The organism is Amycolatopsis acidicola (genome assembly GCF_007713735.2).
Taxonomy (GTDB): Bacteria; Actinomycetota; Actinomycetes; order Mycobacteriales; family Pseudonocardiaceae; genus Amycolatopsis_E; species Amycolatopsis_E acidicola.
Genome location: NZ_VMNW02000006.1, coordinates 1 through 110,179, shown reverse-complemented (window position 1 = coordinate 110,179; position 110,179 = coordinate 1). Strand labels below are relative to the sequence as shown.

Here is a 110,179-nt window from a genome sequence, read left to right as displayed (position 1 = left end):
TGTTTTTCTGAATCGCGACCGCCTCGAGCAGGCGTAGTGTGCCCATCACGTTCGTGTCGAAATAATCGGCCGTTAGCGTATCGCCCATGACGATCTGTGCCGCGAGATGTACAACGGCGTCCACGCCGGATACGGCTTTTGCGATCCCGTCGCTGTCTGAGAGGGAGGACTCGTGGAGGTCGACAGCTTCGGGTATTCGTCGGGCTGCGATCGCGCTTCGCGAGCGCACCATGCCACGGACCCGATGGCCGCGATCGATGAGCATGGGAGCCAAGGTGGAGCCGACTCGTCCGGTTATCCCGGTGATCAGTATCCTCATCGTGGTTCCTATCTTTGGTTTTCGTGCGGACAGGGCCGGGCTACCAAACTGACCAGCCACCGTCGACGATCCATTCGGCGCCGGTGACGAACGACGCCTCATCCGAAGCCAGGAAGTTGATTACTGCCGCGACCTCCGCGGGGGTACCGAGCCGTGCCAGCGGGGTCGCCGACTCCAGTAGCCTCGTCTGTTCGGCAGGAATCGGCCGCTCAGCTGTCCTGATCATGCCCGGTGACACAGTGTTGATTCGGATGTTCCATTTCCCTGCAGCCACGGCGAGTTCGCGAGTGAGTGCGGCGATTCCGCCTTTGGTCGCGTGGTAGGCCGGAGCGCGGAGCGGTCCCGGTTGGCCTTCGTCGGGGTAGACGCCGGGGTAAAACGTGTTGTTGAGGCCGAGCGAGCCATAGATCGAACCGACATTGATCACCACGCCGGCACGATTCCTGTGCATGTTTTCGATCGCCCACCCGGCGAGGAGTGAAGCTGAAATCAGGTTGGTGGAAACTTCGGTGATCCAGGCTTCCTGGGACTGCCCGAAAACAGGCATTGGGGTGCATTGCGCGGCGCAGTTCACCAGGAGTTTCAAAGGAGTGCCCAGTTCCTCGACGTGGCGGGCGATGGACGCACGTCCGGCTTCTTCGGCAATGTCGCAGACGTGGTCTACGCAAGTCCCTCCGAGGGACGTTACGTGGGCCGCGGTGTCTCGAAGATCCTCTTCTTCGAGCCCGACAATGAGACAGGCCCACTTGTCCTGTATCAGGCGTTCCGTGACAGCGCGCCCGATACCTCTGCCGCCACCGGTGATCACTGCGAGCTTGGCTGAACCTTCTTCGTTCGGATCATTCATGAGAGACCAGACCTGGGTTTAGGAGAGGATCTTTTGCAGCTCGGTGGCCACCCTGCGCTGGTCATCCGTCGACAGCCCGGTGGTGCTCGGCAGCGACAACCCTCGCGCATAGATGTCGTCGGCGACGCCTCCGCCGAGCCGTTCTGTGGACGCGTAGGGAGCCTGTCGATGGAGCGGAGGCCAGAGCCGCCGAGTCTGGATCTGAGCGTCGAGCAACTGGGCGATGACGTGATCGGGCCGGGCTTCGTCGAGGAGGATCGAATACAACCAGAACGTAGGGGTCGCCCAGGATGCGTTGGGAGGTAGCGTCACCGGAAGCGGGCGAAGTTCCTCGGCGTACAAGTCGGCTTGGTCGCGCTTCTTCCGAAGGATGTCATCGAGGTTCTCGAGTTGCGCGACTCCCAACGCGGCTGCGATGTTTGAGAGCCGGTAGTTGTATCCGACGACGTCGTGTTGGTATTCGTGGTCCGACTTCTTCGCCTGGTTTGTAAGGTGTCTGGCGGCTGTCGCATGCTCGGGGCTGTCGCTGACCAGCATTCCGCCACCACCGGTGGTGATCAGTTTGTTCCCGTTGAACGAAAAACAACCGATCTCGCCTACCGTACCTACCTGTCGGCCACGACAACGCCCCTCGAGCCATGATGCGGCGAACGATTCGGCTGCGTCTTCGACTATTCCGATGCCGTACTCCTCTCGGATGGCGAGCAGCGGTTCCATATCTGCCGGGTGTCCGAGCACGTGCACCACTTCGATCAGGCCAGGGATGCGTTCGCCCAGGCGGGCCCGCCGGCTGATCTCGTCGTGGAGTAGCTCGGTGTTCATGTTCCAGGTCACCGGTTCGCTGTCCACGAGAAGCAGGTCGGCGCCGGTGTAGCTGATCGCATTCGCCGACGCGATGAAGGTGAAGTCGGACACCGCGACCAGCACACCGGGGCCGGCGCCCGCCAGCTGCAATGCGACGTGGAGGGCCGCGGTGCCACTGGAGCAGGCGACTGCGTGCCGACTGCCGGTGCGGTCTGCGAAGACCTGCTCGAAGCGCGTCACGAACGGGCCTGCCGACGAGACGTAGTTGGTCTCGACACATTGCCGAAGATAGGCGGCCTCTCGGCCGAACAGAGCGGGGATGATCAGGGGTATCACCGCTGGTACCTGGCAGCCTTCTTCGCGTCGACGCGGGGCGCCAGCCAGTCGGCGGTCCGGCGCAGCCCATCCTCCAGCGTGTATGTGGGGACCCACCCGATGAGGTCCTTGGCTCTACTCGGGTCGGACAGCAGGATCTGGACTTCGCTGGCATCAGGGCGCATGCGTTCGGCCTCGGTGACAATTGTCGCGTTGCTGCCCGTGATCTTGCAGCAGAGGTCGAAGAGCTCGCCGATGGACACGGTTTGGCCAGTCCCGAGCTGGATCAGCGTCCCGTTGGGTACGTCACTTTCGGCCATCCTCATGAATCCGTCCACGGTGTCCGCGACAAAGGTCAGGTCGCGACGAGGCGTCAGATTGCCGAGCCGGATCCGCTGCTGATTCGCCAGCAACTGGGTCAGTATCGTCGGGAGCACGGCGCGGGCCGATTGCCTTGGCCCGAACGTGTTGAACGGCCGAAGGATGACGACATCGGCCCCGAACGACCTTGCATAGGCCTCGCACATCTGGTCGGCGGCGATCTTGGTCGCGGAGTACGGCGACTGGCCGCGAATCGGGTGATCTTCCCGGATCGGTACGGTCTCTGGCGTTCCGTAGACTTCGCTTGTCGACGTGTGCACCATCCGGACACCGTCGCGATCCCGAACAGCCTCCAGCACGTTGAGTGTGCCGCTGATGTTGGTGTCGACGAACGATTCCGGTGCCTGGTAGCTGTAGGGGATCGCGATCAGAGCGGCCAGGTGGAAGACGACATCGACGTCGGCGATGGCGTTCCGGACGGCCCTGCTGTCCCGGATGTCGCCGAGGGTGATGTCCACGGCGTCGAACTTTTCCTCGGCCAGTTCATCAAGCCATCCGCAGGAGCCGTTCGAGTTGTAAATACAGAATGCCCGGACGGAAGCCGACTCCTCGATCAGTCTCTCGACCAGATGACTTCCGATGAAGCCGTCTGCTCCGGTTACCAGCACCCTTTTGTTCGAGAGCGTTGACACGAAGTCCCCTTCGTTGCGAATTCTTGGCGTGATCTTGGCCAGAGGTCATGGACGGCCTTCAGCGCACTGCTTCGGTGCCGGAAACATTGCTTCCCGACAGCCGTCCCGGCAAGGGAGGTTCGTTAAGCCTCGGCGTACCTCAGGCCGCCGGCTTCTTCACCGGGAGTCGGCCGGCCAAGTGATTCGAGTAGACATGGCGCTTGTTCTCGGCGACTACCAGATACTCCATCCCCCATCAACGACGATATTTGCCCCCGTGATGTAGGACGCGTCATCGGACAGCAGGAAGCGAACTGGGCCGGCGATCTCTCCGACGGTGCCGAGTCGTTGCAGCGGGACTTGTTCCGCGAGGTTTCGGAGAATCTCGGGATCGACGCACTCGCCGAGCCTTGGCTTGTCGCTTTGATCTGTCCTTTTCCGCTGGGAGTCGAAGTGTGGAATGGAACCAGGACTGATGGTGTTGACGGTGATTCCCCAGCGTCCCGCAGTAGCGGCAAGATCACGGGTCAGGTGAATCAAGCCTCCCTTGCTTGCGGCGTACGCTGATTGTCGAAATGGACCTCGATCGCCCGGAGACGAATCCGGTGCCCGTGAACCGTATCCACTGTTGTTAAATGCAATAACACCGTACGCGGAGGAAATATTGACGATTCGTCCGGCGTTATACTTGCGCATAATATCTATCGCGTGTTGGGACAGGAAGAAAACTGCCTCCAAGTTTGTCTCCATTGTGCTTCGCCAATCATGCAGGCATTCGTCGAAGAATGGCTCCGCGAAGGCGACTCCCGCGTTGTTCACGAGGCCGAATAGTTCAGAACCGCTCTCCCGTAAAGCATCGAGCAACGAGTCTCTTTCCGTCGAGTCGGTAACATCACAGGAAATTACCGTTGCGCGCGAGCCGTCTGCGCCTGCCGCCGCTCTCGTCGCCTCCAAATTTTCGACATTGCGGCCGACGAGTATGCATCGATAGCCGTCCCTGATGAGGCGCAGGGATATTGCGCGGCCGAGACCGCTGCCGGCACCGGTCACGATCACTGTTCGAGTATTTTTTTCACCACAACTGGGATCCGTTGCTCGGCTTTCCATTTCAGGGCGCACCCGTTCCTGTTGATATTTGTTTCGGCGATGGTATGCCCGAGGGGCGCGGGAGCGTCAATGCGAGCAGGACGGAGGCGTATTCACCCGCCCCGACCACGCTCGGCATCCAAGATGCCCCGTGTCCTCGATGTCGTGTCGAGTCGGCCGCCTCGACCGGTCGGCGAGACAGACCTTGACCCATTTATGAAACAATGATTTCATTGTGGTCCGAGCGCGTGAACGCCCGCGGCTCAGTCGTTCGACAGCGGCGCCCGGGCGTCGCTGTCGAGGCGGCTTGTAGTCGGATCGCGGAGCGGCCGTGCAACGTGCCGTTACACCGACTCCAGTTCGGTGGCGGCGCCGCGTGGAAGGTGTTGGCAAATGGCGGAACACGAACAGAATTCGCGGCGTGTGGTGATCGTGACCGGCTCAGGAGGTGGTTTGGGCCGGGCGATCGCACGCCGCCTGTTCGACGATGGCTTCAGCTTAGTGCTGACTGATCTGTCCGCGGACCGGCTCGAAATGACAGTCAAGGCGCTGGGCGGTCCCGATGCCCGGATCTTCACGATGCCGTGCGATATTCGGAAGCAAGAGAACCGGTGCCGCTTGGTCGAACTGGCCGCAGATCGACCGGAGGATTTGTTCGGTCTGGTGCATAGTGCCGGAATCGGTCGGGTAAAGCCGTTGTTCGATGAAACTATTGCCGACTGGCGTGACATGATGGAGACTAATCTCGAATGTGCGTTCTTCATGTCCCAGCTGGTTTTGGAGCAGATGAGGAGAATCGAATCCGGGCGAATTGTCAACATCGCATCTTATTACGGCCTGATGGGTTTCAACAACCAAGGCTACGGTAGTCGTGCGCCCGAGCACACAGCCGAGAATCGAGGGCCGGCGCGGCAGTCGGCTTATGGCGCCAGCAAAGGCGGGCTCATACAGCTCACGCGTGAACTGGCAACGGCGGCCGGGCGCTGGAACGTGACGGTGAACGCCGTCAGCCCAGGCACGATTCCACACGGACCGATTGTCGATCCCCAGTCGACCAACAGCGTTCCCATGCCGAATCCGGAAGGAGCGGGGTTGGGAGATCCTGTCGACAAGTCCGTGCTGGACGCTTTGGGGGCTCAGGTGCCCCTGAATCGTGTGGGGCGGGTTGACGAGGTAGCTGGACCGGTAGCGTTCCTGATGTCAGAGGATGCCTCGTACATCACTGGCGTCAACCTGCCGGTCGACGGCGGCTGGAGTGCTTGGTAAGCACGCCACAGAAGCGAGTCGTCGCACGTACTTGGCTACAAAGCGTAGTCAGGCTCGGAGAAGGTGCTCTTCGCGTCGGCCCGGCCTGGCCAGCGCGAACAGTGCCGCCGCAGAGGCCGCGAGGCAGAGCGTAATGGTGCCGGCCACCGGCCCACCCTTCTCCGCTCCCAGGAGTCCAGAGAGTGGCGCGAGTAGGCCGCCGATCAGGAACTGCCCACTGAGCAGGGCCGACGTAGCGCCTGGAGCGTCTCGGCCCAGTCGTTGGGCAATGGTGGTCAGCGCGGGCAAAAACATGCCGAATGCGGCTACCAGCAGAAAGAGACAGAACCAGGTGACGACCAGGAGGTGTACGCCGAGCAGCAGCAGAATCCATAACATGCCGGTGGCGCCTAACGCCACGACGCTGCTGGCGACGATCGCGACTCTGGGCGTGATTCGGTGGGATAACGCACCGAACAGAACACTGCCCATCAGGCCGCCTGCTGCATTGACGCCGTAGATCAGACTGATGAACGCAGTCGAGAGCCCGAACGAGTTGTGAAAAATGAATGAAGAGCCGGCGGCGTAGACCAGAATTCCGGCCCCACTGCAGGAAAGTGCCAGTACGTAGCCGATGATCGCACGATTTCGTAAAATGATCAATATAGAACTCCGGTATGCAAGCCGGTTCTCTGGGGCGGTTTCAGGAACTGATCTAAGAATTCCAATAATTTGACAAAATCCGACGACGGAAAGAAAAAAGAACACGCCGCGCCAGCTGGTAACCGACGCGATCAGCCCGCCAAGGACAGGCGCCAAGATCGAGGCAGCTCCGATGACCGCTGCCAGTAGGGAGAACGCGCGGGCCGCTTCGCGTCCCCGGTAGAGGTCCGCGACCACGGCTCTGGACACGACTACGCTTGCGGCGCTGGCCAGCCCTTCGCACAGTCGTAACACGATCAACAGCTGAATCGTCGGCGCCACTGCGCACAGCAGTGAAAACAGCACGAAAAAGACACTTCCGGCCAGCAGGACTCGGCGTCGCCCGACTGCGTCACTGATCGGCCCGAGCATGAGCTGTCCGGCGACAAGGCCAATCAGGAAGGCGCTCAATGATAGCTGTGCCGACGAACTGGACGCGTTGAGCGAACTCACGAGCTGGGGCAGACCCGGCAGGTACATGTCGGTCGACAATGGGGCGCCCGCGGTAAGCAGCGCGAGTACAGCCAGGGTGGCCGGTCCGGCCGCCGTATTGGAACGTTCAGCCATCACCACGCTCCATCGACTCTCGTTTGCGTGGCCATCTGAGCATGTCGGAACAGCCGCCACCAGCGCGGCAAATTCAGCTGCACTCGGTCTGCTGCGGCAAACACGGTCACCGTGGGGGTAACCCGGGAAATTGCCCGATCAGCTCAGGAAGCTGGATGGCAGAACCTGGTCGGCAACGATGCGAACGTTCGCATCGTAAGACCAACGTCTAGTGCAGGTGCTTGCCAACCTCGCTGTCGCGACTCGAATCGCCTACGAGGGGTTGTCCCGAAGACGTGAAAAATTAATACCGTGAAAAAACAGACTTAACAAAACGCGTCGCGCGGTCCGGGCGACGACTTCGGCCACCGCGGTGCGCGGATCGCCCGCCCGGGGCACTGGCTTGAACTGCTCTGGTCCGAGTGTCGCTCCTCGCTCGCCCTGCTCGGGCACGCCAGGCCAATGCCAGCCGGTGAAGCGGCGGCCATCGGTTCGCCTCGGCCTTCGGCATGAAGAGAATCCGTCACGTACCGGACAACGCTGCGGGACATTCGACTGGATGGTAACGGTGCGCGTGAATCATTGATGCCAAATTGATACCGGTCAGGCAGGGTAGCGGGGATCAAGGTTGACAACTAGTCGAACTCAGTGTCTCATTCACTGAAATGATGGGTGCCGCGAGACCGCGGTCACCGCTTGTTCGAGCGCTGCAACGACCAGCGTGACCGAACGTTTTCCGATGCCAGTCACTCCCTCTCCGGCCCGAAGTCCTCAGCTTCACAGGAGCGACAACATGTTCGACGAACACAGTCTCGACCGCCGGGCGCTTCTCCGAGCGTTGGGTGCCGTCGGCCTCACCGTCGGTCTCGGCGGCTCGACCGCCTTTCTGGCGGCCTGCAAGGCGGGCGGCGGTGAGTTGCCCTCTGCCGACGATGCGGTCCCGTCTGCCGACTCGGCGACCCGGACACTGCGACAGTCGGTTGCAGCCGACCTCCCATCTTACGATCCGTACGCGATAGGCGCCGACAGTTATCCCCTGATTCGTAACATGTACGAGGCGCTGGTCGAGTACGACCACGACGGTAAGCCACTGCTCCGCCTCGCGGAGAGCTACGACATAGCGCCGGACCAAACATCGGTCAGCGTGAAGATACGTAGCGGCGTAACTTTTCACAATGGTCGCCCATTGACCGCGCACGAAGTCGTTGCGAACTACCAGCTGGTGGCCGATCCGAAGCTTGGCGGTTTGCTGACCCAGATAGCCGGTGATGTCGCTCATCTCGAGGCCACCGACGACCGTACCGTCAAGTTTACCTTCAAAGGCCCGCGAGCTTCGCAACTGATCACGGATGTCATGAATGCGGTGCCCATCGCATGGCCGTCCAATAGCGCTAACATAGCCAATACTGGAATCGGCACCGGGCCCTTCAAGCAGGGAGACCGAGTTCCAGGTCAGTCGTGGTCATTGACTCGGAACGACCAGTACTGGGGCAAGAAGGCGGACCTGGCAGGATTGAATTTTCAAGTCATCACCGACCCGTCGGTGGGAGTGACCGCACTTCAGTCGAATCAGCTTGACGTGGTCGGATCGGCACCGTTCTCGACAATTCCCCAGCTTAAGGCTTCGTTTCGCAGGGTGGACAACCCAATTACCGCAGGAACGGTTGTCTTTTATTTGAACGCCGCGAAAGCCCCACTCGACAATGAAGATGTGCGACAGGCCTTCCGATACGCGATCGACAGGGCGACAATTGTTCGGAACGCCCTTTTTGGTGAAGCGAAAGAAAAAGTCCTCTTCTGGCCGCCGACATCACCGGCCTACGATCCTGAATTAGAGAAGAGTGAGGGATTCAATCTGGAACGGGCCCGCAGCAAGTTCGCGTCGGCAGGTGTGACCTCGTTGCCGGACCCGATTCTGGTTCCTTCCAGCCTGCCTGAGCTCCAGGCGGCGGCCGAGATCGTGCAAGCGAGCCTTGCCGGCATCGGAATAAAGGTGGGCGTCCGGTCCGTCGGCATCCCGGAGTATCTGCAGGAACTCACGGGCGGAACCAGCGGAATCTATATCCTCACTATTGGTAACGAGAACAAATATCCGACTCTGCTCACCAAGACGACATTTTTCTCCACCGCCGACAACGTTCTGTTTCCCGGAGGGAAAACGCCCGAATATTACACCAGTGCTGTCGATGCGGCCACCAATGCTGTCAGTCTGGATCAGCAAAAGGCGGCGTTCAAGAACCTGAACCAAGCACTCCTCAGGCTTTCCTCGACGATCTCGGTCTCTTCGCATCCTCCGTTGATGTATTACGCCAACAATGTTCATAAAGTCGACGTCAACATCGATGCCGAGCCTTACTATGGCGAGGCATTCTTCAGCTGAAAATGCGACAGAAGGCAACTGTCGACATATACGGAGAATGTGAGGTAAAATGAGTGCGCCGGTATTCGAATTGGAGTCACTCACCGTCCGCTTCGATGGGCGTTCAGGCCCGGTCGACGCAGTACGCGACCTCAGCCTCCGCGTAGATGCGGGTGAGGTGTTGGCTGTTGTCGGCGAGTCAGGCGCAGGCAAGACCTCGGCCTTCCTCTCGGTGCTCGGTCTGCAGCCAGCCGGCAGGCCTTCCGGTCGCGCGCTGCTCAATGGGCAGGACCTGATCACGGCGTCCGAATCTGATTTGGCGCGCCTCCGTGGTTCTGAGGTCAGCGTGATTTTCCAAGACGCGTTGGCGGCGCTGAACCCCGTCATGACGATCGGTTCTCAGATCGCGGAGGCGATTCAGGTACACAGGCCGCGCCTGCCGAGTGAAGAGACCTGGCTGCGTGCGGTCGAGCTCCTTGACCTTGTCGGCATTTCGGCGCCGACCGAACGTGCGGATCAGTATCCCCATCAACTTTCCGGCGGCATGCGGCAGCGGGTCATGATCGCGATCGCGATAGCCAACGAGCCGGGACTTGTCATTGCCGACGAGCCGACCACAGCGCTCGATGTGACCATACAGGCGCAGGTGTTGGACGTGCTGCAGCGCATTCACGACCGGACGGATTCGGCCGTGGTATTCGTCACCCATGATCTGGGTATCGTGGCAGGAATCGCTGACCGGGTGGCTGTGATGTATGGCGGGCGCCTGGTGGAGATCGGCGCGACCGAGGAAATCTTCTACAGGTCCCGCCATCCGTACACACGAAGTTTGCTCGCCTGCCTGCCGCGTTTGGACGCTGAAGGGCGTGAAAGAGAGCTCTACCAGATCGCCGGCTCACTCCCCGCGAATCCGGCAGCTGTGACCGGATGTGTGTTTCACCCCCGATGCCCGGTCGCTGCCCTTCCTGGTCCTTGCGCTACTGAGCTTCCCGAGCTGACTCCGGATAAGCCACGCCAGGACGTCGGTCGCGTGAGCACATCGCACGTCAGCGCATGTCATTATGCGGGCGAGATCGACAATCTGCTCCCGTCGTTCGCGAGCGAGACTGGTTCTCGAAAGACCCGGTCCGAAACTGGGGCGCCGATCATCGTCGCGACGGAAATCACCAAGCATTTCCCGATGAAAAAGGCCGGCTTAGCCCGCGGGCGCGCGCTTGTCCGAGCTGTGGACGGTGTCTCGTTCGAGATTTGCGAGGGCTCTACGCTGGGGCTCGTCGGTGAGTCCGGCTCCGGGAAGTCCACCGTGGCGAACCTCTTGACAAGACTTCTCAAACCGGATACTGGCGACGTTCTCATCCGCGAAAAAAGTGTCCAGGAAATGAGCGGGCGCGAACTCCGGCACCTGAGCAAGACTGTCCAGTTCGTCTTCCAGGATCCGTTTTCTTCGTTGAACCCTCAGATGACCGTGGGCGATATCCTTGCGGAACCACTCAAACTCAACGGTATGTGGACTCGCAGGTCGGGGCCGGCGCGCATCTCGGAAGCGTTGCAGCTGGTGGGTTTGGACCCGATGACAGCTCACCGGAATCCGAAATCGTTCTCCGGAGGGCAACGCCAACGAATCGGTATAGCCAGGGCGCTGATCACGAAGCCGGATGTGGTCGTGCTCGACGAGCCGGTGTCAGCACTTGACGTGTCGGTCCGCGCAGGAATCCTGAACCTCCTCATGGAACTGCAGAATGAACTCGGTGTCAGCTACCTGTTCGTGGCGCACGACTTGGCGGTGGTGCGCCACATCAGTGACCGGGTGGCCGTGATGTATCTAGGGAAGATCGTGGAAGAGGGTGATGTGGACACGCTTTACACGACCCCCGCGCACCCGTACACGGTGGCGTTGCTGTCATCGGCACCAATCCCGGATCCAAGGGTGGAGCGTGCGCGAAAACGTGTGACGCTTCTCGGTGAGCAGCCGTCGCCGGCAAACCCACCGTCTGGGTGTCGCTTTCGGACGCGATGCTGGAAGGCCCAGGACGTCTGCGCCGAGATTGCTCCTTCGCTCAACGAGTTGAAGGATGGGCGGACAGTGGCTTGTCACTTCCCGGAACCTGCCGAGGTGCGAGCGGACGGTCCTGGCTCGAATTTCGAGAGGAGTGCGTAAGTGGCGTCCACATCTGGAAATGTTCGGAGGGACTCAGCATCTCGCCTGGAAACAGCGAAACGTGCACGACGTGATGAGTCTGTTGCCGTGCCGAGTCGCGCCGGACTTGTTGGGCAAACCCTCGGCGTTTCCGGGACGATCGCGGCCGGGTTCCTCATCGTTCTCGTCCTTATGGCCGTAATCGCGCCGTGGGTCGTTCCCTACGACGTGGGTTTTCAGGACGCACAGTCGGCACTTTCGGGTCCCAGTAGTGCGCATTGGCTGGGGACCGACGAACTCGGGCGGGACATCCTGTCGAGGTTGATCTACGGAAGCAGACCGACATTGGAGATCGGTCTGGCATCGTCCGCGTTGGCGGCCATCGCCGGAGTGGCTATCGGCATAACGGCAGGCTTCTACGGTAGGTGGGCGGATTCCTTGATCATGCGTGTCATGGATGTGATCCTCGGAATACCGGCAATTCTGCTTGCGATGACGATCATCGCTGTCGCCGGACGTAACACAGTGTCGCTGGTCAGTGCGATCGCCCTGGTCGGTGTGCCGATTTATGCGCGTCTGGCGCGCGCCGGAACGATGCAAATACGCGATGTCGACTACGTGAAATCTGCCCGAATCGCGGGTGCCGGCGATGGCTATCTCATGGCGCGCGTGATCTTTCCCAATATTCTAGGCACGTTGCTCGTGCAGCTGAACGTCTATACTGCGTCAGCCATTCTTATTGAAGCCTCGTTGAGTTTTCTTGGTCTCGGGCTCCCGCCACCGAACCCGACATGGGGTGGTCTCCTGCTGAGCAGTAAGACTTACTTGGCGCAGTCGCCGACTTACGGACTTTTCGCCGGTCTCGCGCTGACTTCCACGATACTGGCAGTGGACACGGTGGCGCGCGCAAATCGTCGTTATCGGAACCAGGCGACTTTGCATTAAGAATACGGAGATTATCGAAACCAGGAAGGTTGTCAATGCGCGCTTTGCTGATCCGAAGGCTGGGACAACTCGTCGTGGTCTTGATACTGGCCTCCGTAGCGGTGTGGACCCTCGTGTATCTCCTTCCGGGTGACGCCGCGCAGGCCATCGCTGGACCGACTGCCACTCCAGCGCAGCTTGCCGCGGCGCGGGAACGGCTTGGGTTGGACCAACCCGTCGTCACGCAGTACTTCACCTGGCTCGGTCACGTCCTTCAAGGTGATTTCGGCCTGTCGGCGCAGAATCATTTTCCGGTATCGAGCGTTATCGCCGCGCGGCTTCCTGCCACGCTCCAGCTCACCGTTATCGGCATGTTGCTCGCGGTGCTCATCGCGGCCCCGCTGGGGCTCTTCGCCGGACTGAGGCCGAAATCTCGTGCCACCGCGCTCGTCCATCTCTACTGCAGTTTGTCGCTAGCGGTTCCGATGTTTTGGTCCGGGCTTCTCTTCGTGCTCGCTTTCTCGCGTGCAACTGGACTCGGCTGGTTTCCTGCTATATCGACTTACTCGAATATCTTCGCTTCGCCCGAAGAATCTCTTGCCAGCCTTGCCGGCCCGGTGCTGGTGCTCGCACTCTTTGTGTCGGGAATTCTCACGCGATTCATTTCTGATTCGGTCGAGTCGGTAGCTTCAACTGAGTACATACGGACGGCGAGATCGAAGGGCGTAAAAGGGGCTCGACTTGTTTTTCGTCATGTGCTGCGTAACGCCGCGATTCCGGTTGTCACGATTTTTGGCCTACAGTTGGCCTCTGTGCTGGGCGGGGTTGTCGTAATCGAGGCGGTGTTCAACTATCAGGGCCTGGGTTTGCTGTCGCTGCAGGCCGTCGAGCAGCGGGACTATCCGGTTATCCAGGCTTTGATGCTCCTCGTGGTGACTTTTTTTGTCGTGGTCAACCTTTTGGTCGACATCCTGTATATGGTGATAGACCCGCGCGTTCAACTAGCCACCGCATGAACAGCTGGAAGTAATGACCGCAGGGCGCGGTGGGGCATTGTTCCGCCCCTGAAACAGGGGCGACTTAGCGGCTTTCGTGCCCGCCGGTCGTCGATTTCCTGGGTTGCCCGGCGGGCTGCCATGCTTCTTTGATCTCCCTAAACCCCCACCGGGTTTGTTGCGATGCCTGAGGCTGCTTCGATCAGCACCTTCGCTGCCTTCTTCGCGTCGGCGATGCTGAAGCGGGACGAGGGGCCGCTCACGCTGATGGCCACCGGCAGGTGCGTGCCGAGTAAGGGCGCCGCGACGCAACGGCCGTCGTCTTCGTTTTCGCGGTCGTCTAGGGCGTAGCCGAGGCGGCGGACTTTTGCGAGCTCATCGAGATATGCCGCTTCGGAAGTGATCGTGTTGCCCGTTTTCTTCTCGAAGCCGGCGTTGGCGAGCAGGTCGTGCACCCTGTCCTCCGGCAGCTGCGCCGCGATCGCCTTGCCCAGTGCCGTGCAGTGGATCGGGTCCCGGTCGCCGCGGGCGGCGGCCAGGCGCACGCCACGACGGCTCTCCGCGATGTCCAGATAAATGATGTGGTCGCCATCGAGCAACCCGAGGTTCGCGGTCTCGTCGAACTCGTCGCGCAGCCGCTCAAGCGACGGGCGGGCGCGTTCGCGCAGGATCTCCAGGTGCCGTGACTGCATGCCGACGAACCCGAGCCCCAACCGGAACAACCCGCCGTCCTCGTCGCGCTCGACGTAACGGTGGTTCTCCAGCGTCCACAGATACCGGAATGCCGACGACTTCGGCAGCCCGGTGGTCTGGGCAACCTCGTTCAACGTGATCCCGTCGACCGATTCCTGCAGCAGGTTCAAGATCAGGCAGACGCGCTCCACGGCGCGGACGGAGTAATCGCGCTCCTCCTCCGGAGCCTCGTGCTCTCCGGCGGTCAACTCATCGGGATCTTGCTTCCTGCGGCGGGCCACGTCGGTACCTCATTTCGGGCGTCAATGTTGGCGTTTCAGATGCTACCGCCAGCGACCCACCCGCGTCAGGGGGCCACAAGGCACTTTTTTCACGCTCAGCCCGCAAAACCGGCGGCGGTGTTGGCCCCCTTGACGCCAACCACACCCGCCCGTAGCGTGGTCACATCTGGCAGATCTGCCGTTTCACTGGGTGAAACTCACCAGTTTTCGGTCCCGCGGGACCGGGACGTGACAGGTGGTCGAAGGGATGTCCCATGGAGAACGAGGAGTCGCAGGGGGCTTCGCGGTCCGAAGAGCTGTGTCGTCGTGCGCTGAACCGGACGCCCGGTGGCGTGCACTCGAACGTCCGGCTCGCGGGCTCGCGTGAGTTCATCCGCTCCGCGCGGGGCGCCTGGCTCTACAGCGTGGACGGCCGCGACTACGTCGACTACCTCCTCGGCCAGGGGCCGAACTTCCTCGGGCACGCACCGGGCCAAGTGGTGGAAGCGGTGTCCGACGCCTGCCGTAATGGCGTCATCTTCGGTGGCCAGCACGAACTCGAGGTCCGCGCCGCGGAACTGGTCTGCGAGGCGGTCGGCTGGGCCGACATGATCCGCTTCAGCATGACGGGCACGGAAGCGGTGCAGGCGGCGTTCCGTCTCGCGCGCGCGGCAACCGGGCGCACGAAGGTCATCCGCTTCGAAGGGCACTACCACGGCTGGCTGGACAACGTACTGCTCGCCAACCGCGACGGCCGCTGGGGCCCGGCGAGCAACGGCCAGCTCGCCGCGCACCTCGACGATTTCGTCCTATTGCCTTGGAATGATCTCGACGAGGTGGCCGCCGCGCTCGCGCGCGACGGTGAGGAAATCGCCGCCGTCGTCATGGAACCGATCATGATCAACGCCGGGGTGATCGAGCCGAAACCCGGTTTCCTGCAAGGCGTTCGCCGGCTGTGTGACGACTACGGCATCGTCCTGATCTTCGACGAGGTGATCTCCGGGTTCCGCCTCGGGCTCGACGGCGCGGCCGGACGCTACGGCGTCACACCGGACCTTGCCACGTATGGGAAAGCGATCGCGGGCGGCTTCCCGGTGGCGGCGCTGGTCGGCGGCGAAGAGCTGATGGACCTGTTCGGCACCGGCGAGGTGAACCACTCCGGCACCTTCAACTCCTCGGTGATGGCCACCGCCGCGGTCGTCGCCTCGGTGTCCAGCCTGATCGACGACCCACCGTACGAACGCGTTGCCCAGCACGGAAAAGAGTTGATGAACGGCCTGCAGGACATCGGCGCCGGGTACGGCCTGCCGCTGCGGGTGGTCGGGCTGCCGCAGGCGTTCCACGTCTCCTTCGGGGACGCGGAAGTGACGGATTACCGCACGCTGCAACAACTCGACCTCGCCCGCTACGAGGACCTCGCCGGCACGCTGATCGACCACGGGCTCTGGGTCGCGGGCCGCGGCGTCTGGTACGTCTCGGCGGCGCACGGCCAGAAGGAGCTCGACGCGGCGCTCACCCGGTTCGACAAGGCACTCGCCTCCTGGACGAGCCGATGACGCGCCCGATCAGCGAAACCGCGAGCGGCAACACCGCGAGTTTCTCCCCGTATTACCGCGGAGGTGACTTCGTCTTCCTCTCCGGCCAGGCCGCGGTGGACGAGAACGGGCACATCGTGGCGGGCACGTTCGCCGAAGAAATGCGCCGCTCCATCGAGAACGTGCAGACCATCCTCGCCGGGCTCGGTCTGCGACTGTCCGATGTGGTCAAAGTGGGCGCGTACGTCGAGGATCCGGCGGACCTGCCCGAGTACAACCGGATCTACCGGGAGTACTTCACCGCGCCGCTGCCCGCGCGCACCACGCTGACGAACTGCCTCGGCGGCGTGGTCAAGTTCGAGCTCGATGTCATCGCGTACCAGGGAGGATGGCCGAGTTGAGATTCGCCACGCTCGGCCTTTTCCACGAGGCCAACACGTTTTCCCCGCTGCCGGCGGATCTGCGCCTGTTCGAGGACGGCGGGGTGTTCCGTGGCGAGCAGATCATCGAGCAGTACGCGGGTTCATCGACCACGTACGGCGGTTACCTCGCAGCCTGCGCGGAACTGGGCATCGAGGTGGTGCCGCTGCTCGCCGCCTTCGTCACGCCCACGGGCGTGATCACCGGCGAGGCCTTCGAGTCCCTCGTCGGCGAAATGATCGAGCGGCTCGAGGACCAGGGCCCGTGGGACGGCGTGCTGTTGAACGTCCACGGCGCCGCGGTTTCCGAGCATTTCCCGGACGCCGACGCGGAAATCGCCGCGCGCGTGCGCTCGGTGGTCGGCCCGGAAGTGCCGGTGGGAGCCGTGCTCGACATGCACGCCAACGTTTCCCGCGCGCTGGTCGACGAGCTGACGGTCACGCTCGCATACCAGACCAATCCGCACGTCGACCCCGGGGCGCGTGCGGAGGAATGCACCAGGCTCGTGCTCGCGGCGGCGCGCGGAGAAATCCGCCCCGAGCAGGCGCTCGTGCAGCTCCCGCTGGTGGTCAACATCGCCCGCCAGGACACCGCCGAGCAGCCGATGGCGGATCTCGTCGCGAAGGCGCGCGAGCTGAAGAGCCGGTCCGGCGTGTTGTCGGTCAGCGTCGTCGAGGGTTTCCCGTACGCGGACGTGCCGGAGATGGGGATGTCCTGCATCGCGATCCACAACGGGGATCGCGCGCAGGCGGAAGCCGTCGCGCAAGAGCTGGCCCGCTCGGTATGGGAGCAGCGGGAAGCCTTGCAGGTCAAGGGAATCACCGTGCAGGAGGCGCTCGACCTCGCGGTCGCCGCGCCCGAGGGCCCGGTGGTGCTGCTCGACGTGGGGGACAACATCGGCGGCGGCGCGCCCGGTGATTCCACCGAAATCCTGGCCGCGGCGGTGAAACGCGGGCTGTCGTCCCTGGTGCAGACGTTGTGGGATCCGGTGTCCGCCCGTCGCTGCACGGAGGCCGGCGTCGGTGCCCAGCTCCGGCTGGAGATCGGCGCCAAGAACCCGCATTCCGCCGGTCATCCCGTCACCGTGGTGGGCCAGGTGAAAGCGCTTTCCGGTGGCCGGTTCGAGGAGCCGACACCGACCCACGCCGGGTTCCGCTACTTCGACGCCGGGCCCACGGCCGTGCTCGAAACCACCGACGGGCACACGATCGTGCTGAACTCGCGATCGGTGATCAACTCCAGCCTGCGGCAGCTGCACAGCGTCGGCGTCGATCCTCTGCGTTACCGGATCGTCGTGGCCAAGGGCGTCAACTCGCCTCGCGCCGCGTACGGGCCGATCGCGAAACGTCTCGTGGTCGTGGACACCGACGGCGTCACGGCCATGGGAGTGGAGCGGTTCACCTACCACAACCGCCGCAAACCCTTGTACCCCTTCGAAGACGCGGAGTTCCCGGAGCGACGATGACGATGAGGTTCATGCGGGTCGGCCCGCCCGGCGAGGAACGGCCGGTGCTGCTGGACGGCGAGCACCACTACGACCTGAGCCCGTTGACGGACGACGTCGACGGCCGGTTCCTTGCCGACGACGGGCCGCGGCTGGCGCGGGTCGCGCTGGATTCCGGTGAGCTGCCCGTGACCGACGTCCGGGGAATGCGCGTCGGAGCGCCGATAGCCCGGCCCGGCGCGGTCCTGTGCATAGGCCAGAACTATGCGGCGCACGCGGCGGAGTCGGGTGCCGAGCCGCCCGGCGAGCCGATCCTGTTCCACAAATCGCCGAACACGGTGGTCGGGCCGTACGACGACGTGCTGATCCCGCGTGGTTCCACGAAAACCGACTGGGAGGTCGAGCTCGGGGTCGTCATCGGCAGGCGCGCGCGGTACCTGGAAGGGCTGGCCGAGGCGCGTGCCTGCGTCGCGGGTTACGTGACCAGCAACGACGTGTCGGAGCGGGCCTTCCAGCTCGGGCGGCCCGGAGGCCAGTGGGCCAAGGGCAAATCGTGCGAGACGTTCAACCCCGTCGGCCCCTGGTTCCTGCCCGCGTTCGAGGTGCCCGACCCGCAGGTGCTGGAGCTGCGTTCCTGGGTGAACGGGCAGCCGCGCCAGGATTCGAAGACCTCGGACATGATCTTCTCCGTCGCCGAGATCATCTGGAACCTGTCGCAGTTCCTGGTGCTCGAGCCCGGCGACCTGGTCAACACCGGCACGCCCGAGGGAGTCGCGCTGTCCGGCCGGTTCGAGTACCTGCGCCATGGCGATGTCGTGGAGGTCGAAGTGGCCGGGCTCGGCCGCCAGCGCACGGAGTGTGACCAGGCCTGATGAAACTTTCGGCCGGCGTGTTCGACACACTCGCGGAGATCGTGGGCGCGAACGGCGTGCGCCGTGCCCCGGGAGAGTTGGCGGCGTATTCGCGCGACGCCACTCCGTTGTTCCGCGCGATGCCGGACGCGGTCGTGTTCCCGCGCACCACCGGCGAAGTCGCCGAGGTGCTGAAACTGGCCACGGCGCACCGGATTCCGGTGGTGCCGCGCGGCGCCGGCTCCAACCTCTGCGCCGGGACGGTGCCGCTGGCGGGTGGCATAGTCCTGGCGCTGACCAGGATGACGCGGATCCTCGAGGTGAGCGGGGCGGAACTGCTCGCGCGCGTGCAGCCCGGCGTCACCACGGCGCGGCTCGCCGACGCCGCCGCGGTCGAAGGTCTGCTGTACGCGCCGGATCCCGGCAGCCGCGTCACGTCCACGGTCGGCGGGAACGTCGCCACGTGCGCGGGCGGGCTGCGCGGGCTGAAGTACGGCGTGACGAGGAACTACGTGCTCGGCCTCGAGGCCGTGCTACCCACCGGGGAGGTGATCCGCACCGGTGGCCGGCTGTGGAAGGACGTCGCCGGTTACGACCTGACCAGGCTCCTCACTGGATCCGAAGGCACGCTCGCCGTGCTCACGGAGCTGACGGTCGCGTTGCTCCCGCAACCCGCGGAAGTCGGCACGGGGGTTGCCTACTTCGCCTCTCTGGCTGACGCCTGCCGTGCGGTCGCCGCGATCATCTCGGCCGGGATCGTGCCCGCCACGCTGGAATTCCTGGACCAGAAGTGCATCAGCGCGGTGGACGACTACGCGAAGCTGGACCTGCGCCGGGACGCGGGTGCCCTCCTGTTGTTCGGCGACGACGGGCCGATCGAGGTGGTGGCGGGAAATCTGGTGCGGCTGCGGAAGATCTGCGCCGACGCCGGTGCTCTCGAGGTGACGCTCGCGGAGAACATCGCCCGCTCGGACGCCCTCCTGGCCGCCCGGCGCTGTTCGCTGCCCGCGTTGTCCCGCCTCGGTTCGCTGACGATCTTGGAGGACGTCACGGTGCCCCGGCCGCGGCTGGCGGAGATGGTCGAGCGCATCGACGAGATCGCGCTGCGGTTCGGCCTGCTCATCGCCACCTTCGGGCACGCTGGCGACGGAAACCTGCATCCCACCTGCGTGCTCGACCCGGAGGACACCGACGCGGTGGAACGGGCGCACAAGGCGTTCGCCGAGATCTTCTCCACCGCGCTCCGGTTCGACGGCACGATCACCGGCGAACACGGGGTCGGCGCCGCGAAACTGCCGTACCTCGCCGAACGCCTTGGCGCGGACCAGATCCGGTTGCTGCGCCGGATCAAGACGGCGTTCGACCCGGCTGGCATCCTCAACCCGGGAAAGGTCGGGTCGTGATCTTCGAGAAGGAGCTCCTCGACCGCTGCATCTCCTGCGGGTATTGCCTGCCTGCCTGTCCGACGTACCGGTTGACGGGGGAGGAGGCGTCATCGCCACGCGGCCGGATCACGCTGATGCGCGCGCTGGAAACGGGCGAACTCGACACGGCCGACCCGACGCTGACGGAACAGTCGTCGTTCTGCCTCGGCTGCCGTGCCTGCGAGCCCGTCTGCCCGGCGGGCGTGCGGTACGGCGATCTGCTCGAACAATGGCGTGATGTTCAGTGGCAGGGCGGAAATCGGCCCTGGCTCGCTCGCCTGCTGATGGCCGCCGTGTCGCTGGAATGGCTGCTTCGGTTGCAGGGCTTGGTTCGCCGGCACGCACGCGGCGCCAGAGGAGGGACGCATTCGCTGATGCTCGGCTGCGTCGAGCGCGGGCTGTATCCGGGCGTGAGCCGGGCGGTCCGGCGGCTGGTGCCGGGGATTTCGGTGCCGCGCGCACAAGGCTGCTGCGGAGCGCTGCACGCGCACAACGGCGCTTCGGCCAAGGGGGCGGAAATGGCCGTGGCCCTGGGAAAGCGCTTACCCGGCAAGGTCGTGACCACGGCCGGTGGCTGCGCGGCGCACCTGGCAACGCACCTCGGCCGGGACAGGGTGCGCGAGTTCGGCGAGTGGCTGGTCGAGGTGGGCCACCAGCCGGCCGGTGAGGTCCGGGTGCGCGGCCGTCGCGCGCGCGTGGCCCTGCAGGACTCGTGCCACCTGCGCAACGGGCTGGGTGTCACGGAAGAACCCCGCAAACTGATTGCGGCCGTTGCCGATTATGTAGAACTTCCGGGCGCCGGGGACTGCTGCGGTGCGGCAGGCACCTACTCGTTGCTGCGACCGGACGACAGCCGCCGCGTCCTGGCCGGGAAGCTGGACGCGATCGACGCCGCCGCGCTGGATTTCGTCGTGGTCGTGAATCCCGGTTGCCTCAGACAATTGCGCCAAACCCTGCGAAAACGCCGGTCGGGGGTGCGGGCGATCCACCTGGCGGAGCTTCTCGCGGCGGCGCGCAAATGATCTCCGAACCCGATCTCGTGAAGTACTTGCCGGATTGCCAATTTGGGGTAAACTCGGCAACTCGATTACGGTTTGATTTCCGAAACAGCGGTTCCGGTGAACGGGTGCGCGCCCCGTGGTATCGGCCGCTGTGCAGGCAAGATTTCCTTCGCCCAAGGACAGCAGCAATGGAATATCCCCTTGGCAGGCACAACTTCCTCCGGTCGAACAACCTCGAAGAGATGCAGGACGTGCTGGGCCGCATCATGTGTCCACACCGGCTGTCCTACTTGGACAAACCCGAACCGCTGGACGCTGTCATCAATTCGTTCGACCTCGGCAACCTGGTGCTGAACTACGTGCAGTACGGCGTCCCCATCGCGGTCGATCCCGGTGCCACCGGGGATTTCTACGCGCTGCAGATCCCGTTGTACGGAAACGCACTGGTGCGCAGCGGCGGCAAGACGATCATCAGCACCCCCGAGATCATGGCGGTCACCGACCCAGAGGCGCCGCTGTACATGGAGCTGGAACGGTCGACGAAACTCCTGCTGGTGCGGGCCGACTGGGACTTCGCCAACCGGGTGCTGCGGGACCTCACCGGCGGCCTGCTGCCGTGGAAGCTCCGCTTCGACCTCGGGCTCGACGTGTCCGCGGGCAGGCAGTGCCAGTGGTTCACCGAGGTGGTGAACCTGGTCCGCAGGGCGGACGTCGGCGGGGGCATGCTCAAGGGCCCGATGTGGGTCCCCCAGCTTGAGGAAAGCATGGTGGCGCGGCTCATCCAGCTGCACGCCCACCGCTATTCGGAGCTGCTCGCCACGCCGGCGATGCCGGCTTCGCAACGCGTGTTCGGCCAGGTGGTGGACAAGATCGAGGCGATGCCGGAGCAACTGCACACGGAGGGCTCGCTCGCCTCGGAGTTCGATGTCAGCAGCAGGTCGCTGCGGTCGGCTTTCCAGCGCTACCTGGAAACCTCGCTGTTCGGCAAGCTGTGGCACGTGCGGTTGCACCGCGCGCACCTCGACCTGCTGTGGGCCACCCCGGAGGAGACGACGGTGCCGGCCGTCGCGGAGCGCTGGGGTTTGTGGGAGCCGTTGTTCACCCAACGTTATGGGGAGAACTACGGGGAGACGCCGGAGCAGACGCTGCGCCGTTGAGCAGATCGAACCATCAGGAAGGTGTGACGCCGGTGCGCCCACTGCGGCTTCCGGACGCGCGGATCAGCGCGCGGCACAAGGGTTTTCCGCCGTCGATGTTCGGCACGACCGGGGCCGGGGTGGTGGGCCGGTCCGGGATACTGGATTTCCTGACGCCGCTACTCCTGCTCGGGCAGGAGCCGCTGCGGCACAATCTCTTGACATTGCAACAGTTCTGCGCCGGGCGCGGGCTGTCGTCGGCGCCGCACGTGAAGACGACGATGTCGCCGGAGATCGTGAACGCGCAGATCGAGCACGGTGCCTGGGCTGTCACGGTGGCGACGCCGAGCCAGGCGATCGCGCTGCGCGAACTCGGCGCCGAGCGGATCCTGCTGGCGAACGAACTGGTCGAGCCGCACGCGATCGACTGGCTCGCGGCGGAGATGGCGGACGACCCGAACTTCACCTGCTATTGCTATGTCGACTCGGCCGACGGCCTGGACATCCTGGAGAAGCGGCTCGACGGCTGCCGCCGACCGTTCCCGGTGCTGATCGAGCTGGGCATCCCGGGCGGGCGAACCGGCGTCCGGGATTCCGCGCACGCGCTGGCTTTCGCCGAGCGCGTCGCGGCGTCGCCAGTGCTCGAGTTGGCGGGCGTCGGCGGTTTCGAAGGCGTGATCGGCGGCGAGCTGGGCCCGCGGCTACTCGAAGAAGTGCGGGCGTACCTGCGTAGGCTCCGTGCGCTGGCCGACGAAACCCTGTCGGGCAGCGAGTTCATCGTCACCGTGGGCGGCAGCGCCTTCATCGAGCTGGTCGGCGAGATACTCGGCCCGGAATGGCAGGCGGGCCGCCCTGTCCGCGTCGTCCTGCGCAGCGGTTGCTACGTAACCCACGACTCGCTGGGCTACCAGCGTTTCCGCGATTTGGTCGGCGCCGAGTACGAAGCGCTGCGGTTTCAGCCGAGCCTGGAGCTGTGGGCGAGCGTGCTCTCCTGCCCGGAACCAGGACTGGCCATTGTGGACTTCGGAAAACGGGACACCGGGCTGGACTCCGGGTTTCCGGTACCGCTGCACCGGTTGCGCAGGGGAAGCACGGAGATCGAACCGGCGCCGCCCGGCGAAGTGTTCGCCTGCAACGACCAGCACGCGTACTTCCGCGGCGGCCTGGAGGTGGGGGACAGGGTCGGCTTCGGGATCTCCCACCCGTGCACCACGTTCGACAAATGGCGGCTGTTTCCCATTGTGGACAAGGAATACCGGGTGCTCGGCACCGCGCAGACGATGTTCTGACTCACCGGTTCCCGGCGTCCGACTGCGGCCACCACTGATCGAGGATGTCCATGCGCGCATCGAGCAGCGCGGGGTCGCGCAGGTCGACCACGTGCACGCCGCGCCAGCGGTGGAAGCCGATGCGCTCCAGCATGGCGCCCGCGCGCACGCTCGCGAGTTCGGCGGCCACCCGATCTCCGGGGCACGGGAAATCGAGGGGCGAAACACGGCAAGCGCCGACGCGCGCGTCCGGCGCGAGGATACGCAGCGCGCTGGCGATCAGCGAAGGGCCGAGCCCGTGCCCGCGCCACGCCTCGTGCAATTCGATGCGGCGCAGGATGACCATTCGCGGCGGGCCCGGCCGCATCTCGGCGTCGAGCTCCGGATGCAGTTTGCCCTCGTCGGGGTCGATCACGGTTTCGGCGATGAACTCGAGCGCCCATTCGCCCAGCACGACGGAATCGAGCAGATTCCGTTCCTTGGTCAGATCGGCGATGACGAGCGAGATGTCGCCGACGTGCCGCAGCTCGTCCGGGCACAGGTCCAGCGCCGACACATCCGCCGAAACCTGCCACTGCTCGGGCTGTTCGTCCTCGTCGTCGATCTGCCACCAGAAGCGGCGATGCGACAACGTGAGTTCGATGGAGAGGGGATTGGCGGGGAGATCGGGGATCACGGCGTCACCGGCCCCTGTTGGTACTGCACATGCATCTGCATGACCACATGCGGGTGGGCAGATGATCTCCGATTTCTGGCACCCGCACCGTTGTAGTGAAATTCGCGCTGTTAGTCAACGCGCACGCTCTGTACAACAGCGCGGTGAAAATAGCGGCGAACGTAAAATACCTTCGGCGGCGTAGCGGGGAGCTGCGGATTTGCTTGCGGGCACGGACAAGATCCACGCCCGGTGCGCCAGGGGCGTGGCGAAATTTAACCCGATTGGGTGGTGCGAGTGGTTCCATGATTTTTTCACCATTCACGGGGACGCCGGTCCGCGATATAGGTCCCCTTCGACCTGATCGTGACCACCAGCCCGCGAAACCGAAGCAGTCTGGTCGCGTGCCTGGCGGTACCCAGCGAAACCCCGTATTCCTCGGCCAGTCGCCGCTCTGACGGCAGCGGTGTGTTGGGCGCCATTTCGCCGGCCTCGATCCGGGCCGCGAGATGGTTCGCCATCATTTCGTAAACGTAGCCGGGGGTGTCGCCCGGCTCGAATTTGGGCACGTCCACGGTGAGGAATCTAGAACCCGCCTGAACTGCGTTTCACCGTGGGTGAGCCCGACAACGGCAAAGCGCTGCACCCGCGCGGTAGGCCGCGGTGATAATCAGGGGGTATCGACTGTGGAATTCTTTTTCAGCTTAACTGGTATTACTCTAATGGGCGGACGCGGGCTCTGCTTTGGCGTGCTTTCCGCTGCCACGGAGCACTTCCTGTCGCGCCGATCCCGGCCAGCCGTTGACCCAGCTCGAACCGGTCACGAGTTTCGCGCGGTCCTTCAACGGCGCCAGCAGCCGCGAGACTTCCCGGTAGCCCCGCGTTTCGGCGCCGGCGCAGACGATGCTCGCCAGCGAAACGGTGACCGGTCTGCCTTCGACGGACCACGGCCTGTCGAGCAGGGCCTCCGCCACCGTGGTGACCTCGTCGATGTCACAGGTGATGAGGAAGTCGTCCCCGCCGACATGGCTCACCGTGACACTGCGGAGGTCCTCGCTCAGCCCGGTGAGCGTCCGGCCGAGCGTGCGGATGAGCTCGTCCCCCGCCGCGAACCCCAGTTTGTCGTTGATCTTCTTGAACGAATCGATGTCCAGCCACGCGACGACCGTGGGCTTGCCCAGCGCCAGCCGCCGGTTCACCTCGCGCGCCACGGTGTCGCTGCCCGGCAGTCTGGTGAGCGGGTTGAGCGCCGCCGCCTGCTCGATCTTGACCTCGGCCACGCCACGCACGATCTCGTGCACCAGAACCACGCCCGCGCAGCGGCCCTCCTCGTCGACCACCACGATGTCGTCGTTGCTGCGGCCGATGTCGTTCTCCGCCACCAGGTCGAGCAGCTCGAGCGCGCCGGCGCCGAGCCGGATCGTGCGCGGCGGGTCGGCGAGCCTGTCCGCGGGTTTGTTGGCGTGCAACGCATGCCCGAACGGCCCGGTGAGGTCGAGCAGGAACCGGGTGCGGTCGATCGACCACCGAGGGTGCCCGTCGTCGTCCAGGCCGACGAGTCCGGTCACGGAATCCTGGCCGAGCAGGACACGCCGCACTTCGTCGCAAGTGGAGCTGGCGGGCAGCGTGATCGCGGCGCGGAGGAAATCGTCCACTTTGGGCCCCTGTGCCGAGATCTTCGGCTCCGGATCGGGGAGTACCGGGGCGGCGGACGCGGCAGGCAGCCCGTTTTCGCTCGCCGGGGCGAACAGGTTTCCTTGTACGGTCCGGATTCCGAGCTGCTGCACGACGGCGAGCTGCTCGTCGGTCTCGATTCCGGTGGCGACGAGCCGGGTCTCGGTGCGGGACGCGAAATGCGCGAGCGCTTCGATCAGCGCGACCGTGCGGGCGTCGCCGGGCAGTCTGTCCAAAGTGGCCCGGTCCAGTTTGAGCATTTCCGGCCCGGCCTCGGCGAGCAGGTTGAGCGGGAGGTCACCGCGGCCGAGGTTGTCGAACGCCAGCCGGAATCCGAGTTCGGCGAACCGGCGCACGCCGGCGAGCAGGGCTTTCGTGGAGACGCCGTGGAACGGCATCCCGACCTCGAGTACGACGTCGTGGGTGCGCCTGCCGATGTGGCCGAGCGTTTCCAGCAACGGCTCGAGCACCTGTTGCGGGGCGGCGACGGAAGCCGCGGTCAGGTTGAGGTGCAGGGGCAGCAACGTTTCGTGGGAGGCGTCGGACATCACGGCGCGCCTGGCCAGACCGACGTCGACGGCTACCAGCCTGCCTTTCCGCTGAGCATGGCGGAGCAGGTCCCTGATCGTTCCCGAGACGGGCCTCGCCAGCGCCTCCACGCCCACGATTCCACCCGTTTGCAGGCTGTACAGCGGCTGGAACGCGAACCGCACCTGCTCGACGGCGACTTTCACGAACCGATTTTCCCTCCCGTACAACGTTTTTCCGCAGCTCGTGGCTCAATGGTTACATGCGAATAACGCTCGGATAAATGCTGTGGCACAAGTCACTGGCGCCGTGACGGAACCGACGCCGAACTGGCCCCTACCCCCTGCGTAGCCGACCGGTCACCCTGGAGTGGTTGGGCTGCACCGGCGCGAGGAGTTCACGCATGCCGTCTTTCATGGAGCCGTTCCGTATCAAGGCCGTCGAGCCGATTCCGTTCCCCACCGCCGAACAACGTCGCGCCGCTCTGGCCGCCGCCGGCTACAACCTGTTCAGGGTGCCCGCGCGCGCCATCACGATCGATCTGCTCACCGATTCCGGCACTGCCGCCATGTCCGCGGCGCAATGGTCGGCGATGCTTTCCGGCGACGAGTCCTACGCCGGGGCGCGTTCCTTCGAGAGGTTCGAGCTGGTCGTGCGGGAGCTGACCGGTTATCCCGAGGTTTTGCCCGTGCACCAGGGCCGTGCCGCCGAACGGATCCTGCTCGGAAACATCCTGCGGCTGGGCGACATTTCGGTCAGCAACACGCACTTCGACAGCACCAGGGCGAGTGTCGAGGCCGCCGGCGGGGAAGCCGTCGACCTGCCGGTGCCCGCGTACGAAGGCGTGCCGAACCAGTTCGGCGGTGATCTGGATCTGGAAGCGCTTGCCGAACTGCTGTCCGGGCGGTCCGGACACCGCGTGCGCTGTGTGGTGCTCACGGTGACGAACAACGCCAATGGCGGGCAGCCGGTTTCGCTGCTGAACATCGTGGGCGCGCGCAAGCTCTGCGACGAACACGGCATCCCCCTCTATCTCGACGCTTCCCGGTTCGCGGAAAACGCTTACCTGATCACCGAACGGGAAGCCGGTTACGCGGAGAACTCGCCCCGTGACATCGCGCGGCTGATGTTCGATCTCGCGGACGGCTGCTGGGCCAGCCTCAAGAAGGACGGGATCGCGAACATCGGCGGCCTGATCGCGCTGCGGGACGAGAAGCTGGCGGCACGGTGCTGCGAGCAGCTGATCGCGTTCGAAGGCTTCCCGACCTACGGCGGTCTCGCCGGGCGCGACCTGGAAGCGCTTGCTCAGGGGCTGCTCGAAGTGACCGAACCGGACTATCTGAGGTATCGGGCCGAATCCGCCCGCTGGTTCGGTGAGCAGCTCGCACTCGCCGGCCTTCCCGTGCTGCAGCCGACGGGGTGTCACGCGGTCTACGTGGACGCCGGGCTGTTGCTGGACCACATCCCGGCGCAACAGCTGCCCGCCACCGCGTTCGCCAACGAGCTCTACCTCGCCGGGGCGGTTCGGGCGTCCGAACTGGGCACGCTCGTGTTCGGCCGCCGCGACCCCGATGGCGGTCCGGACATCCCCGCGCCACGCGAACTCGTGCGGTTCGCGTTGCCACGCAGGGTGTACACGGCGAGCCACCTCGAGTACGTCGTCGACGCCGCCGAGGAGGTGTGCGCGAAGGCCGCCCAGCTGCGCGGGTACCGGATTCTGCGCCAGGGAGGCGCATTGCGCCAGTTCACCGCAATACTGGAGCCGATTCAATAGGCGTTGCGTATTGATCCCCTAACGCGCTGCAAGTTGCAGACCGCAAAACTCCACCCGTTTGCCGGTGTTTTCCGCGCCCGAAAAGTCGGAGAGTAAGAACTCGGAGGTGTGTGGGAGTCGACCTCGCCCGAATTTGATCTACGCGACTGCCCGGGACAAATGACGCTACTACCACTGGAGAGATACCGGCTCTTCGAATCCGGCGACCTCGATGACACCCGTGCGCAGGTCACGAAGATCTTCTGTCCGCACAAGATGGACACGGTCGGGCCGAACCCGCAGCTCAACGCTTTCATGCACTGCCGAAGGCTGCGCAACATCGCGGTCACCTACGTCGCGTACGGCTGGGACATGCGGGTCAATCCCGGCGAGCTCGGCTCGTTTTTCGCCGTACTCGCGCCGCGGGCGGGAAAAGGTACTTTCCAAAGCGGTTTCGAACAGGTTCAGGCATCGCGCGAACACATTTGCGTCGCTTCCCCGACCGAGGCGTTGAGTATGCGGCTGTCCGCTGACTGCGGAAACCTCGTGCTCCGTGTCGAACGGGCCGCGGTGGAGGCGCGGTTGTCGGAAATGATCGACGGCGCGCTGCGGGAGCCGATTCGGTTCCAGCTCGACATGGACGTCACCAAGGGCTACGCGCGCACCTGGTACGAGGCGTTGTCGTTCAGCGTGGCCGACCTCGACCGGCCGGACAGCATGCTCGGGCATCCGCTGGCGATGGAACAGTTCGAGCAGAGCCTCATCACCGGTCTTCTGCTGGCACAGCCGCACAATTACACGGCGATGCTCAATGGGGACGATCGGCCGGTGCCCTCGCGTCTGCTGGGGATCGCGGTCGATCTGATCGAGGGGCATCCGGAGTGGACGCACACACCGGCGAGCCTCGCGAGGTCGGCCGGTGTCAGCGTTCGCGCGCTGCAGAAGGCTTTCCGGGAACACCTCGACTCTTCGCCGAGCGAATACCTGCGCGGGGTGCGGCTGCAACGGGTGCACGACGAACTGTGCGCGGCGCAGAGCGACACCACGACGGTCGGCGAGATCGCGAGCAAATGGGGGCTGGCTCATCACGGCCGGTTCGCGGCCGTTTACCGCGAGCGTTTCGGCGAATCGCCGAAGCAGACGTTGAGCCGGCAACATGCGCGGAAAGGATAAGAGTGTTCGCCGAGGGGATCGTTCGCCGGGGAATGGCGATCTAGCGTCTAGCGCATGCTGACCCGCGAGATCGCCGTGGGTTCTCGAAGACCTGGCGACAGCCTGCCGATCGGACTCCTGATCCGGTCGGCCCGCCGGGAGCGCGGCCTCACCCAGTACGACCTCGCCGACGCGCTCGCGGCCGCATCCGGGAACGCGAGCCTTGGACGCGACGAGGTTTCCCGCTGGGAACGCGGAAAACGTGTACCCGGGCCGTACTGGCAGGCCTGGCTCGGGATCGTGCTGGACCTCGCTCCGGAACTGCTTCGCGACTCCGCGCGATTGGCCAAGGAGCTGCGGTGGCGGCAGTGAAAATGGCCCCGTGACATTCCGGCGCCGCCCATGCACAATTCCACCAGCAGGGATACCTGTTTCATTTTGGAGTGGAGTCCCGTATGGGCAAGTCGTTGATCACACTGGTAAACCCGAATCTCGTCCACCCGCCGATCACTCCGTACGCCCTCGACATACTGACCACCTCGCTGGAATCGGCGGGTTTCGACGTGGAAGTCGTCGACCTGACGTTCCGGCGGGACGACTGGTGGCAGGTGCTGCGTGAGTACTTCTCCGGCCGCGACCCGATGCTGGTCGGCGTGACGGTGCGCAACACCGACACGATCTACGCGCAGCAGCAACGGGTCTTCCTCGAAGATCACCGGAAGATCATCGACGAGATCAAGGCGAACACGCCGGCGCCGATCGTCGGGGGCGGGGTCGGCTTCTCGTCGATGCCCTTCGCGCTGGTCGACTTCTTCGACATCCCGTTCGGCGTCAAGGGGCCGGGGGAGAACATCCTCGTCCGGCTGGCCGAATCGTTGTATGCGGGCGAATCCCCGGAGCACGTGCCCGGTCTGTTGCTCAACCGGGGCGGCGGGCGCGTGGACCGCGTGCCGCTCGTGACCGGTCCGCGCCGCGGCAAGGCGGCCTTCACTCCGCTCAACACCGTCACCTCGTACACCCGTCGCTCCGGTCACGCGCTGAAGGTCGACAACCTGCGTTATTACCGCGGTGGCGGGCTCGGCAACATCCTGACCAAGAACGGCTGCGCCTACTCGTGCGCGCACTGCGTCGAACCGGACGCCAAGGGCGGCCACTTCACCCGGCGCGCGGTCGCCGCGGTCGTGGACGAGATGGAAACACTGTGCGCGCAAGGTGTATACGATCTGCATACGACCGACAGTGAGTTCAACCTTGCCGTCGCGCACAGCAAGAACGTGCTGCGTGAAGTGATCCGGCGCCGGGAGAGCGACCCGGATACGCCGTTGCGGCAGCTGCGGTTGTGGATCTACGCGCAGCCGACGCCCTTCGACGACGAGCTGCTCGAACTGCTGGTGCAGGCCGGTTGCGCGGGGATCAACCTGGCGCCGGACCACGTCCGCGAGGAGATGCTCGACGACTGGAAGGTCACCGGCCGCGGCCGGCGCTACTACGACTTCTCCGATGTGCGGCGGCTGGTGAGTCGCACCAAGGACTACGGCCTGCCGGTGATGGTCGAGGTCCTGCTCGGGATGCCGGGGGAGACGCTGGAGACGATGCGGGACGCCGTCGAGCAGACACTCGCGCTGGACGTCACGGTGGCCGGGTACAGCCTGGGTATCCGCGCGTTTCCCTATTCACCACTGGGAATCCAGCTTGCGGAACAGTGCGCCGGGGTGCGCACGCTGCCGGGCCTGCAGTCGGATTCCGCGAAGGAGCCGATCGTGCTGAAGCCGCGCGCCCAGTGCGCGAGCGTGATCGAGTACGAGCGGCAGTTCGTCTTCGACGACGCGGGCGAGTTCCGCCCGGTCTACTTCCTCTCCCCGGAACTGCCGGAGGACCCATCGACGTTCGCCAGGCCGAACGGGCGGTGGGAGCGGTCCGTGGAGCTGTTGTGGGAGATGGTGCCCGATTCCGAGCTGCACCGGGTCATGTTGCCGACCCTGCCGGGCATCACCGAGGACGACAACAACTACGCCGACAACCCGTTCCTGCTGCGGCTGATCCAGCTCGGATACACCGGTGCGTTCTGGTCGCACTGGCCGCGGCGGCGCGAGATCATGCGCGGCGCGGCCTGAGGACTGCCATACATCCGAGGGGTCTCGATTTGAATACAACGATCAGTCAGAACGTAAGGTTTATGTAGACTCTGCTGCGGCTGCCGGACGACGAGGTCCGAGCCTGACGAACGTGCCGCTCCGGCGGCGTGGATCCGGGTGCGCCGGTCGGTGACTTCAGCGTCGAAGTGGCCGGCCGGCGCATCCGGCTTTTCTGTCCTAAGTGGACGAAGTGTACGAAAACCCGGCGCGGGGTAGCCGATTCGCATGACTTTGCGAGAGCTGCCGACTACGCGCGCGGAACATGATGCCGAGACGGTCCTGCCCACCGGGCGGGACGCCGAAGCCGTCCGGGCCAACACCACCCGGCTCGCGCTCGCCCTCGTCGCCGCCGTGCTGTGTCTTGGCCTCGGTGCCCTGTTCGGCATGTTCGACCAGTGGGTGGCCACCGGTTTCCTGTCCATCGTCGCGGTCGCGTGCCTGTTCGACTTCATCCTGGTGGTGCGCGGTTTCGCGCTCGGCAAGACGGGGATACGCCGCCGGTCATGACCACGTTCCGCGATCGCCGCGCCGCCGGGTTCAGCCTTGGCGAGCAGCTGCGGCAGCGCGATTGGCACGCGCCGCTCGTGCTCGGGATAGCACGCGGTGGAGTCGTCGTCGCGGAAGCCGTCGCGGAGGTCCTGGACGCGCCCCTGGACGTCGTCGTGGCGCGGAAGATCGGTGCGCCGGGGCATCCCGAGTTCGGGCTGGGTGCGGTGACTTCATCCGGTGAAACCGTGTACGTCGAACAATCTTTGCGCTCGCTCGGCCTGGCGCCCGGGGAGCTGGACGAGACTCGGTCGGCGGAGCAAGCCGAGGCGGGGCGGCGTGAATCGGCCTATCTTCCTGCCCGGCAACGGGTTCCGCGCGAGGGGCGGGACGTGCTGCTGATCGACGACGGTCTCGCGACCGGCGTGACAGCCTGTGCCGCGGCGCGCACTGTCCGGCGTGAAAACCCGCGCAGCCTGGTGTTCGCCGTACCGGTCGGCGCGCCGGATGCCGTGGAGCGCATGGCGGAAGAGGTCGACGACGTCGTTTCGCTCGCGCAGCCACCGGACTTCCGGGCCGTCGGCGAGTGGTACGCCCACTTCGGGCAGACGACGGACGACGAAGTGGTGGCCCTGCTCAGCGGATCCCGATGAACTCGGCCAGTTGCCTTGCGCTGTAAGCGAAGAACTCGTCCGCCGGGTCCATCGAGCCGACGTACTGCCCGAACAGCTCGAAACTGATCATGCCGAACAGCTGGGTCCACGCGATGGTCAGGCGGCAGGCGTCGGCGGGTTCGAGTTCGGTCTCCAGTGCCGTGGCGAGCGCGCTCGCCTGCCGGCTGAGCGCGGGAGACGGTGGCGTGCCGTCGAAAGCGGGCTTCAGCTCCGCGGACGCCACCACGCGCACGAGCGCGAGTGCGACACGTGACGCCGGGGCCGTCGTGTCCTGCGGAGCCTGGTAACCGGGGATCGGCGAGCCGTAGATCAACGCGTACTCGTGCGGATGTGCCTTCGCCCAGGCGCGGGTGGCGTCCCAGATGGCGCACCAGCGCTCGATCGGCGGCAGGGTCTCGTCCTCGGCGGCTTCCGCGGCTTCGCCGATCGCGTTGTACGCGTCGATGATCAACGCGGTGAGCAGGTGGTCACGGCTCGGGAAGTACCGGTAGAGCGCGGACGAGACCATGCCCAGCTCACGGGCCACCGCACGCAGGGACAGCGCGTCGGCGCCGACTTCCCCGCATTGGCGCCTGGCCGCGTTCTTGATCTCCATGGTCAGTTCGGCCCGGGCGCGGTCCCGGGCGGTCCGGCTGGCGTTCATGCGACCAGTGTGCCAGTTGGGAGAGCGACGAACAAATTCGAGAGCACCGCTCTTGACAGTGGACCTGGGGCGGTGTTCACTGATCTCAACAGAGAGCACCGCTCTCGCAAGCCGAAGGAGAGATCCGATGACCGAGACCGCGAAGATCGACCGGGGCAAGGCCGAGCAGTACCTGCACAACACCGTGCGCTGGCTGACCGCGCACGGGGTGAGCCTGCTGGGCAGCCGGGTGCTCTACGTCCGCGGCCGCAAAAGCGGGGAACTGCGGTCGGTCCCGGTCAACCTGCTGACCTTCGAAGGCGAGCGCTACCTCATCGCCCCGCGCGGCGAGACGCAGTGGGTGAAGAACCTGCGTGCCGCCGGCGGGGGAGAGCTGCGGGTGGGCCGCCGGCGCGAGACCTTCCACGCGATGGAGTTGTCCGACGACGACAAGCCCGCGCTGCTGCGCGCCTACCTCAGGCGCTGGAAGTTCGAGGTCGGCATGTTCTTCAACGGGGTGGACGCGAAGGCGCCCGAGGAAAAGCTCCGCGAGATCGCCCCGCGCCACCCCGCGTTCCGGATCACCGACTGAGGAACTGCCGCAGGTGGCCGAGCACCGGCCCAGGCTGCTCCTCCGGCAGGAAATGCCCGCATTCGGCGATTTCGTGGCCCTCGACGTTTTCCGCGTAGTCGCGCCAGATGTCGAGCGTGGGCAGCTTCCCGAGCAGTCCCGCCTGACCCCACAAGGCGAGTACCGGCATCGCCAGCTTCCGCCCCGCGTCGGCGTCGTCCTGTTCGGCGTCGGCGGGGAAGGACGCGCGGTAGTCGTCGAAACCGGCGCGGAGCGCGCCTGGCGCGGAGAACGCGCGGATGTACTCGTCCGCGTTGTCCAGCCCGTGGCGCTGGTAGGTCCAGCGCTCGAAGAAGTAGTTGAGGTAGGCGGCGACGTTCTGGCCGGCCAGCAGTTCCGGCAGATCCGGCTGGAGGTGGAAGAGCCAGTGCCAGTAGCCGCGCCCGACCTCGGCGTCCATCCGTTTCCACATCTCCCTGGTGGGGATGATGTCCAGCACCGCGAGCCGCCGCACCTCCTCGGGCCGGTCGAGCGCCCAGCGGTGCGCCACCCTGGCCCCGCGGTCGTGGCCGATCACGGTGACCTGCTCGAAACCCAGTCCCCGCACCAGTTCCGAGATGTCCGCGGCCATCGTCCGCTTGTCGTAGCCGCCGACCGGTTTGTCCGTGCGCCCGTACCCGCGCAGATCCGGGGCCAGCACGGTGTGTTCGGTCGCGAGCTCGTCGGCGATCTTGTGCCAGCACGCCGAGGTCTGCGGCCAGCCGTGCAGGAGCACTACCGGCGAGCCCTCCCCGGCCCGCCGGTAGTGCATGCGGATCCCGTTGGCCGTCGCCATGAATGAGTCCATGCCGACTTCATACCCCCGAGATCAGTGTTCGTGGTGTCCGTTGCCCGGATGCAGGTGGAATTTCGCGACCTCGGGCGGGTGCACGACGAACGGCCGCATCATGTCCTCGTCCTCGTACTTCTCGATCGGCCGCCCGTCCGGTGGCGCGGGCAGCGGGGCCGTGGTGCCGCCGACGGTCACGTCGAAACCCTGGACGTTGCCCTGCGCGTCCTGCGGGAACCGCCGAGATGGACCAGGTTCCACACCGCCCACCGGCCGTGGTCGATGAAGAACGTGGTGGTGTCGTCGAACAGCTGGGCCACCTTTTGGAACGTGCGCACCGCGCCGCTCGACGGGTCGGTGAGCTGGATGATCCCGGCCGCGGGCAGCGTGGCGGGCGGCTCGTCCAGCTCCTGCAGCTCCCACATCTGCGGATGCGCTTCGCCCGCGGTGCCCGGCGGCACGAGGCCGACGAACACATGGTCGTGGTCCTCCGGCACGGTCGTGCCGTGCACGAGCCGCACGTACGTGCTGGACAGTTTTTCGGGCAGGACAAAGGAATCGTGCCGATGACCGTCCTCGACCCGGAACTGCATCAGGTCCGGTTCGGTCGGGCCGGTGACGCTCGTGTCGGTCAGTTTCAGGGACTGGCCGGGGAACTTGCTGAAATCGACCAGCAGGTCGGCCCGCTCCGCCGGGGCCAGTGTCAGCCCGGCCGCGGGCAGTTCCGCCGGCGCGGGCAGCAGGCCGCCGTCGGTGCCGATGATCCGCACCGCGTCGTTGTGCGCCACACCCGCGTCGTCGACAAGGTTCAGCCGGTAGAACCGGGAGTTGCACGCGTTGAGCACACGGAAGCGATACCACCGCGGTTCCACGTCGAGATACGGCCAGATCGTGCCGTTGACGAGGTTGAACGGGCCGGTGAACGGGATCGGCGCCCCGCTCGGCGCGACCGGGATCTTGAACAGCAGCTGACCGGTGAGCGCGCCGGTGGCGTCGGTGTCGAGGTTCCGGTCGGTCAGCATCAGCGGGATTTCGCGGTTGCCGTGCGGCAGGTACATTCCGGCCAGTCCGGTGTGTACCAGAGGGTGGTGGCCTCCTGGCCGTTCGGATACTCGGTGAGCTGCGAAAGCCCCTCCAGTACGGGCAGCTCGGCGACGCCGTCGATGATTTCGAAGCCGGGCAACAGGTTTCCGTCCGCGTCGCGGTAGCCGCCGGGCACGTTGCCCGGCGCCTGCGCGATCGGGCCCTGGACGGCGACGAGCGGCATCCTGCCCTCGATCTCGTTGGCCCAGTTCACCCGGAGCCGCTTGCCGCCGCGCACTTCGATCGTCGGACCGGGGAACTGCCCGTCGTAGGCCCACACCTCGGTTTCCGGCAGCTGCGAATGCAGCCGGACCCTGGTGCGGCGCATGGTGACGGTCAGATCTTCCTGCTTCCACCACAGGTGCGGCCGCAGCACCGGCGGCACCCGCAGCGGGTCGAGGAACTTGGTGAGCCCGAAGTTCGGTGCGGTGATCCCGGTCTGTGGTGCGGTGATGACCTCGGTCATCGGGTCCTCCCTCGTTTTCCGCGCAGGGGAGGGCCCGGCGCGATTCAGCGCAAGACGATTCCCCCGCCCCCAGCAGGCCGGTCCGCGTGGATTCCGGCCTTGTCGACTAAAGAGGCGGTGGCACGTTGCTGGATACACGCCTGCGCGACCAGCACGAGAATTCCGCACAGCAGCACGAGATCCGCGACGAGCGCGGTCCGCTGGACGAGGCCGACCGGGATCAGCCAGGGCAGCGCGTAGCCGACGCCGAAGAGTCCCAGCGCCGCCGCCGAGAGCCCGGTCAGCCTGCCGAGCCAGGTTCGCGCGACGCCGGAAAACCGGTCCAGCAAAGTGAAACCGACCGCGGGCAGGCTCAGGAATGCCGCCAGACAGGAGTACAGGTGGATCTCACCGCTGAGCGGATGCGGGTGATCCGGATAGCTGGCCGGGAAAAGCGCCGCGGTGGCCAACCCCGCCGACCACGTGCCCAGCAGCAGCCGCGTCAGCCCGCGGACTGCGCCCGTCACGCACAACGCGCCCAGCAACGCCAGCGATCCGACCGCGAGCGCGAGCATGCTGGCGCCGAGCATCCCGCCGTTGTCCCCGTAGGCGTAACTGGAAAGCGTGTCGGTGACCGGATTCCGCCCGCTCACGAGATGCAGGATCAAACAGGTGAAGCAGGCCCAGGCGAGTGCCGCCGCCGCGGTGATCAGCCAAGGCCTGGCTCTTTCCCCCGGTTCGGTTGTGGTCCCCATGCCGAACAGCCTGTCGTGTCCGGCGCGCCCGGTGATCCGGAGAAGTCCCGGATCTTTCCCTGAGACGGCACTAGGGGAACTCGATCAACACCAGGGCTTGGTCGTCGTGGCGTTTGGCGCGCCGCCACTTCGCGCCGTCGGGGTCGGCCCGTTCGGCGGCTCGCACCGCTTCGAGGACCGCCTCTGCTCCTTGCGTGCGAACGAGTTCCAGCACGCGCTGCCAGTCGAAGAGGCCGTAGTCGTCAACGCCGGCGGAGACGCCGTCGGTGGCGAGCAGTACCGCGTCCACGTCGGTCCACGTGCGACAGTACGACTGGTACGCGGCAAGAGGATCCGCCTCGGCCACCCAGAAACCGACGTTCCGCTGCGCCCGCACATCCGCGCCGGTTACGAGCTTTCCCTGACGGCGCAAGGAAACCAGCCGGTCGTCGGCGAGTAGATCGCACCCGTTCCGTCCAAACGCGACGATCGGGCTGTCGGCGAGTACCAGGCCGTCGACCCGGTTTCCCAGCCAGCGCACCATCGCCACGGTGCTCGACGGCGACGCGCCCGGCTGAAGCCCGTGCGTCTCGGCGACGGCGGAGATCGCGTCGGCGAGGATGCGGGGCAGTTCGCCTTCGGGGCGGGCGCGCAGTTCGTCGGTCAGCTGCTTCGTGAGCACGCCCGCGTACCACCCGCCGGACAACGTGTCCGACCGCAGCGCGGTGGCGCCGTCCAGTACGACGACGGCGTTTTCCAGCACCACCACGTGATCCTCACTCGGGCGCGGTCTGCCGTCGGTGCCGACGCCCGCCTGTTCGGCGACCTTGATCGTGGGCATTCTCCGACCCTACGTGTCAACCGATGTTGACAGCACGGGGATGTCAACGTAGGTTGACGTCATGACTGAGGCAACCGATCTGGCCGCCCGCGCCGGCGACCGTGATCCCCGGGTGGGGCTGCGGGCCGTCGCCGCGCTGCGCCGGCTGCTGGAACAGCTGGAATCCGTGCAGGTCCGCAGCGCGCGCATGCACGGCTGGTCGTGGCAGGACATCGCGGCCGAGCTCGGGGTGAGCAGGCAAGCGGTGCACAAGAAGTACGGGAGGAACTGATGTTCGAGAGGTTCACGAAGGACGCCCGCGCCGTCGTCACCGAGGCGCACCACAGCGCCGTGCGACAGCACGCGGCCAAGGTCGACACGCTGCACGTACTCGCCGCGCTCGTGGCCACGCCGGAAAGCCGCGCGGTGCGCCTTCTCGGCACGCTGAACGTGCCCACCGCCGAAGTCGGCGACGAGATCGAGCGCGTCCGCAGACGCGGCGGGATCACCGAGGCCGACGCGCAGGCCCTCGGTGAGCTGGGCATCGACGTCGACCGGATCATCGAGAGCGTCGAGCAGACGCACGGCCGCGGCGCGCTCGCCGGTCGCTGGTCCGGGCCGAAGGGCCACCTGCCGTTCGCGGAGGACTCGAAGAAAACCCTCGAGCTGTGCCTGAAAGAGGTGATCAGGACGGGCGGCAAGGAACTCGGCTCCGAACACATCCTGATCGCGCTCACCTTGCAGCGCGGCCCCGCCGCCGACGTGCTCGCGCATTTCGACGTCGACGCCGACAAGCTCCGGGAAGCGCTTTCCTAACTCCGGGCGCGGTAAACGAGCAGCGGCAGGAAAGCCTGCGCGAGTGGCCCGATGGACAACGCGTACAACACGGTTCCCACGCCGACGGTCCCGCCGAGCAGCCAGCCCACCGCGAGTACGACGAGTTCGATGCCGGTGCGCACGAGCCGGACCGAACCCCCGGTTCGCGCCGCAAGCCCGGTCATCAGGCCATCCCGTGGGCCGGGGCCGAGCCGGGTGCCGACGTAGGCCGCGGTGGCCAGCCCGTTGAACACGATCCCACCCACCAGCAGCAGGATCTGCCAGATCAGCTCGTGTTGAGGCGGGAGCACGGCACGGCCGAGGTCGACGGTCACGGACACCACGATGACGTTGAGCACCGTGCCGATCCCCGGCTTCTGCCGCAGCGGAATCCACAGCAGCAGCACGCCGACGGAAGCGATCGCGACCACCGTGCCGAAGGTCAGCGAAGTGCGCTTCATGATCCCTTCGTGCAGCACGTCCCACGGGTCGAGGCCGAGCCCGGCCCTGGTCATCATCGCCATGCTGAACCCGTAGAGGGCGAGCCCGAGCAGGAGCTGGGGCAGCCGCCGGGCCGGGCTGACCGCCACGCTCACCGGGCGGAGATCAAGTGAAGCCACATGGGGAGCCTGCCCGGGATTGGCCTGATTTGACAGAGCCAATATGCAAGAATTGGTCTTATGAACCCCGTCGGTGGTCGCATCTCCGGAGCCCGCCTGGCCGCACTGCTCGGCACCTGGCGGCGGTCCCGCCAAGGCGCGGCCGACCTGGCAGCGGCCGTCGAACTCCAGGTGCTCGACGGGCATCTCGCGGTCGGCACTCAGCTGCCCGCGGAGCGTGAACTCGCCGACGCGCTGGGCGCCAGCCGCACGCTGATCGGGTCCGCATTGGACCGGTTGCGGGAAAGTGGCCTGGTGCAGAGTCGCCGTGGTTCCGGCTCTTGGATCACTTCACCGGCGGCCCGCGGCTTCAACCCCACGCCGTCGACCGGCGCCGACGTGATCGACTTCGTCTGCGCTTCGCCGTCCGCCGCGGTGGGGATGCACCGCGCCTTCGACGCCGCGCGGCTGCTTCTCGCCGACGAACTGGGCAGCCCCGGGTACGGCGATCGCGGCCTCCCGATCCTGCGCGAGCGCATCGCCGCCCGCTACACCGAGCGCGGCCTGCCGACGTCGCCCGCCCAGATCATGATCACCAACGGCGCGCACCACGCGTTCGTGCTCGCGCTGCGGATGCTCGCCGGGCCCGGCGACCGGGTGCTGGTCGAACAGCCGACCTACGCCAACGCGCTGGAGGCGATCCGCGCCGCGCACGCGTTGCCGGTCCCCGTCGCCCTCGGCCGGGACGGCTGGGATCTCGACGGCATCGAGGCCGCGCTCCGGCAGGCCGGGCCGCGGCTGGCGTACCTGATCGTCGACTTCCACAACCCGACCGGACTGCGGCTGGACGACGAAGGCCGCGAACGTCTCGCCGCGCTGCTGACCAAGTCCCGCACGCCGGCTGTGATCGACGAAACCTTGGTGGAGCTGGACATCGACGGCGGCCCGGCGCCACGCCCGTTCTCCGCGGGCGACTGGTCGATCCTCGTCGGGACCTCGTCGAAGGCGTATTGGGGCGGGTTGCGGATCGGCTGGATCCGGGCCTCGGAGGAACTGCTCGCCCGCCTCTCGTCCGCGCGGTTCGGGCTCGACCTCGGGTCCCCGGTGTTCGAACAGCTCGTGCTGGCCGAACTCCTCGCCGATCCCGAGCCGCTCGCCCGTCGCCGTGAAGAGGTTCGGGTGCAACGCGACGTGCTCGCCGAGGCCGTGCGCGAGCACTGTCCTGAATGGACGTTCCGGCTGCCGTCCGGCGGGTTCTGGCTGTGGTGCTCGTTGCCGGAGCGGATGAGCACGCGGCTCGCGGTGGCGGCGGCCGCGCACGGGGTGCAGGTCGCGCCGGGCTCGCGGTTCGGGGCGCAAGGGGGATTGGAGCGGTGGATCAGGCTGCCGTTCTCCCAGCCGCCGGACCGCCTGCAAGAGGCGATGCGCCGATTGGCCCTGGCCGAATCCGCCGTCCGGGGGCAACCTCTCGGGGAGATTCCCGTTCGCTGATGAATGTCCCGGTCGCCGGATGGCTGCGTCAGAATCCAGATCGTCGAAAAATGTCCCAGTCGCCGGATGGCTGCATCACATCCCTGCGCCCTGAAAAATGTCTCAGTCGCCGGGTGGCTGCATCAGAATCCAGATCCCGAAAAATTATTCCGCCGAATGGCTCACGCGGAGCTGCTGTTCGGGCTAATCTGGCCGCCGAAACGGGAACAGCCGGTGCGCCGAACGAGGACCGCCAGTCCCAGGGAAGAGCTGAAGCGGTTCTGACTCGCTCGGCGCACCGGCTGCGGCGCCCCGCCCGGACAACCGGGCGGGGGTGCCACGGGCTTGCGGCCGGCACCGCCCCTCGACGTGCCGGCCGCGCGCCCGCGGCTAGGCGCGCGCCGGGAGGTTGTTCCTGCTCGGCGCGGTGAGCAGGAACGCCCGGCGTGCACCCGGAGTCGGTCCCGGTGCCACCGGGGCACCGCGGAACCGGGACCGGAGCCCGAACCGGCCAGGCGCGAGAGGCCGGTCGGGAAGTGTGGTTGCGTGCATCGAAAACCCCTGCGAATACGGAGAAACGCCGCGAAGTTGATCTTGTTTTGGACGCGGTTCGCCTGTCGGACCGGGGTTGGGGTCAGTCGGGAGAGGTGGTGGGGAGCGCCGCGTCGCGGCTGTTCTCCTCACAGGCGTCCCGGCGCGGAGCGCCGATGGCCGCCGGCGGTGCGGCGCCGGTGAAGGCGCCGAGGATCGCGAACGGATGCTTGCTGTGGTTGCCGCCGTCGTGGGCGGCGCTGATGCCGCAGACCTGACCGGCAGGTGCCGTCGGCGCCGGCGCGGGTGAGTTGTCGCGCGGCTGGACGCTCGCCGTCGGCTTGGGCGCGTCGGCCGTTGCCTGCTGGTGCGCCGCGGGTTGCCGCTGCTTCACGGTCTGCGGGAGCGCCGGCGTCGTCGCGGCCGGAGCCTCGGCGGCCGCCGAGGCCACGGCCGGCGCCGGAGCCGAGGCCGCGACAGCCTTTTCGGCGGTCGTGTCGGCCTTGGTCTGGACCTTCGTGGTGGAGTCGGCCGCCGAACCGGAGGCCGTGGTGGACGTACTGGCCGGCGTGCTCAGCGCCGTGGTCACCGGGGTGACGACGGCGCTGGTCGTGGTGGTGACCGCCGAGGTGACTCCCGTCGTCACCGTGTTCACGGTGCCGACCACCGAGGTCACCGTGGTGTCCAGAGTGGTCACGGTGGTGTCGACCGTGGTCTGCACCGTGTTCGTGACCGTGGAGACCGTGGTGTTCAGCAGGCCGAGCAGGCCCTGTTGCTGCGCGGCAGGTTGCGTTGTGCCGTCATTGTTCGTGGTGGCCTCGGCCGCCGATGCGGAGTAGCCGCCCAGTATCGAGCCGAGCAGCCAGCCGGTGATCGCGAATCCCAGTGCCACCAGCATTTTCGCCCACAGCGGCAAGGCGCGGTGCGCGTCGTCCGCGTCCGTCACCGCCATCACCACCGTCCGGGCCACGGTTCGAGCGCCCCTCGAACCGATACTGCTGAAGTTTCTTCAGACCAGGTTGTTGATCTCGGGAAACCGGCCTCTTTCTAGCATCGCTGGCGAGTGTTTCACCTCGAAAGGTTTCGATCCACCCCAGACGGCCGAAAAGACATACCGGCTTGCGTACATCTAACCAGAACTTGATCACTCTGGGTATCGTCTTTTCCCGTCGTGGCTCGTCCCGTGCACTGAGTAGGACTACTCAACCTGGGGCTGACCTCGTCTTTCCGGGAGCCGTCGCGCGGACCGTCGCGTCCGAACTTCGCACAGTGACCGGCTGCGAGACAGGAGACGAGGACGTGTCCGATGGCGATCCCGGTGAGTTGCTCACCCGCGCGCTCGGGGGTGACGAAGTGGCCTGGCGGTTACTCGTACGTGGGTTGTCCGCGCTCGTACTCGCGGTCGCGAAGTCCTACCGCCTCGGCGAAGCGGACGCTTTCGACGTCTGCCAGCACACGTGGCTGTCGCTGACGCAGCTGCCCGCCGGACTGCGCGACCCGGCGAAGCTGCCCGGCTGGCTCGCCACCACCGCCCGGCGGCAGGCGCTGCGCGTACTGAGTGCACGCAACCGCGAAATCCCTTGTATGGACAGAGAAGATCCCGCGGCCGTCCTTACCCCCGAATCGTCTTTGCTCCGCGCGGAACGCGACCGCGTGCTCTGGGAGGCCGTCGCGCGATTACCCGAACGGGAGCGTGAACTGGTGCGGCTGCTGTCCCGCATTCCACCCGCCAGCCACGCGGAGATCGCCGCGCACCTCGGGATTCCGCCCGGCAGCGTCGGCCCCCTTCGGCGTCGTGTGCTGAACCGGCTCCGGCGGCTGCTCGAAATCGAGGGCTACGACCACGCTTAGCGGAGCTTGTGCAGCCTGGAGACGGCTTCGTCGAGCACCTCGTCCTTCTTACAGAAAGCGAAGCGCAGCAAGTGTTTCCAGTCTTCCGGGTGGTCGGTGAACACGTTCACCGGAACGGTAGCCACGCCGATCCGCTCCGGCAGCTGCCAGGCGAGCTCGGCGGCGTCCTCGAAACCGAGCGGCCGTACGTCCGCGCACACGAAGTACGTGCCGAAGCTCGGATGCACGTCGAACCCGGCCTCGACGAGCCCCGCCGAAAGCCTGTTCCGCTTGGCCGCCAGCGAAGCGCGCAGCTCCTCGACCCACGGCAGTTCGTGATCCAGCGCGTAGGCGACCGCGGGCTGCAGCGGCCCGCCGGACACGAACGTCATGAACTGCTTCGCCGCCTTCACCGCGCCGACGAGCTCCGGCGTCGCGCAGACCCAGCCGATCTTCCAGCCGGTGCAGTTGAACGTCTTGCCCGCGCTGGAGATCGAGACCGTCCGGGCGCGCATCCCAGGGAACGTGGCCAGCGGCCGGTGCACGGCGTCGTCGAAGACGAGGTGCTCGTAGACCTCGTCGGTGATCGCGACGAGGTCGTTGCGCACGCAGAGGTCCGCGATCGCGCCCAGCTCCGCTTCGGTGAACACGGTGCCGGTCGGGTTGTGCGGCGAGTTCACCAGTATCGCCCGCGTCCGCGGGGTGACGGCCGCGCGCAGCGCGTTCACGTCGAGCACGAACGGCCCCTCGGCGCTCTCCTTGAGCGAAACGACCTTCCGCGTCGCGCCTGACATCGCGACCGCGGCCGAGTACGAGTCGTAGTAGGGCTCGATGACGATCACCTCGTCACCGGCCTCGGTGAGCGCGAGCAGGGCCGCGGTGATGGCTTCGGTAGCCCCCGCGGTGACGAGGATCTCCGTCTCCGGGTCGTACTCCAGCCCGTAACGCTGCCGGTGGGTGGCGATCGCGGCGCGCAGCTCGGGGCGGCCGGGGCCCGGCGGGTACTGGTTCGCGCCGCCGAACAGGGCGTCCTTGGCCGCGCCGAGCATGCCGGCCGGGCCGTCGGTGTCCGGGAAGCCCTGTCCCAGGTTGATCGCTCCGGTGCGGACGGCGAGTGCCGTCATCTCGGCGAAGATGGTCGAGGTGAACGGCCGTAGCCGGGGGACGAGAGCTGGTGCACGCATAATCCCCGATCCTCACGGACAATGGCGGTGTGGAGCAACTGACCCCTGCCGATCCGCCGGGTGGCCTCGCCAACGAGGAGGTCAAGCGGCGCGGTCTGCGCAAGATGAAGCTGGTCGCGCTGGCCTTCCTGCTGGGCGCGACGGTCGTGTTCGTCCTCACCAGCTGGGCGCAGGCCGCCGGCTGGTCCGGCTGGGTGGGCTACGTGCGCGCCGCGGCCGAGGCCGGCATGGTCGGCGCGCTGGCCGACTGGTTCGCGGTGACCGCCCTGTTCCGGCATCCGATGCGGATACCGATCCCGCACACGGCGATCATCCCGAACAAGAAGGACGCGCTGGGCAACAGCCTCGGCGACTTCGTCGGCGCGAACTTCCTGTCCGAGCAGGTGGTGCGGGACAAGCTGAGCCGGGCGGGGATCGCCAGGCGGCTCGGGGAGTGGCTCGCTTCGCCGGACAACGCGGAGCGCGTGACGTCCGAGCTGGCCACCGTGGTCCGTGGCGCGGTGAAGGTGCTGCGCGACGAAGACGTGCAGGCGGTGCTGGAGCAGGCCGTGGTGCGCCGGGTGGTCGAGAAGCCGTGGGGGCCGCCGCTGGGGAAGCTGTTGGAGCAGGTGTTCACCGACGGGGCGCACTACAAGCTGGTGGACCTGATGTGCGACAGGTCGTACGAATGGGTGCGCGACAACCACGACACGGTGCTGCGCGTGGTGTCCGACCGCGCGCCGAGCTGGTCGCCGAAGTTCGTGGACGCGATGCTGGCGGACAAGGTGTACGGCGAGGTGCTCTCGTTCGCCTGGTCGGTGAAGACCGACGTCAACCACCCGATGCGGCTGGCGCTGGACAAGTTCCTCAACGAGTTCGCGCAGGACCTGCAGAAGGACCCGGACACGATGGCCCGGGCGGAACAGGTCAAGCAGCAGATCCTCGACCACCCCGACGTGCAGAAGCTGATCGGCTCGGCGTGGACCACGGCCAAGGGGATGCTGCTGACCGCGGCCGAGGACCCGTCCAGCGAACTGCGCCTGCGGGTGCGCCAGGGCCTCACGCGCCTCGGCGAGCGGCTGGTCACCGAGGAGGAGCTGCGGTCCAAAGTGGATGGCTGGATCGAGGGCGCCGCGGCCTACCTGGTCACGCACTACTCGCGCGAGATCACCACGATCATCACCGACACCGTCGAACGCTGGGACGCCGAGGAGACCTCGCGGAAGATCGAGCTCCAGGTCGGCCGGGACCTGCAGTTCATCCGCATCAACGGCACCGTCGTCGGCGCGCTCGCCGGGCTGGTGATCTACACGATCGCGGAGCTGCTTTTCTAGAGAAGCACCCAGCCGCCGTCCACGCACAGCGTCTGCCCGGTCATGAACGCGCTGTCCGGCCCGACGAGGAAGCCGATCGTGCCCGCCACGTCCACGGCGAGGCCGCGGCGCTGCAGGAACTGCTGGGAAAGCGCTTCCCGCCGGACGGCTTCCTGATCGGGGAAGTTCTCCAGTTCCTCCTCGGTCTGGATGGCGCCCGGCAGCACGGCGTTCACCCTGACCCCGCGCGGGCCGAGCTCCTTGGCGAGTGACCGCGTGAACCCGAGCAGCCCGGCTTTCGTTGTGGCGTAATGCAATGACTGGGGCGCGCCGAGCTTCGCCAGCACACTGCTGATGACGACCACGGTGCCGTCGTCCGGCCCTCGGCCCTCGCCGAAAGCCCGGCGCGAACAGACGAACGCGCCCCGCAGGTTCACCGCGGAAACGTTGTCCCAGGCCGATTCCGTGATCGTGTCCCACGCCTGCCGCCCGGTGATCGCCGCGTTGAGCACGAGCGCGCTGACCGGGCCGAGCTGTTCCTCGCAGGTTGTGAACATCTTGTGCACAGCCTGCGAATCCGTGATGTCGGCCGGTACGACGATGGCTTCGCCGCCGGCGTTCTGGATGTCGTCGGCGAGCTGTTTCGCTTGGGTGATCAGGGTTTCGTCGGGATAGCTGTTGATGGCGACGGCGAACCCGTCGTCGGCGAGGCGTCGTGCGGCGGCCGCGCCGATCCCGCGCGAAGCACCGGTTACCAATGCGACCTTCATCAGGCACCTCCGGAGAAACAAGGGGAAAGCCGGCCGCGCGCGGGAACTTCCGCGGCGTAGAGCAACCCGCCGCCCGGCGGGGATTCGTGATCGGCGGTGGTGATGTAGAGCGTGGTCAGCTCGCTGCCGCCGAACGCGCAGCTGGTCGTGCAAGGTGTGGGCACATCGACGACCGCCGTCGTCTCACCGCTGACCGGGTCGAGCCGCCAGACCTGCCCGGCACCCCAGACGGCGAGCCAGATCCCGCCCTGTTCGTCCACCGTCAGCCCGTCCGGCAGACCGGCTTCCGCTGGCAGCCGGCGCAGTAGGCGGGCGTCGCCCAGCTCGCCGGTTTCCGGGCTGTACGCCCAGGCTTTGGCCGTGCCCTCGGCGCTGTCGACGTGGTAGAGCACGGAGCCGTCAGGGGACCAGTCGATCCCGTTCGACATCGAGACCTGCTCGATCTGGGCGGTGGCTCCCGAGTCGTCGAGCCGGTACAACGCCCCGCGGGCGCTGCCGTCGCGGACGGCGGAACCGGCCCAGCAACGGCCCTGTGGATCGATCGCGCCGTCGTTCATCGACACCGGCGCGCTGACGACGTGGGCGAATTCGTGTACTTCGCCGGAGACCGGGTCGAGCAACCCGAACCCGGTGGCGGTCACCGCGAGCAACCGGCCGCTTGGCCCGCGTTCCACGGCCGTCACCCTTGTGGACAGATCGACCGCACGGTGCTCGCCCGTGCGGTTCAGCGTGTGCAGTTTCCGCTGCGGGATGTCGAGCCAGCGCAATCCGGTGGCCGGGTCCCAGAGCGGGGATTCGCCCAGCTCGGCCACCACGTCGAGTACTGGTTCGGCCTTCACGACGATTTCGCCGACAGAGAGTCCGCCCATATCACCTGGATCCCCGCGTTACCGTGGTCGGTTTTCTCAGTGAAATCCTCGTTTCAGGCTAACAGAGCGGCGAGTAATCCACACCGGCGAAAATCAACCCCTCGGCTGTGAATTTCTCCGGTCGGTCCGACCTGCGAAAACCGGAGTTATCCACAGAAGAGGGGGTTATCCACAGCACCGTCTGTGGGTAACTCGTTCGAGCTTGATCACCTGTCGGTGTACTTCACGGCGGTCAACGTGATCACGGTGTCCGGCGGCACCCGGCTGCCCGCGGGCGGATCCTGGGCGACCTGCACCCAGTTGCGGTCCACCACCAGCGCGCGGCCGAGGCCCTTACCGTCCACTTCGCGCAGGTTGAACAGCCCGGCGGCCTGCATCGTGTCCTGTGCCTGTTGATGGTTCATGCCGGACACGTCGGGGACAGTGATCAGTTCGTCGGTTGTGGAAGAGGCGGCCGTCGCTGCTGCGGTCGGCGTTGTGGATGCCGCGGCCGTAGTGGCGGGTGCCGGATTGCCCGCGGTCCCGCATCCGGTGACGCTGAGCCCGAGGCCGCCGAACGCGACCACGCCGAGCAACATTCTGCTGAGAACGGCACGCACTTTTCCTCCCGATGTCTACTGGCCCGCCGATCGCTCCCGCCAGGCGCGGGCTTTTTCGCGGTTGCCGCAGACCCGCATCGAGCACCAGGTCCGTGAGCGGTTCCGTGACTGGTCGTAGAACGCCCACCGGCAGTCGTCGGCGGGGCAGATCTTCAGCCGGGGCCACTCGCCGAGCACGGTGAGCCGGGCGGCTGCCGCGAGCACCTCGGCGACGGCGCTCGTCGCGACCAGTTCGGCCCCGGCCGGCCCCAATTCGAGTCGCGCGGGTGACGTGAAGGGGGCGGTGTTCGCCGGGGGATCGCCGACAGCGACGCGAAGGGCCGCCCGCGCCGAGCGCGCCGCGGGTAAAGGGTCGGGGACCAAGGAGCGTGCCGCCGTCCATTGGTGCCAGCTCGCCTCGTTGTCGAGCGTGTCGGTTTCGTGCTCCACATCGAGGGTGTTGAGGAATTCGACCATCAACTTCGCGTCTGTGGACAGGTTCGACACGTAACCAGCATAGGTCTTACAGCGGTTGCAGCCAGTTCGCGTAACCCTCATACTCGGGTCGCTGGTTATCTCCCTGGAAGGAGTTCTCTCATGACCGCTGTCCCCACGTTCCGCTGTGTGGCGCTCGACTGCCCGGATCCGCGGCGTCTGGCCGAGTTCTATGCCGCCCTGCTCGACTGGCCCGAGCCGGAATCAGAAGAGGGCGGGGAATGGGTGACGGTCACCGGACCGAACGGCGTGCAGCTCGCCTTTCAGCGGGTCGCGAACTACCGGGCGCCGGAATGGCCTGGTCAGGACGTTCCGCAGCAGCTTCACCTCGATCTCGCGGTCGCTGACCTGGATGCCGGCGAGGAGCGCGCGGTCAAGCTCGGGGCCAAGCTGCTGGACAAAAAGCCGAGCACCTTCCGCGTCTTCGCCGATCCGATCGGGCACCCCTTCTGCCTCTGTGCCTGTTAGGGTTCGGTGTGATTTGTCCTAAATGCCAGAATGCCATGCGCACCGTGGACAAGAACGGCGTGCACATCGAGCAGTGCGAAGGCTGCCGCGGCATCTTCCTCGACCGTGGTGAGCTGGAGCAGATCGCGGGCGCGGAAAGCGCTTACTACGGCTCACCGCCGCCATACCGCGGCCCCGTGCCGCCGCCCCACGGCGGGCGCGCCGATTCGCCATCGCCCTATCACGGCGGATATGGCGATTCGCCGCGGCCACAGCGTCACGGCGGATATGGCGGCGGTTACGGCGATTCGCCGCGGCCGTACCGGGGTGGGTACGGGGATTCGCCCCGTCCGTACCGCGGCGGTTATGGGGATTCGCCGCGGCCGTATCGGGGCCACCGCAAGCGGAGTTTCCTCGAGAACCTCTTCGACTGACATGGCGGGCCGAATGCTCGACCCGCGTATTTGCCCCGCCTGCGGGGACCGCGCCGACGTGCCGCTCGTGGAAAGCGCGAGGAGGCTGTGCGCCCGCTGCGGTCACCGCTGGCCGTTCCGGCGACTGCCGCTGTTCGCGCTGACCGGTCCGAGCGGCGCGGGGAAATCCACAGTCGGCCCGGAGCTGGCCGAGCGGCTCGGCGGAGCGGCCGTCGTTCTTGAACAGGACGTGTTGTGGACAGCCGGGCTGCGCGACGACGTCGACGGGCATCCCGCTTTCCGGGCCGCCTGGCTGCGGCTCGCCGCGATGATCCACCAGAACGGGAAACCCGTGGTGCTGTGCGGAACCGTGGTCCCGCCGGAGTTCGAGCGGCTGCCCGAGCGCAGCCTGTTCACGAAGATCCACTACCTTGCGCTCGTCGCGTCGCCCGATGAGCTGGCGCGGCGGTTGCGGGCACGGCCGGCCTGGCGGGAGTGGGACGAACCGCGCATCGCCGAGACGCTGGAATTCAGCGAATGGTTGCGCGCCACCACTTTCGACCCGCCGGTTCGGCTGTTCGACACGACGAAGGCCGATCTCGCGGCGGCTGTGGACAACGCCGAAGCCTGGTTCCGGGAGAACTTTCCCGGAAACCCCGGCTACAACGGCCAGACGTATTTGGACGTCGGCTCGTCCAGCCAGAGCTCCTGACGGTCCTGCGTGACGGTGACCCCGAACCGGTCGCGCGTCGGCTCGCCGAGGTCCTGCCAGTCCGAGTAAGCGCTTTCCAGCAGGTCCCACAACCGCCGTGGCCCGCCCTGGCTCACCAGGTTCCGGTCGTGGTCCGTGAAGTGCCGCGCCCACGAACCGTCGGCGTGCACGAGGAAAGTGGCGTCCGGCGCCGCGGGATCGAACGCCGGAGCGACCTCGGGTAGGGCCAGGCCGGCGAAGAACTCGAACCTGCTCGCCGGGTTGAGCGTCGAGCGCACGGACAGTGGAGTCGGCCGCGGCGCGGCGCCGTTCGGCTGGATCTTCGAGAGCAGCCGGCCGGGTTCACTCCGCCTGTGCGCGCGCAACGGCATGAACCTTCCGTCCCGCGCCAGCACTTGTCCACATCCGGTGCCGTCCTCGCCGACGGTGAGGCGCACGAGCCCGGCGCCGATCGGCCGGTTCAACGTGGTCAGCACGAAACCACCGGGTTTCGTCTGGTTCAGCCATTCAGGCGGGATCGTCGACACCGAGCAGGTGCACAACACCCGGTCGAACGGGGCCTGTTCCGGAAAACCGCCGGCGCCGTCGCGGACTTCGCATCGGGGCCGGTATCCACAACTCCCCAGCCGGATCCGCGCCTGCTCCACCAGATCGCCGTCGATGTCTATTGTGGACACTTGCCCGGAGCCGAGCCGGTACGACAGCAGCGCCGCGTTGTAGCCGGTTCCGGTGCCCACCTCGAGGACCTGGTGCCCGGCGCGCACGAGCAGTTCCTCGAGCATGATCGCCATGATCGAAGGCATGCTGGACGAACAGGTCGGCACGCCGGCGACCGGGCCCGTCCGGCGAGCGGTACGCCACGCTCCCGGGTCTTCGTCGAGCTGGGTGACCAGCACCTGGTCGGAGTAGACGGCGCGCAGCCAGCCGGGATCCGAGCTGTCCACAGCGACCCACCCCGCCATCTCGGCGAGGAAGAACCGCGGCACGAAAGGATGTCGCGGAACCTGCTGGAATGCTTCGATCCAGGCGGGGTCGGTCAGTGCGCCGGCGCGGACGAGCGCGCCGGTGAGCCGTCGGCGAGCCCGCACGGCACTCTGCATCCGTCCACCTTAGTTCGTGACTCAAGTCACCACCTAAGGTTGCAAGCAGGGTGCTTGCAATAGCTAGCACTTGGGTATAACTTGGAGGTGTCGCGAGGAGATGAGCCAGATGCCGGACGAGGGTGACCTCGAAAACGCGCAGGCGGGACCGATCGAGAAGGTCGGCCACATCGCTTCCGACATCGGCGAGTACATCCGCCAGCAGCGCAACAACGCGAAGATTTCGTTGCGCCAGCTGTCGAAGCTCGCCGGAGTGTCCAACCCGTACCTGAGTCAGATCGAGCGCGGGGTTCGCAAACCCAGCGCGGAGATCCTGCAGCAGATCGCCCGGGGGCTGCGGATTTCCGCGGAGGCCCTGTACGTGCAAGCCGGAATCCTCGATCTGCCCGACGGCGGGCCGGTCACCGACGCGATCCGCGCCGACGCCGAGCTCACCGAGCGGCAGAAGCAGGTGCTGCTCGATGTGTACGAGTCGTTCCGGCGCGAGAACAACCACACACCTGACCTCCCTGATATGGAGAGTGAACATCATGACGAGCACGAGGACCGATGACGTCCGCAAGGCCGTGAACACCGCCGTGGAGCAGCTTCGCACCCCGCTGCTCGCCGCGATCGGCGCCGGCAACCTGGCAGGCCAGGCGCTCGCCGACGCTGTCGAGAAGGCGCGCACCCGCGTCAACGAGAGTGGCGAGGCCGCCCGCAAGAACATCGAAGAGCTGCCCGGCGAGGTCACCTCGCTGCGCGAGAAGCTCGACCCGGCCGAGCTCCGGAAGCTCGTCGACGAGTACACCGAGGCCGCGCTGAAGCTGTACGGCAAGCTCGCCGAGAGCGGCGAGGAGGCCTGGGGCAAGTTCGTCGCCGAGCCGCGCGTGAAGACCGTGCTGGAGCAGGTCGAGGACGCGCTGCAGCAGGTGCAGGACCGTGCGGGCGAGTTCGGCACCGAGGCCCGTGAGCGCGTCGAGGACGTGCTCGGCCTGGTCGCGAAGAAGACCCGCACCGGTGGCGAGAAGGTGGCCGAGGCCGCTGACGAGGCCGCCGAGAAGATCGTCGACGCCGAGGTGGTCGTGGAGGAGAAGACCACGCCGAAGTCCACCCCGGCCGCCAAGCCGGCGAGCACCCCGCGGCGCACCACCGCCACGGCGAAGAAGCCCGCGACCGGTGGCACCACCACCCCGAAGACCACGAAGTAACCGCATTCCCTCGTGGGCCCGTTCGGCACAGGCTGTGTGCCGGACGGGCCTTTCGTGGCATTCTGGTCACAGGTGTGCAGGTTCGTGGGGGTGAAGGGACGTAGGCTGGAGCAGTGCCGCTAATCGCGCAATGGATCATGCTGGTCATCAGTTGGGCCGGGACGCTCGTGGGGCTCGTCGCCTTCTTCCACGCGCTCCTGCAACGCTCCGACGCGTTCCAGGCCGCCGACCGCAAGACGAAGCCGATCTGGCTGGCGATCACCGGCGCGGGCACGGTCGCGATGGGGCTGTTCGGTTTCGGCGGCGCGGGCACCATCTTCTGGCTGGCGGGCATCGTCGCGGTGCTCGTGTACATGGTCGACGTCCGCCCGAAGCTGATCGAGGTCCAGCGCGGCGGCAAGAACTGGTAGTACGCCCGCCGCTAGCCTCGTGTCCATGAGGAACTGGAGCATCGCGGGAACACTGATCGTCCAGCCCGTTTCGCAGCGGAGCGACCTGCTCGCCGAGCCCGTGGCCAAGGCGATCACTTCGCTGGACGAGTCGGAGGTCGGCGTCGTCGAGATCGACCCGGAGCTGGCGGACACCGCGGCTTTCTGCGAGGCGTACTCGTCGCCGCTATCGGCTTCCGCGAACTGCGTCGTCGTGGCGGGCAAGCGGTCGGGCGAGGTGCGGTTCGCGGCGGCGCTCATCCTGGCCACGACGCGTGCCGACGTGAACGGCGTGATCAAGCGCAGGCTGGATGTGCGCAAGGCTTCCTTCGCGCCGATGGACGAAGCGGTCGAGCTGACGGGCATGGCCTACGGCGGGATCACCCCGGTCGGGCTGCCCGGTGAGTGGCCGATCCTGATCGACAAGGCCGTGGCGGACTCGCCGGAGTTGATCATCGGGAGCGGCATCCGCGGCGGGAAACTGCTGATCACCGGCGCTGCGCTCGCTTCGCTGCCCGGGGCCGAGGTCATCGAGGGCCTGGCGAAGCCGGTCGAGTGACCGTCCTCGTCCGCGGACCCGAGGACCTGGATCCGGCGGCCATCCGGCTCATCGCGCGAGGCGCGCGCGTAGTACTGGACGAACGCCTTCTCGTGCAGGTCGCAGCCCAGCGGCAGGCTGCACTCACCGTGCTCACAGATTGTATGCAACCTGTGTACGGCGTGAATACAGGCATGGGGCGGCTTTCGAGCACCGCGCTCACGGCCGACGAACAGGCCGAGCACCAGGCGCGGTTGCTCATCGGACGTGCTGTCGGCGGGCCTCCGTGGCTGTCTGCGGAAGAGGTCCGGGCGCTGTTCGCCGTGCGCCTGCGTGGGTTTCTCACCCCGGAGACAGGGGCGAGCGCGGACGCGGTGCGGTTCCTCGTGGACAGGTTGAACGACGGGTTCGTCCCGGCCGTCCCGGCCACCGGGCTCGGCTCGGCCGGGGAGATTCTCGCGCTGTCCCATGCGTTCCAGACCTTCCTCGGCATCGGCACGGTGCTCGAAGACGGGCGGCAAATCCCGGCGTCCCAGGCGTTGGCGGACAGGGGAGTCGAGCCGTATCGCCCGGGACCGAAGGAGGGCCTGAGCTTCATCCAAGGGGCGCCGATCACCGCCGCGCAGGCTGTTTTGCTTGCCGCGCAAGGGTTCGACGCCGTCGATCGACAGCTTCTGTGCGTTACGACGGCCGTTGATGTGCTGGGCGCGCCGCGCGGGATCTACCGGCCAGAGCTCGCCGGGAGCGACAGCGTCCTCGCGGATGTACTCGCGTGTGTCCGCGATGCGGCCGACGGCGGTGTGCTCCGGGACGGCGTCGTGCAGGCCCCGGTTTCCCTCCGCGTCGGGCCGCAAGCGATCGCCCACGCCCGGCGAACGCTCGTCGAACTCGAAGATGCGGCGCGACGCTTCCTAAGCGCCCCAACGGATTCGCCCGCTTTCGTGGACGGCGAGTTCGTGTCGACCGCCGGTTTTCACGCCGCCGAGCTCGGCCTCCGCATGGACGCCGCCAAGGCCGCGCTGGTGCACGTGGCCGAGGTCGGTGTGCAGCGCATGCACCGGATGCTCGACGAACGCTTCAGCGGGCTGACCCCGCAGCTGACTCCGCGGCCAGGGCCCAACGCCGGCCTGGCGCCGCTGCACAAACGTGCTGTAGGCGAGCTGCATGCAATGCGTATGCACGTTGCACCCGCGTCACTCGGGGCGCTCGACACGTCGGCCGGTCAGGAAGACGTGCAGGTGTTCGCCGCCGAGGCTGCATACCAGTTGTATACAGCCGTTGTGCACCTCGACGTGATCACCGCCTGCGAACTGATCACCGCGCACCAGGCCCACACACTGCGCGCGAAGGAACCGGCGCCCGCGCTCGCCGAGGTCTACCGGCAGCTCAGCGAAGTGGTGCCCGCCGTGGTGGAGGACCGGCCGCTGGGCCCGGAAGTCACCCGGCTCGTGGACGCGTTGCGTACCGGGAAACTCCGCGCTGTCACGACATTTGCGGCTGCCGCGTGGTCTCCACGCGCAGCCCGCGCGGCACGGCAAAGCGAGTGATCAGCGAGAAAATCCCTTCGCACAGCAGGGCCAGCACGATCACCGCCACGCCGCCCGCGAGGATCTCGCCGTAGCCGCCGACGCCCTGGGCGAACCCGTCGACGATGTAGCGGCCGAGGCCACCGCCGTTGTTGACGATCGCGCCGATCGCGACCGTCGCGACGAGCTGCAGGAAGGAAACCCGGGCCCCGGCGAGGATCACGGGCAGCGCGAGCGGCAGCTCGATCCCGAACATGATCTGGCGTTCGCGGTAGCCGGTTCCGCGCGCGGCGTCGACCGCGTCGGCGTCCACCGAGATCACGCCCGCGTACGTGTTCGTGAACAGCGGCGGCATGGCGAGCGCGACCAGCGCGATCAGCAGCGGCCAGAACGAGGTGTTCAGTTCCCACCGGCTGGCCAGGTACCAGAACAGGATGATCAGCCCGAAACTCGGGATCGCACGGCCGATGTTCACGACGCTGCTGGCCAGGAACGCCGCGCGCCGGTAGTGCGCGAGCCACAGCGCGGGCGGGATCGTCAGCGCCGCCGCGACCACGAGCGACAGCGCGGAGAACCCCAGGTGCTCGACCGTGCGGTACGGGATGCCGGCCGGATCCGACCAGCTCCACCGGTTCGGCTCGCCCAGCCAGTCCCACGCCTCGCCGAAGATGTTGCTCACGCGCGCCCCTTCCTCGCCCACGGAGCCAGCGCCCGTTCGGACAGCCACAGCAGGAAGTCCACCACCACCGCCAGCACGATCGACAACCCGATCCCGACGATGATCGCGGTCGGGTTGGGGGTCGCGGTCTGGATGCCCTGCCGGATGAAGTAGCCGAGCCCGCCCATGCCGAGCATCGAGGTGACCGTCACCAGCCCGATGGTCGTCACCGCGGCCACCCGCAGCCCGGCGATCACCACCGGCAGCGCCAGCGGAAGTTCCACCCGTACCAACAGCTTCGCGCGGGTGAAGCCCATCCCGACCGCGGCCTCGCGCACGTCACCGGGCACCTGCTGGATGCCGGTCACGATGTTGCGCAGGAGGATCAGCAGGGTGTACGTCGCCAGCGGGATCACGGCAGTGGTGAACGACAGCCCGAAGAACGGCACGAGCAACGCGAATGCGCCGAGGCTCGGGATGACGTACAGCGCGCCGGCCGTGGACAGTGCCACCGGGTAGAACCACCGCCAGCGCAAGGAAAGCACCGCCAGCGCGATCGAGACGACGAGGCCGACCGCCAGTGCCGTCGCGGTCAGCGCGAGGTGTTCGCCCAGGCGCTGGAAGATGTGGTCGGCATTGCGCTCCACCCAGCGCCACTCGAACAGCGGCCGCGACGATTCGGCCAGCACGTATTCGCCCACTGGGGAAGCATAGGGCGCGCTGGGGTGCTTTTCTCAGATTGTGGTTACCAATCCGACCGAAAGAAGGCGGATGCGGGCCGCAGCCGACCTGCATGTCGACACCCATTTCCGCCGTGGCTGCAGTCGGATTGGTAACAGAGGGCGCAGTTGTCGGTGATCGCCGCTAGGGTCTTCATGTCGTTCTAAGGGAGGAAGAACCCATGCGCTGGACCCGTAGCCTCAAGATCGCGGTGGTGGCTGCCGCGGCAGTGCTCGGCCTGGCCGCTTGTGGCGGCAGCAGCGACAATTCGGCGGCGCCCGGCAAGGGCGGGGACCCGATCGTCGTCGCGTCGTTCAACTTCACCGACAGCCAGATCCTCGCCGAGCTGTACTCGCAGGCGCTGGAGGCGAAGGGCTACCCGGTCAAGCGGCAGTTCAACATCGGCTCGCGCGAGCTGGTGTACCCGTCGCTGAAGTCGGGCGAGCTGCAGTTCATCCCCGAGTACCAGGGCGCGGCGATCAGCTCGGGCTTCAACCAGGAAGCCCCGAAGGATCCCGCGTCGGAGCACGCGAAGCTCGCCGAGCTGCTCGCGCCGTCGAACGTGGTGCTGTTCGACTACGCCCCGGCGGAGAACAAGAACACCTACATCGTGAAGTCGGACCTGGCCAAGTCCCAGGGGCTGACCAAGATCAGTGACCTGAAGAAGCTGGACAAGGTGGTGCTCGGCGGCCCGCCCGAGTGCGAGACGCGCGCGAACTGCTTCGTCGGCTTCCGCGACACCTACAAGCTGAACGTCACGTTCCAGAGCATCCAGGAGGCCGGCCCCCGCCGCACCCAGCTGGACTCCGGCGCGGTCACGGTCATCCCGGTCGACTCGGTCAGCCCGCTGGCCGACGACCCGTCGTACACCGTGCTGCAGGACGACCTGAGCATCGTGGCCACCGAGAACATCGTGCCCGCGGTGAACAAGAAGGTCGCCGACGAGCGCGGGCCGGACTTCCAGGCCGCGGTCAACGCGGTCAGCGCCAAGCTGACCACCGACGAACTGCGCGAGCTGAACAAGCAGGTCGATTCGGACGGGGACGCGGTCACCGACGTCGCGAAGGACTGGCTGAGCAAACAGGGTCTCGCCGGGTAACTAGAGTCGCGGTCGAGGACCACGACGAAATCGGGGAGCGAAAAATGGCAAAGGTCACGGCGGTCGCGGAGCGGACGATCGACGCGCCGGCGGAGAAGGTGCGCACGCTGGTCGCCGACTACGCCGACACCCGGCCCAAGATCCTGACCGAGCAGTACCGGGATTACGAGGTCACCGAGGGCGGCACCGGCGCGGGCACGAAGGCGCGCTGGAAGCTGCAGGCCACCTCGAAGCGGGTGCGTGACGTCGCCGCCACGGTGACCGAGCCGGAGCAGGGCACGCTGGTGGAGACCGACGCCAACTCGACGATGGTCACCACGTGGACGGTCCGTCCTTCGGGTGACCGCAGCGTGGTGCGGATCGAGACCAGCTGGCAGGGCGCCGGCGGCATCGGCGGCTTCTTCGAGAAGACGTTCGCGCCCGGTGGCCTCAAGCGCATCTACGACGGCGTCCTCGGCAAGCTCGCGGAACTCGCTTAAGGTCGATGGCGCAGGGGTACGCACTCCTGCGCCATCGACGTAGGGAGTTCCACGGTGAGCACCACCGCGACCGAGATCCGGCTCGCGTCCCGTCCGACCGGGCGGCCGACGCCGGACAACTTTTCCATTGTGGACACCGAAGTGCCGGACGCCGGCCCCGGCGAAGTGCTGGTGCGCAACCAGTTCATCAGTGTCGACCCGTACATGCGTGGCCGGATGAGCGCGGCCAAGTCCTATGTGGCGCCTTTCGAGGTGGGCAAGGTCATGCAGGGCGGCGCCGTCGGCGAGGTGCTCGAGTCCACCGTGGACAGTGTCCGCCCCGGTGACACCGTGGTGCACCAGTACGGCTGGCGTTCGCACGCCGTCCTCGCCGCGGACAAGGTCTCGAAGGTGGATCCCGGCGTCGTGCCGGTGAGCACGTATCTCGGCGTGCTCGGCATGACGGGCCTGACCGCGTACGCAGGGCTGCTCGACGTGGCGAAGTTCCAGGCCGGGGACGTGGTTTTCGTGTCCGGCGCGGCTGGTGCGGTCGGTTCGATGGTGGGCCAACTCGCCAAGCTGAAGGGCGCCTCGCGGGTCGTGGGCAGCGCCGGTTCGACCGAGAAGGTCAAGCACCTCACCGACGACCTCGGGTTCGACGCGGCGTTCAACTACAAGGACGGCCCGGTCGCCGAACAGCTCGAAGCCGCCGCGCCGGACGGTATCGACGTCTACTTCGACAACGTCGGCGGGGAGCACCTGGAAGCGGCGATCGCCCAGGCCAACCTGCACGCCCGGTTCGCGATCTGCGGGATGATCTCGATCTACAACGCCACCGAACCGCCTGCCGCGCCGCGGAACATGATGCAGATCGTCGGCAAGCGGCTGACGATCCGCGGGTTCCTCGTCGGTGACCACTACGACCTGCACGGGCAGTTCGTGTCCGAGGTCGCGCCGCTGGTCCGGGACGGCAAGCTGCGCTACGAGGAGACCGTCGTGGAAGGCCTGCGCAACGCGCCGCAAGCCTTCCTCGACCTCCTCGACGGCGCCAACACCGGCAAGATGCTCGTCAAGCTCTAGCCGCGCAGGACGGCGTCGACGTACTTGCTCGCCCGCGTTGTACGGAACCGGGCGTAGGCGGAAGAGTCGTTCCTCGACGGACGCCTTCCGGCTCCCGCGCGCGGACGATTTCCGCATGACTCTTCAGCGGGTGAAGCAGCAGGTGAGGCCGGTCGAGCGCACCGCGTATGCGGTCGCTGCCGTCCTCTTCCTCAGTGGTCTGGTCCATCTCGTCGTGCTCGTCGCGTCCGGCACGACGTGGGAAGGGCCGCTGTCCTACCGGAAGGCGATGACCTTCGGGTTGTCCTTCGGGCTCACGCTGGCGACCCTGGCATGGGCGACGTCGTTCCTGACCATGCGGCCGCGTACGCGCACAGTGTTACTCGGGCTGTTCACGGCGGTCAGCGTGCTCGAGGTGACGCTCGTGACCATGCAGGTCTGGCGCGGGGTGCCGTCGCACTTCAACTTCGAGACCGGGTTCGACTCGACCGTCTCGATGATGCTCGCGCTCGGCGGCGGAGTGATCATCGTGACCGTCCTCGGCTTCACGGTGGTCGCGCTCCGCGCGAGCAGTGGGCTCGCGCCCAGCATGCTGCTTGCCTTGCGGGCCGGCCTCGTCGTGCTGATCGCCGCGCTCGCGGTGGGCGCGATCATGATCGCCGACGGGGTCAGCCTTTCCCGCGGCGGCGAACCACAGCTCGCCTACACCACGGCCGGCGCGCTCAAACCCGTGCATTTCGTTGCCATGCACGGAATCCTGGTGCTTCCCGCGTTCGCCTGGCTGCTGCGCTACACGACCTGGCCCGAGCAACGGAAGACCAGGCTCGTCTGGGCCGCCGCACTCGGCTACGCCGTGCTGGTCGCCGGAACCTGGCTCGTGTTCGGCTAAAAGACGACCGTGCGGTTGCCGTGCACCAGCACGCGGCCCTCGAGGTGCCAGCGCAGTCCGCGGGCCAGGGTGACCTTCTCGATGTCCCGGCCCTTGCGGACCAGGTCCGGCACCGTGTCGCCGTGGTCGACGCGGATCACGTCCTGTTCGATGATCGGCCCGGCATCCAAATCCGCCGTGACGTAGTGGCAGGTGGCCCCGATCAGCTTCACCCCGCGCCGGTGCGCCTGGTGGTACGGGCGCGCGCCGACGAACGACGGCAGGAAGCTGTGATGGATGTTCAGCGCCCGGCCGGTCCACGCCGCGCACAGATCCGGCGGGAGGATCTGCATGAAGCGCGCCAGCACGATGGCATGCGGATCGTGTTCGTCGACGAGCTTGCGCACCTCGGCGAACGCCGCCGCCTTGTCCCCGGACGGGAACCGCACGTGGTGGAACGGGATGCCGTGCGCCCTGGTGATGCCCGCCAGCGAGTCGTGGTTGCCGATCACCGCGCTGATGTCCACGTCGAGTTCCCCGGACGCGACCCGGCCCAGCAGGTCGTACAGGCAGTGCCCTTCCTTCGACACCAGCAGCACGGCGCGACGACGCTCGCCGGTGTCGTCGACACGCCAGTTCGACTCGGCGGACAGCGCGCGGGCGACCTCCGCGAAGCGCGCGCGCAACTCGTCGGCGCTGTACGGCATCGAGTCCGCCCGGACCACCTGGCGCGTGAAGAACCAGCCCGTGTCCGGGTCGGTGTGGTAGGCGGCCTCGACGATCCAGCCGCCCGCGTCCGCGAGGAACGAGGACACGCGCGCGACGATGCCGGTGCGGTCGGGACAGCCGAAGGTGATCACATAACGTCGTTCGGACACCAGGACATCTTCCCTGGTAGCGCCCGTGCCGGTGCGGTCAGGGGGAGGCGATCGGCTCCAGCAGCTCCGTGTCGCCGACGACGGTGGCCTCGCTGGGCCGGGCCCAGACCCGGCGGTAGACCTGGTCGGCGGTGCCGGTGATCGTCAGGTCGCCGCTGCCCTCGCCCGGCCGGATCTCGGGTGGGACGCCGGGCGCGAGATCCACCCGCCAGCCACGCTGTACATCGGTTGCATACAACACGACCGAGCCCGTCGCGCTGGTCTTCGTCCAGTCGCGCCTGCCCGGGACCATGAAGGCGATCAGTTCGTCCACCCCGTCCGCCGCGAACTCCGCGCCGTAGCTCACCTCGGGCTCCGGCGCCAGCGCGTGCTCGGCGTCCAGACGGTGGATGGCCGCTTCGTGCGCCTGCCGCCGCGCCCACGAGGCCGCGACCTTCGGGTACCTCGGGAACGGCAGCCAGGCGGGCTTTTCCGGATCCGACAGCTCGGCGACCAGCCCGGTGCGCTGCTCGTCGAACCAGGCCAGCAGGGTTTCCCAGTCCTCAGGCGGACGGCCGGGATCGGTGTCGGCTCCGGTCGGGTCGGCGAGCGCTTTCCGCACCCACGACTGCACTCGCCCGAGGTGCCCGACGAGCCTGCTCACAGTCCAGCGTGGGCAGGTCGGCACCGGTGCGTCCGGGCCTGCCGAGACGGCCGCCGTCCTGAGCGCGCTCGACTGCTTTTCGATCTCCGCCACGAATTCCGCGTGCTGCATGCCGTGAGCGTAACCGCCGGGCGACCTCGAGCAGACCGACGAACAGCAGGCCGAGCCCGAAGGACAGCAACAGCCCCTTGGCAGGCTGGTCCGCGAAGCCCACGCCGCCCGCACAACCGATACACACGCTGTATACAGCCCAGATGCCGGCGCCCAGCGCGTCGAGTCCGGCGAACCGCAGCCACGGCACGCCCATGCTCCCGGTGGCAAGGCCGCTCGCGACGCGCCCGCCCGGCAGGTACCGGGCGACCAGGATCAGCAGCGTGCCGTGCCGGTCGACCTGGACACGTGCCCACTCGTAGCGGGCACGCCCCGACTCGCCGCGCTGCAGGCGCGCGAGCATCGGCGGCCCGGCACGGCGCCCGATCCAGTGCGAGAGGCAGTCGCCCGCCCACGCGCCGACCGCGGCGACCACCACGAGCACGGCGAGCTTCGGCCAGTCCGGCCCCAGCAACACGGCGACCGTGACCACCGTGGTTTCGCTCGGCATGAACGGCAGCAACGCGTCCAGCGCGGCCACGAGGAAGACGATCAGCCACAGCCAAGGCGAGTCGAGGGTGTCCTGCAGCAGGTCGGTGATCTTCCCCAGGAACTCAAACATGCGCGACCTGGTGGACTCCCGCCCGCGCTCTGGCGGCGAGCTCGCGGCGGTCGCCGTCCGGGGCGAACGCCGGGTGCGCGGTGACGCGGACTTCGAGCCCGTCCGCCCGCGCGACCCGCCGCATCGACGTGAACAACGTGTCCGCACCGACGAACGAAGCCACCGTGCTGGGCTCACCGCCCTGCCGGTACTCGAACGTCACCGGCCGGATCAGCGCGCTCGCGTCGATCGCCGCCTGGAACGCCGCGCGACGGAAGGCCCCGCCCGGAACCCCGTCCGCGGAACGGCAGCGGCCGCACCAGGTGGTGCCTTCGGGAAACACGAGCACCGACCGCCCGGACAACAGCAGCGAAGTCAGATCGGACACCACGAAGGGAAGCCCGCGCAGTTCGTCCCGCGCGATGAACGTGGTGCCCGCTCGCACGGCAACACCGCCGAGCACCGGCCATTGCCGCATCTCGCGCTTCGCGAGGAATCCGACCGGCTCGACCGCCAGCGCGGCGACGATGTCCAGCCAGGACACGTGGTTCGCGACCAGCAGCGTGCCCCGCTCACCCGGCACGCTCAGCCGGTCCGTGTCGGTCGTCAGGTCGATGTCCAGTTCGGAGAGCAGCCGCCGCGCGGGGGTGCGGAGATCACCCCGGCGGACGGCGGCGGAAGCCCCGGCCAGCACCGAGGTCACCGCCTGCCATCTGCGCACGGTCCGAATTGTCGTGACCGAAGGTCGCGTCCGGGTGACGCAGCGCGGTGTACACGGTGAATAGATGGCCCACGTGTTCATTCGCCGTCTCCGAAGAAGTAACGCCGGTAGCGCGGCCCGACCCGGTCGAAGGACAGCAGCGTGAAGAAGTCCACGCAGTCGAACTCGGGATCGTGCGACGGCGGCCCGCACACCCACGCCCCGAGCCTCAGGTAGCCGCGCAGCAGCGGCGGGACCTCGGCGTAGGTCGGCCGCTCGGCGGTCCGTTGCCTCGGGATCCACGGTTGTCGCGCAGCGACACGGAGTTCGGCGGGTGCGAAGTGCTTCTCCCGGGTCAATTGCCAGGTGCCGCCCGCGGCGGCGCCGCCGTCGGCGAGGGAGACCGACGCGCAACCAGCCAGGTGGCGGTATCCCGCGGCGTGCACGTACCGGCCCAAGGTCGACCACATCAGGTTGATCACCGCGCCCGAGCGGTGCTCGGGGTGCACGCAGGATCGCCCGATCTCGACGAGGTCCGGCCGCAGCGGGTTCAGCGCATCGAGGGCGAACTCCATGTCCGAATAGAGTCTCTCGCTTCTCCCCGGGAGCAATATTCGGTACGTGCCAACGACTTCGCCGTCGTGTAGCACTGCCAGATGCTCGCAGAGTTCATCGAATTCGTCGGCGTCGGAGGCCGCGCCGAATTCGGTGGAGAACACGCGCTGACGCAGTTCCCGGCAGGCGCCGACGATGCCAGGGTCCCGGGTGATCACTGCCTGGTACTTGGTTCCGACGAAGGTTGTCATGCCGTGATCGTGGCGCCGCGAGACACTCGCTCAACAGGCTTTTCCCGCTATATCCGGGAGAACTCCGGGATCACCCGTACCGGCGGCCCCTGCCCCGCAAGTAGGGAAAGCCCTATTTACTAATCCGACCGGAAGTAGGCGGACACCAACCGCAGCGGAGTTGCTGGGAGCAACCCATGTCCGCCGTGGCTGTAGTCGGATTAGTAACGAACGGCTCAGTACAGCGGCGCGATGCTGTGCCATGGCACGCTCACCTCGCCCAGCCGCCAGCGGCGCGGTCCGTCCAGCACGGGCCAGCGCGCCGTGAGCATACGCACTGTCTCCAGCCAGCGGAACCGGACGCCGAACGCGCCGTGCGGTGCGGCCGCCGCCCAGCAGGAATCCATTGTGGACAGAAAGCGATGCACGGGTTCGCCGGGGACGTTCCGGTGGATCAGCACTTTGGGCAGTCGTTCGGCCACTGTGGACGGTCGGTCCAGCGTGCTCAGCTTGTAGGACAACGTGAGCCGGCGCGGGCCGTCGGCCGAGACCGTGACCCAGGAGGACAGCCTGCCGATCTCGTCGCAGGTGCCCTCGACGAGCAGGCCGCCCGGCGCGAGCCCGTCGACGACCGTCTTCCACGCACCGGCCACCTCGTGTTCCGCGTACTGGCGCAGCACGTTGAAGGCGCGCACCAGGACCGGCTCGGTGCCCGCGAGTTCGAACCCGCCACGGCGGAACTCCAGCCACGGCGGCCGCGCCAAGGGCAGCGCCGCCGCCACCCGCTCCGGATCCAGTTCGAGCCCGAGCACCCGGACACGCGGATGCGCCCCGCGCAGCCGCTGCGCGAGTTCGAACGCCGTGATGCCGGACGCGCCGTACCCCAGATCCACCACGAGCGGGTCCGCCGCGCGTCGCAGCACTGTGGACACCTCGGGGGAGGAGGCCAGGAAGCGGTCGACGCGTCGCAGGCGGTTCGGGTTGGTGGTTCCTCGGGTCGGCGTGCCTAGTGGGACCCGGCGAGCCACTGGGCCGAGTACTCGGCTTCGCGAGCCAGCAGTTTCGTGATCTGGTCCGCGACGAAGTCCTCCAGCTTGCCCCCGACGATCGGGATGCTGATCTTCACCTCGCCGGTGATGCGCAACACCGTGCCGCCGTTGCCCGGGGTCAGCTCCGTGCGGGCGGTGATCTCGCCGGGCACCCCGCTCACCGTGGCCTTGGCCGTGCCGGTGGCGCGCTCGCCGTCGAGCCGCCACTGCTCGTGCCGGTCGACGAAGAGGTCGCCGCGGTGCAGCTTCCGCACCGCCGACGGCAGTTTTTCGGCGCCGACGCCTTGGCGCAGCTGGAAACGCACGCCTGCCGGGCCTTCGGTGTAATCGAGCAAGGACGCGTTGTCGCCGCCGATTTCCTGCAGCCGGGCACGCAGCGCCGGCTCACCTGTCTGTGCGGCGAACACCTCGGGCACGCCTTGACTGAACTCGGCGCGGTGCTCGATACGGGATGCCATATCACGACACAGTACCGTTTGGACCCGTGGCACCCGTGAAAACCCAGAACGTCCTCGCCGACCACACGACGCTCCGGCTCGGTGGGCCCGCGGCCGGTCTCGTCGTCGCCGAGACCACCGAAGAGCTGCTCGACGCCGTCCGCCGGGCCGGTGAGCCGATGCTGCTGCTCGGCGGTGGCTCCAACCTCGTGATCGGCGACGCCGGGTTCGACGGCACCGTCATCAAGATCGCGACCCGCGGCTGGCGGATCGACGGGGACTCGGTCGAGGTCGCCGCGGGGCAGAACTGGGACGAGTTCGTCGCGGCCGTGGTCGAGGCCGGGCTCGGTGGGCTCGAATGCCTTTCCGGGATCCCCGGTTCGGTCGGCGCGACGCCGATCCAGAACGTCGGCGCGTACGGCTGCGAGGTCGCGGACATGCTGACCTCGGTGGAGCTGTACGACCGCCGCACCGGCGAGGTGCGCACGATGAGCGCGGCCGACCTCGGCTTCGCGTACCGGACCAGTGTGCTGAAGGGCACCAACGCCGGGATCGTGCTGAGCGTGCGGTTCGCGCTGCGCACGGACGGCCTGTCCGCGCCGGTGCGCTACGCCGAACTCGCGCGGGCTCTCGGCGTGGAACTCGGCGACAGGGTGCCTGCGGCCGACGCCCGCAAGACGGTGCTGGAGCTGCGCCGCGGCAAGGGCATGGTGCTCGACGCGGCCGACCACGACACGTGGAGCGCCGGCTCGTTCTTCACCAACCCGATCATCCCCGACGCCGAAGCCGAGGGCGTCCTCGCGCGGATCGGCGCGGAGGCGCCGCGCTACCCGGCCGATGGCGGCGTGAAGCTCTCGGCCGCCTGGCTGATCCAGCACGCCGGGTTCGACAAGGGACACCAGGGCCCTGGCGGCCGGGTTTCCTTGTCCACCAAGCACACTCTCGCGCTGACCAACCGCGGCCACGCCACGACGGAGGATCTGCTCGCGCTGGCCAGGGAGGTGCGTGACGGCGTCCGAGAACGCTTCGGTGTCACGCTCCACCCCGAGCCGCTGCTGATCAACTGCGCGATTTAGGGAAGTTTCCAATGTGGCTTGCGTGGCGGTGCGGGTAGGGGCCCCACCCGTCTCCCACCGCCACCCTCAACGGACACGCTGCGCGCGGCTAGCCACATTCAAGGCGGCCGCTGACTCCGGGATCGCCTCATCATGAATTCCCACCCGCCAGCCCGACCACCACCCCTGATGGACGCGCTCCGCGCGGCAGTGTTCCCACCACTTCGGCGCTGTCCTCGCCAGGAACCGCCCACCCGTCGCCGACCACCACCCGCAACGGACGCGCTGCGCGCGGCTCCGCCGATTCAACCCCCGGCGGTGCCAGCGCGCAGCCCACCGCAAGCGGCTCCGCCACTTACAAACAGAACTTAGCTCTCGCGGTATGTCCGCGTGCCGTTGAGCTGGGCGCGCGGCTTGAGCACGATCGAATCCAGGTTCACGTGCGAAGGCCGCGTGGCCGCGAAGGCGATCACTTCGGCCACGTCCTCGGCCGTCAGCGGGGTCACGCCCTGGTACACCTTCGCCGCGCGCTCGGTGTCGCCGTCGAAGCGGTTGGCCGAGAAGTCCGTCTCGACCATGCCCGGGATGATCTCGGTGATCCGCACCGGCTCGCCGAGGTGCTCCGAGCGCAGCGTGCGGTGCAGCGCCGACTGGGCGTGCTTGGCCGAGGTGTAGCCGGAGCCGCCGTCGTAGACCTCGTGCCCGGCGATCGAGGTGACGCTGATGACGTGCCCGTCACCGGAGGCGATCAGCTTCGGCAGCAGGGCTTTCGTCATCCGGAGCGTGCCGAGGACGTTGACCTCCCACATCCAGCGCCAGTGGTCCTCGTCGGCGTCGACGACCCGTTCGAGGCCGCGTGCGCCGCCCGCGTTGTTGACCAGGACGTGGCATTCTGGGATCTGCTGGACAAAAGCGGCAACCGACGCGGGGTCGCTCACGTCCAGTACCTGTGCGGTACCGGACAATTCGGCTGCCAACTTCTCGAGGCGGTCCAGTCGGCGCGCACCGAGCACGACGTGGAAACCGGCTCCGGCCAGTGCACGGGCGGTGGCTTCGCCGATCCCGGCGCTGGCGCCGGTGATCACAGCAGTTCGGTTGCTCATGCCGCCAATACTCCCAGCGGGGGAGCGTCGGTAACGCGGGGAGGCCCGGCGCCGGTGGAGCTGTCGGGGATCGACGGAGTGGGGAGGTTTCGTGTTCGAGAGGCGGACGCTGGTCAAAGGTGCGGTGGTCGCGGGCGCGGGAGCGCTGGCGGCCGCGTGTTCGGGCGGCGGCGGGGGCACGCAAGGGGGAACCGGCGGCGAGCAGACGACTCCCGCCCAGCCGGTGGCCAAGCTCACGGCGGAGCCCGCCGTCGACGCGAAGGACGTCCCGGTGCTGCAGCCGGTGACGGTCAAGGTCACCGACGGCACGCTGACCGACGTCAAGCTCACCAACGCCGAAGGCAAGGCCGTCGAGGGCTCCCTCAACGCCGAGCGCACGGTGTGGACGAGCAGCGAGACCCTCGGCTACGGCAAGACGTACACGTATGCCGCGAGCGCGACGGGCAGCGACAACAAACCCGTGCAGCTCACCGGCAGCTTCACCACGCTCTCGCCGGCCAACCAGGTCCGCGTCACGGTGAACCCTGGCGACGACGCCGAGGTGGGCGTCGGGATGCCGGTCAGCGTGAAGTTCACCACTGACGTCACGAACAAGGCGGCCGTCGAGAAGGCGCTGACGCTGGAGACGGACAAGAACGTCGAGGGCTCCTGGGGCTGGCTGTCCGACCGGCAGGTGGACTGGCGGCCGAAGGAGTACTGGCCCGCGGGCACCAAGGTCACCGTCGGCGCGAAGCTGTACGGGGTGGACCTCGGCGGCGGCGCGTACCCGCGCGCGGACGTGACCAGCGAGTTCAAGATCGGCCGCAACCAGGTGGTCAAGATCCACACCCCGGACCACGTGATGAACGTCTACCGGAACGGCTCGCTGGCCAAGAGCTACCCGTGCAGCAACGGGCTCGACTCCGACGTGAACCGCAACACGCCCAACGGCACGTTCATCGTGATGACGAAGGAGCCGCACGCGATCTTCGACAACGCGCGCTACGGCTACACCAACGTCAACAAGAAGTGGGCCTGCCGGATCTCCAACCACGGCGAGTTCATCCACGAGAACCAGGACAACGCGGCCGCCATCGGCAAGACCAACAACTCGCACGGCTGCGTCAACCTGCTCGAGGCCGACGCCAAGAACTACTTCGACTCGGCGCTGATCGGCGATCCGGTCGAGATCACCGGCTCCCGGCTGGGCAGTCCGGTCAATTCGGATGTCGCGGACTGGTTCGTCAGCTGGTCGGCGTGGCAGGGGAAGTCGGCGCTGTAGTCGCTTCACTCCATTGGGAAGATGTCGGGGGCCCGGCGCTGTTGTCGTTAGAGGCGGGCCCTCCGCCTTGCGCGGACGACACAACGGGAGTGAACAGGGTGACGATCTCGCTGCGCGGACCCCGGCGGACCTCGACGATTCGACCGCGCAGAGTCGCGGTCCTGTCGGTGCACACGTCGCCGCTGGAGCAACCGGGCACCGGGGACGCCGGCGGGATGAACGTGTACATCACGCATACCGCGGTCGAAATGGCGCGGCGCGGGATCAGCGTCGAGGTCTTCACCAGGGCCACATCCTCGGAACAGCCGCCGGTCGCCGAGCTGGCGCCGGGCGTGCTGGTGCGCCACATCCCGGCCGGCCCGTTCGAGCCGCTGGGCAAGGACGAGCTGCCGGCGCAGCTGTGCGCGTTCACCTCGGGCGTGCTGCGCGCCGAGGCTTTCCACGAGCCCGGCTACTACGACCTCGTGCACTCGCACTACTGGCTGTCCGGCCAGGTCGGCTGGCTGGCGCGGGACCGCTGGGGCGTGCCGCTCGTGCACACCGCGCACACGCTGGCCAAGGTCAAGAACGCCGCCCTCGCCGAGGGGGACTGCCCGGAGCCGCGCACCCGCGTGATCGGCGAGGAGCAGGTCGTCGCCGAGGCCGACTGCCTGGTCGCGAACACGCCAGTGGAGGCGCGCCAGCTCGTGAGCCTGTACGACGCCGACCCCCAGTCCGTGCACACCGTCGAACCGGGCGTCGACCTGCGGCGGTTCACGCCGGGCTCGCGGTCGGGCGCGCGGCAGCGGCTCGGCCTCCCGGATGACGCCGTTGTGCTCGCCTTCGCGGGCCGCATCCAGCCGCTCAAGGCGCCGGACGTGTTGCTGCACGCCGCCGCCGAGCTGCTGCGGAAGCAGCCCGAGCTGCGGCAGAGGCTGGTGGTGCTGGTCGTCGGCGGCCCGTCCGGTTCGGGGCTCGAACAGCCGCAGGCGCTGAAGGAGCTGGCCGTGCACCTCGGCATCGAGGGCCAGACCAGGTTCCTGCCGCCGCAGCACGCGGAAATGCTCGCCGAGGTCTACCGGGCCGCGGACGTGGTCGCGGTGCCCAGCTACAACGAGTCGTTCGGGCTGGTGGCGCTGGAGGCGCAGGCCTGTGGCACCCCTGTCGTCGCGGCCGAGGTCGGCGGGTTGCCGGTGGCCGTGGCGCACGGCGTGTCGGGGCTGCTGGTGCCGACGCATTCCGCGGCCGACTGGGCCGGGGCGCTCGGCAGCGTGGCGTTGCGGCCGGATCGGCGCGCCGAGCTGGCGGACAACGCGGTGCAGCACGCCCAGCGCTTTTCGTGGGCGCGCACGACGGACGCGCTGCTGGCAACGTATGGGGAGGCGGCGGATTCCTTCCGCGCCGCGATTCTCCCGGAGGTGGCGGTGTGAGCGTGGACAAGATCGTTCAGTCCACTCTGGACGGTGCGGGCCTGGCGTACGACAAGAAGGCCGATGGCCGCTACTTCGTCACCCTGCCCGGCACCAAGAAGCTGCAGACCAACGTCTGGCTCATCGCGCAGGCGCACGCCTTCGCGGTGGAGGCCTTCGTCTGCCGCCGCCCCGACGAGGCGCACGAAGAGGTGTACCGATTCCTGTTGCGCCGCAACGCGAAGCTCTACGGCGTGCACTACACGGTGGACGCGCTCGGCGACATCTACCTGGTCGGCAGGATCGGCCTGGACAGTGTCACCGAGGAGGAGCTGGACAAGATCCTCGGCCAGGTGCTCGAAGCCGCGGACGGTGACTTCAACACGATCCTGGAGATCGGCTTCGCCACGTCGATCAAGCGCGAGTGGGACTGGCGTGTGTCGCGCGGCGAGTCGCTGGCGAACCTGCAGGCGTTCAAGCACCTCGTCGAGCCGGAGCGCCCGCACGAGCCGGGCTCGCTGACCGATTCGTGACCGGACGCGTGCAACCGAGTTGATCGTTCGCCCCGTCTTCCCGCCGCTACTGGAGGGAGAACGGGATGAGATCGAGATTCGCGTTGGCCGGGGCGCTCGCCCTGCTGGCGTTGACGGCGGGATGTACCGGCAACCACTCGTCGAGCAGTGAAGCGATCGCTCCGCAGAAGGCACCGGCGGCCGCGGCACCGGACAGCAGCGGCGGGGCGAAGGCGGCCGTGCCGGGGCAGCAGAGTCAGGCGAGCGTGCCGGTCACCGGTCAGGACAGGCAGTTGGTGCGCACGGCGGAGCTGTCGATCGTGGCGCCGGACGTGCGGGGTTTCGCCGCCCGCGCCAGGCAGGTCGCGGCCGCGGCGGGCGGGTACTCGGGTTCGGAGACGACGGACGTGAACTCGTCCACGCTGAACCTCGTCGTGCCCAGTGACCGGTTGGACGCGGCGGTCGACCAGCTGGGCAGGCTCGGTGAAGTGACCAGCGTCCGGCAGAACGTGCAGGACGTGACCGACCAGAGTGTGGACGTGGCCTCGCGGATCGACTCCGCGCGGCGCAGCCTCGACCGGGTGCGCGCGCTGTTCGACCAGGCGAGGTCGATCAGTGACCTGACCTCGCTGGAGTCGGAGCTGAGTTCGCGCGAGGCTGATCTGGAGTCCTTGCAGTCCCGGCAGAACGCGCTCGCCAGCAGCGTTGCCATGTCGACGGTGATGATCACCGCGACGGTCGCCCCGGTGGTCCCGCCACCGGCGCCCGAGCCCGCTTCGGGCTTCCTCGCCGGACTCGCGGCGGGCTGGCACGGGTTCCTGGGCTTCGGCGGCGGGGTGCTGCGCGTGGTCGGCGCCGTGCTGCCGTTCCTCGTCGTGCCGGGGATCCCGCTCGGCGCGCTGACGTGGTTCGCCCTCCGGCGACGCTGGTTCCGGGCGAAGGTCGCCCCATAGGCCGCTTTTCGAAGTGGCGGAGCCGCTTGCGGTTGGCTGCGCGCTGGCACCGCCGGGGGTTGAATCGGCGGAGCCGCGCGCAGCGCGTCCGTTGAGGGTGGTGGTGGGCGACGGGTGGGCGGTTCCTGGCGAGGACAGCGCCGAAGTGGTGGGAACACTGCCGCGCGGAGCGCGTCCATCAGGGGTGGTGGTCGGGCTGGCGGGTGGGAATTCATGATGAGGCGATCCCGGAGTCAGGGGCCGCCTCAGGTTCCCCTACCCGCACCGCCACGCAGGCCGGGTCGAGAGTGATTCCGGGTGGAGCAGGCGGGACGGCTCGAGGGAGGGGGAGTCGCGAACTCGAGCCGCCCCGCTGACGCTCCCGCCGCTGTGGGCCCGGTGGCGAGGGGGAGTGCCAACGGGACCGGCGGGGCCGCAGCTCGGCAGGGGGGAGACGAGCTGCGGTCGTACCCCGCGGGCCGCTGGGGAGTGCGTGGAATCCAGCGGTGCGGGACGTAGTCAACTTGTCAGATGTCCACCAGTAATCACAAGACTACTGGTTACTCCATTCGAGTGAAATTCCTAACGACTGTTAACTCAACGCAGCAAGTGTCACTTAGCGGAGTCATGATCCACGACCCGTTCCGTCGCCGGAAAGCTGCTGTTACCCGGTGGTAACGCACTGTGCGTAGAAGTCGTCACCCGCGCCGGAGGCGCTCGGCGGGGCGGTTTAAATTCGTGGCATGGCCGAACTTGGGACGCTGGTACTGCTCCGGCATGGGCAGAGCACGTGGAACGCGGAGAACCTGTTCACCGGCTGGGTCGACGTGCCCCTGTCCGAACAGGGCCGGGCCGAGGCGCGCAAGGGTGGCGAGCTGCTCGCGGAGCAGCGCGTGCTGCCCGACGTGGTGCACACGTCCCTGCTGCGCCGCGCGATCTCGACCGCGAACATCGCGCTCGACGTCGCCGACCGGCACTGGATCGACGTGCGGCGCGACTGGCGGCTCAACGAGCGCCACTACGGCGCCCTGCAGGGCAAGAACAAGAAGGAGATCCGCGACGAGTTCGGCGAGGAGCAGTTCATGCTCTGGCGCCGCTCCTACGACGTGCCGCCGCCGCCGATCGAGCGCGGCACCGAGTACAGCCAGGACACCGACCCCCGCTACGCCGCCGACGCGCCGCTGACCGAATGCCTCAAGGACGTGGTCGCGCGGCTGCTGCCGTACTGGGAGTCCGCGATCGTGCCGGACCTTCGCGCCGGCAAGACGGTGCTGGTCGCCGCGCACGGCAACTCGCTGCGGGCGCTGGTGAAGCATCTCGACGGGATCACCGACGAGGCGATCGCCGGGCTCAACATTCCCACCGGCATCCCGCTGCGCTACGACCTGACCGAGGACCTGAAGCCGGTCACCGCCGGCGGCACGTACCTCGACCCGGCCGCCGCCGCGGAGGCCGCCGCCGCGGTCGCCAACCAGGGCCGCTGACGCCAGACCTCGAAAAAGCCCGGCTCCACCCCCAAGGGGGCCGGGCTTTTTCCTGTTCAGCGGCCGAGCCTGCGCCACAGAAACAGCGCGCCGAGCGCGAAGACGAGGACCGCGGCGAGCAGGATCGCGCCCTTGAGCACCAGGTCGTTCAGCAGATGGTGGGCCAGTTCCTCGCCGTCGCTCATCGCCGCCGCCTGCGGTTGTCGAGCACCTGCCTTGTCGCGAACTCCGCCAGCTGCCGCGCCTGATCGCCCCGGCCGTGCTTGCGCATCCAGAGCACGACGGCGAACAGCGCCAGGCCGAGCAGTACGACCACGGCGGCGATGATGCCGAACCTGACCAGCAGCACCGTGAGCACGGTTTCCATCGCTTCCCCCTTTGTATCTCGGCTGTGACAAAACCCAAGATAGCACAGCTGTGATAAAAAGACAGAGTGCCGAAGATCGTGGATCCGGAGAGCAGGCGGGCCGACGTGGCCGACGCGCTCTTCCGGCTTGCTGCAAGGGAAGGGCTGCACAGGGTGTCGTTGCGCACCGTGGCGGCGGAGGCCGGGCTGAACGTGGGATCGGTGCGGCACTACTTCGAAAGCCAGGCGGAGCTGATGCGCTTCGCGATGCGTTCGATGATCGACAGGGTGTCCGCGCGGGTGCGACAGCGCGTCGAAGCGCTCGGCGATCCGGCGGAACTGACCGCTCGTGAGCGCAAGAAAGCCGCGGCGGAACTGCTCTGCGAACTACTGCCGCTGGACGAGCAACGGCGCGCGGAAGTGACGGTGTTCCTGGAATTCGCCATCGCCGCGCGGACGGATCCGACGCTCGCCGATCTCGCCCGTGAGGCCGACGAGGGCACCAGGGCGCTCGTCCGCCGCGTACTCGCCGCGTCCGAAGTGGACGATCGGGAGCTGGAAGTGCGGCGGCTGACGGCTTTGCTCGACGGGCTGAGCTTCGACGGCGTCCTGCATCCGGATTCACTGACCCCGCGCCAAGCGGCGGCGGTCGTCCGGTCGCATTTGGACAGTCTCTAGATCAGGCCCAGCTCCCGCGCGCGCATGCCGGCCTGGAAGCGGGAAGTGGCGCCGAGCGCGGACATCAGCTCGGCGACCCGGCGGCGGTACGTGCGCACGCTCAGGCCGACCGTGCGGGCGGCGGTCTCATCCTTGCAACCCGAAGCCAGGACATCGAGTATCTGCGGCGCCAGCGCCCGGACCTCTGCGAAGTCCGCGTCGAAGACCTCGATCTCGGTGGCCGCGCGCCAGGCGGCGTTGAACAGCGAGGTCACGCTCTGCACGACCTCCGGCTGCGTGATCACGCCGTAGCTGCGCTCGCCGTGCGAAAGATCACCGGCCATGATCGCGACCCGCTGGTCGAGGATGATCGTCTCGTTGAGCTGATCGGTGCTGATCCGCACCTGCGCGCCACGCCTGCGCAGCTGCTCCACGTGCGCGATCTGGGAAGCGTCGAGCAGCACGCCGGGCCGGTACAGCTTCCGCACGTGCCCCTCGCTCCTGTCCGGGTGGGGCGCGTGCTGGTGGGCCAGCGCCCACGTGTGCAGGTCGTTGGCCGCGCAGGCGACGTCGTCCGCCAGCTCGAACAGATGCGCCGTGCGGGCGAACAGCTCGGCTTCGCCGCGCACGACGGTCGCTTCACGCGTGGTCTCCATGAATCCAGTTTGGCAGCAAGTTGCCAATCGGGGGCGGCCGTTGTATCTCCGCTGGACGCTGGAGTCATGACAGAAACGATCACCGCCACCGCGGCGGGCACCTGGCAGCTCGGCGACCGCACCGTCAACCGGCTCGGCTACGGCGCCATGCGCTTGATGCCGATGAAGCCCGGCAACGGCCCCGCCGAACGCGAGCGTGCCATCGCCGTGCTGCGCCGCGCCGTCGAGCTCGGCGTCAACCACATCGACACCGCCGCTTTCTACGCCGTCGGCCCCTACGCGTCCAACGAGCTGATCAACAGCGCGCTCGGCAACCCGTACCCCGAGGACCTCGTCATCACCACGAAGGTCGGCCCCGGCCTCGACCCGGTCAGCGGCAAGATCACCGAGTACGGCCCGGAATACCTGCGCTCCCAGGTCGAGCAGAACCTGCGCGAGCTCGGCCGCGATCACCTCGACGTCGTGAACCTCCGCATCGGCGACGGGCTCGACCGCGGTGCCGGCTCGCTGGCCGACCGGTTCGGTGTGCTCGCGGAACTCCGCGAGCAGGGCATGATCCGTCACCTCGGCATCTCGAACGTCGGCCCGGACCACCTCCGCGAGGCGCAGGCGATCGCGCCGGTGGTCTGCGTGCAGAACCAGTACGGCCTCACCGCGCGGCGCGAGGACGATGATTTCGTCAAGCTCTGCGCCGCGGAGGACATCGCGTTCGTGCCGTTCTTCGCCATCGCCAGCGGCGGCGAGCACCCCGCCGTCACCGAGATCGCGGCCGCGCACGGCGTGAGCGCGGCACAGGTCCGATTGGCCTGGACCTTGCATCAGGGGCCGAACGTGCTGGCCATCCCCGGCACCGGAAACCCGGATCACGTCGAGGAGAACATCGCGGCCGCCGGGTTGCGACTGTCCGAAGAGGAGGTTGCCAGGCTCGACTCGATCCGGTGAAGCCCGATCGGGCGCGGAGTCACGGGGGAGCAGCACCTCGGTGAACTCCGGCTGAATGCGGGGCCAACAAAGCCGCTGAAGGTGTCACAGGCGTCACGAGAAGGCCGCCAAGACTAGGTCAAATGGACATCTTCATGCTTACGATTCAGCCGTGAGCGTGAGTGCCGCACTCGCCATGGCCGCCGGCTCCTTGCTGGTCGGCGTGGTAGCCGGTTTCCTGATCTCCCGGTCTAGGCGGCGCCGGGAGGCGAGACGGCCGACCGGCCCGACCATCGCCGAGTTGCTGCTACGGCTCGTCCGGTCCTCCAACAACGGTCTGCTGGTGCTGAACCGCTTCGGCGACATGGTCCTGCACAACAAGCGGGCCGAGACCCTCGGCCTCGTGAAGGACAACCGCGCCGACACCCGGGCCCGCAAGGCCGCCGAGCAGGTCGTGGAGACGGACGAAGAACTGGAGATCGATCTTTCCCCGCTGGAGGCGCGCGGCAGGCAGCCGGCCGCGGTGCTCGGTGAGGTGCGCCCGCTCGGTGACGGGTTCACCGTCATCGAGGCCGTCGACCACTCCGAGGCCGCGCGCCTCGAAGCCGTCCGCCGCGACTTCGTGGCGAACGTCAGCCACGAGCTCAAGACCCCGGTCGGCGCGATCGCGCTGCTGACCGAGGCCGTGCTCGACGCCGCCGACGACGTGGACGAGGTGCGCCGCTTCGGCGGCAAGATCCTGCACGAGTCCACCCGGCTGGGCACCTTGGTCACCGAGCTGATCGCGCTCTCCCGGCTGCAGGGCGCGGAGCGGCTGCCCGACCTCAACGTCGTCGAGGTGGACGCCGTCATCCGCGAAGCACTCGGCCGGACCAAGCTTTCCGCCGAGTCGGCCGACATCAACGTCACCGCGGACGCGCCGAGCGGCCTGCTCATCGAGGGCGACCGCACGTTGCTGGTCACCGCGCTGTCCAACCTGCTGGAGAACGCCGTCGCGTACTCGTCGGCAGGCAGCCCGGTGTCGGTCAGCCGCAAGCTGACCGACGGCATGGTGGAAATCGCGGTGACCGACCGCGGGATCGGCATCGCCGAAGAAGACCAGAAGCGCGTGTTCGAGCGCTTCTACCGGGCCGACAAGGCCAGGTCGCGGGCCACCGGGGGGACCGGGCTCGGCCTCGCGATCGTCAAACACGTCGCCGCCAACCACGGTGGTGAGGTGAAGCTGTGGAGCATGCAGGGCACCGGATCGACCTTCACCCTGCGGCTCCCGGTCTACCAGCGCTCCGGCGAGAACGGGAACGCGCCCGAGCAGGACGGCGAGCGGATGTCCCCGCTCGTCGTGAGCAGTCGAGAACAGGGAGGAAAACAGTGACGAGGGTACTCATCGTCGAGGACGAGGAGTCGTTCGCCGACCCGTTGGCCTTCCTGCTGCGCAAGGAGGGCTTCACCGCGGCCGTGGCCACGAACGGCCAGCAGGCGCTGGAGGAGTTCGACCGCAACGGGGCCGACATCGTGCTGCTCGACCTGATGCTGCCCGGGATGAGCGGCACCGACGTGTGCAAGCAGCTGCGGCAGCGCTCGACCGTGCCGGTGATCATGGTGACGGCACGCGACAGCGAGATCGACAAGGTGGTCGGGCTGGAGCTCGGCGCCGACGACTACGTGACCAAGCCCTACTCGGCGCGCGAGCTGATCGCGCGCGTCCGCGCGGTGCTCCGCCGCGGCGGCGAGGGCGGACCCGAGGGTGAGCTGGCGCCGCTGGTGCTCGCCGCGGGCCCGGTGCGGATGGACGTGGAACGGCACGTGGTGACCGTCGAGGGCGGCGAGGTGTCGCTGCCGCTCAAGGAGTTCGACCTGCTGGAGTACCTGCTGCGCAACGTCGGCCGGGTGCTCACGCGCGGCCAGTTGATCGACAGGGTGTGGGGTGCCGACTACGTCGGGGACACCAAGACGCTGGACGTGCACGTCAAACGACTGCGGTCGAAGATCGAGCCGGATCCCGGCTCGCCGCGGCACCTCGTGACGGTGCGCGGTCTTGGTTACAAGTTCGAGACGTAACCACCTGGCCGGGTACCGTAGGGCTTTGTGCGCCTAGGGGTTCTCGATGTCGGGTCCAACACCGTCCACCTGCTGGTGGTGGACGCCCATCGTGGTGCGCACCCGACGCCGATGCACTCGGAGAAGACGGTGCTGCGGCTCGCGGAGCAGATCACCGACGCCGGCGAGCTGACCAAGCGCGGAGCCGACGCGCTCGTGTCGGCCGTGGAGTCGGCGAAGAGCGCGGCGGCCAGGCTCGGCTGTGAAGAGGTCATGGCCTTCGCCACTTCGGCGGTACGCGAAGCCACCAACTCCGGGAAGGTACTCCGGAAGGTCAGGGACGAAACCGGCGTCGAGCTGAGAGCGCTTTCCGGAGCCGACGAGGCCCGGCTGACGTTCCTCGCGGTCCGCCGCTGGTTCGGATGGTCGGCGGGACGGCTGCTGGTGCTCGACATCGGCGGCGGTTCGCTGGAGGTGGCGATGGGCATCGACGAGGAACCGGAGCTCGCCGAATCCCTGCCGCTCGGGGCAGGCCGGATCACCCGCACCCGGTTCTCGCACGACCCGCCGACGCGATCCGAGCTGGTCGCCACCTCGGCGTGGCTGGAGGACCAGCTGGCGCCGCTGGCGAAGAAGGTGAGCAAGCTGGGCCAGCCCGAGCGGGTGGTGGCCACCTCGAAGACCTTCCGTTCGCTGGCCAGGCTGACCGGCGCGGCGCCCTCCGTCGCGGGCCCGCGGGTACGTCGTACCCTGTCCGACACCGCACTGCGGCAGCTCATCGCCTTCGTCTCCCGGATGACGGCGGGTGACCTCGCCGAGCTGGAAGGGGTCAGCTCGAGCCGGGCACACCAGCTGGTCGGCGGGGCGCTGGTGGCGCAGGCGGCCATGCGCGCGCTGTCGCTGGAAGAACTGGAGATCTGCCCGTGGGCGCTGCGAGAGGGTCTGATCCTGCGGCGACTGGACCATTCGAACGGCAGCGACGACACTGCACCGGGAGAATGGCGCAGTTCATCGCCGAATAGGACCGGTAACAGCAGCCCGGTGGACGGGAGCGAAGCCCTCGGGGCACGGTGGAAAGGTGGCAGGGATGCGTGACGCAAGGTGCCGCTGTGGCCGTGTTGAGGGCAGGCTACGCGGTCACGGACGCGCAGTGGGGATGAAACGCTGATGAGTCGAGAGAGCGGACAGGATCGCTCGCAGAAGACGGTGGCCGAGCTGCTCGCGCTGCACGGCGGGCAGGTCGAGGGCAAGCGCCGTCACCGTCGCGCTGCGGACGAAGCCGAGGAGGCGCCGCCAGCGGGCGGCGACCAACAGCCGCCGCGGCGCGGCCGCGGCGTCTCCGACACCGGGCCGCAGGCGATCATCGACAGGGTCCGCGGCGGCGAAGGGCAGCAGACCCCGCCGCCTTCGGGACGACGGCGCAAGCCGGACGGCGAGGCCCCGCCCGCTCCACCCCAGCAGCCGCCGGCCCGCCCGAACGGCAACCAGCAACCTTCGGGCACTTTCCAGCGCCCGGCCAACGGCGCGGTCCCGCCGGAGCCCGGCGCGTTCGGCAGACCGGGCGCCGCGCCGCCCCCGCAGCAGGATTCGGGCGGCTATCCGCGCCCGCAGCAGGAATCGGGCGCGTTCCAGCGTCCGCCGGAGGCCGGTGGCACCGGGTACCAGCGCCCGCCGCAGGCGCCCCCGCGCAACGGCGGCGGGCCCGATTCCGGTGGTTTTCCGCGCCCGCAACAGGAATCCGGCGCGTTCCCGCGCAACGGCTCGCCCGAGCCGACCGGGTTCCAGCGTCCGCCGGAGTCCGGTGCTTTCCCCCGTCCCGTCAACGGCAACGGTCCGGATTCGGGCGGTTTCCCGCGGCCGGTGAACGGGGGCCAGGAGTCCGGCGCGTTCCAGCGTCCGCCGGCGCCCGAGTCGGGTGCGTTCCCGCTGCCGCCGCGGCGCCAGCGTCCGCCCGCCCGTCCGCCGGAGCCGGAGAAGCAGGCCGAGGAGACGCGCCAGGTGCCGCCGTTGCGCCCGGCGCCGCAGCAGAATTCGTTGTCCGCCCGGCTCGACGGGCTCGAGGCCGGTGCCCCGGAGGACGCGGCCGATCCCGGGCCGCCGCCCGGCGGCATGGCCAGCGGTGCCTTCCAGGCGCCGCCGCGCCGCCCGCGTCGTCCCGGTCGCCAGCGGCCGGAGCCCGAGCCGCACACCGAGCAGTTCGAGGCGGTCGGGGATCAGCAGCCACCGGAGGCCGCGGTGCCGCCGGACGCGCCGCCCGCCGGCCTGTCGCGGTGGCGGCGCCAGCGTGACCAGGTCAGCTCGGAGGACACCGAGGTCGGCGTGATGCCGGTGCTGCCGGAAGGGCATCCGTCGGCGTTCAACCCGCCGCCGGTCCTGCCAGAGGGACACCCCTCGGCGTTCACGCCCGCGCCGCAGCTCGAAGACGAGGCCATGGAGGCCACCGGCTTCCACGACCCCTTCGCCGATGACGACGAGGAAGTCGACGAGTTCGGCGACTTCGGCGAGGCGGAGCCGGAGCGGCTCGGCGGTCACGAGTACGAGGCCGAGGCGGAGCCGGAGGCCGAGGAGGAGGCCGAAGAAAGCGACTCGTCGCCGGCGAAGCAGTGGCTGTCGATGGCGGCCCAGCTCGCGCTGGGCGTGCTCGGCGGTGCCGCGGTCTGGCTCGGCTTCAACTGGCTGTGGGGGCAGATCCCCGCGGCCGCGCTGGTCGCCGCGCTGGTCGTGGTCGTCGGCCTGGTGTGGATCGTGCGGAAGATCCGCCGCGCGGACGACATCCAGACGATGGTGCTGGCGGTGCTGGTCGGCCTGGTGGTCACCGTGTCGCCTGCCGCGTTGCTGCTGCTGTCGCGTTGACGCCGGTCGGGCTCTCCACCGCGTCGGTGTGGCCGTTGCGCGCCGGCACCGGATTCGAGCTGGCCGCCGACCTCGGCTACGACGGGGTCGAGGTGATGGTCTGGGTCGACCCGGTCAGCCAGAACGTGCCCGAGCTGCGCCGCTGGTCGCGGCGCACCGGGATGCCGGTGCTGTCGGTGCATTCGCCGTCCCTGTTGATCACGCAGCGGGTCTGGTCGCCCGATCCGGTGGTCCGGCTGCGGCGCAGCGTGGAAGCGGCGCAGGACCTGGAAGCGCGCACGGTCGTGGTGCATCCGCCGTTCCGCTGGCAGCGCCGCTACGGCGACGCGTTCGCCGACCTCGTCGCCGAGCTGGAGGCCGACAGCGGGATCGAGATCGCGGTCGAGAACATGTTCAAGGTGCGGCCGCCCGGCGGGAAGCGCGACGCCCGGATGTCGGCGTTCCGCCCGTCGATCGACCCCACCGACGTCGGCTACGCGCACTACACGCTGGACCTTTCCCATTCGGCCGCCGCGCGGATGGACGCGCTGGCGCTCGTGGACCGGATGGGCGCGGGCCTGACGCACCTGCACCTGGCCGACGGCACCGGCGTCCCGAAGGACGAACATCTCGTGCCGGGGCGGGGCAGCCAGCCCTGCGCGGAGGTGCTGGAGAAGCTGACCGTGGGCGGGTTCGACGGGCAGGTCGTGCTGGAGGTCAACACGCGCCGCGCGCCGAGTCCCGCGCACCGGATGCGGGACCTCGCGGAGGCGCTGTTGTTCGCCCGCTTCCACCTCGGGCACTGAGTCCGAAAACAAGATCAACTTCACGTTCACCCTTGCGTCCGACAGCATGGGCTTCCGATATACGAACACGTAAAGTTTCGTGCGTGAACCCGTTCCGCTCGTTGCTCCTAGCCGCCGCAGGCAACGACTCATTACGCCGTGCCGTGGCCACCGCCCCAGCGACCCGCGGGCTCGCCGAACGCTTCGTCGCCGGCGAGACCGTGGCCGACGCCGTCACCGCGGTGGGCGAGCTGGTCGACGACGGCCGGTACGCCACCCTCGAGCACCTCGGCGAGGACGTGCGCGAACCCGGGCAGGCCGAGCGCACAGTGCAGACCTACCTCGCGCTGCTCGACCGGCTCTACGACGAGGGGCTCGCCGCCCGCGCGGAGGTCAGCGTCAAGCTGTCGGCGCTGGGCCTTGGCCTGGACGAGAAGCTGGCGATGGACAACGCGTGGCGCATCTGCGCCGCCGCGGAACAGTGCGCCACCACGGTCACCATCGACATGGAGGACCACCGCACCACCGACGCCACGCTGCGCGCGGTCGAGGAGCTGCGGCACACCTGGCCGTGGGTCGGCGTGGCACTGCAATCTTCGCTCAACCGCACGGAAAAGGACGCCGCCGCGCTCGCCGTGGCCGACTCGCGGGTCCGGCTGTGCAAGGGCGGGTACACGGAGCCGCGCGAGGTCGCGTGGCGCACCCGGCACGAGGCCGACCTGAGCTACGTCCGCGCCGCGAACACCCTGCTGGCCGGTGCCGGATACCCGATGTTCGCCACCCACGACCCGCGCCTGATCGACATCCTCGGCGAGCGGATCCGTTGGCACGGAAGGAAACCCGGCTCGTACGAGTTCCAGATGTGCTACGGCGTCCGGCCCGCGGCACAGGCCGCGCTGGCGGCCGCTGGCGAGACGGTGCGCGTGTCCGTGCCGTTCGGCGAGCACTCGTACGGCGGGCTGGTGCGACGGCTGGCCGAACGCCCGGCGAACCTGGTCTCCTCCCTGCGCGCGCTGGTAGATCGTTCGTGAGCACGCTGGAAGCCCAGGACCCGACGGCCTTCGAGGCGGCCTGCGCGGTTCGTTCACTGGGAGACGGCACACTCACCTCGGACCTGCGTCCCGAATGGGCGATCGGCAGTCACCCGCACGGCGGATTCCTGCTCGCGTTGATCGCCAAGGCCGCCACCACGGTGCTCGCCGAGCGAGGCGACCCGTCGGCCGAACCGCTCGTGGTGAGCGCGGAGTTCCTCCGCCCGCCGGCGATCGGGCCGGTGCTGCTGCGCACCGACCTGCGCAAGATCGGCCGCCGGGCCACCGTCGTGGCGGTGCGGCTGGAGCAGCGCGGCCGCAGCTGCGTCGAGGCGACGGTCACCACGGGGCGGCTGCCGGTGCGGCGGCCGGAGTGGGCCGATCTGCCGCCGATGCCCGCCGAGCCGCCACCGCGGGCGATCGCGCTGGGCGGCAACAGCGCGGAGGGCACGTTCAACCTGGCCAAGGGCTGCGACGTGCGGCTCGACCCGAGCACCGTCGGCTACCTGTCCGGCCGCGCCGGTGACCCGCCGAGGATCCGGCTGTGGGTGCGGCCGCGGCACAGCCTGCCGGACCCTTACTTCGCGCTGCTCGCGGGCGACGTGAACCCGCCGGTGGTGTTCAACCTCGGCAGGCTCGGCTGGGCGCCGACGGCGCAGCTGACGGCGTTGCTGCGCACCCGCCCGGCCCCGGGCTGGCTGCGTGTCCAGGTCGACTGCCGTTCGGTGCAGGAGTCGTGGTTCGACTCCGACGCGACGGTCATCGACTCGGCGGGACGGCTGATCTGCCAGGCCCGGCAACTCGCGCTGGCTCCCGCGCCTTAGTCTCGGGTTCATGACAACGATTGCCGTCCTGGGTGCCGGGAAGATCGGGGAAGCGCTGCTGTCGGGCCTGCTGCACAGCGGCTGGAAGCCGGAGGAGCTGCTGTTCACCGAGCGGCATCCGGAGCGCGCGGCCGAGCTGACCGATCAGTACGGCGTCGCCGGTGTCGAAATCGCCGACGCGGCCAAGCGGGCCGACGTGCTGGTCGTCGCCGTGAAGCCGCAGGACATCCACCCGGTGCTGGACGAGCTGGCCCCGCTGGTCGGGACCGAGTCGCTGATCGTCTCGCTGTGCGCGGGCCTGCCGACCTCGCTGTACGAGCGCAAGCTGCCCGCGGGTGTGCCCGTCGTCCGGGTGATGCCGAACACCCCGATGGTGGTCAACGAGGCGATGAGCGCCGTCTCGCCCGGCACGCACGCGACCGCGGAGCACGTCGCGCTGGTCAAGGAGATGCTGTCCTCGGTCGGCCAGGTGATCGAGGTGCCCGAGAAGCAGCAGGACGCCGTCACCGCGCTGTCCGGCTCCGGGCCCGCGTACTTCTTCTTCCTGGTCGAGGCCATGATCGACGCCGGGATCCTGCTCGGCCTGCCGCGCGCGGTGGCGGAGAAGCTGATCATCCAGTCGGCCGTCGGCGCGGCCAAGATGCTCGCCGAAACCGGCGAGCACCCGGTGATCCTGCGCGAGGCGGTCACCTCGCCCGCCGGCACCACCATCAACGCCATCCGCGAGCTGGAGAAGCACGGCGTGCGGGCCGCGCTGCTGGCCGCCATCGAGGCCGCACGGGACCGCTCGGTCGAACTCGGTAAGTAGTCACCGGCGTCCGGCCGGGGTGAGAAACGGACCTTTCACCCCTGGCCGGGCGCCCGGTTGGACCAATCTTCGCGCCAGGCGTCGCACTGGTCCCAGCAGTCCCGCTACCCTCAGGGATAAAGCACGTGCGTGTCGGTACCGCCGGTGGGGAAGCCGAGCGGCACGACGCGTGTCGAAGGGCACGGTGACTATGCCGTCGAACAAGAAGGACGTGCCCGCTGTCGGGCAGGTCCAGTTCCTGACGGTCGCCGAGGTGGCCACGCTGATGCGGGTCTCCAAGATGACCGTCTACCGCCTCGTGCATTCGGGCGAACTACCGGCCGTTCGGGTCGGTAAGTCGTTCCGGGTGCCCGAGAAAGCCGTCCACGAGTACTTGGAAGGCGCCTATTTCGATGTCGGTTAGGTAGGGGGCGTGCGCTTGCGCCCATCGTGCGCGGGTAATCTGGGAGACCGCTCGCGCCTGATGCGCTCCATCCGCTGGACGCTGCGCCGGGCAGCGTCCAAGTAAGACCAACAGCGAAGGAGCACCCTGTGGGCTCGGTGATCAAGAAGCGCCGCAAGCGCATGTCCAAGAAGAAGCACCGCAAGCTGCTGCGCCGCACCCGGATGCAGCGCCGCAAGCAGGGCAAGTGACGCGTAAGCGCACTGAAGCTGACAGCGACCCGTCCGGTTACCCGGGCGGGTCGCGTCCATTTGGGTGAGGCTCGTACACAGGCCGTGACCTGGGTTAATAGCGTGTTAGCGGTCCTCACCGGGCTCCCGTTTCGGGGGTAACATCTGCGTCGCCGCCGAAAACCAGCCCTTTTGCCAGGGGGTTCCATGCCGTCCAATGTCGTGCTTGTCACCGGGGTCGGGGGCGAGCTCGGTGGCAGGCTCCTAGTCCGCCTCGGCAACACCCCTGAGTTCGAACGCGTCATCGGGGTGGACACGAGACCGCCGGGCAAACAGATCCTGCGCCGCCTCGGGCGCGCCGAATTCGTGCGCGCCGACATCCGCAACCCGCTGATCGCGCGCGTGCTCGCCGACGCGAGGGTCGACACCGTCGTGCACGCCGCCACCACGTGCCACCCCGCCGGGCCCGCCCGCCGGGGCACGCTCAAAGAGGTCAACGTCATCGGCACCATGCGGCTGCTCGCCGCGTGCCAGCGTTCGGCCTGGGTGCGCAAGCTGGTGGTCAAGTCGACTGCCGCGGTGTACGGCGCCGGCCCGCGTTCGCCCGCGGTGTTCACCGAGGACTCCGAGCTGATCCCGGCCTCGACGAGCGGCTACGCCAAGGACGCGGTCGAGATGGAGGGGTACGTGCGCGGCCTGGCCCGCCGCCGACCCGACATCACGGTCACCACGCTGCGCTCGGCCAACCTGATCGGCCCTGACGTCGACACCGTGCTTTCGCGATATTTCGCTTTGCCGGTCGTACCAACGGTTTTCGGGTACGACGCGCGGATCCAGCTGCTCCATTCGGCCGATGCGCTGGCGGTGCTGGAAAAAGCGACCCTCGAAGACCACCCCGGCGTGTTCAACGTCGGCTCGGACGGGGTACTGACCCTGTCACAGGCGATCCGGCGAGCCGGGCGGGTTGAACTCCCAGTCCCGCGGTCGGTGATCCCGTCGGTCGCCAAGATGCTGCGCGGCGCGCGCGTGGTCGACTTCTCTCCCGACCAGGTGCGCCTGCTGAACTACGGCCGCGTGGTGGACACCAGCCGGCTCAAGCAGGAGTTCGGTTACCGGCCGCGGTGGACCACAGCCGCGGCGTTCGACGACTACGTGCGCGGCGCGGGACTGCGCCCGGTCGTCGACGGAGCACAGCTGGCCGCGGCGGCCGGCAAGGTGGTCACGGCAGCCGCGACCGGTCAGACGCGATGAACCCGGAAACGACAGGAAACGGGGCCGGATCAGTGACGACCAGCGTGCAAGCCCAGGTGATCCCCCTGCGGCGGGCGCAGGAACGGAAGCCGAGGACCAGACCGCAACCGACCGAGCAGACGACAGAGGCGCCCGTGGTGAGCCTGCCCAGGGCCGAGGCCGGGCCCGGGCAGCCCGAGCCGGACGCGATCACCAGGGCGCTCACCTTCCTCCGCAACAGGCTGACCGGCGACTACACGGTGGACGAGTTCGGTTTCGACGCCGAGCTGACCGACAACCTGCTCCTGCCGCCATTGCGGGTGCTGTACGAGAAGTGGTTCCGGGTCAGCACGATCGGCGTGGACAACCTGCCCAAGGAGGGCGGCGCGCTCGTCGTGTGCAACCACTCCGGGACGGTGCCGCTGGACGCGGTGATGACGGCGATCGCGGTGCACGACGAGCATCCGGCGCACCGGCACCTGCGGATGCTGGGCGCGGACCTGGTGTTCCGCACGCCGCTGCTCGGCGCGCTGGCCCGCAAGTCGGGGCAGACGCTGGCGTGCAACCCGGACGCCGAGCGGCTGCTCACCGCGGGCGAGCTGGTCGGGGTGTGGCCGGAGGGCTACAAGGGCATCGGCAAGCCGTTCTCGTCGCGGTACCGGCTGCAGCGGTTCGGGCGCGGTGGGTTCGTCTCGGCGGCCCTGCGCACCGGGGTGCCGATCATTCCTTGCTCGATCGTGGGCGCGGAGGAGATCTACCCGAAGATCGGCGACCTCAAGCCGCTCGCACGGTTGCTGGGGCTGCCGTACTTCCCGGTCACCCCGCTGTTCCCGCTGCTCGGCCCGCTGGGCGCGATTCCGTTGCCCACCAAGTGGACCATCGAGTTCGGCGAACCGATCCGCACCGACGGCTACGAGCCGGACGACGTGGACGACCCGATGCTCGTGTTCGGCCTGACCGATCAGGTTCGCGAGTCGATCCAGCAGTCGCTGTACCGCCGTCTTTCCCAGCGCGCCGGGATTTTCAAGGGCTAGCGGGCCGGAGGCCGTCCGCCAGGAGGTTCAGCAGGCGATCGGCCCTGGCTTCGTGCTCGGGCCGCGGGGCCACGGTGAAGATGCCGATCAGGGCGGCGGCGATGTCCTCGGCGGTGACGTCGGAGCGGAGGTCGCCCGCCGCCCGGCCGGCGTCGAGCATCGTGGTGATCGCCGCCAGCAGCTCGGCCCTGGTCTGCGCGTGGGCGATCTCGCCGGACTCGATCATCGCGAGCAGCGTGTCGAGCATGCCGTTCTTGGTCGCGATCCAGTCCCCGAAGAGGTCCATCCAGCGTCGCAGCGCCGTGGCCGGTGGCAGTCGGCCGAGCAGCTTGCGGGCGCCGGTCGTCAGCCGCACGACCTGGTCCCGGTAGACCGCGTCGACCAGCGACTCGCGGGTCGGGAAGTGCCGGTAGAGCGTGGCGATGCCGACCCCGGCCTCGCGGGCGATCGCCCGCATCGACGGCTCGGCGCCTGCCGCCCCGAACACGCGGGTCGCCACCGCGAGCAGCTGGTCGCGGTTACGGGTCGCGTCCGCGCGCCTCTCCGCCTCAGCCAAAACGGATCACGCTCCGGTTGTGCTACGGTCGTTCATGTAAACGGAGCATAGTCCGTTTCGATGCCGCACCGGCTCGAGGAGACAGGCGTACATGAGCGATCAATCAACGGGCAGGGCGGTCCGGCTCGATTCGTTCGGCGGGCCCGAAGTCCTGGACGTCCGTGAGGTTCCCGCCCCGCAGGCGGGCCAGGGGCAGGTCCGGGTGCGGGTGACCGCGGCCGGGCTGAACCCGATGGACTGGATCATGACCGCCGACGCGGACACCGCCGCCCGGTTCGGCCTGAGCCTCCCGGCCGGGTTCGGGACCGACTACGCGGGAGTGGTGGATCAGGTAGGGGCCGGGGTGACCGGCTTCGCGCCCGGCGACCGGGTGTTCGGGGGCGCCCTGTCCCGCGCGGTGGCCGACTTCGTGGTGATCGACCCGGCCGAAGGGGCCGCGGCGAACGAGGCCCAGCACACCCCTGACGGCGTCGACGACCGCACCGCCGCGACCCTCGCGATCGCCGGCCGTACGGCATCGGCCGCCCTCGCCGTGGTCGAACCAGGCCCGGGCGACACAGTGCTGATCGGCGGCGCGGCGGGCGGGGTCGGGGTGTTCGCCGTCCAGCTGGCCCGGATCGCGGGAGCGCGCGTGATCGGGACGGGATCGCCGACGTCGGCCGATTTCCTGCGTGACCTCGGAGCCGAGCCGGCCGTCTACGGCGACGGCCTTGCCGACCGGGTCCGGGCACTCGCGCCCGGCGGGGTCACCGCCGCCATCGACCTGCACGGGACGGAAACTGTGTTGACCGCAAGGGAACTCGGCGTCCCGGACGCCCGGATCTGCACCATCGCCGCGCAGGTCGACGGTGTGTCGGCCGCCAACGGCGCGAACGCCGAACCCGGCGCGCTGGAGGAGATCGCCCGCCTGGTCGCGGCCGGCCGCCTCCGGGTGCCCATCGCGGCGACCTTCCCGATCGAGGAGATCCGCCGCGCGACCGAAATCCAGGCCGGGCGGCACGTACACGGCAAGGTCGTCATCGACCTCTAGCGCCGCCGGTAAGCCATTCCCGCGGCGACGGCGCCGGCCACCGCGCCTGCGCCGAGCACCGACGGCACGCCGATCTTGGCGGCCTTGCGCCCGGTGCGGAAGTCGCGGATCTCCCAGCCGCGGGCGCGCGCGATTTCACGCAACCCCGCGTCCGGGTTGACGGCCACCGCCGTCCCCGCGACCGACAGCATCGGCACGTCGTTGGAGGAGTCCGAGTACGCCGTGCAGCGGCGCAGGTTCAGCCCCTCGCGTGCGGCCAGCGCGCGCACCGCGTGGGCTTTTGCCCTGCCGTGCAACAGATCCCCGACCAGTCGCCCGGTGTAGACGCCGTCCACGTGCTCGGCGACCGTGCCCAGCGCGCCGGTCAGCCCGAGCCGCCGGGAGATGATCGCGGCCAGCTCCACCGGGGTGGCGGTGACCAGCCAGACGCGCTGCCCGGCGTCGAGGTGCATCTGCGCGAGCGCGCGGGTGCCGGACCAGATCTTGTCCGCCATCAGCTCGTCGTAGATCTCCTCGCCGACCTCGGTCAGCTCGCGCACCGTCTTACCGGCCACAAAGGACAGTGCCTGTTCGCGGCTGGACTTGACGCTGTCCTTGGTCTCCCTGCCGCCGATCCGGAACTTGACCTGCTGCCAGGCGAACCCGGCCAGATCCGAGGTGGTGAAGTACTTGCGCGCGGCCAGCCCGCGCGCGAAGTGGAAGATCGACGCGCCCATCATCATCGTGTTGTCCACGTCGAAGAACGCAGCGGCCGTCAGGTCCGGTGGGGCGGGCGGCGTCGGTGGCTCGACCCCCTCGAGCCGGACCGATTCCATGGCGACTGCTGCGTCCGCCGAGGCCTCCCCGGCGAGCGTGGCGAGTCTTTCCAGTTCCGGGCCCTTGCCCCTGCCGCGCCACACGCAGACCGCCTCCTGAATCGGTTGTCTCCGTGAAAAGGGTAGCGATTGACCTCAGCCGATCCCCACCCCGGGAAGACCGGGGAGCAGCGGCGGAATGGACAGTACAGGCGGGGTCCACGGCACGGTCGTCGGCAGTGGCTCGCTGGTCGGCGCCTTGATGGGCGGACCGACCGCGGTGGGCGTCGGGCTGCTGCTGGCGGGCGGCAGTTCTTCGGTCGGTTTCGCCTTCGAAGGGACTGTGGCCTGCGTACTCGTGATGACCGGCGCGGCGGGAGCCGACGACGGGGCGGCCGGAGCAGGTACCGGCACCGAAGGCTGACCACCGGTGAACGCGTCGGACGAGGGCTGGCACGGGCTCGTCGAGGGGACGGCGCCGAGGCCGTCCGGCACGCCGGTGGTGATCTCGAAACAGTTGAGCCGGTCCAGCAGGCCCTGCGCGCGATCGCTGATGGAGGTGACCAGTTCAGCCGAAGAGGTGTACTCGCCAGTGGCCGCGGCGGGCACGGAAGGCCGCAACGAGGCGAGTTTCACGCTCTGCTGCGCGGCCCAGCTGCTCAGCTGCTCCAGCGACGGGCCGCCCGCCTGCATGGCCAGCACGGTGAACATCGACGTGCCGACCGTGGCTTCGTGTCGGAAATCGGCCAGCGTGGCGGCGTAGCCCTCGGCGTCGCCCTGGCTCAGCGATTTCGCTTCGTCCAGCCGGTTGGCCGCGAACTCCAGGTGCTTCTGCGCTTTGGCGGAGTCGCCGAACGCGAGCCCCAGCTCCGCTGTCTCCCCGGCTCGCTTGACGCCGTACAACGCGTCGCCGGGCAGCGCGTTCCTCGACAGCAGCAGGCCGATTCCGCCGAGCGCGATCACCAGAGCGACGGCGGCGGCCAGCACTTCGGCCAGCACGCGCCGTCGCCTGCTCGGTCCGCGCTGCCCTTCGTCGAGCCGGTTCAGGATCCCGCTCCGGATCCGATCCCGTGCCGCGGCGTCCGGGGTCGCGTCACCGAGTGAGCGCAAACCTGAAATCACTTCAAGTTCGCGCGCCGACCACCCGGGCACGTTCACGTCGTCTGAAACGAGCCAGGGGCCCGGTTTGTTACGGAGTTCAGCGCCAGGTGGGGGGTAACAATTGGGCGAGCTTGCGCACCGCGCGGTGCTGGAGCGCCTTGATGGCCCCTTCGTTGCGCTTCATGATCCGCGCCGTCTCGGTCAGCGACAGGCCCTGGATGAACCGCAGCACGATGCACTCGCGCTGGTCTTCGCCGAGCTCGGCGACGCACTTGAGCAGCGCATCCCTGGTCGCGCTCGACACCGCCTGCTGCTCCGGGCCGCCGTCGGGGACGGTCTGCCCGGCGAACGGCGCGGAGCCGGACTCGGACACCTCGTCGGTGACGATCTCCAGCTTGTAACGGCTGGACTTCACGTGGTCGAGCACGATGTTGCGGGCGATGGTGATGAACCACGCACCGACGTCTCGGCCCTGGTAGCTGACCGACGTGATCCGCCGCAGCGCCCGCAGGAAGGTTTCGCTCGTGATGTCCTCGGCCAGCTCGCGGTCGCCGAGCCGGAAGTAGACGTAGCGGTACACGACGTCGACGTAACGGTCGTACAGCGCGCCGAAGGCCGCGGTGTCCCCTTCCTGCGCGGCGTGCACCAGATCCCAGGCCGCGGGCTGCTCCTCCGCCCGCTCGACCGGGCGCGCGAGCGTGCCGACGTGCAGCCCGACCGGGCGTGCTACCAGCCAGTTCGTCACGGCGACTCCTCTGTCCCGACCTGAGTGATCACCACCACTCCGGCGCGAAGAGCAGCATACGTGTTGTTACCCGGAAGTAGGTAGTGGTGTCGGTTGCGGAAATGCGACGATCCGTCGGCTTCCCCATGACGGGGGAGGAAGGGAGACACTTGGGGACATGGGCAACATCGCCGATCTGCTCGCCAGTGCCGCCGTCGACCGGCCCGGCTCCGTGGCTCTCGTCGACACCACCGCGGGGACGGGTTTCAGCTGGTCGCAGCTCAATTCGGTGGTCAACGGCCAGGCCCGTGAACTCGCCGCGCGCGGGGTCGGTCCCGGGGACCGCGTGGTGCTGCGGCTGCCGACTTCGGCCGATTTCGCGATCGCTCTGTTCGCGGTGACGCGGCTCGGCGCGATCGCGGTGCCGATTTCCCCCTTGGCTCCCCGGCCGGAGCTCGACACCGTGCTGGAGCACAGCGGCGCGCGGCTCGTGCTCAGCCGTGACCCCGAAGAAGGCGAGCTGCCCGAGGGCGACAACGAAGAGCCGCTGGAGTCCGTGGGCGGCGGCGAGGACATCGCCGTGTTGTCGTACACCTCGGGCACGACGGGGCCACCGCGTGGCGTGATGCTGTCGCACCGCGCGTTGCTGGCCAACCTCGAGCAGGTCAAGCAGGTGCCGCACACGCTCGGGCAGCAGGACAGGGTGTTCATCGCCATCCCGCTCTTCCACGTTTACGGCCTCGGGCCAGGGCTCCTGCACGCCACGGCCGTCGGCGCGACGGTCGTGCTGGCCGAGCGCTTCGACGTGACCAAGGCGCTGGAGGTGTGCGCGGCGCAGCGCGTGACGGTGATCGGCGGCGTGCCCGCGATGTACCACGAGTTCTCCGAGCAGCCAGCCGAAGCGTTGCGGAAGGGGCTGGCCACGGTCCGGCTGCTCAACTCCGGTGCCGCGCCGCTGCACCCCAAGGTGCTGGCGGCGATCCGGGAGAAGGCCGGGCTGGCGGTGTTCGAGGGCTACGGCCTGACGGAGACCGCCCCCGTGGTCACGTCCACGCTGGTCACGGGCTACGCGAAGCCCGGATCGGTGGGCAGACCGGTGCCCGGCGTCGAGCTGCGGCTGGTCGGCTCGGACGGGCTCGCCGAGGAAGTGCCGCTGGATCCCGATGACCTCGACGACGCGTTCGTCGAGGACGACGCGGGTACCGGGATGGTCTCGATCCGCGGCGCAAACCTGTTCTCCGGCTACTGGCCGGACGGGGCCCACGGGCCGGACGCCGACGGCTGGTTCCGCACCGGCGACGTCGGCTATCTCGACGTGGACGGCGATCTGCACCTGGTGGACCGGGCCAACGACCTGATCATCGTGAACGGGTTCAACGTGTTCCCGAAGGAGGTCGAGGAGATCATCGCCCAGTTGCCGGAGGTCGCCGAGGTCGCGGTGGTCGGCGTGATCGACGAGCGCAGCGGCGAGTCGGTGAAGGCGGTGGTGGTGCCCTCGGCCGGCGCTTCGTTGTCGGAGCAGCAGGTGGTGGAGCACTGCGCGGCCCGGCTCGCGGGCTACAAAGTGCCGCGCAGCATCGAATTCGCCGAGTCACTCCCGCATTCGGCGACCGGGAAGCTGCGGCGCGTACGTTTGCGGTCATGAGTCAAGTGACCGTGATGAGCCGGGCGGGCTGCCACGCCTGCGAGGTGGCGGAGGCCGACATCGCGCGGATCTGCGGCGAACTCGGTGTCGCGTGGGAAAAGGCGGACGTGGACTCCGATCCGGAGTGGCGCGCGGAGTACGGCGACCGGGTGCCGGTGTTCCTCATCGACGGAGTCGAGCACGGGTACTGGAAGGTCGAAGAGGACCGGCTTCGTAAGGCACTCGTAAGCGGTTCCTGACGGGGATTTCGCCACGGGCGGGCGAAGAATGGACAGGTGAGTACGGACCTGGACGACGCGCCCGCCCCGGCGCCACCGAAGCTGCCCGCGCCGGTCGCCGGGCTGATCGGCGTGGTTTCGCTGGTGGCCGCGCTCGCGGCGGGGCATCTGGTGGCGGCGTTCGTCGGGTTCAACGCCTCGCCGTACCTGGCCGTCGGCAACGCGGCGATCGACCTGGTTCCGGCCTGGCTCAAGGAATTCGCGACGAGCACGTTCGGCACCGCGGACAAGACCGTGCTGCTGCTCGGGATGGCCGTGGTGATGCTCGCGCTGGCTGTCGTGGCCGGGCTGATCTCCCGCGAACGCCCGTTGCCGGGCCAATTGTTCATCGGTGCTTTCGGCGTGCTCGGCATCGCGGCCGTGTGGTTCCGGCCCGATCTCGGCCAGGCGGCGCTCTTCGCGCCCGCGGTCAGCCTGCTCACCGGGGTCACGGTGTTCCGGATCCTGCATCGCGGCGCGACCGAGCGCGGCCTGTCGGGCAGCCGCCGGAGTTTCCTGATCACCGTTGTCGGCGCCGGGGTGCTCGGCGCGATCGGCCAGGGGCTCGGCACGCGCAAGGACGCGAGCGGTTCGCGCGCCGCGGTCGGCCCGCTGGTGCCGGCCCAGCCCGCGCCCGAAGTCCCGGTGGACGCGGACTTCGCCAGGTTCGGCACGCCGTCCTTCATCACCGCGAACAACGACTTCTACCGGATCGACACGGCGCTGGTCGTGCCGCAGGTGCGCACCGAGGATTGGAGCCTGCGCATCCACGGGATGGTCGACAAGGAGATCACCTTCTCCTACGAGGACATCCGTTCCCGGCCGCTGGTCGAGCGGATCATCACGCTGTGCTGCGTGTCGAACCCCGTCGGCGGGGAGTACATCTCGACCGCGCGGTTCATCGGCGTCGACCTGGCGGAGCTGCTCGACGAGGCCGGGGTGCGGCAGGGGGCGGAGCAGCTGTTCTCCACCAGCTCGGACGGGTTCAGCGCGGGCACGCCCGTGTCGACGGTGATGGAGAAGGGGCGCGGCGCGATGCTGGCGATCGGCATGAACGGCGAACCGCTGCCGATCGAGCACGGCTTCCCGGCGCGGCTCGTGGTGCCCGGGCTCTACGGCTACGTGTCGGCGACGAAGTGGGTGACCGACCTCGAGCTGACGACGTGGGACGCGAAACAGGCGTACTGGCTGCAACGCGGGTGGTCGGCGCAGGGGCCGATCAAGACCGAATCCCGGATCGACTCCGCGAACGGGACCGTGGTGCCGGGGAAGGTCCGGGTCGCGGGGATCGCGTGGGCGCAGCACACCGGCATCGAGAAGGTCGAAGTGCGGGTGGACCAGGGGCCCTGGCAGGAGACGCTGCTCTCGGCCGAGGTCAACACGGACAGCTGGCGCATGTGGTGGGCCCAGCTCGACGCCGCCAAGGGCTCGCACACCGTCACCGTGCGGGCCACGGACAAGTCCGGCTACACCCAGACCGAGGAGATCGCCGACGTCGTACCCGACGGAGCCACCGGCTGGCAGACGATCACTTTCAGCGCCGCTTAGCCCCGAGTGTGGTTCTGGTCATGCCCGCGACCAGCGACTTTGTGCCTGCGTTCACAAGTGGCTACCGTATTGCAGGTCCCCCACGCGGCCCCGGCATCAAACCGGACTTCGCTTGCCGGGTCAAGGGGAAGTTTTACGAGTGGCGTTTGACGTGTCGGATGAGGAGGCCAGCGTGGTGGCACGGCGTGGCCGGCGAAATGGCTCCGCTGTCACGCCCGCGCTCGACGCCGACAACGCGCCCACCGCGGAGATGCCCGCCGTCGGCGTGAACGGCTCCGATCCGGTCCGCGCCAAGTCCATCCCGGAAGCCGCCGTCGCGCGGCTGGCCGTGTACCTGCGGGTGCTGTCCGCGATGGCCGAGCAGGGCGCCACGACGGTCGCCAGCGAAGAGCTTTCGGCCGCGGCGGGCGTGAACTCCGCCAAGCTCCGCAAGGACCTTTCGTACCTCGGCTCGTACGGCACCCGTGGCGTCGGCTACGAGGTGCGGGTGCTCGTCGGCCAGATCGAGCGGACGCTCGGGCTCACCCGCCAGCACAAGGTGGCCGTGGTGGGAATCGGTAACCTCGGCCACGCGTTGGCAAACTATGGCGGGTTCCCCGGCAGGGGTTTTCCCGTCGAGGCGTTGTTCGACGTGGACGCGGACCTGGTCGGCGTCCCGGTCGGCGGGATACCGGTTTCGCATCTGGACGACATCCCTGCGGTCTGCTCGGAGCGCGGGATCTCCATCGGCGTGATCGCCACCCCGCCCACGGCGGCGCAGTCGGTCTGCGACCGGCTGGTCTCCGGTGGCGTGCAGTGCATCCTCAACTTCGCGCCCGTGGTGCTCCAGGTACCCGAGCACATCGAGGTCCGCAAGGTGGATCTCGCCGTGGAGCTGCAGATCCTGTCCTTCCACGTCGCCCGGCGCGCCGACGACGCGAACGGCTCCCACAAGGTGGGCAACGGAATGGTGGTGCGGTAACAAGTGTCTGTCCTGGCCGTCGGGCTTTCCTATCGCACCGCGGACCTGCGCACGCTCGAACGTGCCGCGGTCGGCGCGGACGAGCTGGACAAGGTGCTGCACCAGCTCCAGCAGGGCACCCACGTGAACGAGGCGATGCTCGTCTCGACGTGCAACCGGATCGAGGTCTACGCCGTCGTGGAGACCTTCCACGGCGGGCTGGCCGATGTGTCGGAGGTGCTCGCGCGGCACGCCGGCTGCGCGGCCGCGGACCTCTACGACAACTTGTACGTGCACTACGCGGGCGCGGCCGTCGAGCACATCTTCTCGGTGGCGTCCGGCCTCGACTCGATGGTCGTCGGCGAGACGCAGATCCTCGGCCAGGTGCGGAACTCCTACGCCACCGCGCGCGAGTCCGGCACGGTCGGGCGCACCCTGCACGAGCTGATCCAGACCACGCTGCGCGTCGGCAAGCGGGTCCACACCGAGACGGGCCTGGACACCCTCGGCGCTTCGGTGGTTTCCGAGGCGCTGGGCGAGACCTCCGACGTCGAGGGCAAGCACGCGGTGATCGTCGGCGCCGGTTCGATGGGCGCGTTGTCCGCGAGCCAGCTGCGCAAGGCGGGCATCGGCCGGATCACGGTGGTGAACCGCACGCTGGGCAACGCCACGCGGCTGGCAGGCAACATCACCGAGCTGGGCGTGCCCGCGACGGCGGCGGGCATGGACGAGCTGGCGGAGCGGCTCGCCGAGGCCGACCTCGCGGTCAGCTGTACCGGCGCGCAGGACGTCGTGCTGCGCCCCGATCACATTCTCCCGCGCGAAGGCCGGTCGCTGGTGATCTGCGACCTCGGCCTGCCGCGCGACGTGCACCCTGGCGTCGCCGACGTGCCGGACGTGCGGGTGGTGGACCTGGAGACGGTCCGGCGCCGGATGGACGATCTCGGCGGGACATCCTCCGCCAAGCAGATCGCCAGGGCCACCGGCATCGTGCTCGACGAGGTGCGCGAATACCTGGCAGGCCAGCGCAGCGCCGCGGTCACCCCGACCGTGACCGCGCTGCGCAAGCGGGCCGCCGAAGTGGTCGACGCCGAGTTGCTCCGGCTCGACCACCGGCTGCCCGAGCTCGAGCCCGGGGTGCGTGACGAGTTCGCGCGCACCGTGCGCCGGGTCGTGGACAAGCTGCTGCACGCGCCGACCGTGCGGGTCAAGCAGCTGGCCGCCGACGCGCAGGGCACCGATTACGCCAACGCACTGCGGGAGCTGTTCGAGCTGGACCCGGCTTCGCCCGCCGTGGTCGCCAGCCCCAGTCCCCAGCCCAAGACAGACGGTGAAACCCAGTGACACGAACCATCAGGATCGGGACCAGAGGCAGCAAGCTCGCCGTGGTCCAGGCCGAGACGATCGCGGACGCCCTGCGCGCGGCGGGGGAGAGCGTCGAGATCGTCAAGATCTCCACCGCGGGCGACCGTGACAAGCAGACGCCGGTCACCGAGCTCGGCGTCGGCGTGTACACCTCGGCGCTGCGCGAAGCGTTGCTGCACAAGCAGGTCGACGTCGCCGTGCACTCCTACAAGGACCTGCCGACGGCGCCCGAGCCCGGCATCGTGCTCGCCGCCGTCCCACAGCGGGAAGACCCGCGTGACGCGCTGATCGCCCGCGACGGCCTGACCCTGGGCGAGCTGCCGCCCGGTTCGAAGGTGGGCACCGGCGCCGCGCGCCGGTCCGCGCAGTTGCGCGCGCTCGGTCTCGGCCTGGAGGTCGTGCCGATCCGCGGCAACATCGAGACCAGGATGAACAAGGTCTTCACCGGCGAGCTGGACGCGGTGGTGCTGGCTCGTGCCGGCATCGTGCGCCTCGGCCTCGCCGACAAGATCACCGAGACCCTGGACCCGATCCAGCTGCTGCCGTCGCCGGCGCAGGGCGCGCTGGCGGTGGAGTGCCGCGTCGACGACGTGGACATCGAACACCTGCTTCAGTCCACTGTGGACGATGAAGCGACACGGGCCGCCGTGACGGCCGAGCGCGCCATGCTGGCCGCGCTCGAGGCCGGCTGCAGCGCGCCCGTCGGAGCGCTGGCCGAAGTGGTGGAGGACCTCGACGCGGACGGCTCGGTCGTCGAGCGCATCTCGCTGCGGGGTACCGCCGCCGCCGGACTCGATGGGGAGTCCGTCGAAATGATCAAGGCCTCGGCGCTCGCCGAAAAGAGCGAAGCGGAGCGACTCGGCCGTGACGTGGCCGCGGAGCTGCTCGACCTGGGAGCCGGCGCGCTGTCCGGCCCCGGCCGCAACTCACGTTGACAAAGATCGCACTGGAGAAAGAAACACGATGACCCCCGCGCGGAATACCGCTGGGCGCGTCGCGTTCGTGGGCTCGGGCCCCGGCGACGCCGGACTGTTGACCGTTCGTGCCCAAGAACTGCTCGCCAAGGCCGAGGTCGTGGTGACCGACCCCGACGTGCCTGCCGGCGTGCTCGCCGAAGCCAGTGCGGACGCCGAGGTCCGGCCCGCGGTCGGTGAGCCCGGCGAGGTCGCCAAGGACCTGGCGAACGAGGCCAAGGCAGGCCGCCTCGTGCTCCGGCTCGTCGGCGGCGACCCGCTGACCCTGCCCGCCGTGGTGGGTGAGGTGCAGGCCGTCGCCAAGACCAGCGCGGTGTTCGAGATCGTGCCCGGGGTCGGACCTGGCATCGCGGTGCCCGCGTACGCCGGGATCGCGCTCGGCGGCTCGCACGCCGAGGTGGACGTCCGCGGTGACGTGAACTGGGCCGGGCTGGCCGGGACGCCGGGGCCGATCGTGCTGCACGCGACTTCGAGCCACCTGGCCGAGGCCGCGGGCGCGCTGGTCGAGCACGGGCTCGCCCCGACCACGCCGGTCGCGGTGACGTCCAACGGCACCATCAACACGCAGCGCACCCTCGACAGCACGCTGGCCACGCTCTCGCAGGACGCGGGCGAGCTGGTCGGTCCGCTCGTGGTCACCATCGGGGAGGCCGCCGGGCACCGCTCGAAGCTGTCCTGGTGGGAGTCGCGCGCGCTGTACGGCTGGAAGGTCCTGGTGCCGCGCACCAAGGAGCAGGCGGGCGAGATGGCGGACAGGCTGCGCAGCCACGGCGCCACTTCGCACGAGGTGCCGACGATCTCCGTCGAGCCGCCCCGTAGCCCTGCGCAGATGGAGCGCTCGGTCAAGGGCCTGGTCGACGGCCGCTACCAGTGGATCGTGTTCACCTCCGCCAACGCGGTGCGCGCGGTGTGGGAGAAGTTCGAGGAGTTCGGGCTCGACGCGCGTGCCTTCTCGGGCGTGAAGATCGCCTGCGTCGGCGAAGCGACCGCGGAGCGCGTGCGCGCGTTCGGCATCAACCCGGAGCTGGTCCCGAAGAGCGAGCAGTCCAGTGAAGGTCTGCTGGCGGAGTTCCCGCCGTACGACGACATCCTCGACCCGGTGAACCGTGTGCTGCTGCCGCGCGCCGACATCGCCACCGAGACCCTGTCGGCGGGCTTGGTCGACCGCGGCTGGGAGGTCGACGACGTGACGGCCTACCGCACCGTGCGCGCGGCCCCGCCGCCGGCCGAGACCCGCGAGATGATCAAGACCGGCGGGTTCGACGCGGTGTGCTTCACCTCGTCGTCCACCGTGCGGAACCTGGTCGGCATCGCGGGCAAGCCGCACACGCGGACGCTCGTCGCATGCATCGGCCCGAAGACGGCGGAGACCGCGGTGGAGTTCGGCCTGCGGGTGGATGTCCAGCCGGAGAAGGCGGACATCCCGAACCTGGTCGACGCGCTGGCCGCGCATGCCGCGAAGCTGCGCGCGGAAGGCGCGCTCCCGCCCCCACGCAAGGCGAAGCGGACGCGGCGTTCGTAGCAGTTCGTAGCGGTGAAAAGGCCCTCGTTCCCCTGGGAACGGGGGCCTTTCGCGCGGGAGTACCGTCGTTCGCGTGTTTCCTGAGCATCGTCCCCGCCGGTTGCGCACCACTCCCGCCATGCGGCGGCTCGTGAGTGAGACCACCTTGCGGCCGCGCCAGCTGATTCTGCCCATGTTCGTCGCCGAGGGGGCCGACCAGCCGCGGCCGATCGCGAGCATGCCGGGGGTCGTGCAGCACACGCGGGAGACCTTGCGCAAAGCCGCCGTCGACGCGGTGCGCGCGGGTGTCGGCGGGCTGATGTTGTTCGGTATCCCGGCAAAACGCGACGCGGTGGGCTCCGCCGGCTGCGACGAGAACGGGATCCTCAACGTCGCGCTGCGCGACCTTCGCGCGGAGCTCGGCGACGACACCGTGCTGATGGCCGACACCTGTCTCGACGAGTTCACCGACCACGGCCACTGCGGCGTGCTGGACGAGCACGGCGGAGTGGACAACGACGCGACGCTCAAGGTGTACGCGGAGATGGCCGTGGCGCAGGCCGAAGCGGGCGCGCACATGCTCGGCCCGAGCGGGATGATGGACGGCCAGGTCGGCGCCATCCGCTCCGCGCTGGACACGGCCGGGCACGTGGACACGTCGATCCTCGCCTACTCCGCGAAGTACGCGAGCGCCTTCTACGGCCCCTTCCGCGAGGCCGTGGACTCCCAGCTGAAGGGCGACCGCAAGACGTACCAGCAGGAGCCGGGCAACGCGCGTGAAGCGTTGCGGGAGATCGAGTTGGACGTCTCCGAGGGCGCGGACGCCATCATGGTCAAACCGGCCCTGTCCTACCTGGACGTGCTGCGCGCGGCGGCCGAGGTTTCGCCGGTTCCCGTTGCGGCGTACAACATCTCGGGCGAGTACTCGATGGTCGAGGCGGCCGCCGCGAACGGCTGGCTCGACCGCGAGCGCACCATCCTCGAGGTGCTCAGGTCGATCCGCCGCGCCGGCGCCGACATGATCCTCACGTACTGGGCCACCGAAGCTTCGGCCTGGCTGGACTAACCCCACCCGTCGGCCCGCCACCGCCCTCAACCGATCCGCTTCGCGAAACAGTATCCTTCCAGCGTGAGCACACCTGAAGAGCCGGAATCGGACGACCAGCGCCGCGCCAAGGGGCTGCCGCCGGCCCCCGCGCTGCCCGGCGACGAGGTCCCGGTGATCGACCCACCGAAGCCGGTCCAGGTGTCCTTCTGGCTCTGGGTCGCGTCCGGCGTCGTGTTCATCATCGGCTACGTGCTGATGTTCGTCGCCCGTAACCAGCTGATCGACCAGCTGATCAAGAACAACACCGACACCTCGGTCAGCGCGGACCAGATCCGGTCCGGGATGACCGTGATGTTCGCGGTGGTGCTCGTCGGCGCGGTCTCGTTCGCGGCGTTGTACGTGCTGTTCGCCTGGAAAGCCCGCCAGGGCACCAGGTCCGCGCGCACCGTGCTGACCGTGCTGATGGCGATCACGCTCGTGTTCCAGCTGGCGGTGCAGTTCGCCAGCATCGTCACGCTGCTGGCCACGGTGATCGGCCTCGTCGGCCTGCTGCTGATGTACCTGCCCAACGTCAACCCGTACTTCCCGAAAGTCACCCGCAGGCCGCGGTGAGCGAGACGAGGTTCGTCGAGTACGGGGCGAAGTGGACGGCGTTGCTCTACGGCCCGCTGTTCGCCGTCGCCGGGTACCTCGTGGAACTCGCCACGGGCGCGACGCACACCGTCGCCTGGGTGCTCGTCGGCCTCGGACTGGCCGCCATCACCGCACCGTGGATCCAGGCGCGGCGCCGCTTCCTCACCGTCCGCGTCACCACGACGGAGCTCGTCCAGGGGCGGGAATCCTTGCCGCTGAAGGAAATCGCCGAGGTGGACGACGTCGGCGCGCCCACCGGGGCGCGGGTGCTCGGCGGCGGCTGGAGCGCCCCGCGCAAGTACGACGAACTGCCGATCCGGCTCGACGACGACTCCGTGGTGCTCGCCTGGGCGCGGGACGTGACAGCACTGCGTGCCGCGCTGAAGCAGTCGTGAGAGTCTGGTCACCGTGAACGACGACGTCGAGTGGCCCCCGGAGCCGCCGCCCGCGAAACTGCACCGGCCGTGGCGCGCGCTGATCGCTCTCGCCGAGGTGGTCGTGGCCGCGGTCGCCGTGTGGTTCGCCTTCCGGTGCTGGGACGCGGGCGTGAAAACGCTCACGGTCAACCTGTCCGACGGCACCACGCTCACCTCCACCCGCTACCTCGGCAACTGGATGGCCGGCGCCATCGGGCTGGGCACGCTGGCCGCGATCCTGCTGGTCGAGGCCGTGCGGGAGGTGCTGCTGGCGGTCCGCGCCAGGCACCGCAAGAAGCGGAAGAAGCAGGACGGCGACGAGACGATCGAGGATTACGTAGCCCACCTCAACGAGGCCTGACCCGGTCTTTGGGAGACTGGCAGTCGTGACGCACGGAGTCGATCAGTCCAAGGCATGGTTCGAGCGCGCGAGCGCCGTGACGCCCGGCGGAGTGAACTCCCCGGTGCGCGCGTTCAACTCGGTGGGTGGCACCCCGCGGTTCATGGTCCGCGGCGAGGGCCCCTATCTCTGGGACATCGACGGGAATCGCTACGTCGACCTGGTCTCCTCGTGGGGCCCGATGATCCTCGGGCACGCGCATCCGCAGGTGGTCTCCGCGGCGCGCGAGGCGGCGGCCTCCGGGCTGTCGTTCGGCACGCCGACCACCGGTGAGGTCGAACTCGCCGAGGAGATCATCACCAGGGTCGACCCGGTGCACCAGGTCCGGCTGGTCAACTCGGGCACCGAGGCGACGATGAGCGCGATCCGGCTGGCACGCGGGTTCACCGGCCGGAGCAAGATCATCAAGTTCGCCGGCTGCTACCACGGGCACGTCGACGCGCTGCTCGCGCAGGCGGGCTCCGGGGTCGCCACGCTCGGCCTGCCCACCTCGCCCGGGGTCACCGGCGCGCAGGCGGCGGACACGATCGTGCTGCCCTACAACGACCTCGAGGCCGTCCGGCAGTCCTTTGTGGACAACCCGGACTCGATCGCGGCGATCATCACCGAGGCCGCGGCGGGCAACATGGGCGCGGTCGCCCCGCTCGAGGACTTCAACGCCGGGCTGCTGGAACTGGCGCACGAGCACGGCGCGCTGCTGATCATGGACGAGGTGATGACCGGCTTCCGGGTCTCGCGCTCGGGCTGGTTCGGCCTCGAAGGCGTGCCGGGCGACCTGTACACGTTCGGCAAGGTCATGTCCGGCGGGCTGCCCGCCGCGGCCTTCGGCGGCCGCACCGACGTGATGGCCAGGCTCGCGCCCGGCGGCCCGGTCTACCAGGCGGGCACGCTGTCCGGGAACCCCGTGGCGGTCGCTTCCGGCCTCGCGGCGCTGCGCGCGGCGGACGACGGCGTTTACCGGGCCCTGGACCAGAACTCGCAACGCCTCGGCGCGCTGTTCACCGAGGCGCTCTCCACGGCGGGCGTGGCGCACCACGTCGCGTACGCCGGGAACCTGATCACGGTGTTCTTCACCGAGGAGCCGGTGCGGAACTACCACGACGCGACGAACTCCCATACGTGGCGATTCCCCGCGTTCTTCCACGCGTTGCTGGACGCGGGTGTCTACGGCCCGCCGAGCCCGTTCGAAGCGTGGTTCGTGAACGCCGCGATGGACGACGCCGCGTTCGAGATCATCGAAGCCGCGCTGCCCGCGGCCGCCAGGGCCGCCGCGGAGGCCACCCAGTGACCACGATCGTGCACATGCTCCGGCACGGCGAGGTCCACAACCCGGAACGGATCCTCTACGGCCGCCTGCCCGGTTTCCGGCTCTCCGAGCGTGGCCAGCGCCAGGCGCTCACGGTGGCGGAAGCCGTTGCGGGACATGACATCGTGCACGTCGTCGCGTCCCCGTTGCAGCGCGCGCAGGAGACGGCGTCGCCGATCGCCGGCGCGCACCGGCTCGACGTGCGGACCGACGAGCGGCTGATCGAGGCGGCGAACGATTTCGAGGGCCAGCGGGTCTCCGTCGGCGACGGCGCGCTGCGCCAGCCGCAGCACTGGTCCAAGCTGCGCAACCCTTTTCGCCCTTCCTGGGGCGAGCCGTACCTCGAGATCGCGCACCGCATGTTGGGTGCGGTGTACCGGGCGCGCGCCGTGGCCGAGGGCCACGAGGCGTTGTGCGTTTCACACCAGCTGCCCATCTGGACGCTGCGCCGGTTCCTCGAAGGCAAAGCGCTCTGGCACGACCCTCGGCGCCGCCAGTGCTCGCTGGCTTCGCTCACCAGCCTCGTCTTCAACGGCGAGGAGCTCGTGGACATCGTCTACAGCGAGCCGGCGGGCAGCACGGACCCGAAGGTGACCGGCGCATGAAACGCAAGCTCGTCGTCGCGCTCGCCGCGGTGCTCGCGCTGGCGGGCTGCAGCACCGGCAAGGACGCGGTCAGCCAGGGCAGCACCTTCGAGTTCACCTCGCCCGGCGGCAAGACGGACATCACCTACAACGTCATGGACCGGAAGACGATCCCGAACCTCTCCGGCGAGGACCTGATGAACGAGGGCAAGACGATCTCGCTCTCGGACTACAAGGGGAAGGTCGTCGTGCTGAACATCTGGGGCCAATGGTGCGCGCCGTGCCGCACCGAGTCGCCCGAGATGGAGAAGCTTTACCAGGCAACGCAGGCGTCCGGGGTGCAGGTGCTGGGCCTCGACGTGCGAGACGACGACAGGTCCGCCCCGCAGGACTTCATCCGCGACCGCGGCCTCACGTACCCGTCGATCTACGACCCGCCGGGCCGCTCCCTGCTGCAGCTGCACGGGTACCCGGTGAACGTCGTGCCGTCGACGATCGTCATCGACAAGGACCAGCGTGTGGCGGCCGTCTACCTGCGCAGTCTGCTGGCGAGCGACATCCAGCCGCTGGTGCAGCAACTGGCCGCGGGATGATCGCGTTCGCCCTGCTGAGCGGGGACCCGAAGAGCTCACGTGAAACTCACTGCTTACCCTCAGCAGGGTGAACTCCTCTGTGACTGAGCTGGCGACCTCCGGGCCGCTACTGCTCGCCGCGGGAGTCGCTCTCGTCGCCGGCGCGCTCTCCTTCGCCTCGCCGTGCGTGGTCCCGCTCGTCCCCGGCTACCTGGCCTATCTGGCCGCGCTGGTCGGTGCCGAAGCGCCTGCGGTGAGCGCGGACGAGGAGCGCAAGAAGGGCCGCTACGCCGTTGTGGGCGCGGCCGGGCTGTTCGTCCTCGGCTTCACCGTGGTCTTCGTCGCCGGGCTCGGCACGCTCGTGTGGCTGGCCGACGCGATGCTCGGCAACGAGGACCTGTTGCAGCGCATCGGCGGCGTGGTCACCATCGCGATGGCGCTGGTGTTCCTCGGCCTGATTCCCGCGCTGCAGAAGGACGTCCGCTTCCACCGCGTGCCGCGCGGCGGCCTGCTCGGCGCCCCGCTCCTCGGCGCGGTCTTCGGTCTCGGCTGGACGCCGTGCATCGGCCCGACGCTGTCCGGCGTGCTGGCGATGGCCACGGCCAGCGGGAGCGCGGGCGCACGCGGATTCCTGCTCGTGCTCGTCTATTGCCTCGGGCTCGGGCTGCCGTTCCTGCTCATCGCGCTCGGCGCGCGCTGGGCCGTGCGGGCCACGGAGTGGTTGCGCCGCAACGGCCGCCGCGTGCAGCTGTTCGGCGGTGGGCTGTTGCTGCTGGTCGGTGTGCTGCTCGTCACCGGCCTGTGGGGAGATCTGATGGGCTGGATGCGCAACGCCTTCGTGACGGACACGGTGCTCCCGCTATGACCGCCACCGAAGCCCCGCCGGAGCCGAAGAAGCCGTACCGGGCCACGCCGTTGCGGCGCGTACTCGCGTTCCTGCGCAACATCTGGCGCGGGCTCACGTCGATGCGCACCGCGCTGATCCTGTTGTTCCTGCTGGCTTTGGCCGCCCTGCCCGGCGCGCTCCTGCCGCAGCGCGCGCTGAACCCGGACAAGACCGCGCAGTACATCACCGACCACGGTTGGTGGGGCACCCTGCTGGACCGGCTGCAGTTCTTCACCGTCTACTCCAGCGTCTGGTTCTCCGCGATCTACCTGCTGCTGATGGTCTCGCTCGTGGGCTGCCTGCTGCCGCGCAGCTTCGACTACTTCCGTTCCATGCGGGCGAAGCCGGTGCTCACCCCGCGGAACCTTTCGCGCATGCCGCATTTCCGCGAGGCCACCGTCGAGCGCAGTCCGGACGAGGTGCTCGAGAGCGCGCGCCGGCGGCTCAAGGGCTGGCGCACCGTCGAGCGCGAAGAGGACGGCGGCGTCCGCACGATCAGCGCCGAACGCGGCTACCTGCGCGAGACCGGCAACCTGATCTTCCACTTCGCGATGCTCGGCCTGATCATCGCCTTCGCGCTCGGCAAGCTGTACAGCTACGACGGCCAGGTCATCGTGCAGGCCGACGGCTCGCAGTTCTGCAACTCCGGCGTCTACGCCTACGACTCGTTCAATCCCGGCCTGCGCGTGGACGGCACGCAGCTCGACCAGTTCTGCGTCAAGGTCAACGACTTCTCCGCCGAGTACACCGCGGCGGGCGAGCCGGTGGCCTACAAGTCGAACATCGAGTACCAGTCCGGCGAAGACCTCGCGAACAACACCTGGAAGCCCTACCTGCTCGAGGTGAACTCGCCGCTGCGCACCGCGGGGGACCGCGTCTACCTGCTGGGCAACGGGTACACGCCGATCTTCACGGTGACCTACCCCAACGGCGAGACCCGCACCCAGAAGACCCAGTGGCGTCCGGCGGACACGACGACGCAGCTGTCCGAGGGCGCCACGAAGTTCGACCCGCCCGGCGTCACCGACGCCGCCGAACGCCGCACGAAACAGCTCGCGATCACCGGGCTGTTCGCGCCGACCGCGTTGGTGCACGGCGGGGTGCTCACGTCGACCTCGGCTTCGATGACCAACCCGATGGTCGCGGTGGACGTGCTGCAGGGCGATCTCGGCCTCGACTCCGGCAAGGGACAGTCGATCTTCGAGGTCGACCAGTCGATGGTCGACGACGGCAGGCTCAAGCAGGTCGCCCGCCAGAACCTGGCGGTGGGCCAGTCGCTGACGCTGGCCGACGGCACCAAGATCACCTTCGACGGCGCCCAGCGCTGGGTGTCGCTGCAGGTTTCACACGACCCGACGCAGGACTACGTCCTGGTCTTCGCGGTCGCGATGCTGCTCGGGCTCGGTGCTTCATTGCTGGTCAAACGCCGTCGCGTGTGGCTGCGGGTCAGCCCTGCGAACGAGGGCGGAGCCGGTACCGTGGTGGCTGTGGGTGGACTGGCCCGCACCGACCAGGCGGGATACGGCGAGGAGTTCGTCCGGATCGCGGACGAACTGGTCACGGGGAAGAGAAGGACGAAGAATGCCGGTCAATGAAACGTTGTCGCAGTACAGCGACTGGTCCTACACCACCGCGACCGCGATCTACGTGCTGGCACTCGTGTTCTTCCTGATCGAGCAGTCGTTCGGGGCGAAGGGCAGGCAGGCGGCGGAACGCACCCGCGTGCGTGAGCTGGCCGGTGCCGGCGGCCCCTCCACCACCGAGGTCACCACGGAGCCCGTCACCCCGGCCCGGTCTTCCGGCCGCCGCGACAGGGCGGAGCGGATCGGCCGGATGGGCGCCGCGCTGCTCGTGCTCGGCGTGCTGCTGCACTTCTCCGCGCTGCTGCTTCGCGGGCTCGCGACCCACCGCGTGCCGTGGGGCAACATGTACGAATACATCATGGCGGTGACGTTCATCGCCGTGGTGACCTGGCTGCTGGTGATCCGCAAGTTCGCGGTGCGGCACCTGTCCGGGTTCATGCTGCTGCCGATCGTGATCCTGATGTTCATCGGCGGCACCCTGCTCTACACGGTCGCCGCGCCGGTGGTGCCCGCGCTGCAGTCCTACTGGCTCGTGATCCACGTGTCCGCGGCGGCCACCTCGTCGGGCATCTTCCTGGTGCCGGGCATCGCGAGCATCTTCTACCTGTTCCGGTCGGCCTACGAGCGCAACGGCAAGTTCGCCCGCTTCGCTTCCAAGCTGCCTGCCGCGGACGTGCTGGACAGGGTGGCCTACCGCACCACGATCCTGGCCTTCCCGCTGTTCACCTTCGGCGTGCTCTGCGGTGCCATCTGGGCCGAGTCGGCCTGGGGCCGGTTCTGGGGCTGGGACCCGAAGGAGACCACCGCGTTCGTCGCGTGGGTGGTCTACGCGGCGTACCTGCACTCGCGGGCGACGGCAGGCTGGCGCGGCACGCGCGCGGCGGTGATCAACACGCTCGGCTTCGCGGTCACCGTGTTCAACCTCTTCTTCGTCAACCTGGTCACGACGGGCTTGCATTCGTACGCCGGGGTTGGCTGATGAACCAACCGCGCGACCCCTGGTTTTCGGACGAGCGCACGGATTCCACCCCGCACCCGGCCCAGCCGCCGCGACGGCAGCCGCAGTACCCGCAGCAGCAGGGGTACGACCCGAACCTGCCGCCGCTGCAGCCGCCGCAGTCGGCGTACCCGCCGCTACCGCAGCCTTCGCGCGGCCGCGCGCCGGAGCTGCCGAGCGTGCAGGCGCCAAAGCGCACGCCGAAATCGGGGTGGCGCAAGGCTTTGTACCTCGGCACCGGGAAACTGGTGAACCCCGGTGAGAGTCCCGGCGAGCGTCGTCAGCGCGAGCTGATCGCGCGGATCAACCAGCCGCTGCGCGGGTCGTTCAAGATCGCCATGCTCAGCCTCAAGGGCGGCGTCGGCAAGACCACGATCACCACCACGCTGGGCGCCACGTTCGCTTCGCTGCGCGGGGACAGGGTGATCGCGGTCGACGCGAACCCGGACCGCGGCACGCTGTCGCAGAAGATCCCGATCGAGACCACGGCCACGGTCCGGCATCTGCTGCGCGACGCGGACAAGATGACCCGCTACAGCGATGTGCGGGCGTACACGTCACAGGGCGCGAGCAGGCTGGAAATCCTTGCCAGTGAACAGGATCCGGCCGTTTCGGAGGCGTTCTCCGAGGTCGACTACCTGCGCACGGTGAGCCTGCTGGAGCACTACTACAACATCGTGCTCACCGACTGCGGCACGGGCCTGATGCATTCGGCGATGAAGGGCGTGCTGGATTCCGCGGACGCGCTGGTCGTGGTTTCCTCGGGCTCGGTGGACGGCGCCACCAGCGCCTCGGCCACGATCGACTGGCTGGAGGCGCACGGCTACGGCGACCTGGTGAAACGCTCGATCGTCACGATCAACTCGGTGCGCCCGAAGGCGGGCTCGGTGGATCTGGACAAGCTGGCCGCGCATTTCGAAGCGCGGTCGCGGGCGGTCTGCCGGATCCCGTTCGACCCGCATCTGGAAGAGGGCGCGGAGATCGAACTGGACCGGCTGGAGCCGGACACGCGGATGGCGTTGCTGGAACTCGCGGCCGCGATGGCCGACGCTTTCCCAGGGAAGTAACCGGATCACCGAAAGCGAAGGTAAAGGGCGACTCAGCCGTCTTCGTCTTCGCGGCGCTGCTGTTCACCGAGCTTGCGCAGGAAATCAGGGTCGTCGTCGGGGGCGATCGGGGCCTGCCGGGAGGCCACGCCGACTCGCTCCGGCGCGAACGCGCGCCACAACAGGACGGCGATGGTGAGCGCTCCGACCGCTGCGAGCAGGTAGATCATGCTCGCCCCCTTCCGAGTGCTGGCGACGCGAGGACTGCTCTTGGTGAGGGTAGTCCTTTTGTCGGGTTCCCGGGCGGTGGGCGCGGGCACCGCGCTGGGCCCGCGGCTTCCGGCTGTGTCCGGAAGGGACACCCGCATCCGGCCTGCCCGCACCGGGCGGCGGAAGCCGCTCGTGCGGGCGTGGGATGCGACCGGGCCGCGGGTCTTGCTCTTTACCGAACCTCAGCCGCGGGTCGGCTCACTGGCGTCCGTGGTCAGCTCGGCGAGCAGTTCGTTGACCTCGGACTCCCGGAACCGGCGGTGCCCGCCGGGGGTGCGGATGGAGCCGATACGTCCCGCCGTCGCCCAGCGCGTCACGGTTTTCGGGTCCACCCGGAACAATGCTGCGACCTCGCCGGGCGTCAGCAGGCGCCCTCCAACGGTTGCGGTCATTTTCCGCCTCCTTAACGACCTCAGTGCTATACCGGAGGCAGTTCGCCCCGGAATACCAACACGGCAATCGTTGCATCTCACCCGTCAGGTACTCGAACGGTTGTCGAAGAGTAAAGAGGTAGTAAGGGACAAATCGCCCAGCCTGGACAGGGCTAAGGTGACCACTGTGGACGCATTGGATCGCAAGATCATCGCGGCGCTGCGCCTCAACGGCAGGGCGACCTACGCCGAGCTCGGCAGAACGGTAGGGCTGTCCGCGTCCTCGGTCCACGAGCGGGTCGGCAAACTGGAGTCCGCCGGCGTGATCACCGGCTACCACGCCGTCGTGAATCCGAGCACAGTCGGGCTCGGGGTCACCGCGCTGGTCGGCATCCAGCCCACCGATGTCGCGGAGAACGACGACCTGGCCGAGGCGCTGAGCGAGCTCCCGGAGGTCGAAAGCTGCTACGCCGTCGCGGGAGACGAGGCGTTCGTGGTCAAGGTCAGGGTGGGCACGGTGGACGATCTCGAACGGACGCTGGGCAGGCTCCGCCGCATCGGCGGGGTGGCCCGCACCCGCACCACGGTCGTGCTGTCCACCAGGTTCGAGGGCAGGCCCAACAACAACGGTCTCGACGAACCGCCGGAAGGCGGCGCGTAGCCTTGGAGGCCGTGAGCGAACGACACCACCTGGCCCGTGACCTGACCCTTTACCTGCTGGCGCGGTTCGGCCTCATCGCGGTCGTCGCCGCCATCCTGGTGCTGCTGAAGGTCCCGCTGCTGGTCGCGCTCGCGGTCGGCATCGTGGTGGGGCTGCCGATCGGGCTGCTCGTCTTCCGCAAGCTCAACGTCCGTGTCACCGCCGGCCTCGCCGCGCGCAACGAGCGTCGTGCGCGCGAGCGCGCGAAGCTGCGCGCGCAGCTCCGGGGCGAGGAGGAGCCCGCTGCTGAAGAGACCGAACCGGTCTCGCAGTCGAGCGAGCAGGAGTGAACCGGGCCTGGGTCCGCGAAGCCGTCCGGCTGATCGAGGCGGACGCGAACCGCAGCGCCGACACGCATCTCCACGTCTTCCCGCTGCCGCCGGAATGGGGCATCGACCTTTACCTCAAGGACGAGTCGGTGCACCCCACCGGTTCGCTCAAGCACCGGCTGGCCCGCTCGCTGCTGCTGTACGCGCTGGTCAACGGGCAGATCGGGCCGGAGACCACGCTGATCGAGGCGTCCAGCGGCTCGACCGCGGTCTCCGAGGCGTACTTCGCGCGGATGCTCGGGCTGGACTTCGTCGCGGTGATGCCGCGTAAGACCAGTCAGGAGAAGGTGCAGCTCATCGAGTTCTACGGTGGCCGCTGCCATTTCGTCGACATCCCGGCCGAGATGTACACCGAGGCCGAGCGGCTCGGTGCGGAGCCCAACGGGTTCTACCTGGACCAGTTCACCTACGCCGAGCGCGCCACGGACTGGCGTGGCAACAACAACATCGCCGAGTCGGTGTTCGCGCAGATGAAGCTGGAGCGGCATCCGGTGCCGTCGTGGATCGTCGTCGGCGCCGGTACCGGCGGGACGAGCGCCACCTTCGGCCGGTACGTCCGCTATCGCAGGCACACCACGAAGATCTGCGTGGTCGACCCGGAGAACTCGTCGTTCTTCGGTGCCTGGGAGACCGGCGCGATGGACTACAGCACCGGAATGCCTTCGCGCATCGAAGGAATCGGCCGCCCGCGGGTGGAACCGTCGTTCGTGCCGCAGGTGATCGACGAGATGATCCAGGTGCCCGACGCCGCGTCCATGGCGGCGATCCGGCTGCTGCGGGAACGCACCGGGCACTGGG

General features: G+C 68.2%; 122 protein-coding genes and 1 pseudogene (1 of these 123 cut by a window edge). 79 read left to right on the top strand and 44 right to left on the bottom strand.

Annotation, left to right across the window (positions count from 1 at the left end):
- The 5 genes from FPZ12_RS06750 to FPZ12_RS06730 all read right to left on the bottom strand — a co-directional run.
- Positions 1–319: the start of an NAD-dependent epimerase/dehydratase family protein gene (locus tag FPZ12_RS06750; protein ID WP_166462606.1), read on the bottom strand. The gene continues 680 nt to the left of window position 1, outside the view; the window shows 319 of its 999 coding nt (coding positions 1–319); the start codon lies at positions 317–319; the stop codon falls past the left edge of the window.
- A 40-nt stretch (positions 320–359) separates the two neighbouring features.
- Positions 360–1,166 carry an SDR family NAD(P)-dependent oxidoreductase gene (locus tag FPZ12_RS06745; protein ID WP_144746605.1) on the bottom strand — a complete coding sequence of 269 codons (807 nt, stop codon included), beginning with the start codon at positions 1,164–1,166 and terminating at the stop codon, positions 360–362.
- 18 nt (positions 1,167–1,184) lie between these two features.
- Entirely contained in the window at positions 1,185–2,306 is a 1,122-nt protein-coding gene (locus FPZ12_RS06740; protein WP_144746603.1) for a DegT/DnrJ/EryC1/StrS family aminotransferase, read from the bottom strand.
- The gene (locus FPZ12_RS06735) at positions 2,303–3,298 is read right to left on the bottom strand and encodes an SDR family NAD(P)-dependent oxidoreductase (RefSeq protein ID WP_243769704.1); all 996 of its coding nucleotides are present in this window, start codon (positions 3,296–3,298) and stop codon (positions 2,303–2,305) included. Before FPZ12_RS06735 ends, FPZ12_RS06740 begins: the two co-directional genes overlap by 4 nt.
- Before the next feature lie 213 nt (positions 3,299–3,511).
- Positions 3,512–4,333, bottom strand: coding sequence for an SDR family NAD(P)-dependent oxidoreductase (locus FPZ12_RS06730; protein WP_166462605.1), 822 nt, complete (start codon positions 4,331–4,333; stop codon positions 3,512–3,514).
- 423 nt (positions 4,334–4,756) lie between these two features.
- Between FPZ12_RS06730 and FPZ12_RS06725 the strand changes: the two genes are divergently transcribed.
- Positions 4,757–5,629, top strand: a complete 873-nt coding sequence (locus FPZ12_RS06725) for an SDR family NAD(P)-dependent oxidoreductase (protein WP_144746599.1) — start codon at positions 4,757–4,759, stop codon at positions 5,627–5,629.
- A 48-nt stretch (positions 5,630–5,677) separates the two neighbouring features.
- On the opposite strand, the gene FPZ12_RS06720 is transcribed toward FPZ12_RS06725, so the two are convergent.
- Positions 5,678–6,877, bottom strand: a complete 1,200-nt coding sequence (locus FPZ12_RS06720; RefSeq protein ID WP_144746597.1) for a Bcr/CflA family efflux MFS transporter — start codon at positions 6,875–6,877, stop codon at positions 5,678–5,680.
- 772 nt (positions 6,878–7,649) lie between these two features.
- Here FPZ12_RS06720 and FPZ12_RS06715 point away from each other — a divergent pair.
- From FPZ12_RS06715 to FPZ12_RS06700, 4 genes are all read left to right on the top strand, one after another.
- Positions 7,650–9,236, top strand: coding sequence for an ABC transporter substrate-binding protein (locus tag FPZ12_RS06715; RefSeq protein ID WP_166462604.1), 1,587 nt, complete (start codon positions 7,650–7,652; stop codon positions 9,234–9,236).
- Positions 9,237–9,285: 49 nt separating this feature from the next.
- Positions 9,286–11,373, top strand: a complete 2,088-nt coding sequence (locus FPZ12_RS06710; protein ID WP_144746593.1) for a dipeptide ABC transporter ATP-binding protein — start codon at positions 9,286–9,288, stop codon at positions 11,371–11,373.
- 87 nt (positions 11,374–11,460) lie between these two features.
- Positions 11,461–12,297, top strand: a complete 837-nt coding sequence (locus FPZ12_RS06705) for an ABC transporter permease (protein WP_144746585.1) — start codon at positions 11,461–11,463, stop codon at positions 12,295–12,297.
- Between the two features lie 35 nt (positions 12,298–12,332).
- Positions 12,333–13,292, top strand: coding sequence for an ABC transporter permease (locus FPZ12_RS06700; protein WP_144746583.1), 960 nt, complete (start codon positions 12,333–12,335; stop codon positions 13,290–13,292).
- A gap of 137 nt (positions 13,293–13,429) precedes the next feature.
- Here FPZ12_RS06700 and FPZ12_RS06695 read toward each other — a convergent pair whose 3' ends face one another.
- Positions 13,430–14,245: an IclR family transcriptional regulator gene (locus tag FPZ12_RS06695; RefSeq protein ID WP_144746581.1), complete on the bottom strand. Its 816-nt coding sequence runs from the start codon at positions 14,243–14,245 to the stop codon at positions 13,430–13,432.
- Positions 14,246–14,499: 254 nt separating this feature from the next.
- On the opposite strand from FPZ12_RS06695, the gene FPZ12_RS06690 reads away from it, so the two are divergent.
- The 8 genes from FPZ12_RS06690 to FPZ12_RS06655 all read left to right on the top strand — a co-directional run bounded on the left by FPZ12_RS06690 (position 14,500) and on the right by FPZ12_RS06655 (position 23,324).
- On the top strand, positions 14,500–15,780 hold the full coding sequence (locus FPZ12_RS06690; protein WP_144746579.1) for an aspartate aminotransferase family protein: 1,281 nt from the start codon (positions 14,500–14,502) through the stop codon (positions 15,778–15,780).
- A complete protein-coding gene (locus FPZ12_RS06685; protein WP_144746577.1) occupies positions 15,777–16,160 on the top strand; it encodes a RidA family protein in 384 nt (127 codons plus the stop codon). Before FPZ12_RS06690 ends, FPZ12_RS06685 begins: the two co-directional genes overlap by 4 nt.
- A complete protein-coding gene (locus FPZ12_RS06680; protein ID WP_144746575.1) occupies positions 16,148–17,644 on the top strand; it encodes a M81 family metallopeptidase in 1,497 nt (498 codons plus the stop codon). Before FPZ12_RS06685 ends, FPZ12_RS06680 begins: the two co-directional genes overlap by 13 nt.
- A 2-nt stretch (positions 17,645–17,646) precedes the next feature.
- Entirely contained in the window at positions 17,647–18,495 is an 849-nt protein-coding gene (locus FPZ12_RS06675) for a fumarylacetoacetate hydrolase family protein (RefSeq protein ID WP_144746672.1), read from the top strand.
- On the top strand, positions 18,495–19,877 hold the full coding sequence (locus FPZ12_RS06670) for an FAD-binding oxidoreductase (protein WP_144746573.1): 1,383 nt from the start codon (positions 18,495–18,497) through the stop codon (positions 19,875–19,877). The genes FPZ12_RS06675 and FPZ12_RS06670 overlap by 1 nt, the downstream gene beginning before the upstream one ends.
- Positions 19,874–20,920: a (Fe-S)-binding protein gene (locus FPZ12_RS06665; protein ID WP_144746571.1), complete on the top strand. Its 1,047-nt coding sequence runs from the start codon at positions 19,874–19,876 to the stop codon at positions 20,918–20,920. The genes FPZ12_RS06670 and FPZ12_RS06665 overlap by 4 nt, the downstream gene beginning before the upstream one ends.
- 167 nt (positions 20,921–21,087) lie before the next feature.
- A complete protein-coding gene (locus tag FPZ12_RS06660) occupies positions 21,088–22,056 on the top strand; it encodes an AraC family transcriptional regulator (protein ID WP_166462603.1) in 969 nt (322 codons plus the stop codon).
- Positions 22,057–22,088: 32 nt separating this feature from the next.
- On the top strand, positions 22,089–23,324 hold the full coding sequence (locus tag FPZ12_RS06655; protein ID WP_144746567.1) for an alanine racemase: 1,236 nt from the start codon (positions 22,089–22,091) through the stop codon (positions 23,322–23,324).
- Position 23,325: 1 nt separating this feature from the next.
- On the opposite strand, the gene FPZ12_RS06650 is transcribed toward FPZ12_RS06655, so the two are convergent.
- The 3 genes from FPZ12_RS06650 to FPZ12_RS06640 form a co-directional block, all read right to left on the bottom strand.
- On the bottom strand, positions 23,326–23,979 hold the full coding sequence (locus FPZ12_RS06650; RefSeq protein ID WP_144746565.1) for a GNAT family N-acetyltransferase: 654 nt from the start codon (positions 23,977–23,979) through the stop codon (positions 23,326–23,328).
- A gap of 293 nt (positions 23,980–24,272) precedes the next feature.
- Complete coding sequence (locus tag FPZ12_RS06645) at positions 24,273–24,533, bottom strand: winged helix-turn-helix domain-containing protein (protein ID WP_243769703.1); 261 nt, start codon at positions 24,531–24,533, stop codon at positions 24,273–24,275.
- 144 nt (positions 24,534–24,677) lie between these two features.
- The gene (locus FPZ12_RS06640) at positions 24,678–26,366 is read right to left on the bottom strand and encodes a GGDEF domain-containing protein (protein ID WP_144746563.1); all 1,689 of its coding nucleotides are present in this window, start codon (positions 26,364–26,366) and stop codon (positions 24,678–24,680) included.
- A 197-nt stretch (positions 26,367–26,563) separates the two neighbouring features.
- Between FPZ12_RS06640 and FPZ12_RS06635 the strand changes: the two genes are divergently transcribed.
- The 6 genes from FPZ12_RS06635 (at position 26,564) to FPZ12_RS06610 (ending at position 32,339) form a co-directional block, all read left to right on the top strand.
- A complete protein-coding gene (locus FPZ12_RS06635; protein WP_144746561.1) occupies positions 26,564–27,934 on the top strand; it encodes a tryptophanase in 1,371 nt (456 codons plus the stop codon).
- Between the two features lie 159 nt (positions 27,935–28,093).
- The gene (locus FPZ12_RS06630) at positions 28,094–29,086 is read left to right on the top strand and encodes an AraC family transcriptional regulator (protein WP_144746559.1); all 993 of its coding nucleotides are present in this window, start codon (positions 28,094–28,096) and stop codon (positions 29,084–29,086) included.
- Positions 29,087–29,140: 54 nt separating this feature from the next.
- Positions 29,141–29,437 carry a helix-turn-helix domain-containing protein gene (locus FPZ12_RS06625; protein ID WP_144746557.1) on the top strand — a complete coding sequence of 99 codons (297 nt, stop codon included), beginning with the start codon at positions 29,141–29,143 and terminating at the stop codon, positions 29,435–29,437.
- Positions 29,438–29,520: 83 nt separating this feature from the next.
- Positions 29,521–31,179, top strand: coding sequence for a tryptophan 2-C-methyltransferase (tsrT, locus tag FPZ12_RS06620; protein ID WP_144746555.1), 1,659 nt, complete (start codon positions 29,521–29,523; stop codon positions 31,177–31,179).
- 246 nt (positions 31,180–31,425) lie between these two features.
- Positions 31,426–31,707 (top strand): hypothetical protein, encoded by a 282-nt coding sequence (locus tag FPZ12_RS06615; protein WP_144746553.1) that lies wholly within the window; start codon positions 31,426–31,428, stop codon positions 31,705–31,707.
- Positions 31,704–32,339, top strand: a complete 636-nt coding sequence (locus FPZ12_RS06610) for a phosphoribosyltransferase (protein WP_144746551.1) — start codon at positions 31,704–31,706, stop codon at positions 32,337–32,339. The genes FPZ12_RS06615 and FPZ12_RS06610 overlap by 4 nt, the downstream gene beginning before the upstream one ends.
- Here the strand turns inward: FPZ12_RS06610 and FPZ12_RS06605 are convergent.
- On the bottom strand, positions 32,323–33,003 hold the full coding sequence (locus tag FPZ12_RS06605) for a TetR/AcrR family transcriptional regulator (protein ID WP_144746549.1): 681 nt from the start codon (positions 33,001–33,003) through the stop codon (positions 32,323–32,325). The genes FPZ12_RS06610 and FPZ12_RS06605 overlap by 17 nt on opposite strands.
- Before the next feature lie 127 nt (positions 33,004–33,130).
- On the opposite strand from FPZ12_RS06605, the gene FPZ12_RS06600 reads away from it, so the two are divergent.
- Positions 33,131–33,574, top strand: coding sequence for a nitroreductase family deazaflavin-dependent oxidoreductase (locus FPZ12_RS06600; protein ID WP_144746548.1), 444 nt, complete (start codon positions 33,131–33,133; stop codon positions 33,572–33,574).
- On the opposite strand, the gene FPZ12_RS06595 is transcribed toward FPZ12_RS06600, so the two are convergent.
- From FPZ12_RS06595 to FPZ12_RS06580, 6 genes are all read right to left on the bottom strand, one after another.
- On the bottom strand, positions 33,564–34,400 hold the full coding sequence (locus FPZ12_RS06595) for an alpha/beta fold hydrolase (protein ID WP_144746546.1): 837 nt from the start codon (positions 34,398–34,400) through the stop codon (positions 33,564–33,566). The genes FPZ12_RS06600 and FPZ12_RS06595 overlap by 11 nt on opposite strands.
- Positions 34,401–34,421: 21 nt before the next feature.
- The gene (locus FPZ12_RS45490) at positions 34,422–34,580 is read right to left on the bottom strand and encodes a hypothetical protein (protein ID WP_166462602.1); all 159 of its coding nucleotides are present in this window, start codon (positions 34,578–34,580) and stop codon (positions 34,422–34,424) included.
- A complete protein-coding gene (locus tag FPZ12_RS46300; protein WP_243769702.1) occupies positions 34,577–35,440 on the bottom strand; it encodes a cupredoxin domain-containing protein in 864 nt (287 codons plus the stop codon). Before FPZ12_RS46300 ends, FPZ12_RS45490 begins: the two co-directional genes overlap by 4 nt.
- Entirely contained in the window at positions 35,404–35,931 is a 528-nt protein-coding gene (locus FPZ12_RS46295; protein WP_243769701.1) for a multicopper oxidase domain-containing protein, read from the bottom strand. The genes FPZ12_RS46300 and FPZ12_RS46295 overlap by 37 nt, the downstream gene beginning before the upstream one ends.
- Before the next feature lie 44 nt (positions 35,932–35,975).
- On the bottom strand, positions 35,976–36,665 hold the full coding sequence (locus FPZ12_RS06585) for a DUF998 domain-containing protein (protein ID WP_144746543.1): 690 nt from the start codon (positions 36,663–36,665) through the stop codon (positions 35,976–35,978).
- Between the two features lie 70 nt (positions 36,666–36,735).
- A complete protein-coding gene (locus FPZ12_RS06580; RefSeq protein ID WP_144746542.1) occupies positions 36,736–37,485 on the bottom strand; it encodes a PP2C family serine/threonine-protein phosphatase in 750 nt (249 codons plus the stop codon).
- Between the two features lie 61 nt (positions 37,486–37,546).
- Between FPZ12_RS06580 and FPZ12_RS06575 the strand changes: the two genes are divergently transcribed.
- Positions 37,547–37,756 carry an RNA polymerase sigma factor sigma-70 region 4 domain-containing protein gene (locus FPZ12_RS06575; protein WP_144746540.1) on the top strand — a complete coding sequence of 70 codons (210 nt, stop codon included), beginning with the start codon at positions 37,547–37,549 and terminating at the stop codon, positions 37,754–37,756.
- Positions 37,756–38,280 (top strand): Clp protease N-terminal domain-containing protein, encoded by a 525-nt coding sequence (locus FPZ12_RS06570; RefSeq protein ID WP_144746538.1) that lies wholly within the window; start codon positions 37,756–37,758, stop codon positions 38,278–38,280. Before FPZ12_RS06575 ends, FPZ12_RS06570 begins: the two co-directional genes overlap by 1 nt.
- Here FPZ12_RS06570 and yczE read toward each other — a convergent pair.
- Positions 38,277–38,900, bottom strand: coding sequence for a membrane protein YczE (gene yczE / locus FPZ12_RS06565; protein ID WP_144746536.1), 624 nt, complete (start codon positions 38,898–38,900; stop codon positions 38,277–38,279). The two genes, FPZ12_RS06570 and yczE, sit on opposite strands and share 4 nt — an antisense overlap.
- A 60-nt stretch (positions 38,901–38,960) precedes the next feature.
- On the opposite strand from yczE, the gene yczR reads away from it, so the two are divergent.
- The gene (gene yczR, locus FPZ12_RS06560) at positions 38,961–40,370 is read left to right on the top strand and encodes a MocR-like transcription factor YczR (RefSeq protein ID WP_208025772.1); all 1,410 of its coding nucleotides are present in this window, start codon (positions 38,961–38,963) and stop codon (positions 40,368–40,370) included.
- A 613-nt stretch (positions 40,371–40,983) separates the two neighbouring features.
- On the opposite strand, the gene FPZ12_RS45485 is transcribed toward yczR, so the two are convergent.
- Positions 40,984–41,826 (bottom strand): hypothetical protein, encoded by an 843-nt coding sequence (locus FPZ12_RS45485; RefSeq protein WP_166462601.1) that lies wholly within the window; start codon positions 41,824–41,826, stop codon positions 40,984–40,986.
- A gap of 323 nt (positions 41,827–42,149) precedes the next feature.
- Here FPZ12_RS45485 and FPZ12_RS06550 point away from each other — a divergent pair, with 323 nt between their 5' ends.
- Positions 42,150–42,731 carry an RNA polymerase sigma factor gene (locus FPZ12_RS06550; RefSeq protein ID WP_243769700.1) on the top strand — a complete coding sequence of 194 codons (582 nt, stop codon included), beginning with the start codon at positions 42,150–42,152 and terminating at the stop codon, positions 42,729–42,731.
- On the opposite strand, the gene FPZ12_RS06545 is transcribed toward FPZ12_RS06550, so the two are convergent.
- Complete coding sequence (locus FPZ12_RS06545; RefSeq protein WP_144746534.1) at positions 42,728–43,894, bottom strand: pyridoxal phosphate-dependent aminotransferase; 1,167 nt, start codon at positions 43,892–43,894, stop codon at positions 42,728–42,730. The two genes, FPZ12_RS06550 and FPZ12_RS06545, sit on opposite strands and share 4 nt — an antisense overlap.
- 29 nt (positions 43,895–43,923) lie before the next feature.
- Between FPZ12_RS06545 and FPZ12_RS06540 the strand changes: the two genes are divergently transcribed.
- Positions 43,924–45,207, top strand: coding sequence for a DUF445 domain-containing protein (locus FPZ12_RS06540; protein WP_144746532.1), 1,284 nt, complete (start codon positions 43,924–43,926; stop codon positions 45,205–45,207).
- On the opposite strand, the gene FPZ12_RS06535 is transcribed toward FPZ12_RS06540, so the two are convergent.
- The 4 genes from FPZ12_RS06535 to FPZ12_RS06520 form a co-directional block, all read right to left on the bottom strand.
- Positions 45,204–45,956, bottom strand: coding sequence for an SDR family NAD(P)-dependent oxidoreductase (locus FPZ12_RS06535; protein ID WP_144746530.1), 753 nt, complete (start codon positions 45,954–45,956; stop codon positions 45,204–45,206). The genes FPZ12_RS06540 and FPZ12_RS06535 overlap by 4 nt on opposite strands.
- Positions 45,956–46,825 (bottom strand): SMP-30/gluconolactonase/LRE family protein, encoded by an 870-nt coding sequence (locus FPZ12_RS06530; RefSeq protein WP_144746528.1) that lies wholly within the window; start codon positions 46,823–46,825, stop codon positions 45,956–45,958. Before FPZ12_RS06530 ends, FPZ12_RS06535 begins: the two co-directional genes overlap by 1 nt.
- A gap of 206 nt (positions 46,826–47,031) precedes the next feature.
- A complete protein-coding gene (locus FPZ12_RS06525; RefSeq protein ID WP_243769699.1) occupies positions 47,032–47,424 on the bottom strand; it encodes a PASTA domain-containing protein in 393 nt (130 codons plus the stop codon).
- 15 nt (positions 47,425–47,439) lie between these two features.
- A complete protein-coding gene (locus FPZ12_RS06520; RefSeq protein WP_243769715.1) occupies positions 47,440–47,901 on the bottom strand; it encodes a CGNR zinc finger domain-containing protein in 462 nt (153 codons plus the stop codon).
- Positions 47,902–48,000: 99 nt separating this feature from the next.
- Between FPZ12_RS06520 and FPZ12_RS06515 the strand changes: the two genes are divergently transcribed.
- From FPZ12_RS06515 to FPZ12_RS06505, 3 genes are read left to right on the top strand one after another with little or no spacing between them, the layout of a single operon-like run.
- On the top strand, positions 48,001–48,366 hold the full coding sequence (locus FPZ12_RS06515; RefSeq protein WP_144746524.1) for a VOC family protein: 366 nt from the start codon (positions 48,001–48,003) through the stop codon (positions 48,364–48,366).
- An 8-nt stretch (positions 48,367–48,374) separates the two neighbouring features.
- Positions 48,375–48,779 (top strand): TFIIB-type zinc ribbon-containing protein, encoded by a 405-nt coding sequence (locus FPZ12_RS06510; protein ID WP_144746522.1) that lies wholly within the window; start codon positions 48,375–48,377, stop codon positions 48,777–48,779.
- A gap of 13 nt (positions 48,780–48,792) precedes the next feature.
- Positions 48,793–49,470 carry an AAA family ATPase gene (locus tag FPZ12_RS06505; RefSeq protein WP_144746520.1) on the top strand — a complete coding sequence of 226 codons (678 nt, stop codon included), beginning with the start codon at positions 48,793–48,795 and terminating at the stop codon, positions 49,468–49,470.
- Here the strand turns inward: FPZ12_RS06505 and tgmC are convergent.
- Entirely contained in the window at positions 49,419–50,570 is a 1,152-nt protein-coding gene (gene tgmC, locus FPZ12_RS06500) for an ATP-grasp peptide maturase system methyltransferase (protein ID WP_144746518.1), read from the bottom strand. The genes FPZ12_RS06505 and tgmC overlap by 52 nt on opposite strands.
- A 100-nt stretch (positions 50,571–50,670) precedes the next feature.
- On the opposite strand from tgmC, the gene FPZ12_RS06495 reads away from it, so the two are divergent.
- The 5 genes from FPZ12_RS06495 (at position 50,671) to FPZ12_RS06475 (ending at position 54,273) form a co-directional block, all read left to right on the top strand.
- Complete coding sequence (locus tag FPZ12_RS06495; protein ID WP_424923572.1) at positions 50,671–51,123, top strand: helix-turn-helix domain-containing protein; 453 nt, start codon at positions 50,671–50,673, stop codon at positions 51,121–51,123.
- Positions 51,101–51,760, top strand: a complete 660-nt coding sequence (locus tag FPZ12_RS06490) for a hypothetical protein (protein ID WP_144746517.1) — start codon at positions 51,101–51,103, stop codon at positions 51,758–51,760. The genes FPZ12_RS06495 and FPZ12_RS06490 overlap by 23 nt, the downstream gene beginning before the upstream one ends.
- A 113-nt stretch (positions 51,761–51,873) precedes the next feature.
- Positions 51,874–52,170, top strand: coding sequence for a DUF2516 family protein (locus FPZ12_RS06485; protein ID WP_144746515.1), 297 nt, complete (start codon positions 51,874–51,876; stop codon positions 52,168–52,170).
- A 25-nt stretch (positions 52,171–52,195) separates the two neighbouring features.
- The gene (locus FPZ12_RS06480; RefSeq protein ID WP_144746513.1) at positions 52,196–52,747 is read left to right on the top strand and encodes a YbaK/EbsC family protein; all 552 of its coding nucleotides are present in this window, start codon (positions 52,196–52,198) and stop codon (positions 52,745–52,747) included.
- The gene (locus FPZ12_RS06475; RefSeq protein ID WP_279537773.1) at positions 52,744–54,273 is read left to right on the top strand and encodes an aromatic amino acid lyase; all 1,530 of its coding nucleotides are present in this window, start codon (positions 52,744–52,746) and stop codon (positions 54,271–54,273) included. The genes FPZ12_RS06480 and FPZ12_RS06475 overlap by 4 nt, the downstream gene beginning before the upstream one ends.
- Here the strand turns inward: FPZ12_RS06475 and FPZ12_RS06470 are convergent.
- Both FPZ12_RS06470 and FPZ12_RS06465 read right to left on the bottom strand, forming a co-directional pair.
- On the bottom strand, positions 54,209–54,931 hold the full coding sequence (locus tag FPZ12_RS06470; RefSeq protein WP_243769697.1) for an ABC transporter permease: 723 nt from the start codon (positions 54,929–54,931) through the stop codon (positions 54,209–54,211). The two genes, FPZ12_RS06475 and FPZ12_RS06470, sit on opposite strands and share 65 nt — an antisense overlap.
- Positions 54,928–55,611 carry an ABC transporter permease gene (locus FPZ12_RS06465; protein ID WP_144746511.1) on the bottom strand — a complete coding sequence of 228 codons (684 nt, stop codon included), beginning with the start codon at positions 55,609–55,611 and terminating at the stop codon, positions 54,928–54,930. Before FPZ12_RS06465 ends, FPZ12_RS06470 begins: the two co-directional genes overlap by 4 nt.
- Before the next feature lie 200 nt (positions 55,612–55,811).
- On the opposite strand from FPZ12_RS06465, the gene FPZ12_RS06460 reads away from it, so the two are divergent.
- The 4 genes from FPZ12_RS06460 (at position 55,812) to FPZ12_RS06445 (ending at position 59,135) form a co-directional block, all read left to right on the top strand.
- Positions 55,812–56,729, top strand: a complete 918-nt coding sequence (locus FPZ12_RS06460) for an ABC transporter substrate-binding protein (protein WP_144746509.1) — start codon at positions 55,812–55,814, stop codon at positions 56,727–56,729.
- Between the two features lie 44 nt (positions 56,730–56,773).
- Positions 56,774–57,208, top strand: a complete 435-nt coding sequence (locus FPZ12_RS06455; protein ID WP_144746507.1) for an SRPBCC family protein — start codon at positions 56,774–56,776, stop codon at positions 57,206–57,208.
- 54 nt (positions 57,209–57,262) lie between these two features.
- Entirely contained in the window at positions 57,263–58,267 is a 1,005-nt protein-coding gene (locus tag FPZ12_RS06450) for an NADP-dependent oxidoreductase (protein ID WP_144746505.1), read from the top strand.
- Positions 58,268–58,382: 115 nt separating this feature from the next.
- Complete coding sequence (locus tag FPZ12_RS06445) at positions 58,383–59,135, top strand: hypothetical protein (RefSeq protein WP_144746503.1); 753 nt, start codon at positions 58,383–58,385, stop codon at positions 59,133–59,135.
- Here the strand turns inward: FPZ12_RS06445 and purU are convergent.
- The 7 genes and pseudogenes from purU to FPZ12_RS06410 all read right to left on the bottom strand — a co-directional run bounded on the left by purU (position 59,132) and on the right by FPZ12_RS06410 (position 64,318).
- Positions 59,132–59,992 (bottom strand): formyltetrahydrofolate deformylase, encoded by an 861-nt coding sequence (gene purU / locus FPZ12_RS06440; protein ID WP_341771206.1) that lies wholly within the window; start codon positions 59,990–59,992, stop codon positions 59,132–59,134. The two genes, FPZ12_RS06445 and purU, sit on opposite strands and share 4 nt — an antisense overlap.
- A gap of 37 nt (positions 59,993–60,029) precedes the next feature.
- Positions 60,030–60,746 carry a maleylpyruvate isomerase family mycothiol-dependent enzyme gene (locus FPZ12_RS06435; protein ID WP_144746501.1) on the bottom strand — a complete coding sequence of 239 codons (717 nt, stop codon included), beginning with the start codon at positions 60,744–60,746 and terminating at the stop codon, positions 60,030–60,032.
- Positions 60,747–60,873: 127 nt separating this feature from the next.
- Positions 60,874–61,236, bottom strand: a pseudogene (locus FPZ12_RS47190) (DedA family protein); the annotation flags it as partial.
- A 103-nt stretch (positions 61,237–61,339) separates the two neighbouring features.
- A complete protein-coding gene (locus tag FPZ12_RS06425) occupies positions 61,340–62,047 on the bottom strand; it encodes a lysophospholipid acyltransferase family protein (protein WP_144746499.1) in 708 nt (235 codons plus the stop codon).
- A 77-nt stretch (positions 62,048–62,124) separates the two neighbouring features.
- Positions 62,125–62,832 carry a GNAT family N-acetyltransferase gene (locus FPZ12_RS06420; protein WP_144746498.1) on the bottom strand — a complete coding sequence of 236 codons (708 nt, stop codon included), beginning with the start codon at positions 62,830–62,832 and terminating at the stop codon, positions 62,125–62,127.
- A gap of 215 nt (positions 62,833–63,047) precedes the next feature.
- Positions 63,048–63,839 (bottom strand): class I SAM-dependent methyltransferase, encoded by a 792-nt coding sequence (locus FPZ12_RS06415; protein ID WP_144746496.1) that lies wholly within the window; start codon positions 63,837–63,839, stop codon positions 63,048–63,050.
- Positions 63,818–64,318: a DUF2505 domain-containing protein gene (locus tag FPZ12_RS06410; RefSeq protein ID WP_144746494.1), complete on the bottom strand. Its 501-nt coding sequence runs from the start codon at positions 64,316–64,318 to the stop codon at positions 63,818–63,820. The genes FPZ12_RS06415 and FPZ12_RS06410 overlap by 22 nt, the downstream gene beginning before the upstream one ends.
- A 26-nt stretch (positions 64,319–64,344) precedes the next feature.
- Between FPZ12_RS06410 and FPZ12_RS06405 the strand changes: the two genes are divergently transcribed.
- Complete coding sequence (locus FPZ12_RS06405) at positions 64,345–65,373, top strand: UDP-N-acetylmuramate dehydrogenase (protein ID WP_243769696.1); 1,029 nt, start codon at positions 64,345–64,347, stop codon at positions 65,371–65,373.
- Positions 65,374–65,720: 347 nt separating this feature from the next.
- On the opposite strand, the gene FPZ12_RS06400 is transcribed toward FPZ12_RS06405, so the two are convergent.
- On the bottom strand, positions 65,721–66,455 hold the full coding sequence (locus FPZ12_RS06400) for an SDR family oxidoreductase (protein ID WP_150980201.1): 735 nt from the start codon (positions 66,453–66,455) through the stop codon (positions 65,721–65,723).
- A 91-nt stretch (positions 66,456–66,546) separates the two neighbouring features.
- Between FPZ12_RS06400 and FPZ12_RS06395 the strand changes: the two genes are divergently transcribed.
- From FPZ12_RS06395 to FPZ12_RS06375, 5 genes are all read left to right on the top strand, one after another.
- On the top strand, positions 66,547–67,716 hold the full coding sequence (locus FPZ12_RS06395; protein ID WP_150980199.1) for a L,D-transpeptidase: 1,170 nt from the start codon (positions 66,547–66,549) through the stop codon (positions 67,714–67,716).
- A 98-nt stretch (positions 67,717–67,814) separates the two neighbouring features.
- On the top strand, positions 67,815–69,125 hold the full coding sequence (gene mshA, locus FPZ12_RS06390) for a D-inositol-3-phosphate glycosyltransferase (RefSeq protein ID WP_424923575.1): 1,311 nt from the start codon (positions 67,815–67,817) through the stop codon (positions 69,123–69,125).
- Positions 69,122–69,637, top strand: a complete 516-nt coding sequence (locus FPZ12_RS06385; RefSeq protein WP_144760338.1) for a type III secretion system chaperone family protein — start codon at positions 69,122–69,124, stop codon at positions 69,635–69,637. The genes mshA and FPZ12_RS06385 overlap by 4 nt, the downstream gene beginning before the upstream one ends.
- A 65-nt stretch (positions 69,638–69,702) precedes the next feature.
- On the top strand, positions 69,703–70,569 hold the full coding sequence (locus FPZ12_RS06380) for a DUF4349 domain-containing protein (protein ID WP_144760341.1): 867 nt from the start codon (positions 69,703–69,705) through the stop codon (positions 70,567–70,569).
- A 722-nt stretch (positions 70,570–71,291) separates the two neighbouring features.
- Complete coding sequence (locus FPZ12_RS06375) at positions 71,292–72,032, top strand: phosphoglyceromutase (RefSeq protein ID WP_144760344.1); 741 nt, start codon at positions 71,292–71,294, stop codon at positions 72,030–72,032.
- 56 nt (positions 72,033–72,088) lie between these two features.
- On the opposite strand, the gene FPZ12_RS46830 is transcribed toward FPZ12_RS06375, so the two are convergent.
- Together FPZ12_RS46830 and FPZ12_RS06370 are read right to left on the bottom strand one after the other, a co-directional pair.
- A complete protein-coding gene (locus FPZ12_RS46830; protein WP_279537772.1) occupies positions 72,089–72,217 on the bottom strand; it encodes a hypothetical protein in 129 nt (42 codons plus the stop codon).
- The gene (locus FPZ12_RS06370) at positions 72,214–72,399 is read right to left on the bottom strand and encodes a hypothetical protein (RefSeq protein ID WP_144760347.1); all 186 of its coding nucleotides are present in this window, start codon (positions 72,397–72,399) and stop codon (positions 72,214–72,216) included. Before FPZ12_RS06370 ends, FPZ12_RS46830 begins: the two co-directional genes overlap by 4 nt.
- 66 nt (positions 72,400–72,465) lie before the next feature.
- Here FPZ12_RS06370 and FPZ12_RS06365 point away from each other — a divergent pair, with 66 nt between their 5' ends.
- Positions 72,466–73,056 (top strand): TetR/AcrR family transcriptional regulator, encoded by a 591-nt coding sequence (locus FPZ12_RS06365; RefSeq protein WP_144760350.1) that lies wholly within the window; start codon positions 72,466–72,468, stop codon positions 73,054–73,056.
- Here the strand turns inward: FPZ12_RS06365 and FPZ12_RS06360 are convergent.
- Positions 73,053–73,691 carry a helix-turn-helix domain-containing protein gene (locus tag FPZ12_RS06360; protein WP_144760353.1) on the bottom strand — a complete coding sequence of 213 codons (639 nt, stop codon included), beginning with the start codon at positions 73,689–73,691 and terminating at the stop codon, positions 73,053–73,055. The genes FPZ12_RS06365 and FPZ12_RS06360 overlap by 4 nt on opposite strands.
- Positions 73,692–73,757: 66 nt before the next feature.
- On the opposite strand from FPZ12_RS06360, the gene FPZ12_RS06355 reads away from it, so the two are divergent.
- From FPZ12_RS06355 to FPZ12_RS06295, 13 genes are all read left to right on the top strand, one after another.
- A complete protein-coding gene (locus FPZ12_RS06355; protein ID WP_144760356.1) occupies positions 73,758–74,633 on the top strand; it encodes an oxidoreductase in 876 nt (291 codons plus the stop codon).
- Between the two features lie 175 nt (positions 74,634–74,808).
- A complete protein-coding gene (locus tag FPZ12_RS06350; protein ID WP_424923574.1) occupies positions 74,809–75,984 on the top strand; it encodes a sensor histidine kinase in 1,176 nt (391 codons plus the stop codon).
- Positions 75,981–76,670: a response regulator transcription factor gene (locus FPZ12_RS06345; protein WP_144760359.1), complete on the top strand. Its 690-nt coding sequence runs from the start codon at positions 75,981–75,983 to the stop codon at positions 76,668–76,670. The genes FPZ12_RS06350 and FPZ12_RS06345 overlap by 4 nt, the downstream gene beginning before the upstream one ends.
- A gap of 27 nt (positions 76,671–76,697) precedes the next feature.
- The gene (locus tag FPZ12_RS06340) at positions 76,698–77,744 is read left to right on the top strand and encodes a Ppx/GppA family phosphatase (protein ID WP_144760363.1); all 1,047 of its coding nucleotides are present in this window, start codon (positions 76,698–76,700) and stop codon (positions 77,742–77,744) included.
- Between the two features lie 72 nt (positions 77,745–77,816).
- Positions 77,817–79,502, top strand: a complete 1,686-nt coding sequence (locus FPZ12_RS06335) for a hypothetical protein (protein WP_150980197.1) — start codon at positions 77,817–77,819, stop codon at positions 79,500–79,502.
- Entirely contained in the window at positions 79,499–80,287 is a 789-nt protein-coding gene (locus FPZ12_RS06330; RefSeq protein WP_144754219.1) for a sugar phosphate isomerase/epimerase family protein, read from the top strand. The genes FPZ12_RS06335 and FPZ12_RS06330 overlap by 4 nt, the downstream gene beginning before the upstream one ends.
- Before the next feature lie 83 nt (positions 80,288–80,370).
- Positions 80,371–81,297, top strand: coding sequence for a proline dehydrogenase family protein (locus FPZ12_RS06325; protein WP_144754222.1), 927 nt, complete (start codon positions 80,371–80,373; stop codon positions 81,295–81,297).
- Between the two features lie 5 nt (positions 81,298–81,302).
- Positions 81,303–82,121: a thioesterase family protein gene (locus tag FPZ12_RS06320; protein ID WP_144754303.1), complete on the top strand. Its 819-nt coding sequence runs from the start codon at positions 81,303–81,305 to the stop codon at positions 82,119–82,121.
- Positions 82,122–82,131: 10 nt separating this feature from the next.
- Entirely contained in the window at positions 82,132–82,929 is a 798-nt protein-coding gene (proC, locus tag FPZ12_RS06315) for a pyrroline-5-carboxylate reductase (RefSeq protein ID WP_144754224.1), read from the top strand.
- Between the two features lie 190 nt (positions 82,930–83,119).
- Entirely contained in the window at positions 83,120–83,332 is a 213-nt protein-coding gene (locus FPZ12_RS06310; RefSeq protein ID WP_144754305.1) for a helix-turn-helix domain-containing protein, read from the top strand.
- 128 nt (positions 83,333–83,460) lie between these two features.
- Positions 83,461–83,562: a 30S ribosomal protein bS22 gene (locus FPZ12_RS06305; protein ID WP_017986394.1), complete on the top strand. Its 102-nt coding sequence runs from the start codon at positions 83,461–83,463 to the stop codon at positions 83,560–83,562.
- Between the two features lie 186 nt (positions 83,563–83,748).
- Positions 83,749–84,792: an NAD-dependent epimerase/dehydratase family protein gene (locus tag FPZ12_RS06300; protein WP_144754227.1), complete on the top strand. Its 1,044-nt coding sequence runs from the start codon at positions 83,749–83,751 to the stop codon at positions 84,790–84,792.
- On the top strand, positions 84,789–85,805 hold the full coding sequence (locus tag FPZ12_RS06295) for a lysophospholipid acyltransferase family protein (RefSeq protein WP_144754230.1): 1,017 nt from the start codon (positions 84,789–84,791) through the stop codon (positions 85,803–85,805). The genes FPZ12_RS06300 and FPZ12_RS06295 overlap by 4 nt, the downstream gene beginning before the upstream one ends.
- Here the strand turns inward: FPZ12_RS06295 and FPZ12_RS06290 are convergent.
- The gene (locus FPZ12_RS06290) at positions 85,795–86,361 is read right to left on the bottom strand and encodes a TetR/AcrR family transcriptional regulator (RefSeq protein ID WP_144754233.1); all 567 of its coding nucleotides are present in this window, start codon (positions 86,359–86,361) and stop codon (positions 85,795–85,797) included. The genes FPZ12_RS06295 and FPZ12_RS06290 overlap by 11 nt on opposite strands.
- Before the next feature lie 91 nt (positions 86,362–86,452).
- On the opposite strand from FPZ12_RS06290, the gene FPZ12_RS06285 reads away from it, so the two are divergent.
- Entirely contained in the window at positions 86,453–87,391 is a 939-nt protein-coding gene (locus tag FPZ12_RS06285; RefSeq protein ID WP_144754236.1) for an NADP-dependent oxidoreductase, read from the top strand.
- On the opposite strand, the gene FPZ12_RS06280 is transcribed toward FPZ12_RS06285, so the two are convergent.
- The 3 genes from FPZ12_RS06280 to FPZ12_RS06270 all read right to left on the bottom strand — a co-directional run bounded on the left by FPZ12_RS06280 (position 87,388) and on the right by FPZ12_RS06270 (position 89,998).
- On the bottom strand, positions 87,388–88,290 hold the full coding sequence (locus FPZ12_RS06280; RefSeq protein WP_144754239.1) for an HAD family hydrolase: 903 nt from the start codon (positions 88,288–88,290) through the stop codon (positions 87,388–87,390). The genes FPZ12_RS06285 and FPZ12_RS06280 overlap by 4 nt on opposite strands.
- Positions 88,291–88,341: 51 nt before the next feature.
- A complete protein-coding gene (locus FPZ12_RS06275) occupies positions 88,342–89,295 on the bottom strand; it encodes a DUF5667 domain-containing protein (RefSeq protein ID WP_243769694.1) in 954 nt (317 codons plus the stop codon).
- A gap of 88 nt (positions 89,296–89,383) precedes the next feature.
- The gene (locus FPZ12_RS06270; RefSeq protein WP_243769712.1) at positions 89,384–89,998 is read right to left on the bottom strand and encodes a sigma-70 family RNA polymerase sigma factor; all 615 of its coding nucleotides are present in this window, start codon (positions 89,996–89,998) and stop codon (positions 89,384–89,386) included.
- Positions 89,999–90,188: 190 nt separating this feature from the next.
- On the opposite strand from FPZ12_RS06270, the gene FPZ12_RS06265 reads away from it, so the two are divergent.
- From FPZ12_RS06265 to FPZ12_RS06180, 18 genes are all read left to right on the top strand, one after another.
- Positions 90,189–91,655 (top strand): AMP-binding protein, encoded by a 1,467-nt coding sequence (locus FPZ12_RS06265; protein ID WP_144754248.1) that lies wholly within the window; start codon positions 90,189–90,191, stop codon positions 91,653–91,655.
- Complete coding sequence (locus FPZ12_RS06260) at positions 91,652–91,894, top strand: glutaredoxin family protein (protein WP_144754251.1); 243 nt, start codon at positions 91,652–91,654, stop codon at positions 91,892–91,894. The genes FPZ12_RS06265 and FPZ12_RS06260 overlap by 4 nt, the downstream gene beginning before the upstream one ends.
- A 36-nt stretch (positions 91,895–91,930) precedes the next feature.
- A complete protein-coding gene (locus FPZ12_RS06255) occupies positions 91,931–93,460 on the top strand; it encodes a molybdopterin-dependent oxidoreductase (RefSeq protein WP_243769693.1) in 1,530 nt (509 codons plus the stop codon).
- Positions 93,461–93,632: 172 nt separating this feature from the next.
- Positions 93,633–94,421, top strand: a complete 789-nt coding sequence (locus FPZ12_RS06250) for a redox-sensing transcriptional repressor Rex (protein ID WP_144754254.1) — start codon at positions 93,633–93,635, stop codon at positions 94,419–94,421.
- A 3-nt stretch (positions 94,422–94,424) separates the two neighbouring features.
- Positions 94,425–95,744 (top strand): glutamyl-tRNA reductase, encoded by a 1,320-nt coding sequence (locus FPZ12_RS06245; protein ID WP_144754257.1) that lies wholly within the window; start codon positions 94,425–94,427, stop codon positions 95,742–95,744.
- Positions 95,741–96,700 carry a hydroxymethylbilane synthase gene (hemC, locus tag FPZ12_RS06240; RefSeq protein WP_166462597.1) on the top strand — a complete coding sequence of 320 codons (960 nt, stop codon included), beginning with the start codon at positions 95,741–95,743 and terminating at the stop codon, positions 96,698–96,700. The genes FPZ12_RS06245 and hemC overlap by 4 nt, the downstream gene beginning before the upstream one ends.
- Positions 96,701–96,728: 28 nt before the next feature.
- Entirely contained in the window at positions 96,729–98,261 is a 1,533-nt protein-coding gene (locus tag FPZ12_RS06235; protein WP_144754260.1) for a bifunctional uroporphyrinogen-III C-methyltransferase/uroporphyrinogen-III synthase, read from the top strand.
- A 73-nt stretch (positions 98,262–98,334) separates the two neighbouring features.
- The gene (gene hemB, locus FPZ12_RS06230; protein ID WP_144754263.1) at positions 98,335–99,306 is read left to right on the top strand and encodes a porphobilinogen synthase; all 972 of its coding nucleotides are present in this window, start codon (positions 98,335–98,337) and stop codon (positions 99,304–99,306) included.
- Positions 99,307–99,369: 63 nt separating this feature from the next.
- Complete coding sequence (locus FPZ12_RS06225) at positions 99,370–99,900, top strand: hypothetical protein (protein ID WP_243769692.1); 531 nt, start codon at positions 99,370–99,372, stop codon at positions 99,898–99,900.
- On the top strand, positions 99,897–100,316 hold the full coding sequence (locus tag FPZ12_RS06220) for a DUF3093 family protein (protein ID WP_144754266.1): 420 nt from the start codon (positions 99,897–99,899) through the stop codon (positions 100,314–100,316). The genes FPZ12_RS06225 and FPZ12_RS06220 overlap by 4 nt, the downstream gene beginning before the upstream one ends.
- Before the next feature lie 13 nt (positions 100,317–100,329).
- Positions 100,330–100,698, top strand: coding sequence for a hypothetical protein (locus tag FPZ12_RS06215; RefSeq protein WP_144754269.1), 369 nt, complete (start codon positions 100,330–100,332; stop codon positions 100,696–100,698).
- Positions 100,699–100,723: 25 nt separating this feature from the next.
- Positions 100,724–102,025 carry a glutamate-1-semialdehyde 2,1-aminomutase gene (hemL, locus tag FPZ12_RS06210; RefSeq protein WP_144754272.1) on the top strand — a complete coding sequence of 434 codons (1,302 nt, stop codon included), beginning with the start codon at positions 100,724–100,726 and terminating at the stop codon, positions 102,023–102,025.
- A complete protein-coding gene (locus tag FPZ12_RS06205; protein WP_144754275.1) occupies positions 102,022–102,648 on the top strand; it encodes a histidine phosphatase family protein in 627 nt (208 codons plus the stop codon). Before hemL ends, FPZ12_RS06205 begins: the two co-directional genes overlap by 4 nt.
- Entirely contained in the window at positions 102,645–103,220 is a 576-nt protein-coding gene (locus FPZ12_RS06200; protein WP_144754278.1) for a TlpA disulfide reductase family protein, read from the top strand. The genes FPZ12_RS06205 and FPZ12_RS06200 overlap by 4 nt, the downstream gene beginning before the upstream one ends.
- Positions 103,221–103,287: 67 nt before the next feature.
- The gene (locus FPZ12_RS06195) at positions 103,288–104,064 is read left to right on the top strand and encodes a cytochrome c biogenesis CcdA family protein (RefSeq protein ID WP_144754281.1); all 777 of its coding nucleotides are present in this window, start codon (positions 103,288–103,290) and stop codon (positions 104,062–104,064) included.
- Complete coding sequence (resB, locus tag FPZ12_RS06190; RefSeq protein WP_144754283.1) at positions 104,061–105,680, top strand: cytochrome c biogenesis protein ResB; 1,620 nt, start codon at positions 104,061–104,063, stop codon at positions 105,678–105,680. Before FPZ12_RS06195 ends, resB begins: the two co-directional genes overlap by 4 nt.
- The gene (gene ccsB / locus FPZ12_RS06185; RefSeq protein WP_144754286.1) at positions 105,667–106,647 is read left to right on the top strand and encodes a c-type cytochrome biogenesis protein CcsB; all 981 of its coding nucleotides are present in this window, start codon (positions 105,667–105,669) and stop codon (positions 106,645–106,647) included. The genes resB and ccsB overlap by 14 nt, the downstream gene beginning before the upstream one ends.
- A complete protein-coding gene (locus tag FPZ12_RS06180; protein ID WP_144754289.1) occupies positions 106,647–107,732 on the top strand; it encodes a MinD/ParA family ATP-binding protein in 1,086 nt (361 codons plus the stop codon). Before ccsB ends, FPZ12_RS06180 begins: the two co-directional genes overlap by 1 nt.
- 32 nt (positions 107,733–107,764) lie before the next feature.
- Here FPZ12_RS06180 and FPZ12_RS45480 read toward each other — a convergent pair whose 3' ends face one another.
- Both FPZ12_RS45480 and FPZ12_RS06175 read right to left on the bottom strand, forming a co-directional pair.
- A complete protein-coding gene (locus FPZ12_RS45480) occupies positions 107,765–107,941 on the bottom strand; it encodes a hypothetical protein (protein ID WP_166462596.1) in 177 nt (58 codons plus the stop codon).
- A 222-nt stretch (positions 107,942–108,163) separates the two neighbouring features.
- Positions 108,164–108,373 carry a BldC family transcriptional regulator gene (locus FPZ12_RS06175; RefSeq protein WP_139095352.1) on the bottom strand — a complete coding sequence of 70 codons (210 nt, stop codon included), beginning with the start codon at positions 108,371–108,373 and terminating at the stop codon, positions 108,164–108,166.
- 166 nt (positions 108,374–108,539) lie between these two features.
- On the opposite strand from FPZ12_RS06175, the gene FPZ12_RS06170 reads away from it, so the two are divergent.
- From FPZ12_RS06170 to FPZ12_RS06160, 3 genes are all read left to right on the top strand, one after another.
- Positions 108,540–109,013, top strand: a complete 474-nt coding sequence (locus tag FPZ12_RS06170) for an Lrp/AsnC family transcriptional regulator (protein ID WP_144754292.1) — start codon at positions 108,540–108,542, stop codon at positions 109,011–109,013.
- An 11-nt stretch (positions 109,014–109,024) separates the two neighbouring features.
- Positions 109,025–109,342: a DUF4229 domain-containing protein gene (locus FPZ12_RS06165; RefSeq protein WP_144754295.1), complete on the top strand. Its 318-nt coding sequence runs from the start codon at positions 109,025–109,027 to the stop codon at positions 109,340–109,342.
- On the top strand, positions 109,339–110,179 hold an 841-nt coding region (locus FPZ12_RS06160), incomplete at its 3' end, for a PLP-dependent cysteine synthase family protein (RefSeq protein WP_150980195.1). The genes FPZ12_RS06165 and FPZ12_RS06160, both read left to right, overlap by 4 nt.

Excerpts from the sequence above, each read along its gene's own strand:
- FPZ12_RS06745 (WP_144746605.1), bottom strand. The coding sequence starts at position 1,166 with ATGAATGATCCGAACGAAGAAGGTTCAGCCAAGCTCGCAGTGATCACC.
- FPZ12_RS06725 (WP_144746599.1), top strand. The coding sequence starts at position 4,757 with ATGGCGGAACACGAACAGAATTCGCGGCGTGTGGTGATCGTGACCGGC.
- FPZ12_RS06720 (WP_144746597.1), bottom strand. The coding sequence starts at position 6,877 with ATGGCTGAACGTTCCAATACGGCGGCCGGACCGGCCACCCTGGCTGTA.
- FPZ12_RS06715 (WP_166462604.1), top strand. The coding sequence starts at position 7,650 with ATGTTCGACGAACACAGTCTCGACCGCCGGGCGCTTCTCCGAGCGTTG.
- FPZ12_RS06710 (WP_144746593.1), top strand. The coding sequence starts at position 9,286 with ATGAGTGCGCCGGTATTCGAATTGGAGTCACTCACCGTCCGCTTCGAT.
- FPZ12_RS06700 (WP_144746583.1), top strand. The coding sequence starts at position 12,333 with ATGCGCGCTTTGCTGATCCGAAGGCTGGGACAACTCGTCGTGGTCTTG.
- FPZ12_RS06690 (WP_144746579.1), top strand. The coding sequence starts at position 14,500 with ATGGAGAACGAGGAGTCGCAGGGGGCTTCGCGGTCCGAAGAGCTGTGT.
- FPZ12_RS06685 (WP_144746577.1), top strand. The coding sequence starts at position 15,777 with ATGACGCGCCCGATCAGCGAAACCGCGAGCGGCAACACCGCGAGTTTC.
- FPZ12_RS06680 (WP_144746575.1), top strand. The coding sequence starts at position 16,148 with ATGGCCGAGTTGAGATTCGCCACGCTCGGCCTTTTCCACGAGGCCAAC.
- FPZ12_RS06675 (WP_144746672.1), top strand. The coding sequence starts at position 17,647 with ATGAGGTTCATGCGGGTCGGCCCGCCCGGCGAGGAACGGCCGGTGCTG.
- FPZ12_RS06670 (WP_144746573.1), top strand. The coding sequence starts at position 18,495 with ATGAAACTTTCGGCCGGCGTGTTCGACACACTCGCGGAGATCGTGGGC.
- FPZ12_RS06660 (WP_166462603.1), top strand. The coding sequence starts at position 21,088 with ATGGAATATCCCCTTGGCAGGCACAACTTCCTCCGGTCGAACAACCTC.
- FPZ12_RS06635 (WP_144746561.1), top strand. The coding sequence starts at position 26,564 with ATGCCGTCTTTCATGGAGCCGTTCCGTATCAAGGCCGTCGAGCCGATT.
- FPZ12_RS06630 (WP_144746559.1), top strand. The coding sequence starts at position 28,094 with ATGACGCTACTACCACTGGAGAGATACCGGCTCTTCGAATCCGGCGAC.
- FPZ12_RS06625 (WP_144746557.1), top strand. The coding sequence starts at position 29,141 with ATGCTGACCCGCGAGATCGCCGTGGGTTCTCGAAGACCTGGCGACAGC.
- tsrT (WP_144746555.1), top strand. The coding sequence starts at position 29,521 with ATGGGCAAGTCGTTGATCACACTGGTAAACCCGAATCTCGTCCACCCG.
- FPZ12_RS06615 (WP_144746553.1), top strand. The coding sequence starts at position 31,426 with ATGACTTTGCGAGAGCTGCCGACTACGCGCGCGGAACATGATGCCGAG.
- FPZ12_RS06610 (WP_144746551.1), top strand. The coding sequence starts at position 31,704 with ATGACCACGTTCCGCGATCGCCGCGCCGCCGGGTTCAGCCTTGGCGAG.
- FPZ12_RS06605 (WP_144746549.1), bottom strand. The coding sequence starts at position 33,003 with ATGAACGCCAGCCGGACCGCCCGGGACCGCGCCCGGGCCGAACTGACC.
- FPZ12_RS06600 (WP_144746548.1), top strand. The coding sequence starts at position 33,131 with ATGACCGAGACCGCGAAGATCGACCGGGGCAAGGCCGAGCAGTACCTG.
- FPZ12_RS06595 (WP_144746546.1), bottom strand. The coding sequence starts at position 34,400 with ATGGACTCATTCATGGCGACGGCCAACGGGATCCGCATGCACTACCGG.
- FPZ12_RS46300 (WP_243769702.1), bottom strand. The coding sequence starts at position 35,440 with ATGTACCTGCCGCACGGCAACCGCGAAATCCCGCTGATGCTGACCGAC.
- FPZ12_RS46295 (WP_243769701.1), bottom strand. The coding sequence starts at position 35,931 with ATGACCGAGGTCATCACCGCACCACAGACCGGGATCACCGCACCGAAC.
- FPZ12_RS06585 (WP_144746543.1), bottom strand. The coding sequence starts at position 36,665 with ATGGGGACCACAACCGAACCGGGGGAAAGAGCCAGGCCTTGGCTGATC.
- FPZ12_RS06580 (WP_144746542.1), bottom strand. The coding sequence starts at position 37,485 with ATGCCCACGATCAAGGTCGCCGAACAGGCGGGCGTCGGCACCGACGGC.
- FPZ12_RS06575 (WP_144746540.1), top strand. The coding sequence starts at position 37,547 with ATGACTGAGGCAACCGATCTGGCCGCCCGCGCCGGCGACCGTGATCCC.
- FPZ12_RS06570 (WP_144746538.1), top strand. The coding sequence starts at position 37,756 with ATGTTCGAGAGGTTCACGAAGGACGCCCGCGCCGTCGTCACCGAGGCG.
- yczR (WP_208025772.1), top strand. The coding sequence starts at position 38,961 with ATGAACCCCGTCGGTGGTCGCATCTCCGGAGCCCGCCTGGCCGCACTG.
- FPZ12_RS06545 (WP_144746534.1), bottom strand. The coding sequence starts at position 43,894 with ATGCGTGCACCAGCTCTCGTCCCCCGGCTACGGCCGTTCACCTCGACC.
- FPZ12_RS06535 (WP_144746530.1), bottom strand. The coding sequence starts at position 45,956 with ATGAAGGTCGCATTGGTAACCGGTGCTTCGCGCGGGATCGGCGCGGCC.
- FPZ12_RS06530 (WP_144746528.1), bottom strand. The coding sequence starts at position 46,825 with ATGGGCGGACTCTCTGTCGGCGAAATCGTCGTGAAGGCCGAACCAGTA.
- FPZ12_RS06515 (WP_144746524.1), top strand. The coding sequence starts at position 48,001 with ATGACCGCTGTCCCCACGTTCCGCTGTGTGGCGCTCGACTGCCCGGAT.
- FPZ12_RS06505 (WP_144746520.1), top strand. The coding sequence starts at position 48,793 with ATGCTCGACCCGCGTATTTGCCCCGCCTGCGGGGACCGCGCCGACGTG.
- tgmC (WP_144746518.1), bottom strand. The coding sequence starts at position 50,570 with ATGCAGAGTGCCGTGCGGGCTCGCCGACGGCTCACCGGCGCGCTCGTC.
- FPZ12_RS06495 (WP_424923572.1), top strand. The coding sequence starts at position 50,671 with ATGAGCCAGATGCCGGACGAGGGTGACCTCGAAAACGCGCAGGCGGGA.
- FPZ12_RS06490 (WP_144746517.1), top strand. The coding sequence starts at position 51,101 with ATGACGAGCACGAGGACCGATGACGTCCGCAAGGCCGTGAACACCGCC.
- FPZ12_RS06480 (WP_144746513.1), top strand. The coding sequence starts at position 52,196 with ATGAGGAACTGGAGCATCGCGGGAACACTGATCGTCCAGCCCGTTTCG.
- FPZ12_RS06460 (WP_144746509.1), top strand. The coding sequence starts at position 55,812 with ATGCGCTGGACCCGTAGCCTCAAGATCGCGGTGGTGGCTGCCGCGGCA.
- FPZ12_RS06455 (WP_144746507.1), top strand. The coding sequence starts at position 56,774 with ATGGCAAAGGTCACGGCGGTCGCGGAGCGGACGATCGACGCGCCGGCG.
- FPZ12_RS06445 (WP_144746503.1), top strand. The coding sequence starts at position 58,383 with ATGACTCTTCAGCGGGTGAAGCAGCAGGTGAGGCCGGTCGAGCGCACC.
- FPZ12_RS06435 (WP_144746501.1), bottom strand. The coding sequence starts at position 60,746 with ATGCAGCACGCGGAATTCGTGGCGGAGATCGAAAAGCAGTCGAGCGCG.
- FPZ12_RS06420 (WP_144746498.1), bottom strand. The coding sequence starts at position 62,832 with ATGACAACCTTCGTCGGAACCAAGTACCAGGCAGTGATCACCCGGGAC.
- FPZ12_RS06410 (WP_144746494.1), bottom strand. The coding sequence starts at position 64,318 with ATGGCATCCCGTATCGAGCACCGCGCCGAGTTCAGTCAAGGCGTGCCC.
- FPZ12_RS06400 (WP_150980201.1), bottom strand. The coding sequence starts at position 66,455 with ATGAGCAACCGAACTGCTGTGATCACCGGCGCCAGCGCCGGGATCGGC.
- FPZ12_RS06380 (WP_144760341.1), top strand. The coding sequence starts at position 69,703 with ATGAGATCGAGATTCGCGTTGGCCGGGGCGCTCGCCCTGCTGGCGTTG.
- FPZ12_RS06375 (WP_144760344.1), top strand. The coding sequence starts at position 71,292 with ATGGCCGAACTTGGGACGCTGGTACTGCTCCGGCATGGGCAGAGCACG.
- FPZ12_RS46830 (WP_279537772.1), bottom strand. The coding sequence starts at position 72,217 with ATGAGCGACGGCGAGGAACTGGCCCACCATCTGCTGAACGACCTGGTG.
- FPZ12_RS06370 (WP_144760347.1), bottom strand. The coding sequence starts at position 72,399 with ATGGAAACCGTGCTCACGGTGCTGCTGGTCAGGTTCGGCATCATCGCC.
- FPZ12_RS06360 (WP_144760353.1), bottom strand. The coding sequence starts at position 73,691 with ATGGAGACCACGCGTGAAGCGACCGTCGTGCGCGGCGAAGCCGAGCTG.
- FPZ12_RS06355 (WP_144760356.1), top strand. The coding sequence starts at position 73,758 with ATGACAGAAACGATCACCGCCACCGCGGCGGGCACCTGGCAGCTCGGC.
- FPZ12_RS06350 (WP_424923574.1), top strand. The coding sequence starts at position 74,809 with ATGGCCGCCGGCTCCTTGCTGGTCGGCGTGGTAGCCGGTTTCCTGATC.
- FPZ12_RS06335 (WP_150980197.1), top strand. The coding sequence starts at position 77,817 with ATGAGTCGAGAGAGCGGACAGGATCGCTCGCAGAAGACGGTGGCCGAG.
- proC (WP_144754224.1), top strand. The coding sequence starts at position 82,132 with ATGACAACGATTGCCGTCCTGGGTGCCGGGAAGATCGGGGAAGCGCTG.
- FPZ12_RS06310 (WP_144754305.1), top strand. The coding sequence starts at position 83,120 with ATGCCGTCGAACAAGAAGGACGTGCCCGCTGTCGGGCAGGTCCAGTTC.
- FPZ12_RS06300 (WP_144754227.1), top strand. The coding sequence starts at position 83,749 with ATGCCGTCCAATGTCGTGCTTGTCACCGGGGTCGGGGGCGAGCTCGGT.
- FPZ12_RS06295 (WP_144754230.1), top strand. The coding sequence starts at position 84,789 with ATGAACCCGGAAACGACAGGAAACGGGGCCGGATCAGTGACGACCAGC.
- FPZ12_RS06285 (WP_144754236.1), top strand. The coding sequence starts at position 86,453 with ATGAGCGATCAATCAACGGGCAGGGCGGTCCGGCTCGATTCGTTCGGC.
- FPZ12_RS06265 (WP_144754248.1), top strand. The coding sequence starts at position 90,189 with ATGGGCAACATCGCCGATCTGCTCGCCAGTGCCGCCGTCGACCGGCCC.
- FPZ12_RS06260 (WP_144754251.1), top strand. The coding sequence starts at position 91,652 with ATGAGTCAAGTGACCGTGATGAGCCGGGCGGGCTGCCACGCCTGCGAG.
- FPZ12_RS06235 (WP_144754260.1), top strand. The coding sequence starts at position 96,729 with ATGACCCCCGCGCGGAATACCGCTGGGCGCGTCGCGTTCGTGGGCTCG.
- FPZ12_RS06200 (WP_144754278.1), top strand. The coding sequence starts at position 102,645 with ATGAAACGCAAGCTCGTCGTCGCGCTCGCCGCGGTGCTCGCGCTGGCG.
- resB (WP_144754283.1), top strand. The coding sequence starts at position 104,061 with ATGACCGCCACCGAAGCCCCGCCGGAGCCGAAGAAGCCGTACCGGGCC.
- ccsB (WP_144754286.1), top strand. The coding sequence starts at position 105,667 with ATGCCGGTCAATGAAACGTTGTCGCAGTACAGCGACTGGTCCTACACC.
- FPZ12_RS06180 (WP_144754289.1), top strand. The coding sequence starts at position 106,647 with ATGAACCAACCGCGCGACCCCTGGTTTTCGGACGAGCGCACGGATTCC.
- FPZ12_RS45480 (WP_166462596.1), bottom strand. The coding sequence starts at position 107,941 with ATGATCTACCTGCTCGCAGCGGTCGGAGCGCTCACCATCGCCGTCCTG.
- FPZ12_RS06175 (WP_139095352.1), bottom strand. The coding sequence starts at position 108,373 with ATGACCGCAACCGTTGGAGGGCGCCTGCTGACGCCCGGCGAGGTCGCA.